At 72.0% G+C, this 103195-nt stretch carries 74 protein-coding genes and 1 pseudogene; 43 read left to right on the forward strand and 32 right to left on the reverse strand.

Annotated features, from left to right (window positions below; translation table 11 throughout):
- Positions 1–56 precede the first annotated feature (56 nt).
- Entirely contained in the window at positions 57–287 is a 231-nt protein-coding gene (locus tag ACT2CW_RS32670; RefSeq protein WP_445516656.1) for an e9imm peptide, read from the forward strand.
- Between the two features lie 9 nt (positions 288–296).
- On the opposite strand, the gene ACT2CW_RS32675 is transcribed toward ACT2CW_RS32670, so the two are convergent.
- Positions 297–1228, reverse strand: a protein-coding gene (locus ACT2CW_RS32675; protein ID WP_445516655.1) for an IS5 family transposase whose coding sequence is annotated in 2 segments (ribosomal slippage) — positions 297–848 and positions 851–1228 — 930 coding nt in all. Because the reading frame shifts where the segments join, the coding sequence is not laid out codon by codon here.
- Between the two features lie 379 nt (positions 1229–1607).
- Here ACT2CW_RS32675 and ACT2CW_RS32680 point away from each other — a divergent pair.
- Together ACT2CW_RS32680 and ACT2CW_RS32685 are read left to right on the forward strand one after the other, a co-directional pair.
- Positions 1608–2309, forward strand: a complete 702-nt coding sequence (locus ACT2CW_RS32680) for a hypothetical protein (RefSeq protein ID WP_164427813.1) — start codon at positions 1608–1610, stop codon at positions 2307–2309.
- Positions 2310–2426: 117 nt separating this feature from the next.
- Positions 2427–3173, forward strand: coding sequence for a neutral zinc metallopeptidase (locus ACT2CW_RS32685; protein WP_445519217.1), 747 nt, complete (start codon positions 2427–2429; stop codon positions 3171–3173).
- A 72-nt stretch (positions 3174–3245) separates the two neighbouring features.
- Here the strand turns inward: ACT2CW_RS32685 and ACT2CW_RS32690 are convergent, their stop codons facing one another.
- Both ACT2CW_RS32690 and ACT2CW_RS32695 read right to left on the reverse strand, forming a co-directional pair.
- The gene (locus tag ACT2CW_RS32690) at positions 3246–4973 is read right to left on the reverse strand and encodes an AMP-binding protein (RefSeq protein ID WP_445519218.1); all 1728 of its coding nucleotides are present in this window, start codon (positions 4971–4973) and stop codon (positions 3246–3248) included.
- Positions 4974–5046: 73 nt separating this feature from the next.
- Positions 5047–6744, reverse strand: coding sequence for an AMP-binding protein (locus ACT2CW_RS32695; protein ID WP_445519377.1), 1698 nt, complete (start codon positions 6742–6744; stop codon positions 5047–5049).
- 94 nt (positions 6745–6838) lie between these two features.
- Between ACT2CW_RS32695 and ACT2CW_RS32700 the strand changes: the two genes are divergently transcribed.
- The 3 genes from ACT2CW_RS32700 to ACT2CW_RS32710 all read left to right on the forward strand — a co-directional run bounded on the left by ACT2CW_RS32700 (position 6839) and on the right by ACT2CW_RS32710 (position 10357).
- Positions 6839–7771: a helix-turn-helix transcriptional regulator gene (locus ACT2CW_RS32700; protein WP_182471547.1), complete on the forward strand. Its 933-nt coding sequence runs from the start codon at positions 6839–6841 to the stop codon at positions 7769–7771.
- Positions 7772–8138: 367 nt separating this feature from the next.
- Complete coding sequence (locus tag ACT2CW_RS32705) at positions 8139–9320, forward strand: magnesium and cobalt transport protein CorA (RefSeq protein ID WP_445519219.1); 1182 nt, start codon at positions 8139–8141, stop codon at positions 9318–9320.
- Between the two features lie 146 nt (positions 9321–9466).
- Complete coding sequence (locus ACT2CW_RS32710; RefSeq protein WP_445519220.1) at positions 9467–10357, forward strand: phosphatidylinositol-specific phospholipase C; 891 nt, start codon at positions 9467–9469, stop codon at positions 10355–10357.
- A 10-nt stretch (positions 10358–10367) separates the two neighbouring features.
- Here the strand turns inward: ACT2CW_RS32710 and ACT2CW_RS32715 are convergent, their stop codons facing one another.
- From ACT2CW_RS32715 to ACT2CW_RS32735, 5 genes are all read right to left on the reverse strand, one after another.
- Positions 10368–12071, reverse strand: coding sequence for a glycoside hydrolase family 6 protein (locus tag ACT2CW_RS32715; protein WP_445519221.1), 1704 nt, complete (start codon positions 12069–12071; stop codon positions 10368–10370).
- A gap of 227 nt (positions 12072–12298) precedes the next feature.
- Positions 12299–13453, reverse strand: a complete 1155-nt coding sequence (locus ACT2CW_RS32720) for an XdhC family protein (RefSeq protein ID WP_445519378.1) — start codon at positions 13451–13453, stop codon at positions 12299–12301.
- Positions 13454–13529: 76 nt separating this feature from the next.
- Positions 13530–15926, reverse strand: coding sequence for a xanthine dehydrogenase subunit D (gene pucD, locus ACT2CW_RS32725; protein ID WP_445519222.1), 2397 nt, complete (start codon positions 15924–15926; stop codon positions 13530–13532).
- A gap of 2 nt (positions 15927–15928) precedes the next feature.
- Positions 15929–16504, reverse strand: coding sequence for a (2Fe-2S)-binding protein (locus ACT2CW_RS32730; protein ID WP_445519223.1), 576 nt, complete (start codon positions 16502–16504; stop codon positions 15929–15931).
- Positions 16495–17385 carry an FAD binding domain-containing protein gene (locus tag ACT2CW_RS32735; RefSeq protein WP_445519224.1) on the reverse strand — a complete coding sequence of 297 codons (891 nt, stop codon included), beginning with the start codon at positions 17383–17385 and terminating at the stop codon, positions 16495–16497. Before ACT2CW_RS32735 ends, ACT2CW_RS32730 begins: the two co-directional genes overlap by 10 nt.
- 252 nt (positions 17386–17637) lie before the next feature.
- Between ACT2CW_RS32735 and ACT2CW_RS32740 the strand changes: the two genes are divergently transcribed.
- Both ACT2CW_RS32740 and ACT2CW_RS32745 read left to right on the forward strand, forming a co-directional pair.
- Complete coding sequence (locus tag ACT2CW_RS32740; protein ID WP_445519225.1) at positions 17638–19551, forward strand: PucR family transcriptional regulator; 1914 nt, start codon at positions 17638–17640, stop codon at positions 19549–19551.
- 261 nt (positions 19552–19812) lie between these two features.
- Complete coding sequence (locus tag ACT2CW_RS32745) at positions 19813–20625, forward strand: hypothetical protein (RefSeq protein WP_445519379.1); 813 nt, start codon at positions 19813–19815, stop codon at positions 20623–20625.
- Positions 20626–20955: 330 nt separating this feature from the next.
- On the opposite strand, the gene ACT2CW_RS32750 is transcribed toward ACT2CW_RS32745, so the two are convergent.
- Positions 20956–21645 (reverse strand): GntR family transcriptional regulator, encoded by a 690-nt coding sequence (locus tag ACT2CW_RS32750; protein WP_138917005.1) that lies wholly within the window; start codon positions 21643–21645, stop codon positions 20956–20958.
- Positions 21646–21991: 346 nt separating this feature from the next.
- Between ACT2CW_RS32750 and ACT2CW_RS32755 the strand changes: the two genes are divergently transcribed.
- A complete protein-coding gene (locus ACT2CW_RS32755) occupies positions 21992–23152 on the forward strand; it encodes a DUF2637 domain-containing protein (RefSeq protein WP_164427791.1) in 1161 nt (386 codons plus the stop codon).
- Positions 23153–23296: 144 nt separating this feature from the next.
- Here ACT2CW_RS32755 and ACT2CW_RS32760 read toward each other — a convergent pair whose 3' ends face one another.
- Entirely contained in the window at positions 23297–23713 is a 417-nt protein-coding gene (locus ACT2CW_RS32760) for an ATP-binding protein (RefSeq protein WP_445519226.1), read from the reverse strand.
- 265 nt (positions 23714–23978) lie between these two features.
- On the opposite strand from ACT2CW_RS32760, the gene ACT2CW_RS32765 reads away from it, so the two are divergent.
- Positions 23979–27176 (forward strand): alpha-mannosidase, encoded by a 3198-nt coding sequence (locus ACT2CW_RS32765; protein WP_445519227.1) that lies wholly within the window; start codon positions 23979–23981, stop codon positions 27174–27176.
- A gap of 61 nt (positions 27177–27237) precedes the next feature.
- Here the strand turns inward: ACT2CW_RS32765 and ACT2CW_RS32770 are convergent, their stop codons facing one another.
- The 3 genes from ACT2CW_RS32770 to ACT2CW_RS32780 form a co-directional block, all read right to left on the reverse strand.
- The gene (locus ACT2CW_RS32770; RefSeq protein WP_414085200.1) at positions 27238–28980 is read right to left on the reverse strand and encodes a pyruvate dehydrogenase; all 1743 of its coding nucleotides are present in this window, start codon (positions 28978–28980) and stop codon (positions 27238–27240) included.
- 108 nt (positions 28981–29088) lie between these two features.
- Positions 29089–30150: a protein phosphatase 2C domain-containing protein gene (locus tag ACT2CW_RS32775; RefSeq protein WP_445519228.1), complete on the reverse strand. Its 1062-nt coding sequence runs from the start codon at positions 30148–30150 to the stop codon at positions 29089–29091.
- A gap of 1137 nt (positions 30151–31287) precedes the next feature.
- Entirely contained in the window at positions 31288–32739 is a 1452-nt protein-coding gene (locus tag ACT2CW_RS32780; protein ID WP_445519229.1) for a dihydrolipoyl dehydrogenase family protein, read from the reverse strand.
- Positions 32740–32943: 204 nt separating this feature from the next.
- Between ACT2CW_RS32780 and ACT2CW_RS32785 the strand changes: the two genes are divergently transcribed.
- Positions 32944–33342, forward strand: coding sequence for a PPOX class F420-dependent oxidoreductase (locus ACT2CW_RS32785; RefSeq protein WP_182471533.1), 399 nt, complete (start codon positions 32944–32946; stop codon positions 33340–33342).
- Positions 33343–33474: 132 nt separating this feature from the next.
- Here ACT2CW_RS32785 and rsgA read toward each other — a convergent pair whose 3' ends face one another.
- Positions 33475–34584, reverse strand: coding sequence for a ribosome small subunit-dependent GTPase A (gene rsgA, locus ACT2CW_RS32790; RefSeq protein WP_138917015.1), 1110 nt, complete (start codon positions 34582–34584; stop codon positions 33475–33477).
- 410 nt (positions 34585–34994) lie between these two features.
- Here rsgA and ACT2CW_RS32795 point away from each other — a divergent pair, with 410 nt between their 5' ends.
- The 3 genes and pseudogenes from ACT2CW_RS32795 (at position 34995) to ACT2CW_RS32805 (ending at position 59055) form a co-directional block, all read left to right on the forward strand.
- On the forward strand, positions 34995–46046 hold the full coding sequence (locus ACT2CW_RS32795; protein ID WP_445519230.1) for a type I polyketide synthase: 11052 nt from the start codon (positions 34995–34997) through the stop codon (positions 46044–46046).
- A gap of 128 nt (positions 46047–46174) precedes the next feature.
- Positions 46175–57454 (forward strand): annotated as a pseudogene (locus ACT2CW_RS32800) (SDR family NAD(P)-dependent oxidoreductase); the annotation flags it as partial.
- A 404-nt stretch (positions 57455–57858) separates the two neighbouring features.
- Positions 57859–59055: a cytochrome P450 family protein gene (locus ACT2CW_RS32805; protein ID WP_445519231.1), complete on the forward strand. Its 1197-nt coding sequence runs from the start codon at positions 57859–57861 to the stop codon at positions 59053–59055.
- Between the two features lie 41 nt (positions 59056–59096).
- Here the strand turns inward: ACT2CW_RS32805 and ACT2CW_RS32810 are convergent, their stop codons facing one another.
- Together ACT2CW_RS32810 and ACT2CW_RS32815 are read right to left on the reverse strand one after the other, a co-directional pair.
- A complete protein-coding gene (locus tag ACT2CW_RS32810; protein WP_445519232.1) occupies positions 59097–60440 on the reverse strand; it encodes a YihY/virulence factor BrkB family protein in 1344 nt (447 codons plus the stop codon).
- A 220-nt stretch (positions 60441–60660) separates the two neighbouring features.
- On the reverse strand, positions 60661–61215 hold the full coding sequence (locus tag ACT2CW_RS32815; protein WP_138917019.1) for a hypothetical protein: 555 nt from the start codon (positions 61213–61215) through the stop codon (positions 60661–60663).
- A gap of 442 nt (positions 61216–61657) precedes the next feature.
- Between ACT2CW_RS32815 and ACT2CW_RS32820 the strand changes: the two genes are divergently transcribed.
- From ACT2CW_RS32820 to ACT2CW_RS32875, 12 genes are all read left to right on the forward strand, one after another.
- Positions 61658–62191, forward strand: coding sequence for a GNAT family N-acetyltransferase (locus ACT2CW_RS32820; protein ID WP_164427768.1), 534 nt, complete (start codon positions 61658–61660; stop codon positions 62189–62191).
- 92 nt (positions 62192–62283) lie between these two features.
- Positions 62284–62367, forward strand: coding sequence for a putative leader peptide (locus ACT2CW_RS32825; protein WP_309471194.1), 84 nt, complete (start codon positions 62284–62286; stop codon positions 62365–62367).
- A gap of 218 nt (positions 62368–62585) precedes the next feature.
- On the forward strand, positions 62586–64280 hold the full coding sequence (locus ACT2CW_RS32830; protein ID WP_445519233.1) for a nitrite/sulfite reductase: 1695 nt from the start codon (positions 62586–62588) through the stop codon (positions 64278–64280).
- 31 nt (positions 64281–64311) lie between these two features.
- Positions 64312–64497 (forward strand): hypothetical protein, encoded by a 186-nt coding sequence (locus ACT2CW_RS32835; RefSeq protein WP_164427764.1) that lies wholly within the window; start codon positions 64312–64314, stop codon positions 64495–64497.
- Positions 64494–65195 (forward strand): phosphoadenylyl-sulfate reductase, encoded by a 702-nt coding sequence (locus ACT2CW_RS32840; RefSeq protein WP_044569155.1) that lies wholly within the window; start codon positions 64494–64496, stop codon positions 65193–65195. Before ACT2CW_RS32835 ends, ACT2CW_RS32840 begins: the two co-directional genes overlap by 4 nt.
- Complete coding sequence (gene cysC, locus ACT2CW_RS32845) at positions 65177–65767, forward strand: adenylyl-sulfate kinase (protein WP_182471527.1); 591 nt, start codon at positions 65177–65179, stop codon at positions 65765–65767. Before ACT2CW_RS32840 ends, cysC begins: the two co-directional genes overlap by 19 nt.
- 127 nt (positions 65768–65894) lie before the next feature.
- A complete protein-coding gene (gene cysD / locus ACT2CW_RS32850; RefSeq protein WP_445519234.1) occupies positions 65895–66833 on the forward strand; it encodes a sulfate adenylyltransferase subunit CysD in 939 nt (312 codons plus the stop codon).
- 2 nt (positions 66834–66835) lie between these two features.
- A complete protein-coding gene (locus ACT2CW_RS32855; protein ID WP_445519235.1) occupies positions 66836–68203 on the forward strand; it encodes a sulfate adenylyltransferase subunit 1 in 1368 nt (455 codons plus the stop codon).
- A 204-nt stretch (positions 68204–68407) separates the two neighbouring features.
- The gene (locus ACT2CW_RS32860) at positions 68408–69565 is read left to right on the forward strand and encodes an ABC transporter substrate-binding protein (protein ID WP_445519236.1); all 1158 of its coding nucleotides are present in this window, start codon (positions 68408–68410) and stop codon (positions 69563–69565) included.
- Between the two features lie 68 nt (positions 69566–69633).
- A complete protein-coding gene (locus tag ACT2CW_RS32865) occupies positions 69634–70458 on the forward strand; it encodes an ABC transporter ATP-binding protein (RefSeq protein WP_164427758.1) in 825 nt (274 codons plus the stop codon).
- Positions 70445–71431, forward strand: coding sequence for an ABC transporter permease (locus ACT2CW_RS32870; protein ID WP_199335368.1), 987 nt, complete (start codon positions 70445–70447; stop codon positions 71429–71431). The genes ACT2CW_RS32865 and ACT2CW_RS32870 overlap by 14 nt, the downstream gene beginning before the upstream one ends.
- Before the next feature lie 43 nt (positions 71432–71474).
- On the forward strand, positions 71475–72227 hold the full coding sequence (locus tag ACT2CW_RS32875; RefSeq protein WP_445519237.1) for a sirohydrochlorin chelatase: 753 nt from the start codon (positions 71475–71477) through the stop codon (positions 72225–72227).
- 20 nt (positions 72228–72247) lie between these two features.
- Here the strand turns inward: ACT2CW_RS32875 and ACT2CW_RS32880 are convergent, their stop codons facing one another.
- Together ACT2CW_RS32880 and ACT2CW_RS32885 are read right to left on the reverse strand one after the other, a co-directional pair.
- Positions 72248–72787 (reverse strand): SDR family NAD(P)-dependent oxidoreductase, encoded by a 540-nt coding sequence (locus tag ACT2CW_RS32880; protein ID WP_445519238.1) that lies wholly within the window; start codon positions 72785–72787, stop codon positions 72248–72250.
- 57 nt (positions 72788–72844) lie between these two features.
- The gene (locus ACT2CW_RS32885; protein ID WP_445519239.1) at positions 72845–73801 is read right to left on the reverse strand and encodes a quinone oxidoreductase family protein; all 957 of its coding nucleotides are present in this window, start codon (positions 73799–73801) and stop codon (positions 72845–72847) included.
- 59 nt (positions 73802–73860) lie between these two features.
- Here ACT2CW_RS32885 and ACT2CW_RS32890 point away from each other — a divergent pair, with 59 nt between their 5' ends.
- Entirely contained in the window at positions 73861–74436 is a 576-nt protein-coding gene (locus ACT2CW_RS32890) for a TetR/AcrR family transcriptional regulator (protein WP_164427864.1), read from the forward strand.
- Between the two features lie 10 nt (positions 74437–74446).
- Here ACT2CW_RS32890 and ACT2CW_RS32895 read toward each other — a convergent pair whose 3' ends face one another.
- Positions 74447–74773 (reverse strand): hypothetical protein, encoded by a 327-nt coding sequence (locus ACT2CW_RS32895; RefSeq protein ID WP_445519240.1) that lies wholly within the window; start codon positions 74771–74773, stop codon positions 74447–74449.
- A gap of 175 nt (positions 74774–74948) precedes the next feature.
- Here ACT2CW_RS32895 and ACT2CW_RS32900 point away from each other — a divergent pair, with 175 nt between their 5' ends.
- The 3 genes from ACT2CW_RS32900 (at position 74949) to ACT2CW_RS32910 (ending at position 76931) form a co-directional block, all read left to right on the forward strand.
- Positions 74949–75800: a helix-turn-helix domain-containing protein gene (locus ACT2CW_RS32900; RefSeq protein ID WP_445519241.1), complete on the forward strand. Its 852-nt coding sequence runs from the start codon at positions 74949–74951 to the stop codon at positions 75798–75800.
- Positions 75801–75823: 23 nt separating this feature from the next.
- A complete protein-coding gene (locus ACT2CW_RS32905) occupies positions 75824–76015 on the forward strand; it encodes a DUF397 domain-containing protein (protein WP_020867791.1) in 192 nt (63 codons plus the stop codon).
- A 319-nt stretch (positions 76016–76334) separates the two neighbouring features.
- On the forward strand, positions 76335–76931 hold the full coding sequence (locus tag ACT2CW_RS32910; RefSeq protein WP_164427747.1) for a Uma2 family endonuclease: 597 nt from the start codon (positions 76335–76337) through the stop codon (positions 76929–76931).
- 87 nt (positions 76932–77018) lie between these two features.
- Here the strand turns inward: ACT2CW_RS32910 and ACT2CW_RS32915 are convergent, their stop codons facing one another.
- On the reverse strand, positions 77019–78239 hold the full coding sequence (locus ACT2CW_RS32915; RefSeq protein WP_164427745.1) for a S8 family peptidase: 1221 nt from the start codon (positions 78237–78239) through the stop codon (positions 77019–77021).
- Between the two features lie 383 nt (positions 78240–78622).
- Between ACT2CW_RS32915 and ACT2CW_RS32920 the strand changes: the two genes are divergently transcribed.
- Both ACT2CW_RS32920 and erm read left to right on the forward strand, forming a co-directional pair.
- A complete protein-coding gene (locus ACT2CW_RS32920) occupies positions 78623–80962 on the forward strand; it encodes an MMPL family transporter (RefSeq protein WP_445519242.1) in 2340 nt (779 codons plus the stop codon).
- A 552-nt stretch (positions 80963–81514) separates the two neighbouring features.
- On the forward strand, positions 81515–82489 hold the full coding sequence (erm, locus tag ACT2CW_RS32925) for an ErmE/ErmH/ErmO/ErmR family 23S rRNA (adenine(2058)-N(6))-methyltransferase (RefSeq protein ID WP_445519243.1): 975 nt from the start codon (positions 81515–81517) through the stop codon (positions 82487–82489).
- Here the strand turns inward: erm and ACT2CW_RS32930 are convergent.
- The 4 genes from ACT2CW_RS32930 to ACT2CW_RS32945 form a co-directional block, all read right to left on the reverse strand.
- On the reverse strand, positions 82390–83478 hold the full coding sequence (locus ACT2CW_RS32930; protein WP_445519244.1) for a CDP-alcohol phosphatidyltransferase family protein: 1089 nt from the start codon (positions 83476–83478) through the stop codon (positions 82390–82392). The two genes, erm and ACT2CW_RS32930, sit on opposite strands and share 100 nt — an antisense overlap.
- Positions 83479–83662: 184 nt before the next feature.
- Positions 83663–84949 carry an ABC transporter substrate-binding protein gene (locus ACT2CW_RS32935; RefSeq protein ID WP_445519245.1) on the reverse strand — a complete coding sequence of 429 codons (1287 nt, stop codon included), beginning with the start codon at positions 84947–84949 and terminating at the stop codon, positions 83663–83665.
- The gene (locus ACT2CW_RS32940; RefSeq protein ID WP_445519246.1) at positions 84949–85905 is read right to left on the reverse strand and encodes a carbohydrate ABC transporter permease; all 957 of its coding nucleotides are present in this window, start codon (positions 85903–85905) and stop codon (positions 84949–84951) included. The genes ACT2CW_RS32935 and ACT2CW_RS32940 overlap by 1 nt, the downstream gene beginning before the upstream one ends.
- Positions 85902–86771: a carbohydrate ABC transporter permease gene (locus tag ACT2CW_RS32945; protein ID WP_138917543.1), complete on the reverse strand. Its 870-nt coding sequence runs from the start codon at positions 86769–86771 to the stop codon at positions 85902–85904. Before ACT2CW_RS32945 ends, ACT2CW_RS32940 begins: the two co-directional genes overlap by 4 nt.
- A gap of 243 nt (positions 86772–87014) precedes the next feature.
- Here ACT2CW_RS32945 and ACT2CW_RS32950 point away from each other — a divergent pair, with 243 nt between their 5' ends.
- A complete protein-coding gene (locus tag ACT2CW_RS32950; RefSeq protein WP_445519247.1) occupies positions 87015–87929 on the forward strand; it encodes a phosphotransferase enzyme family protein in 915 nt (304 codons plus the stop codon).
- 243 nt (positions 87930–88172) lie between these two features.
- Here ACT2CW_RS32950 and ACT2CW_RS32955 read toward each other — a convergent pair whose 3' ends face one another.
- Complete coding sequence (locus ACT2CW_RS32955) at positions 88173–88766, reverse strand: TIGR03086 family metal-binding protein (RefSeq protein WP_445519248.1); 594 nt, start codon at positions 88764–88766, stop codon at positions 88173–88175.
- A 171-nt stretch (positions 88767–88937) separates the two neighbouring features.
- Positions 88938–89660 (reverse strand): 3'-5' exonuclease, encoded by a 723-nt coding sequence (locus ACT2CW_RS32960; protein ID WP_164427737.1) that lies wholly within the window; start codon positions 89658–89660, stop codon positions 88938–88940.
- Positions 89661–89839: 179 nt separating this feature from the next.
- Between ACT2CW_RS32960 and ACT2CW_RS32965 the strand changes: the two genes are divergently transcribed.
- On the forward strand, positions 89840–90556 hold the full coding sequence (locus ACT2CW_RS32965; protein WP_445519249.1) for a FadR/GntR family transcriptional regulator: 717 nt from the start codon (positions 89840–89842) through the stop codon (positions 90554–90556).
- Entirely contained in the window at positions 90553–91392 is an 840-nt protein-coding gene (locus ACT2CW_RS32970; protein ID WP_445519250.1) for an ABC transporter ATP-binding protein, read from the forward strand. The genes ACT2CW_RS32965 and ACT2CW_RS32970 overlap by 4 nt, the downstream gene beginning before the upstream one ends.
- A 232-nt stretch (positions 91393–91624) precedes the next feature.
- Here ACT2CW_RS32970 and ACT2CW_RS32975 read toward each other — a convergent pair whose 3' ends face one another.
- The 3 genes from ACT2CW_RS32975 to ACT2CW_RS32985 form a co-directional block, all read right to left on the reverse strand.
- On the reverse strand, positions 91625–92872 hold the full coding sequence (locus tag ACT2CW_RS32975; RefSeq protein WP_086882135.1) for an SAV2148 family HEPN domain-containing protein: 1248 nt from the start codon (positions 92870–92872) through the stop codon (positions 91625–91627).
- Positions 92873–92961: 89 nt separating this feature from the next.
- A complete protein-coding gene (locus tag ACT2CW_RS32980) occupies positions 92962–94287 on the reverse strand; it encodes a copper amine oxidase (protein WP_164427731.1) in 1326 nt (441 codons plus the stop codon).
- A gap of 182 nt (positions 94288–94469) precedes the next feature.
- Complete coding sequence (locus ACT2CW_RS32985; RefSeq protein WP_445519380.1) at positions 94470–95264, reverse strand: Tat pathway signal sequence domain protein; 795 nt, start codon at positions 95262–95264, stop codon at positions 94470–94472.
- 245 nt (positions 95265–95509) lie between these two features.
- On the opposite strand from ACT2CW_RS32985, the gene glgX reads away from it, so the two are divergent.
- The 5 genes from glgX to ACT2CW_RS33010 all read left to right on the forward strand — a co-directional run bounded on the left by glgX (position 95510) and on the right by ACT2CW_RS33010 (position 99893).
- The gene (gene glgX / locus ACT2CW_RS32990) at positions 95510–97654 is read left to right on the forward strand and encodes a glycogen debranching protein GlgX (protein ID WP_164427729.1); all 2145 of its coding nucleotides are present in this window, start codon (positions 95510–95512) and stop codon (positions 97652–97654) included.
- A gap of 12 nt (positions 97655–97666) precedes the next feature.
- Positions 97667–97804, forward strand: coding sequence for a hypothetical protein (locus ACT2CW_RS32995; RefSeq protein ID WP_445519251.1), 138 nt, complete (start codon positions 97667–97669; stop codon positions 97802–97804).
- 101 nt (positions 97805–97905) lie between these two features.
- Positions 97906–98850 carry a hypothetical protein gene (locus ACT2CW_RS33000; protein ID WP_445519252.1) on the forward strand — a complete coding sequence of 315 codons (945 nt, stop codon included), beginning with the start codon at positions 97906–97908 and terminating at the stop codon, positions 98848–98850.
- 316 nt (positions 98851–99166) lie between these two features.
- A complete protein-coding gene (locus tag ACT2CW_RS33005; RefSeq protein WP_445519253.1) occupies positions 99167–99328 on the forward strand; it encodes a hypothetical protein in 162 nt (53 codons plus the stop codon).
- A gap of 220 nt (positions 99329–99548) precedes the next feature.
- Positions 99549–99893, forward strand: coding sequence for a hypothetical protein (locus ACT2CW_RS33010; protein WP_445519254.1), 345 nt, complete (start codon positions 99549–99551; stop codon positions 99891–99893).
- Between the two features lie 82 nt (positions 99894–99975).
- On the opposite strand, the gene ACT2CW_RS33015 is transcribed toward ACT2CW_RS33010, so the two are convergent.
- From ACT2CW_RS33015 to ACT2CW_RS33025, 3 genes are read right to left on the reverse strand one after another with little or no spacing between them, the layout of a single operon-like run.
- The gene (locus ACT2CW_RS33015; RefSeq protein WP_445519255.1) at positions 99976–100827 is read right to left on the reverse strand and encodes a helix-turn-helix domain-containing protein; all 852 of its coding nucleotides are present in this window, start codon (positions 100825–100827) and stop codon (positions 99976–99978) included.
- 20 nt (positions 100828–100847) lie between these two features.
- Positions 100848–101369, reverse strand: a complete 522-nt coding sequence (locus ACT2CW_RS33020) for a DUF6879 family protein (RefSeq protein WP_445519256.1) — start codon at positions 101367–101369, stop codon at positions 100848–100850.
- Complete coding sequence (locus tag ACT2CW_RS33025; protein WP_445519257.1) at positions 101338–101817, reverse strand: hypothetical protein; 480 nt, start codon at positions 101815–101817, stop codon at positions 101338–101340. Before ACT2CW_RS33025 ends, ACT2CW_RS33020 begins: the two co-directional genes overlap by 32 nt.
- On the opposite strand from ACT2CW_RS33025, the gene ACT2CW_RS33030 reads away from it, so the two are divergent.
- The 3 genes from ACT2CW_RS33030 to ACT2CW_RS33040 all read left to right on the forward strand — a co-directional run bounded on the left by ACT2CW_RS33030 (position 101816) and on the right by ACT2CW_RS33040 (position 103097).
- On the forward strand, positions 101816–102427 hold the full coding sequence (locus ACT2CW_RS33030) for a hypothetical protein (protein WP_445519258.1): 612 nt from the start codon (positions 101816–101818) through the stop codon (positions 102425–102427). The two genes, ACT2CW_RS33025 and ACT2CW_RS33030, sit on opposite strands and share 2 nt — an antisense overlap.
- A complete protein-coding gene (locus ACT2CW_RS33035) occupies positions 102424–102615 on the forward strand; it encodes a hypothetical protein (RefSeq protein ID WP_445519259.1) in 192 nt (63 codons plus the stop codon). The genes ACT2CW_RS33030 and ACT2CW_RS33035 overlap by 4 nt, the downstream gene beginning before the upstream one ends.
- Positions 102616–102968: 353 nt before the next feature.
- Positions 102969–103097, forward strand: coding sequence for a hypothetical protein (locus ACT2CW_RS33040; RefSeq protein WP_262703216.1), 129 nt, complete (start codon positions 102969–102971; stop codon positions 103095–103097).
- The last annotated feature ends 98 nt before the right edge of the window (positions 103098–103195 follow it).

A 103195-nucleotide genomic window follows, 5' to 3' on the forward strand; every position in this document is an offset into this window, starting at 1 on the left:
TAGGAGCTGTCCGGGCGATCACGCGTCCCGCTAGGGTGACCCGGTGGAGGGACTTGATGAGTGCTGTGGAGATGAGTCGCGTGGAGGCGGTCGCGCTCGTGCAGCGGATCATGCAAGCGGACTACGCCTCGGACGACGAGGTGGACGGCTGGCTGGATCGGCTCGACAGAGCGCTGGCATGCCCGTCCGGTCATGTCAGCGGCTTGATCTTCTGGCCACGGGAGCCGGAGCTTTCTGCTGATGAAGTAGTCGATCAGGCCCTGGCGTATCGGCCGATCGCTTTGTGAGGTCGCTGGTCAACTCCGAAGCCAGATAAGCAGAGCCGCGCTGGTTGTAGTGCCGAGGAAGACGTAGCCGCGCTTGTCATAGCGGGTGGCCACGGCTCGGTACTGCTTCAGTCTGTTGATCGCTCGTTCGACGGTGTTGCGCTTCTTGTAGCGCTCTTCGTCGAAACCGGGTGGCCGTCCGCCATGTGAGCCTTTGCCCAGGCGGGCGGACCGGCTGTCGGTCTTCTCCGGGATCGTGTGCCGGATGCCTCGGCGCCGCAGGTATGCGCGGCACGGGCCGTTGCTGTATCCCTTGTCGGCCGCAATGCTGTCGGGCTTCGTGCGGGGCCGGCCCGGACCGACCCGCGGAACGCGGATCTTTGCCAGCACCGTCTGGAACTGGGTGCAGTCCGCCCGTTGCCCCGGCGTGATGAACAGGGACAATGGACGGCACCGGCCGTCGGCGCTCAGGTGGAGTTTGCTGGTGAACCCGCCCCGCGAGCGGCCCAGTCCCTCACCTCCTGCACCACCTCCGCCAGCCGGGCGAGCAGGCTCTGCCACGGCGTTTCGCCCTGGTGTTCTGCCGTCTCGGCCCCCTTTGATGCAAGTGTCGGCGGCGGTTCGGTCCGGGCACCGGCCGCGTGCTGGTGGGCCCGCACGATGGTGGAGTCCACCGAAATGTCCCAGTCGATCTCGCCCGCGGCATCGGCAGCGGCCTGGACCTGTTGCAGCAGGCGCTCCCACGTGCCGTCGGCCGACCACAGCCGGTGGCGTTCATAGACGGTCTTCCACGGCCCGAAACGCTCGGGAAGATCCCGCCAGTGCACCCCGGTCCGCACCCGGTGCAGAATCCCGTCGATCACCTGCCGGTGATCCCGCCACCGGCCACAACGCCTATTGCTCACCGGCAGGAACGGCCGCAACCGTTCCCACTCCGCATCCGTCAGATCACCCCGCCCCATGCACACAACAACGACTCAGGCACAGGGCAGTCACATGATCGCCCGGACAGCTCCTAAGCGCTCCGCGGGAAGTGCCGAGAAATGCCGTCGTGCGTCTGCGACCGCATCGTGGCTGGTCGCGCCCACGCGGCGGAGCCGCACATCGACACAGCCCCGCGCCCCTTCGGGGCGCTGCCCGAACCGTAGCGGACTTCCTCCGACCTGCTTAGGGTCTGTCGTCAAAGGGGGCGCCCGGCCGCGAGCAGGGGGCACCTCCCGACAGGCCCTAACACGGCGCCCCCGCTACGGGGGACAGAACGCCCAAGTCCCTCCCCGCGGCGGCCCGCTTCGGGGAGCATGGACCGATACCGCATCCGCCTTACGCCCACGGAGCGCCCCGATGACAGACAACGTGCCGGTGCGTTGTCCCGCGTGCCGTCGCGAGCAGTCGTTCACGCCGCCCGCCTTCCCCTGTGCGTGCGGCGCCCCGGTCACCCTCCCTGTCCTCCGCGACGGCAGCCCGGAGGAGCTCTCCCACCGCACCTGGGAGAACCTCTGGGTGGCGGTGAACTGCCCGTCCTGCGGCCGCCAGATCCACTGGCCGCGGCCGGAGCTCGGCTGCGACTGCGGCGCGGTGGTCCGCGTCCCCGTCGCCGCCGCGCCCCCGGCCGGACCGGGCGCCTCGGCCGGGCCCGGCGGCCCGGCGGTGCGGCGCCCGGCCTTCCGGCCGGTCACGATCCGTACCGCGCGGGACGCGGTCACCGCCGCCGCGCAGTACCTGAAGTGGCTCGGCTTCCACAGCCTGCGCCCCTCGGAGGACCGGGCCGTCTCCGGGGTGGACCTCTACGGGACGGGCGTGGTCGCCCAGGTCGATCCGACCACCCGCCCCACCGGGCTGCGGGACATCGAGTGCCTGTGGCTAAACGGGCTCCACAAGTCGGCGACGAGCGTCTTCTTCTCGCTCGCGGGCTATGCGCGGGAGGCGCGGGCGCGCGCCGACGCGCTGCATCTGCCGCTGTTCATCATGGACCTCACCGGCACCCCGCAGCCCGTCAACGACCCGGCGGACGTGCTGATCCGGATGGGCCCGCCGGACGGCTGACCCGGTCGGCCCTTGTGCTCATGACCGGGGAACGCTTCCTTTGAGGGGCCGCCCTCCACTGAGGGGCCACCCCACCGTTCATCCGTCCCATCCGCTCGACCGGCCGGAGGCCGAACGATGGCTGTTCCGTGGTACCCGAGGTCATGGGCCGCTCTCGCCGCCGCGCTGACCCTCCTCCTGGTGACCGGATGCGGGGGCGATGTGCCCCCGCCCGCGGCGGAGAGCTCCTCGCCCGCGCCCGGGCCGCTCTCCGGCACGCCGGCGCCGCCGACCGGCAGCGCGGGCCCCGACGGTGGAGGGAGCGTGGAGGAGGACATCCAGGCGGCGGTCTCCGTCACCAATGCCTACTGGCAGACCCACTGGTCCCAGCTGTTCACCGGCGGCTACGGCCCGCCCCGGGTCGCGGGGGCCTACGACGGCGACACCCCGGGCACTCCGGTGTGCGGCGGCGCGCCCCTCCCGGACGACAACGCCGTGTACTGCCCGGACGGCGACTACATAGCGTGGGACATGGATCTGATGCGCTGGGGCCATGCGCGGGGCGACGCCTGGGTCTATCTGGTGATCGCCCATGAGTGGGGCCACGCGGTCCAGAACCGGCTGGACGCGGGGCTGGTCGATCTGGCCCGTGAGCTCCAGGCCGACTGCCTGGCCGGGGCGGTCCTCTTCGGCGCCGCGCAGGACGGGACGCTCACCTTCGAGGACGGCGACACCGAGGAGCTGGCGGACGCCCTGACCGCGCTCGCCGACCGCACCCCGTGGACCGATGTCTCCGACCACGGCGACGCGTCCCAGCGGGTCTCCTACTTCAGCCGCGGCGCGCGATCCGGGGTGAAGTCCTGTCTGCCGAACGGCGTTCAGTGACGGGGACCGGCGAGAGGGCCGGGGGGCGCGGGGGTGTGGGCCCCTGCTGTGACTTCAGGGGCCCGCAGCTCATCAGCTGGGCGCGGCCTGGGGCTCGGCCCGCTCGGCAAGCGTGTCTTCCGATCTGGCCGGATCGGATTCGGTCCGGGTCTCGGGCAGCAGTTCCCGGGCGGCCGTCTCACGCAGCTCGACCTTGCGGACCTTGCCGCTGACCGTCATCGGGAAGGCGTCCATGAGCCGCAGATAGCGGGGGACCTTGTAGTGGGCGAGGCGGCCCCGGCAGAAGCGGGCGAGCTCGTCACGGGTGAGGGTCCTGGCGCCCTCGCGCAGGATGACGCAGGCCAGGATCTCCTCGCCGTACTTCTCGTCCGGTACGCCGACGACCTGCACATCCGCGATCTTGGGGTGGGTGTGCAGAAACTCCTCGATCTCCCGCGGATAGACGTTCTCGCCACCGCGGACGATCATGTCCTTGATCCGGCCCACGATCTGGACGTAGCCCTCGCCGTCCATCACCGCGAGGTCGCCGGTGTGCATCCAGCGGGCCGAGTCGATCGCCTCGGCGGTCCGCTCGGGCTCCTGCCAGTAGCCGAGCATCACCGAGTAGCCGCGGGTGCACAGCTCGCCGCGGGTGCCGTGGGGCACGGTCGCCCCGGTCGCCGGGTCGACGATCTTGACCTCGACATGCGGCAGCACCCGGCCGACCGTCGAGGTGCGGCGGATGAGGTCGTCATCGGGCCGGGTCTGGGTGGAGACCGGTGAGGTCTCGGTCATGCCGTAGCAGATGGAGACCTCCTGCATGTGCATCTCGTCGACCACCCGCCGCATCACCTCCACCGGGCAGGGCGATCCGGCCATGATCCCGGTGCGCAGCGAGCTGAGGTCGAAGGTGGCGAAGTCCGGCAGCGCCAGCTCGGCGATGAACATGGTGGGCACGCCGTACAGCGCGGTGCAGCGCTCCCGTTCGACGGCGGAGAGGGTGGCGACGGCGTCGAAGGTGGGGGCGGGGATGACCACGCAGGCGCCGTGGGTGGTGGCCGCGAGGTTGCCCATCACCATGCCGAAGCAGTGGTAGAAGGGCACCGGCACACAGATCCGGTCCTGGGCGGTGTAGCGGACCGTCTCCCCCACGAAGAAGCCGTTGTTGAGGATGCTGTGGTGGGAGAGGGTGGCGCCCTTGGGGAAGCCGGTGGTGCCGGAGGTGTACTGGATGTTGACCGCGTCGTCGCAGCCGATCCGGGCCTCGCGCTCGGCCAGCCGCCCGGGGGCGACATCGGCGCCCGCGCGCACCAGCATGTCCCAGGTCCGGTCGCCGATGTAGATGACATCGCGCAGCGCGGAGCAGGCCGAGCGCACCTGCTCGACCATCCGGCGGTAGTCGCTGGTCTTGTGCTCGGTGGAGGCGACCAGGACCGAGATGCCCGCCTGCTGGAGCACATACCGCAGCTCGTGTACGCGGTACGCGGGGTTGATATTGACCATGATGGCGCCGATGCGGGCGGTCGCGTACTGCATCAGCACCCATTCGGGGCAGTTGACGGCCCAGATGCCGACCCGGTCGCCCTTGGCGACCCCCTTGGCCATCAGCCCGAGCGCGACCTCCTCCACCGACCGGCCGAACTCGGCGTAGGTCCAGCGGCGGCCGGAGGGGATGTCGACGAGCGCGTCGCGCTCGCCGTACAGCTCGACGGCGCGGGCCAGATTGGCGCCGATGGTGTCGCCGAGCAGCGGGAGGTCACCCACTCCACTGGCGTAGGAGAGCCCGGCTGGGCTTGGTGGGTCGGACGTCAGGTCGGTCATGGCAGCTCCTTGGTGTCACGGTCACGGACGCCTTCACGTTCGTGAGGGTGGGTCATCATATGAGCGTCAGTCATCAGATCTCCTCATGAAACTCGATACCGCCCCCCTGTGCCGTGCGTTCACGCAGCTCGATCCGGCGAATCTTCCCGGAAACCGTCTTGGGGAGGTCGGCGAACTCCAGTCGGCGGATCCGCTTGTACGGCGCGAGCACCGCCCGCGAGTGCGCGAACAGCGCCTTTGCCGTGTCCGGGCCGGGCTCCCAGCCCTCCGCCAGGACGATGTACGCCTTCGGCACGGCGAGCCGCACCGGGTCGGGGGCCGGGACGACGGCGGCCTCGGCGACCGCCTCGTGCTCCAGCAGGGCACTCTCCAGCTCGAACGGGGAGATCTTGTAGTCGGAGGCCTTGAAGACGTCGTCGGCGCGGCCGATGTAGGTGATGTAGCCGTCGGCGTCGCGCGAACCGATGTCCCCGGTGCGGTAGTAGCCGCCCGCGGTGGCCTCGGCGGTGCGCTCCTCGTCGCCCTCGTAACCGGTCATCAGGCCGACCGGGCGGCCCTCCGGGCCGGTGAGGTCGAGGCAGATCTCGCCCTCCTCACCGGGCCGGCCGGTGACCGGATCGAGCAGGACGACCCGGAAGCCGGGGGTCGGCCGTCCCATCGAACCCGGCTTGAGCGGCTGCCCGGGGGTGTTGGCCACCTGGACGGCCGTCTCGGTCTGGCCGAAGCCGTCCCGGATGGTCACCCCCCAGGCGCGCCGCACATGCTCGATGACCTCGGGGTTCAGCGGCTCGCCCGCGGCGACGGCCTCCCGGGGCGGGGTGCGCAGCTGGGTGAGATCGGCCTGGATGAGCATCCGCCAGACGGTGGGCGGGGCGCAGAAGGTGGTGATCCCGCAGCGGTCCATCTCGGCCATCAGCCGGGTGGCGTCGAACCGGGTGTAGTTGTGGACGAAGACGGTGGCCTCGGCGTTCCAGGGGGCGAAGAGATTGGACCAGGCGTGCTTGGCCCATCCGGGGGAGGAGATGTTGAGGTGGACATCGCCCGGTTCGACCCCGATCCAGTACATCGTCGACAGATGTCCGATGGGGTACGAGATGTGAGTGTGCTCGACCAGCTTGGGGCGGGCGGTGGTGCCGGAGGTGAAGTACAGCATCAGGGGGTCGGTGGCGAGGGTCGGCCCGTCGGGGGTGAACGGCTCGTCACCCCCGGTGCCGTCGACCGTGATGGCGGCGGTCCCGGCGTCCTCGTAGGCGAGCCAGCCCTCGGCGGCGCCGCCGACCGCGATCCGGGTGTAGTCCCCGGCCACGTCCGCGAACTTGCCGGTGTCCCCGGCCCGCACGATCACATGCCGCGCCCGGCCGCGCTCGACGCGGTCGGCGAGGTCGAGCGGCCCGAGCAGCGGGGTGGCGGGGATGACCACGGCGCGCAGCTTCATCGCGGCCAGCGCGGTCTCCCACAGCTCGACCTGGTTGCCGAGCATGACCACGATGCGGTCACCGGCCCGCACGCCCCGCTCGCGCAGCCAGTTCGCGGCCCGGTCGGAGCGGCGGCGCAGCTCCTCGAAGGTCAGCCGGACCTCGCCGCCGTCCTCCTCGACGATGTGCAGGGCGGTACGGTCGCCGCTGCGCCCGGCGATCCCGTCGAACCAGTCCAGGGCCCAGTTGAACCGCTCCGGGCGGGGCCAGCGGAAACCCTCGTACGCCGCCGCGTAGTCCGCCCGGTGACCGAGCAGGAAGTCCCGTGCCGCGCGGAAGTCCTGGGCCGGATTCATTGCTGTCACTTGTCCTCCTGAAGGGCGTACCGCTCGCTAGCATCGTGCGACGGGTGATCTGAGTCTCACTACCCCCGGACGGGGGTGGCGCTGGATGCGGGAGGTGGCCGTGGCGGGTTCGGACGGGGCGGGATCGGGCGGGGCCGCCGACGTGCGGAGCGCGCTCCAGCGGATGCGCCGGCGCGGTGGACTGCCCGTCGCGTTCGGCGGGCTCTTCTCGGGCGCGCGGCAGTTCCGGATCTCGGAACTCACCGGCACCACGACCAACTCCCTGCGGGGACTGGCCATCACACCCGGCAACGGCCTGGGCGGCAAGGTCCTCACCATGTCCCGGCCGATCTCGGTGGCGGACTACCCCACTTCGCGGGCGATCAGCCATGAATACGACGCGGCGGTGGGCGCGGAGGGGCTGCGCTCGATGCTCGCGGTGCCGGTGGTGGTGCGCGGGCAGGTGCGCGGGGTGCTGTACGGCGCGCTGCGTCAGCCGCTGGTGCTCGGCGACCGCGCGCTGAGCTCGGCCGTGGAGGCGGCCCGCGAACTGGAACGGGCGCTGGAGCACGAACTGGCGCAGGAGCTGGCGGCGCGGGACGAGGCGCAGCGGCTGCTGGCCGAGGCGCGGAAGCGGCGGCTGCGGGGGCAGCCGCAGTGGGCGCCCCCGGCGGAGGAGACCGATCCGGCGGTGTGGGAGGAGGTGCGCGAGGCCCATGGCGATCTGCGGGCCCTGGCGTACCGGGTGCCCGACCCCCAGCTGCGGGCGGAGATACTCACCGCCTGCGGCCGGCTGGCCAGGGCCTCCTCGGGGCGCGGCCGGGAGCGGACCCACCCGAGCGGGGTGGAGCTGTCGCCGCGCGAGGTGGATGTGCTGGCGTGTGTGGCGTCGGGGGCGACGAATTCGGCGGCGGCGGAGCGGCTGGGGCTGCGGCCGGAGACGGTCAAGAGCTATCTGCGGTCCTCGATGCGGAAGTTGGGTGCCCATACCCGTCTCCACGCCGTGGTCGAGGCCCGCCGGGCGGGGCTGCTGCCGTAGGGAGTGTCCGGCGGTACGCGTACGCCTGCGGCGGGCTGCTCCCCTACCCGCCCCTTCCCGTAACCGGGGCTCCGCCCCGGACCCCGCTCCTCAAACGCCGGAGGGGCTGTTTTCAGCCCGTCCGGGGTCCAGGGGGCGGAGCCCCATGGTTCGGGAAGGGGCGGGTAGGGGAAGGCACCGCTATGCGGCTCCGCCGCGTCGTGGTCCGCTGGACAGGGCCGGGCGCCGAGCGGGCAGTCCGCCGCTCCCCCAGGGCGCACGCCGGTCATATGGGGCGATATCCTGCACTGAGGTCAGTGCTCGCGACCCGAGACGACAGGAGGGGCGCAGGTCCGAGCCCGAGCCCGCTATCCGTAAAGGACCGTCTATGCCCGAGCGCCGCCGCACCCCGCGTCCCACGAAGCGCCACCTCTGGCGGCGCCCCGCCGGGGCGGACCGGGCCGACGCCACACCCCGCCCCGCCCCTGGCCCGCCGCGCGGCGAGCCGTCGGCCGCGGCGGCCGACGGGACCCCGCCCGAGGTCGACGAGCGCAGTGTGGTGGACGCCGCCGTGTACCGGGACGGCCGCCGGGTCGGCACTCCCGGCTCCCTCGCCGCCACCTACCGGCGGCTGCGCGAGGAGACGGGCGCCATGGCGTGGATCGGGCTGTTCCGGCCGAGCGAGGGGGAGCTGCTCTCGCTCGCCGAGGAGTTCGATCTACACAAGCTGGCCATCGAGGACGCGATGGAGGCCCATCAGCGCCCCAAGCTGGAGCGCTACGGCGAGACGCTCTTCGTGGTGCTGCGCGCCGCCCGCTATCTCGACGCGCCCGAGGAGGTGGACTTCGGCGAGCTGCATGTCTTCGTGGGCCCCGACTTCGTCATCACCGTCCGGCACGGCGCGGCGCCGGACCTGTCGGCGGTGCGCGCCCGGATGGAGTCCACCCCCGAGCTGCTGGCGCTGGGCCCCGAGGCCGTGCTGTACGCGATCCTCGACGCGGTCGTGGACGGCTACGCACCCGTCGTGGCGGGGGTGCAGAACGACATCGACGAGATCGAGACCGAGGTCTTCCGCGGCGACCCCGAGGTCTCGCGGCGCATCTATGAGCTCTCCCGCGAAATGGTGGAGTTCCAGCGCGCCACCCGCCCCCTGGTCGGGATGTTGCACGGGCTGATGGCGGGCTTCGACAAGTACGGCACCGACGAGGAGCTCCAGCGCTATCTGCGGGACGTCGCCGACCACGTCACCCACACCAGCGAGCGCGTGGACGGCTTCCGCTCCGCCCTCACCGACATCCTCGCGGTCAACGCCACGCTGGTGTCCCAGCAGCAGAACGCCGAGATGCGGGCGCTGGCCGAGGCGGGCTTCGAGCAGAACGAGGAGGTCAAGAAGATCTCCGCCTGGGCGGCCATCCTGTTCGCCCCCACGCTGGTCGGCACCATCTACGGGATGAACTTCACCCACATGCCCGAGCTGCACTGGGTGCTGGGCTACCCCTTCGCGATCCTGCTGATGGCGGTGGTCTGCGTCAGCCTGTACCTCATCTTCAAGCGCCGCGACTGGCTCTGACGGCGCCACACCTCTCCGGCCCGCCCGGCGGTTCTAGGGAATCCCCCGATGAACCGCTGATTCAGCCGTTTCCGTAGCCCCTCCATGCCGTTTGTGCTTCGATGCCGTGCGACACGGCACGGCGGGCGAGCTACAGGGGTGGGCGTATGGACCGGCGAGGGTTCCTCAGGGGCGCGGCCGCACTGTCCACCGCGGGGCTGGTCACCGCCGTCGGCGGTACCGCGACGGCCACCGCCGCGCCGCCCCGGCCGGCCGCCGCCCAGGACTGGCTGTCGGCCATCGCCGACGCCACTCCGGTCCAGCGGCTGACCCTGCCCGGAACCCATGACTCCGGCGCCCGCTTCGGCGGTCCGTGGACGGAGTGTCAGAACACCGCCATCGCCGACCAGCTGGCCGGCGGCATCCGCTTCCTGGACATCCGCTGCCGCGCCTTCGACAACGCCTTCCCGATCCACCACGGCGCCTTCTACCAGCACCTCAACTTCGACGATGTGCTCGGCGCCTGCCGCTCCTTCCTCTCCGCGCATCCCTCGGAGACGGTGCTGATGCGGGTCAAGCAGGAGTACTCGGAGGAGAGCGCCGCGGAGTTCCGCCGGATCTTCGACAGCTACCTGGACGACAAGGGCTGGCGCCCGCTGTTCCGCCTGGACAGCACCCTCCCCACCCTGGGCCAGGCCCGGGGCAGGGTGGTGCTGCTCGCCGACTCGGACAACATGCCGGGGGTGCGGTACGGCGACGGTGCGCTCTTCGACATCCAGGACGACTACATGGCGGAGCCGATCGGCAAGTACCCGAAGATCGAGGCGCAGTTCCGCAAGGCGGCGGCCCAGCCCGGCAAGCTCTTCATGAACTACGTCTCCACCGCCGCCCTGCTGCCGCCCCGCTCCAACGCGGACCGGCTGAACCCGCGGGTGAAGTCGTTCCTGGAGGGCGCCGAGGCACAGAGCTGGACCGGGCTCGGGATCGTTCCGATGGACTTCCCGAACACCACGTCCGGCCTGGTCGACGCCCTGGTCCGGCACAATCCGGCGGGCTGACCGCGCGGCGTCAGCGGCCGCGGGGGCGGCGGAAGAGGTGGACCGCCGGGTCCGCGTAGCGCACCAGCTCCAGCGCCTGCTCCGGGAACCACTCCCCCGCCTCGGGGTTGATGGTCCCGCGCACCGGGTCCAGGGGCCCGTCGGTGCCGCGCAGACAGCGCCCGTCCGACTGGCCCGGCGTCTTCACCCACAGCGCGGCGTCCAGCAGCGCCTCGCCGGTACGGGTGGTGGGGCGCCGCCCCAGGCCCCGGCCCGGCGGGTTGCACCATGACTGGACGTCGTTGTGCTGGTGCGAGGCGGCCCTCGGGGTCCAGGGGCCCTGGCCGTTGCGGCTGGTGTCGGTGACGTAGTGCTTCATCCGGGCCGGGTCGTCCGGTACGTGGTGGCGCAGCCAGCGGCGGACATGCCGCCGTGACCAGCTCTGCTCGGCGCAGTCCTCGGGGTCCCCGCCCTCGTCGGCGTAGGCGAGGCAGGAGGAGACCAGCCGGCCGTACCAGGCGCTGTCCTGGTCGGTCTGGTAGTGGGAGACATTGAGGGCGAAGCCGGTGGCGCGGTCGATCCCGGCCTTGATCAGCCGGGGCACGATGGTGCTGACGGAGTGCCAGCCGGAGTGGCCCGCGTCCAGGTACACCGAGGTGTTGCCGAGCGCGCTGAGGACGTCGACCGCGTAGTTGATCTCGGAGTAGCGGGCGGCGGTCTCCGGGTCCTCGACCACCGGGGTGTCCGGGTCGCCCGCTTCGCTCGCCTCCTCGGAGTCGGGGGTCACGGGGTCGGGCGTGGGCAGCGGGGGCAGCTCGGGCAGGGTGCTGGGCTGCTCGGCGGAGGGCTCGGGGTCGGGGCTCCGGGACGCGGAGGGCTCGGGGTCGGCGGCCTCCTGGGCCCCCGGGAACATGGGCATCAGGAGCCCGGAGGCGTCGGGGCCCGAATCGGTGGACTGCGGGTCGGTGGACTGCGGTTCCGTGGACTGCGGGTCCGTGGACTGCGGGTCCGTGGACTGCGCGGCGCCCTGGCCGGTGCCGGAGGCGGTCGACGCGGCGGGCGGTGCCGTGGAGGCGTCGGGGTCGGGCAGCGGCGGCAGCTCGGTGGGCGATGCCTCGACGGCGGGCCGCTCCTCGACGGCGGTCTGGTCAGGCTGCTGCTCCTCGACGGCGGTCTGCTCGGGCTGCTGCGACTCGACGGCGGTCTCCTCGGCGTTCGAGGCGTCCGCGCAGTCGGAGGGCAGCAGCGCCAGCGAATCGGGTTCGAGGACGATCAGCACCTTGCGGTCGCCGATGGCCTCGGCGACGGCGTCGATCCACGCCTGGTACGCGGCGAGGCCGTCCGCTCCCCCGCTCGAGTAGCTGCCGCAGTCACGGCCCGGGATGTTGTACAGGGCGATGACCGGCAGCCTCCCCTGCCGGTCCGCGCTCCGCGTCGTCCGGCGGACCAGCCGCGTGACCTGCTCCGGGGTCTCGTCCCCGAACCAGACCGCGTGCGGCGTCCGCACCATGGCGAGGAGCCCGGCGGAGTCACGGAAGTCGCCCCGCCAGGCGAGCCGGGCCACCTGGCGGTAGGAGTCCCGGTCGGGGGGCGGGGCGTAGAGGCGGGTCACGCGCGAGGACTCGTCGTCGTCCTCCGGCACGGCCGCGCTCACCACGGGGCTGATCAACAGGGGCAGGGTGGCCGCGGCCACGACGGCCGTCGACACGGTGAGGATCTTGCGTCTCTTACGCACGTGCGCACTCCAGGGGGGCGGCAGGACCAAGGTCGGTTTCTGACTCTCACTCAGAAACCGGCGCCCGGCAAATGAATCCCCCGCCAGATGGCGGAGGATTTTTCCCGCTCAGGAGTGGCCTTATGTCAGACGATCCTTCTGTGAGCTGATCCGATTTCAGCTGCGCCGAGTATCGGGCGACGGCGTTCGACGGGTCTCGACGGAGTTCGACGGCGTTCGACGGAGTTTCAGGCGACCGAGCCGATCCGGTCTTCCGAGGGCGCCCGGGTGTCGTGGTGGATCGGGCTCCGGGCACCCGTCAGCGGCGTACCGCTGCCGCCCCGCCGGTTCGCGACGATCTCGCCCGCGATGGACAGCGCGGTCTCCTCGGGCGTACGGGCGCCGAGGTCCAGCCCGATCGGGGAGCGCAGCCGGGCCAGCTCCGGCTCGCCCACACCCGCCTCACGCAGCCGCCGCAGCCGGTCCCGGTGGGTGCGGGCGGAGCCCATCGCGCCGACGTACGCCACGGGCAGCAGCAGCGCCCGCTCCAGCAGCGGGACGTCGAACTTCGGGTCGTGGGTGAGCACGCACAGCACCGTGCGGCCGTCCACCTCGGTCCGGTCGAGATAGCGGTGGGGCCAGTCGACGACCACCTCGTCGGCGTCCGGGAAGCGGAGCTCGGTCGCGAAGACCGGACGGGCGTCGCAGACCGTGACGTGGTAGTTCAGGAACTTCCCGATCCGCACCAGCGCGCTCGCGAAGTCCACGGCGCCGAAGACGATCATGCGCGGCGGCGGCACGCTGGACTCCGCGAGCAGCGTGACGGGCCGCCCGCAGCGGCTCCCCTCGGCGCCGATCTCCACGGTCGCGGTGCGCCCGGCGTCCAGCAGGGCACGGGCCTCCGCGGCGGCCGTACGGTCCAGCTCGGGGTGGCCGCCCAGGGTGCCGTCCCAGCCGCCGTCCGGGCCGACGAGCAGGGCGCGGCCCAGCAGCTCGGGCGGGCCGTCCACGATCCGGGCCAGCGCGGTCGTCCGGCCCCCGGCGGCGGCGGACGCGGCGGCGGCGAACACCGGGCGCAGCTCACGGTCGGCCGCGCGCACCGGGCTGACCAGGACATCGATGACCCCGCCGCAGGTCAGACCGACCGCGAAGGCGTCCTCGTCGGAGTAGCCGAAGGTCTCCCGCACGCTCTCGCCGGTGCGCAGCGCCTCCTGACACAGCTCGTACACCGCGCCCTCGACACAGCCGCCGGACACGCTGCCGACCGCCGTGCCCTCCGCGTCCACGGCGAGCGCGGCGCCGGGCAGGCGGGGTGCGCTGCCGCCCACGGAGACCACGGTGGCGACGGCGAAATCCCGGCCCTCCGCGCACCATCGGTGCAGCTCGGCGGCGATGTCCAGCATGGTGATCAGCTCCTCGGACGGCCATGTGCGGGCCACTTATATTCGCCTCAACGCGCCGGGCCCGCGAAATCTGCCCTCAGGTGCCGGTCAGATGTTCCGGACGGACGGGCACCCGTCGCAGGGGGAGGCCGGTGGCGGCGCGGATGGCGGCGACGACGGCCGGGGTGGAGGAGAGCGTGGGCGCCTCGCCGACGCCGCGCAGCCCGTACGGGGCATGGTCGTCGGCCAGCTCCAGCACCTCCACCGGCATGGCCGGGGTGTCCAGGATGGTGGGGATCAGATAGTCCGTGAACGACGGGTTGCGCACCCGCGCCCCGTCCCGCGAGACGACGATCTCCTCCATCACGGCGAGCCCAAGACCCTGCGTCGAGCCGCCGTGGATCTGCCCGACCACCGACAGCGGATTGATCGCCTTGCCCACGTCCTGCGCGGCCGCCAGCTCGACCACCTTGACCAGGCCCAGTTCGGTGTCCACCTCGACGACCGCGCGGTGGGCGCAGAAGGAGTACTGCACATGGCCGAAGCCCTGTCCGGTGCGCAGATCGAACGGCTCGGTCGGCCGGTGCCGGAACTCCCGCTCCAGGTCGATCGCCTCGTCGCCGAGGACCCCGGCGAGGTCGCCGATCACCTCGCCGCCGTCGGTGACCACCTTGCCGTCCGCCAGCCGCAGTCGTTCGGGCTCCGCCCACGCCGGGTGGGCGGAGCCGAACCGCTCGCGGCCGCGCCGCAGCACCTCCGCCCGGACCGCCTCGCAGGCGTGCTTGACGGCACCGCCCGTCATATACGTCTGGCGGGACGCGGAGGTGGAGCCCGCCGAGCCGACCCGGGTGTCGGCCGGGTGGAGGGTGACCCGGTCGACGCCCAGCTCGGTGCGGGCGATCTGGGCGTGCACGGTGACCCCGCCCTGGCCGACCTCGGCCATCGCGGTGTGCACCAGGGCGACCGGCTCGCCGCCGATCACTTCCAGCCGGATCCGGGCCGTGGAGTAGTCGTCGAAGCCCTCGGAGAACCCGACGTTCTTGATGCCGACCGCATAGCCCACCCCGCGCACCACGGCCTCGCCATGGGTGGTGTTGGACAGCCCGCCGGGCAGGGCCCGTACGTCCACCGGGCCGCCCGCCGCCTCCCAGGCGCGCTCGGGCGGCATCGGCAGCGCCTTGACGCGGCGCAGCAGCTCGGCGACCGGGGCCGGGGAGTCGACCACCTGCCCGGTGGGCATGGTGGCACCCTGCGCCATGGCGTTGCGCTGCCGGAACTCCACCGGGTCCAGGCCGAGTTCGGCCGCCACCGCGTCCATCTGCGCCTCGTAGGCGAAGCACGCCTGGACGGCGCCGAAGCCGCGCATCGCACCGCAGGGCGGGTTGTTGGAGTAGAGGGCGATGGCCTCCACGTCCACGTTCTCGACGACGTAGGGGCCGATGGACAGGGAGGCGGCGTTGCCGACCACCGCCGGGGAGGAGGAGGCGTACGCGCCGCCGTCCAGGACGATCCGGCACTGGACGTAGAGCAGCGTGCCGTCGCGGGTCGCGCCGTGTTCGTAGCTGAGCTTGGCGGGGTGGCGGTGGACATGGCCGAAGAAGGACTCGTACCGGTTGTAGACGATCTTCACGGGCCGTCCGGTGCGCAGCGCCAGCAGACAGGCGTGGGCCTGCATGGACAGGTCCTCGCGCGCGCCGAACGCCCCGCCGACGCCGGACAGCGTCAGCCGCACCTTGTCGGCGGGCAGCCCGAGCACCGGGGCGAGCTGGTCCCGGTCGACATGCAGCCACTGGGTGGCGATGTAGAGGTCCACCCCGCCGTCCTCGGCGGGCACCGCGAGCCCCGACTCCGGGCCGAGGAAGGCCTGGTCCTGCATGCCCACTTCGTAAGTACGGCGCACCACCACATCGGCGCGGGCCCGGGCGGCGGCCACATCGCCGCGCCGGATGGGCTGGCGGTGCACGATGTTCGGATGCGGGACGTGGGAGGCGTGGTGGTCCCGGCGGCCGGGGTGGAGCAGCGGGGCGTCCGGCGCGGTCGCGGTGGCCTCGTCCACGACCAGCGGCAGCTCCTCGTACTCCACCGCGATCCGGGCGGCGGCGCGGCGCGCGGTCTCGGGGTGGTCGGCGGCGACGATCGCGACGGGCTCGCCGTGGAAGCGGACCCGGTCCTTGGCGAGCACGGGCTGGTCGTGGATCTCCAGGCCGTAGTGGGTCCCGGCGGGCAGGTCGTCATGTGTCATGACGGCGTACACCCCGGGCAGGGCGAGCGCCGCGGCGGTGTCGATGGACCGGATCGCGGCGTGGGCGTACGGGCTGCGGAGGGTGAAGCCCCACAGCATGTCCTCGTGCCACAGATCCGAGGAGTACGCGAACTCGCCGGTCACCTTGAGGGTGCCGTCCGGGCGCAGGGTGGACTCGCCGACGGTCCCCCGGGTGGCGCCGGTGGCCTGGGTGAGGGTGGTGGGGGCGCTGGCGGTGCGGTCGGCTGCCATGGTCACTCCGCCTCCCCGGTGCGGGCGGCCGCGAGCCGGACCGCGTCCAGGATCTTCTCGTAGCCGGTGCAGCGGCAGAGGTTGCCGGAGAGCGCCTCGCGGATGTCGGCGTCGGAGGGGTCGGGGTTGCGCTCGAGCAGCTCATCGGCGGCCACGAGCAGTCCGGGGGTGCAGAAGCCGCACTGGACGGCGCCCGCGTTGATGAACGCCTGCTGGACGGGGGCCAGCGGGGCGGCCTGCCCGGGGTGGGATGGCTCGGGCTTCCCCGGGCGGGCTGCCTCGGGCTCACCGGGGCGGGATGGCTCGGGGCGGGATGGCCCGGACCGCTGCCGGGCGTGGTCCGCGAGCCCCTCGACGGTGACCACCTCGCGCCCCTCGGCCTGCCCCGCCGCCACCAGGCAGGCGCATACCGGCAGCCCGTCGAGGCGGACCGTGCAGGAGCCGCATTCGCCCTGCTCACAGGCGTTCTTCGAACCGGGAAGCCCCAGCCGCTCGCGCAGCACGTACAGCAGGGACTCGCCCTCCCAGACGTCATCGGCCTCGTACGGCCGCCCGTTGACCCTCATGTTCACGCGCACGATGCGGTCCTCCCCTCTCCCTCGCGATACGCCTCCCAGGTCCAGCCGAGCGTGCGGCGCGCCATGACCCCCACCGCGCGGCGGCGGTAGGCGGCGGTGCCGCGTACGTCGTCGATCGGGCGGCAGGCCCCGGCGCACAGCTCGGCGAAGCGCCGGACGGCCGACGGGTCGAGGGGCGCGCCGCTGTCCCAGAAGCCGCCCTCCTCCAGCGCCGCACCCAGGAACTCCTCGGCCTCATGGGCCCGTACGGGCGTGGGCGCGGCCGATCCGATGCCGGTGCGCACGGTGCGGGTGCGCGGATGGAGCGCGACGGCGAAGGCGCAGACCGCGATCACCATGGCGTTCCGCGTGCCGACCTTGGAGAACTGCTGCGGACCGTCCGCTCGTCGGATGTGCACCGCCCGGATCAGCTCATCGGGCTCCAGGGCGTGGCGCTTGACCCCGGTGAAGAACTCCTCGACCGGGATCCGCCGGGTGCCGCGCACCGACGCCACCTCCACCTCGGCCCCGGCCGCCAGCAGCGCGGGATGGGCGTCCCCGGCGGGCGAGGCGGCGCCGAGGTTGCCGCCGACGGTGCCGCGGTTGCGGATCTGCGGTGAGCCGACGGTGTGCGCGGCGAGCGCGAGACCCGGCAGCTCGGTCCGGAGCTCCTCGATGATCCGGGTGTACGGGACGCCCGCGCCCAGCCGGACCGTACGGTCGGTGGTCTCCCATTCGGCCAGTTCGGCGACGCGGGTCAGATCGAGCAGATACTCGGGCCGCCGGTGATCGAAGTTGATCTCGACCATCACATCGGTGCCGCCCGCGATGGGCACGGCGGTGGGGTGCTCGGCCTTCGCGGCGAGCGCCTCCTCCCAGCCGGCGGGGCGCAGGAACTCCATGGGTCTCTCTTCTCGGATCGTCGGCGTCGTCGGCGTCGTGGGGAGGGGCGCGGGGGCGCGCGGGGGTCCTCCAAGAACTCTGCACACGGCTCCACGCCAGTAGACCGAGGTATGGGCCACATGGTGCAGTCACCAAAGACATGAAGCAATTGGCTGGCCAGGGGGCGGGTCTTGTAGATTCGAACGAACGGCGGGGACCGGAAACCTCGCGGTATTCGACCGGCAACACAGAACAAGATCGGCTGGCATCACATGCGGCTGCGCGCACTGCTGGAGAACGACACCCTGGGGCTGCGTCTGCTCGGCGGCGAGGACGAGCTGGACCGCACCGTGCGCGGCGTGATGACCACCGATCTGCGCGACCCCAGCCGCTATCTCTCCGGCGGCGAGCTGGTGCTGACCGGGCTCGCCTGGCGGCGTGAGCCGGAGGACTCCGAGCGGTTCGTCCGCATCCTCGCGGCGGCCGGGGTGGCGGGTCTCGCGGCGGGCGAGGCGGAGCTGGGCGCGGTGCCCGAGGATCTGGTGCTGGCCTGTGGCCGCCATCGGCTGCCGCTGTTCTCCGTGGTCGAGGACGTCGCGTTCGCCACGATCACCGAGCATGTGGTGCGCCAGGTCTCCGGGGAGCGGGCCGGGGACCTGGCGGCGGTCGTGGACCGGCACCGCAGGCTGATGACGTCCGGGCCCGCGGGGGGCGGCCCCGAGGTGGTCCTGGACCTGCTCCGCTCGGACCTGGACCTGACCGCGTGGGTGCTCTCCCCCACCGGCCGCCGGATCGCGGGCCCGACCGCCGCCGGGTCGGCCGCGGAGCCGTCCGCGGCGGTCCGCGCCCAGCTGGCGGGCGAGCAGCTGGCCGCCCGGCGCGACGGGCGGCGCGGCCCGCACCGGCTCACCGCCGCCGACGGCATGACGTACTCCCTCTTCCCCATCCGCAGCGGCGACCCCGGCGACGATGTGCGCGAGACCGTGCTGTCCGACTGGGTGCTTGCGGTCGGCGCCGACGCCGACGAATGGCCGGAGGAGCGGCTGGATCTGCTCTACGGGGTCACCCAGCTGATCGCGGTCGAGCGCGACCGGCGGAACGCCTCCCGCACGGTGCGGCGCAGGCTCGCCCAGGAGGTGCTGGAGCTGGTCCAGTCGGGCGCGCCGCCCGCCGAGATCGCGGCCCGGCTGCGGGTGGCCGCCCCGGTGCTGCTGCCGGGGCTCGGCACGGCGCCGCACTGGCAGGTGGTGGTGGCGCGGGTGGAGTGGGGCGTCACGGCGGAGCGGGAGCGCGGTGGGGACGGCGGGACGCGGGGCGGCGGGGACGGCGGAGCGCTGCCGGGCAGCGGGCGGAAGGGCGCGGACGGCGGGGCGCGGGAGGGCGCCGCGCGCGACGGCGCTACGGGCGCCACGGGCGCCACCCGGGACGGGAGCGCGCGGGACCGGGGCGCGCGGGAGGGCTCCTCGCCGGACGGCAGGGGCGTCCCCGGCGGCATCCCCGGCGGCATCCCCGGCGGCCCGGTCGCCCAGTCGCTGCTTGAGGAGATCCTGGTCGACCCGTACGCGACCGGTCCTGAGCCCTCGGACCGGATCGCCGTGGCGCACACCGGTGACGAGGCGGTGGCGCTCGTACCGCTCCCGGCGCTCGGCGACGGCCCGTCGGACGGCGCCACGGGCCACCCGGACGCGGAGGGGGTGCAGGCCGACGCGCTGCTCGCCGCCGTCCGCGAGCCGCTCGCCCGGGGCCTGGCCGGCGACGGCCGGCTGACCCTCGGCGTCAGCGCCGCCGTGCACTCCGCGGACGGGCTGCGCGGCGCCCTGGAGGAGGCCCGGCACGCCAGGCGCGTGGCCGCCGCGCGCCCCGGGCGGGTGTGCGCGGCCGGACATCAGGAGCTGGCCTCGCACGTATTGCTGCTCCCGTTCGTCCCGGACGATGTACGGCGCGCCTTCACCGCCCGACTGCTGGATCCGCTGCGCGAGTACGACCGGCGCCACCGGGCAGAGCTGATCCCGACGCTGGAGGCGTTCCTGGACTGCGACGGCTCCTGGACGCGCTGCGCCGCCCGGCTCCATCTGCACGTCAACACGTTGCGCTACCGGGTCGGCCGGATCGAGCAGCTGACCGGGCGCGAGCTGTCGCGCCTGGAGGACAAGCTGGACTTCTTCCTCGCGCTGCGCATGAGCTGACGCGCCGCGGAAGCGACGGCGGAAGCGCCCGCGGAAACGCACCGCAGGCGCCTGCGGAGGCACCTGCGAAGGCACCTGCGAAGGCACCTGCGGCAGCGCCCGGAGGGCGCCACCGCACCCCACCGCGACATCACCCTTGCCAGGGGTTTGTGAATTCATTCACACCAACCTCTTGGCCGGGCGCGCGCATTCATGCTGAGATTCGCCCACGGCTTCCGGCTCGATGGCGCGCTTGGGGAGGGCAATGTGGCGGACACCGCCATGTCACCACCTGGATCGTCAGGTTCCCATTCCGAGGTAAGAACGGGGCGCGGGCTCGACCCGCTTATGGACGACCCACTCGACACGGCGGTATGGCGGCTGCGCTCACGCGGCTGCTGGAAGGACGCCGCCGAGCTGCTCACCCCGCGAGCGGCGGACGACGCCTCGGCCGCGCTCAAGCGCAGCGTCGTCCTGACCGAACGGTGCATGTACACCTCCACCGGCTGGGACGCGGCCGAGGACGCCCTGCGGGCGGCCGAGGCGCTCGCGCTCACCGACACCGAGCGCGGCGCGACCGCGTGCGAGCGGGGCTATCTGGCGTACGCGTCGACGTTGCTCGGGGTGCGGGACCGGGCCGACGAGGCGCGGACCGCGCTGGGCCGCGCCGCCGCGCTGCTCTCGCCGGGCTCCCCGATCCGGCCGCTGCTGGACTTCCGGCGCGGGCTGATCTCCCAGCACCTGGCCCACAACTCGACCGGCGCCCTGGCCGCCTTCCAGCGCGCCCACGCGGGCGCGGCGGCGCACGGCGACACCCTGCTGCGCTCGTTCACCTGGCGCCACCTGGCCGCCATGGCGGAGGCGGACGGCGATCTGCCCGACGCACGGCACGGCTTCGCGGAGTCCCTGCGGATCCGTGAGGAACTGGGCTACCTGGTCGGCATCGCCCCGGCCCTGGCCGCCCTGGCCGACGTGGAACCCGACCCCGACGAGGCCACCCGCCTCCGCACCGAGGCCGCCCGCCTGGTCCGCCTCCTGGGCGGCGTCCCCGTCTGGCTCGCGGAACAACTGTCCCCCGAGAAGCCTGCCGACTGACCGGCCCCGGCCCGCCCCGGGAGCAGCACAACACGCCCCGGGGCGAACCCGGCCGAGAGCGTGGGACGTATCGATATACGGCTCCACCGCGCGGCAGGGACTCCGCCCCGGGGTCCGGGGCCTGGGGCGAAGCCCCGCCATCCAGCCCCTCCGGCGATCGATGAGCGGGGCCTTGGGGCAGAGCCCCGCTCTCCAGCCCCTCCGGCGATTGAGGAGCGGGGTCTGGGGCGGAGCCCCAGTTTCGGGAAGGGGCGGGTAGGGGAGCAGCCCGCCGCAGGCGCCAAGACCCGCCGGATGCCCCCTACCAGCCCCCAGCCCCAGCCCCCACCCTCAGACCGTAGGAGCGAAGTGGGCCCTGGTAAGGGATTCGACCGTGCCGAGGTCCCGAGCAGCCAAGGCATCGAGCAGCGCCATATGCTCCTCCGCATCGGCGACGAGGTCAGCAGTCCGAGTGACACGACCGCAGGCCATAGGCCACTGCGCACGCCGATGCAGATCGTCGGCCACGATCACAAGCTGCTGGTTTCCGGCCAAGCCGAGCACAGTCTGATGGAAGGTGCGGTCCGACTCCAGATACGCGGCCCGGTCCCCCCTCACGGCAGCCGCCGCCGTCGCCTCGGCGAAGGGCCGCAGCCCGGCCCAGCGCTCGGGCGCGATCGCCTCCGCCAGGCTGAGCATCACCGGAACCTCCAGCAGCGCCCGCACCTCCGCGAGCTCGGCCAGCTCGCGCTCACTGCGGCGGGCGACCCGAAAGCCCCGGTTGGGAACGACCTCGACGGCGCCCTCGCCCGCGAGCTGCTGCATGGCCTCCCGTACGGGAGTGGGAGAGACGCCGAAGCGCTCGGCGAGCACCGGCGCGGAGTACACCTCGCCCGGGGTCAGCTCACCGCCGGCCAGCGCGTCCCGCAGGGCGTCCAGGATCTGGCCGCGCACCGAGTGCCGGCGCGGGGACCTGCGTGGTGCGGGCGCGCCGCAGGAGGGCAGCGGCTCGATCGCCGCCTGTGCTTCGGACTGCTCCACTCCGGTCCTCCTGACATCCCATCGAAACGATATGCGGAGGCCGCCCCGGGGCAAAGCCCGTAAACATCATTTAAGGTCGCAGTAACGTTGCGCCACGTACACGGACCGTAGACGCACCGACAAGCCGGTCGGTCGGATTACCCGCGATCGGGTTCCGTGAATAGAATCAAGCCGCTTGCACAGCGCGAGTGTTCGGATCGCATCGCACCTATCCGCGTGTCCCCCCGCCTACTTGGCGGCCTCTTGTCCCAAAACCGCTCGAGGCCCGGCAGGATTCCGCCAGGATGTCGCGCGCGGTAGGCCGTTCTGCGGCCAGAACTTCATGAAGCCAATCAAGGGGCACCGGATGAGACTGACCGACATATCGCTGGTTCTGCCAGTCGTCGTGGCGCTCGCCGGCGTCGTGGGGGCGGCGGTTGTCCTCGCGCGCGGCCGACGGAAGAAGGACGAGAGCGTCATCACCGACTCCTGGGAGCGCAGCGAGGAGCGTCGGCGCCGTAAGGAGGCCATCTACGGGATGGCCGCCTACATTCTGCTGTTCTGCTGCGCCGGCGTGGCCGCCGCGCTCTCCTTCCAGGGCCTGGTGGGCTTCGGGCGGGAGAACCTGGCGCTGACCAACGGCTGGGAGTACCTGGTGCCGTTCGGGCTCGACGGCGCGGCGATGTTCTGCTCGGTGCTGGCGGTGCGGGAGGCCAGCCACGGTGACGCCGCGCTCGGCTCGCGCATGCTGGTGTGGCTGTTCGCGGGCGCCGCGGCCTGGTTCAACTGGGTGCACGCACCGCGCGGCATGGGCCACGCGGGCGCCCCGCAGTTCTTCGCGGGCATGTCGCTCTCGGCGGCGGTCCTGTTCGACCGGGCCCTGAAGCAGACCCGCCGGGCCGCGCTGCGCGAGCAGGGCCTGGTGCCCCGGCCGCTGCCGCAGATCCGCGTCGTGCGCTGGCTGCGCGCTCCGCGCGAGACCTTCGCCGCCTGGTCGCTGATGCTGCTCGAGGGCGTGCGGACGCTGGACGAGGCGGTCGAGGAGGTCCGTGAGGACCGGCGCGAGAAGGAGCAGAACCGCGCCCGCCGACGCGACCAGGAGAAGCTGGACCGGGCCCGGATCCGGGCGATCAACCGGCAGCACCGGATGTGGGGCCGCCGCGGCGGCCGTCAGGTGGAGGTCACCGCCGCCACCCCGCCGCCCGCGCAGCTCAGTTCGGAGCCTGCCATAGGCGAGAAGGCGCTGGAGACCGCCGGGGCCCCCGAGCAGGCTCAGCTGGCCGCCGCCTCCGCCCGGCCCGCCCTGCGCTCCGCGGGTGGCGCCGAGTCCGCGACCGGCGACCTGGGCCACGACCGGGACAAGGAGCGCGAGCGGGATTTCAGCTTCGGCTTCGGTGAGAAGGACAAGGACGCCGAGGCCGACCGTCCGCACACCATCGACCTCACGGCCGAGGACGACACCCTCACCATCCCGCGGCTGGACTCCCTCGAGGAGAAGCTGGCGCAGATCGAGCGCGCCTTCGGCTGAGCGGGGCTGAGGCGGTGGCCAGGGCGGGGGCACGGACCCCCGCCCGCCGCCCGGCGGATCCGTACCGCGCAAGGCGCCGACGCGCCACGACGTCAGGCGCCGACACGCGCCACAACGTCCGCGCCACGCGCCGATGGGACGCGGCTACGGAACGCCCTCGGCTTCGAGTTCGAACCACAGGACCTTGCCCACCCCGTGCGCCCGCACGCCCCAGGCGTCCGCGAGCGTATGCACCAGCAGCAGTCCGCGCCCGGATGTGCTGTCCTCGGCGGGCCGGTCGCGCAGCGTCGGGTGCCGGGACACGAAGTCCCGCACCTCCACCCGTAATCGCCCGGTGACGCGCGCGCCCGGCCCGTCCCCCAATGAGGCCGTGACCTGCGCACCGCGGTCGGTGTGCACCAGCGCGTTGGTCACCAGCTCGCTGGTGAGCAGCTCGGCGAGATCGGTCCGCCCTGGCCCTCCCCAGTGCCGCAGCATCTCCCGCAGCTCCGCGCGGACCCGCGCCACCGCCGCGAGATCGCCGTATGCCAATCGCTTGGTCAGGACCGGGCCACGCTCCACCGGCACACCCTCCGGAACGGCCTCCGCAGCCTTCGGCCGCGCATCCGGCCGCGCATCCGGCCGACCCTGCCCGTGCCCCCGGCCCGGCCGTACAGGCTGACGCTTCATCCTCCCCCGCCCCGGCCACCCCCTGACGGCGGCCAGCGTCGAATGTCGTCGAACACGCTCACGGAAATGCATGCCCGGGTGTTGCCTCCCACACACCGAGGGAAATGCTGGGAGTGATCCGCTGAGTGATCCCCCGAGCTCGAGCCGAGGAGCCGTGATGCACGACGACCGACCACTGGTGGAGGGGCGCCTGGACCGCGCGCTGCGCCAGTTCATCAGGCCCGCCCAGTACACGGCCCGGGTGCCGCTCACCCTCTCCGCGTGGCGCACCCCCGGTGAGCCGGTGCCGGTCGCGGAGGCGCTTGCCGGCACGTACGAGCCGTTCACCACCGGCACGGACTGGGGCAGTCCGTGGTCCACCTGGTGGTTCCGGCTGGAGGGCGCGGTGCCCGAGGGCTGGGCGGGGCGGCGGGTGGAGGCCGTGATCGACCCGGGCTTCACCGACGACGCCCCGGGGTTCCAGGCCGAGGGGCTGGTGTACGACGCGGAGGGGGTGCCGATCAAGGGCATCCACCCGCGCAACCGCCACATCCCGGTAGCCGCCCCCGCCGCCGGTGGCGAGCCCGTACGGCTGCTGCTGGAAGCCGCCGCCAACCCGTCCGTGCTGCGCGACGGCTTCATTCCGACCCGGCTCGGCGATGTGCTGACCGCCGGGGACGAGCCGCTGTACCGTTTCGCCTCGGCCGAGCTGGCCGTCCTCGACGAGACCGTCTGGCATCTGGTCCTGGACATCGAGGTGCTCTCGGAGCTGATGCACGAGCTGCCGGAGGACCGGCCGCGCCGCCATGAGATCCTGCGCGCCCTGGAGAACGCGCTGGACGCGCTCGACCTCCACGACGTCCCCGGCACCGCGGCCGCCGCCCGCGCCGAGCTCACCGACGCGCTCGGCCGTCCCGCGCACTCCAGCGCGCACCGGGTCTCGGCGGCCGGGCACGCCCATATCGACTCGGCGTGGCTGTGGCCGCTGCGCGAGACGGTGCGCAAGGCGTCCCGTACCTTCGCCAATGTCACCGCGCTCGCGGGCGAGTACCCGGAGCTGGTCTTCGCCTGCTCACAGGCGCAGCAGTACGCCTGGGTCAAGGAGCACCAGCCGCACATCTGGGAGCGGATCAAGAAGGCGGTGGCGGACGGCAACTGGGCGCCGGTGGGCTCGATGTGGGTCGAGTCGGACGCCAATATGCCCGGTGGTGAGGCGCTGGCCCGGCAGATCGTGCACGGCAAGCGGTTCTTCCTGGAGGAGCTGGGGGTGGACACCGAGGAGATCTGGCTGCCGGACTCCTTCGGCTACACCGCCGCCTTCCCGCAGCTCGCCAAGCTGGCGGGGGTGAGGTGGTTCCTCACCCAGAAGCTGTCGTGGAACCAGGCCAACAAGATGCCGCACCACACCTTCTGGTGGGAGGGCATCGACGGCACCCGGGTCTTCACCCACTTCCCGCCGGTGGACACCTACAACGCCCGGTTCAGCGCCGCCGAACTCGCCCACGCCGAGAAGAACTTCGCCGACAAGGGGCTGGCCACGCGCTCGCTGGTGCCCTTCGGCTACGGCGACGGCGGTGGCGGCCCCACCCGCGAGATGCTGGAGAAGGCGCGGCGGCTCGCCTCCCTGGAGGGCTCGCCGACCGTCGAGATCCAGCCACCTTCGGCGTTCTTCACCGAGGCCGAGCGGGAGTACGGGGCCAAGGCGCCGGTGTGGTCGGGCGAGCTCTATCTGGAGCTGCACCGGGCCACGTACACCACCCAGGCCAAGACCAAACAGGGCAACCGGCGCGGTGAGCATCTGCTGCGGGAGGCCGAGCTGTGGGCCACGGCCGCGGCGCTGCACGCGCCCGGCTACGCCTATCCGTACGACGAGCTGGACCGGATCTGGAAGACGGTGCTGCTGCACCAGTTCCACGACATCCTGCCCGGCTCGTCCATCGCCTGGGTGCACCGCGAGGCGCGGGACACCTACGAGATGGTGTTCGCCGAGCTGGAGGAGATCATCGCGAGGGCGGTGGCGGCGCTGGGCGGCGGCGCGCCCGCCGTGCTCAACGCCTCGCCGTACGAGCGCGAGGAGATCGTCGTCCTGGACGCGCGGACGGCGGCCGCCCTGCCGTCCGGCGCCCCGGTCCAGCCGCTGGACGAGGGCCGTACGGCGGTCGCGGTGCGGGTCGCCGGGCTGGGCGCGGCACCCCTGGGGGCCGCCCCGCAGGCGCCCGCGGCCGTCAGCGGCGCACCCCATGGGGCACCGCCGGTGACCGCCCTGAGCGACGGCCAGTCCATCGTTCTGGACAACGACCGGCTGCGGGTGACCATCGACGCCGAGGGGCTGCTCACCTCGGTGCTGGACCTGGACGCGAGCCGTGAGGTGCTGGCCCCCGGCGCCCGCGGCAACCTCCTCCAGCTCCACCCCGACCACCCCAACCACTGGGACGCCTGGGACATCGACCGGCACTACCTCCGCAGCCACACCGATCTGACCGACGCCGAGTCCGTGGAGCTGACCGAGTCCGGTCCGCTGCGCGCCACGGTCCGGGTCATACGGTCCTTCGGCGCCTCCCGCATCACCCAGGAGCTGACGCTGGCCGCGGGCAACCGCCGCCTCGACATCGCAACGGAGGTGGACTGGCAGGAGTCGGAGAAGGTCCTCAAGGCGGCGTTCCCGCTGGACATCCACGCCAAGGTGTCCACGGCGGAGATCCAGTTCGGCCATGTGGACCGCGCCACCCACACCAACACCAGCTGGGACGCGGCCCGGTTCGAGATCTGCGCCCACCGCTGGCTGCGGGTCGCCGAGCCCGGGTACGGGGCGGCGGTGCTCAACGACTCCACGTACGGCCACGATGTGACCCGTACGGCGCACAACGGGGGCGGGGGCACGGACGCGGGCGCGGACGGGGACCCGGGCGAGGGCGAGGTGCTGGGCACCACCGTGCGGCTCACCCTGCTGCGCGCCCCGCACAGCCCCGACCCCGAGACCGACCTGGGCGTCCACCGCTTCCGCTACGCCCTGCTGCCGGGCGCGGGCGTCGCCGAGGCGGTCGCCGAGGGGCTCGCCCTCAACCTGCCGCTGCGCACCCTCCCCGCCGGACCGGCCGAGCAGGCGCCGCTGGTGTCCGTGGACAACCCCGCGATCACGATCGAGTCGGTCAAGCTCGCGGAGGACCGCAGCGGCGATGTGGTGGTGCGGCTGTACGAGTCCCAGGGCGGCCGGGCGGCGGGCACGCTGGTCACCGGCTTCCCGGTGCTCGGCGCGGAGGTGACGGACCTGCTGGAGCGCCCACTGCACGAGGCGTCCACGGGCCCGGGCGGGCTGACCCTGGCACTGCGTCCGCACCAGATCCTGACGCTGCGGCTGCGGCCGGTGAGCGGCTGAGGCGGAGCGCGCGGCCGGGTGGCCGGGGGCAGCTGACCGCCCCCGGCCACCCGGGGCCCGATCAGGGACGCGGTACGTTTCGGAGGTTTGAGCGGGCCATCTGGACCATCTTGCCGACGCCCCCGTCCAGCACCATCTTGCTGGCCGAGAGCGCGAAGCCGGTCACCATCTCAGCCTTGATCTTGGGCGGGATGGACAGCGCGTTGGGGTCCGTGACGATGTCCAGGAGCGCGGGGCCCTTGTGGTGGAGTGCGGCGCGCAGCGCGGACCGCAACCGCTTGGGTTTCTCCACCCGCTCGCCGTACACCCCGGCGGCGCGGGCGATCTGCGCGAAGTCGGGGTTGTGGTAGCCCGTGCCGTGCGCTGGCAGGCCCGAGACCAGCATCTCCAGCTCGACCATGCCCAGCGCGGAGTTGTTGAAGAGGATCACCTTCACCGGCAGGTCGTACTGGACGAGGGTGAGGAAGTCGCCCATCAGCATGGTGAATCCGCCGTCGCCGGACATCGAGATCACCTGGCGGCGGCGGTCCATGAACTGGGCGCCGATCGCCTGCGGCAGCGCGTTGGCCATCGAGCCGTGGGTGAAGGAGCCGATCATCCGGCGGCGGCCGTTGGGGGAGAGATAGCGCGCGGCCCACACATTGCACATCCCGGTGTCCACGGTGAAGATCGCGTCGTCGGCGGCCTCCTCGTCCAGCACCGACGCCACGAACTCCGGGTGGATCGGGATGTGCTTGTCGACCCGGCGGGTGTACGCCTTGACCACGCCCTCCAGCGCGTCGGCGTGCTTCTTCAGCATGCGGTCGAGGAAGCGGCGGTCGGTCTTGGGACGCACCTTCGGCGTCAGACAGCTCAGCGTCTCCCGGACGTCGCCCCAGACGGCGAGGTCCAGCTTGGAGCGGCGGCCCAGGTGTTCGGCGCGCACGTCCACCTGCACGGTCCGCACATCGGCGGGCAGGAAGGCGCCGTACGGGAAGTCGGTGCCGAGCAGGATCAGCAGATCGCATTCGTGGGTGGCCTCGTACGCCGCGCCGTAGCCCAGCAGACCGCTCATGCCGACGTCGTACGGGTTGTCGTACTGGATCCACTCCTTGCCGCGCAAAGCGTGCCCCACCGGCGCCTTCAGCAGCTCGGCGAAGGCCATCACCTCCTCGTGCGCCCCGGCACAGCCCCGGCCGCAGAAGAGCGTCACCCGCTGCGCCTCGTTGACCATGCGGGCGAACCGGTCGATCTCCGCGTCGCCCGGGCGCACGGTGGGCCGGGACGTCACCAGGGCGTGCTCCTCGGCGCGCTCGGGCGCCGGGCGGGCGGCGATGTCGCCGGGGAGCGCCACCACGCTGACCCCACTGCGGCCGATCGCGTGCTGGACGGCGGTTTGCAGGACGCGGGGCATCTGCTGGGGGTGGGAGATCAGCTCGCAGTAGTGGCTGCACTCCTGGAACAGCCGCTCGGGGTGGGTCTCCTGGAAGTAGCTGGTGCCGATCTCGCTGCTGGGGATGTGCGAGGCGAGCGCGATGACCGGGGCCATGGAGCGGTGGGCGTCGTAGAGCCCGTTGACCAGATGGACGTGCCCGGGGCCGCAGGAGCCCGCGCAGGCGGCGAGGGACCCGGTGAGCTGCGCCTCGGCACCCGCGGCGAAGGCGGCGGTCTCCTCGTGCCGCACCTGGATCCAGTCGATCGCGGCATTGCGGCGGACCGCGTCCACCACCGGGTTGAGGCTGTCGCCGACCACGCCGTACAGCCGCCGCACACCGGCGCGCACCAGGATGTCCACGTATTGCTCAGCCACGGTCTGCTTGGCCATCGCGCGCCCTCATCCTTTCGTCCAGGGTCGATGGGGTGGGTGACGGTTATGCGCCACCTTGCACCTTTCGTCCATCGACTTTCGTCCATCAACCCATGGACGGCGCGCTTACGCCTCCCAGACGGCGGCCGCCGTACGGTCGTCGGCGTAGCCCTTCACCCCGGTCTGGGCGTCGGCGAGGAACGCGGCGAGACCCGGCGCCTCCGCGGTGTCCCAGCGTTCGGCCAGGCGATCGGCGAGGGCGGCCTCGCCGCGCAGGGGATCGGCGAGGCCCGCGCTGCACAGCAGAAGGGTGTCGCCCGGCCGGGCGACGGAGGCGCGGAACCGGAAGGGCCCGTGGACGGGCTCGGACTCGGGCCCGGGTCCTGGCTCGGGTCCTGGCTCGGGCTCGGGCCTGGGCTCTGGCTCGGGGGGCTGCTGAGGGTGCCGGGGCTCTTGTGCCGATTGCCGGACGGGCGGGCGGCCACTCCCATAGCCGAGGACGGGTCCGCCGACGGTGTCCCGCTCGCTCCCTTCGGGCTCCAGGTCCTGCCAGACGCCGTCCCGCAGCCGGAAGAGCCCGCCGTCGCCGACGCCGAAGAACACCCGGGTACGGCAAGCCGGATGCGCCGGGAGCAGCAGGCAGCGCACCGAGGCGGTGTGGTCGGCGGGGGCGAGGCCGCGTACGGTCGCGCCGGCGCGCAGCCGCCCGTAGGCACGGTCGGTGAGCCGGTGCAGCCCGGAGCTGAGGGCGCCGCGGTTGGCGGTGTGGATGTCCTCCGTCAGCCGGGCCTGATTGCTGCCGACCGCCCCGGCGATCCACTCGCACAGCTCACGCGCCACCCGATGCGCTCCCGGGGCCGCCCGCTGCCCGCTCGCCACGGCCACGAGGAGAAGGGCGCTGTCCCCGGTCCCGAACCGCACCGCGAGCAGCGCGTCGCGCCGCGGGTCGCCCCGGTAGCGGGCCGCGTCCCCGCGCAGGGAGGCGGCCCGCAGCGTCAGCGTGCCGTACCGGGCACCCTCCAGCACGGTGTCGGGCACCACGTCCCGGAGATCCTCCGGATCGGTGACGGGAAGCGTGGTCGGCTCGGCCTCGTAGGTGGGCGGCTCGCTCCCGACGTACGAGGCGGCCGCGGCCCGCCAGGGCCGCGCCGGATCGGCCCGCAACGCGGCCTCCGGCGGAGCCGGCACCCCGGCCCCCCGCGGCCCCGACGACGGCAAGGGCGGCCCGAACACGTTGGCCCGCCTGGGCGGACCGGGCGGGCTCCCCGGGCTCGTGGGCCCGGGCGCGCTCCCCCGGCTGGCGGGTCCGGGCGCGCTTCCCAAGTCCGTACGTCCGGGTGCGCTTCCCGAGTCGGTACGCCCGGGTGCGCCCGCCGGACCGGTGCGCCGGGGCTCGCTTCCGGGGCTAGTGGGGCTGGGCGGGCCCGACGGGCTCGTGGGGCCGGGTGAGCTCCCCCGGCTCGTGGGCCCAGGTGCGCTCCCCGAGTCGGTACGTCCGGGTGCGCTCGCCGGGCTGGTGGGTCCGGACCTGCTTCCCGGGTCGGTGCGGCCCGGGGCGGCGCTTGGGTCCGGGCGGTCGGGGGCGTCCCTGGGATCCGCGGCATCCGGCCCCGTGCGGCTCGGCTCGGTACCGGATCCCGCACTGCCCTGGGGAGGCTGGGTTGCGCCGGGCTCCGCGTTGTCGCCCTGCTCGGCGCCCGTTCCCGTGTTGCCGCCCGCCGAGGGCTCCGCGGCGCCGGGCCCCGCGCGGTGCTGAGTGGGCAGTGTGGCACCGGGCTCCTCGTCGGCGGGAGATCGCCACCCCTGCGGGCCACCTCCGGCGTCGGCGTCGGAGCCCGGGGCGGCACCGCCCGGCTCCCCCGTCCGCGGGCCCCAGGGGGCGCCCGCGGCCGGTCTCTGGTTACCGGCGTCCTCGTCGCCGGCAAGCGTGCGGGAGGCCGAATCAAACCGCTCGTCCACGGAGTCGGAGGCCGCCGCGGGCCCCGCGTCGGCACGACGCGGGTCGTACAACTCGCCCCACCAGTCGTCCTCATGACGGCATCGGTCGCCCTGCTGGCTCATCCCCACATTGTCCACAGGGACGCTCTACGGGAACACCACGCGATGACCGGCCCGAGGCCCGCCCAAGATCCGCTCAAGCTCCGCGCCTGAGCCCGAGGCGGAGCGCCGGGAACGAGCCACTGCTCGCCCCCGGCGTAAGCCGTGCACACGGCCGGACGGCAAACCCGAGCGGCTAGCAGGGAGTGGGACCCCGCCAGCCGAGGGCGGGGGCCGGGGCCCGGGCCCAGGGCGACCAGGCGGCCCGGGCCAATCAACCCCGCGCCCTCACCCCCTGTACGCCTCCAGCAGCCGCAGCCAGATCTCGCTGATCGTGGGGAACGACGGCACCGCGTGCCAGAGGCGGTCGATGGGGACCTCGCCCGCTACCGCCACCGTCGCCGAGTGGAGCAGTTCGCTGACCCCGGGGCCCACGAAGGTGACGCCGATCAGGTGGCCCCGGTCCAGGTCGACGACCATGCGGGCGCGGCCGCGGTAGCCGTCCGCGAAGAGGACCGCGCCCTCGACCTGACCCATGTCGTAGTCGACGACGCGGATGCTGCGGCCCTCGGACTCGGCCTGCGCCGCGGTCAGCCCGACCGCGGCGACCTCCGGGTCAGTGAAGACGACCTGCGGTACGGCCGCCTCGTCCGCGGTCGTCGCGTGCTCGCCCCAGCGGCCCGTGTCCAGCCGCTCGACGCCCCGCGCGCGTGCCCCGATCACCGCGCCCGCGATGCGCGCCTGGTATTTGCCCTGGTGGGTGAGGAGCGCTCGGTGGTTGACGTCGCCCGCCGCGTACAGCCAGCCGTCGGGGACGTCCGTCACGCGGCAGGTCTCGTCGACCGTCAGCCAGCCGCCCGGTTCCAGCCCGACCGTCTCCAGGCCCACGTCCGCGGTGTGCGGGGCGCGCCCGGTGGCGAAGAGCACCTCGTCCGCCTCGAGCTGTTCCCCGCTCTCCAGGGTCACCGTGACCGGTCCCTCCACCCCGCCCGGCCGGGCCAGCCCCTTCACCGACGTACCGGTGCGGATCTCGGCCCCGGCCTCCCGCAGCGTCTCGGCGACCAGCTCGCCCGCGAACGGCTCGATCCGGTTCAGCAGCCCGGAGCCGCGTACCAGCACGGTGACGCGCGAACCGAGGCCGCACCAGGCCGTGGCCATCTCGGCGGCCACCACCCCACCGCCCACGATGATCAGCCGGTCCGGCACCGTGCCGGCGCTGGTGGCCTCCCGGCTGGTCCAGGGCCGGGCCTCGGCGATCCCGGGCATGTCGGGCAGCGCGGCCCGGGTCCCGGTGCAGACGGCCACGGCGTGGCGGGCGGTGAGGGTCCGCTCCCCGCCGCCGGATCCGTCCGACGGCGTCACCGCGACCCGCCGTGGCCCGACCAGCCGCCCATGGCCGCGCACCAGGTCGATCCCGGCCGAGTCCAGCCAGGTGAGCGCGCCGTCGTCCGTCCAGTTGCCGACCTGCTTGTCGCGGTGGGCGAAGACATCGGCCGCCGCCAGCGACCCCCCGACCGCCTCCCGCAGCCCCGGCACCTGGCGTGCCTCGGCCCGCGCGAGCACCGGGCGCAGCAGCGACTTACTGGGGACGCAGGCCCAGTACGAACACTCACCACCGACCAGCTCACGCTCCACGATCACCGTGGAGAGCCCGGCGGCGCGGGTCCGGTCGGCCAGATTCTCACCGACCGGGCCCGCGCCCAGCACGATGACGTCGTACTCGTCCGTGGCCTGATTCATCGCAACCCGCTCTCTCGCTCGTATCACCGTCGCAGGGCCTCCGGGGGCCTCGCAGGGCCATCGTGGCGTCGAGTTACCGCGCACAGCCACCCCAATCGGCGTTTCGGCCGAGCACGACCGGCGGCGGGCGGCCATGGTCCGGCGTCGGGCGGCCCCGGTCCCGCGTCCGCTGCGTAAGGGCCGCGGCCGCGCGACAGTGATCGCATGACTGTTTTCACCGAACCCGAGGTCGGCTACCTCAGATCGCAGCGGCTCGGCCGGCTGGCCACCGTGGACGCGGAGGGCCAGCCGCAGGCGAACCCGGTGGCGTTCTTCCTCAACGAGGACGGCACGGTCGACATCGGCGGCTACGCCATGGGCAGGACGAGGAAGTGGCGCAACACCGGGACGAATCCGAAGGTGGCGCTGGTCGTCGACAGCCTGGTGAGCGAGCAGCCGTGGATGGTGTGCGGGGTGGAGATCCGCGGCGAGGCGGAGCGGCGCACGGGGCCGCATGACCTCGGCGCCCAGCTGAGCGACGAGGTCATCCGGATCCATCCGCGCTGGGTGTACAGCTGGGGCCTGGAGGACGTGCCCGGGGCCAAGACCCGGACCGTGGACTGACCTGGGCTGATTCCGGTCGGCACCGGGGCCGGGACCGGACAGGCCCGCCCCGGCCCGGCCCCGGACTGACCCGGTCCCGGACGGGCCCAGTCCCGGACGGGCCCAGTCCCCGGCGCACCGCTACCGCTACCGCTACCGCTGCCGCTTCGGCCCCCGCTTGCGCTCCATCATGTGACGGCCGAGCGCCTGCCGCTGCTTCCAGTCCCGCCGCAGCTCGGCACGTAGCCGCGCGTCCGTACGGGCGGCCAGCCGCTCGTTCTCGCGGAGCAGCTTGCGGTAGCTCTCCAGCCGTCGCTCCGGCAGCGAGCCGTCGTCGATCGCGGCGAGCACCGCGCACCCCGGCTCGACCTGGTGGGCGCAGTCGGGAAAGCGGCACCGCTCGGCGAGCTCCTCGATCTCGGCGAACGCCTGTGCGACACCGCCCTCGGCGTCCCACAGCCCCACCCCGCGCAGCCCCGGGGTGTCGATCAGCGCCCCACCCGAGGGCAGGGGCAGCAAATCGCGGGTGGTCGTGGTGTGCCGCCCCTTGCCGTCGCTGTCGCGGATCGCCCGTACGTCCTGGACGGCCTCGCCCACCAGTGCGTTCGCCAGCGTGGACTTGCCCGCGCCGGACTGGCCGAGCAGCACGGCGGTGCCGGGGGCGAGCAGGGCACCGAGCTCGGCCACCCCCTCCCCCGTCGCGGAGCTGACCGGCAGCACCCGCACGCCGGGCGCCGCCGTCTCGGTGTCGGACACCAGATGGGCGAGGGTGTCCGGGTCGGGCACCAGATCGGCCTTGGTGAGGACGAGCAGCGGCTGGGCGCCGCTCTCCCAGGCCAGTGCGGTGAACCGCTCCACCCGCCCGAGGTCCAGCTCGGCGGCGAGGGAGACGGCGATGACGGCGTGGTCGGCGTTGGCGGCCAGCACCTGGCCGTCCGAGCGCTTGGAGGAGGTGGACCGTACGAGGGCGGTACGGCGCGGCAGCAGCGTGCGGACGTAACGCGGATCGCCCTCGGCGTCCACGGCGGTCCAGTCGCCGGTGCACACGATCCGCATCGGATCACGCGGTGTCACCAGCTCGGTGTCGGCCCGCGCCAGGCCGTTCGGCGTGACCAGATCGCACTGGCCACGGTCCACCCGGATCACCCGGCCGGGCACCAGGCCCTGCGCGGCGTACGGGGCGAACGTCTCCGCCCAGCCGTCGTCCCAGCCATAGGCGGCGAGGGAGTACGGAGAGGTGGCGTCGGAAGAAGTGTTGAACACGGAGGAAACCCTTCGAGGGGCGGCCTCCGAAGAGGTGTCAGCCGGAGGCCGCGGGAGTGGAAATGAGGAACTCCTGAACGCGAGCGGCGCTCGCCACCGAGACCGTCATCAATGTCCTCACCTCCTGCTTTCCTCAACGCGCGGCAACGCGGACCAACACGGCCCGCACGGAACGGAGAAACCGTAGCCCATCCCCGCACGGGGCGCCATCCATTTTTCTCTCGTCGAAAACGAGAGGGCCGCCATCAACCGCCCTGTGACCAGGGGAGCATGACCCCGAGCAGCGGCTCCCGAACATGCTTGCGCACCCGCCGGACGCTGAGGTACCTTCGCGGCAGTTGATCTTTGTTTTCACGCGCGATAAATGGGTCAGATCACCAGGTCACCAGGTCACGGGGGAGTGTACCTAGTTGTCCACAGTCGCCGATTCGCCATGGCATCACGATGTCCATGATTCGGTAGCGGTCATCGGTTTCTCTTGTCGTTTACCGGGGGCCCGGACGCCCGAGGAATTCTGGCGTCTGCTCAGCGAGGGCGCGAACGCGGTCACTTCCGTACCGGAAGATCGATGGACTCCGCGTCAATCCGGCGGCGGGTCCGGGGCCCGAGCCGAAGTGGAAGCCGAAGCGGGAACTGAATTCGGCGCGTTCCTCGACGAGGTCGACCACTTCGACGCCGACTTCTTCGGCATATCGCCGCGCGAGGCCGCCGCCATGGACCCCCAGCAGCGGCTGATGCTCGAACTGGGCTGGGAAACCCTGGAGGACGCGGGCCTCACACCGGCCCGGCTCGCCCACGGGCGGACGGGGGTGTTCGTCGGCGCCATCAACGACGACTACGCCACGCTGCTGCGGCGGCACGGCGGCGACTCCGCGGTCACCCATCACACCCTGACCGGCCTCCAGCGCAGCATGATCGCCAACCGGCTCTCCTATCTGCTGGGCACCCGCGGCCCCAGCATGGTGGTGGACTCGGGGCAGTCGTCCTCGCTGGTCGCGGTGCACACGGCCTGCCAGAGCCTGCGCGCCGGCGAATGCGACACCGCGCTCGCGGGCGGGGTCCACCTCAATCTCGCGTACGACGGCGCGCTGAGCGCCGCACGCTTCGGCGGGCTCTCCCCCGACGGCACCTGCTACACCTTCGACGCCCGGGCCAACGGCTTCGTCCGCGGCGAGGGCGGCGGTCTGGTGCTGCTCAAACCCCTCGCCCGCGCGCTCGCCGACGGCGACCGGATCCATGGGGTGCTGCGCGGCGGCGCGGTCAACAACGACGGCGGCGGGGACAGCCTCACCACCCCCAGCCGGACCGCCCAGGCGGAGGTGGTGCGCCGGGCGTACGCAGCGGCCGGGGTCGGCCCCGACGAGGTGCAGTACGTCGAACTGCACGGCACCGGCACACCCGTCGGCGACCCCGTCGAGGCGGCGGCGCTGGCCGAGGCGATCGGCGCCGCGCGGACGAAGGACCGGCCGCTGCTGGTGGGGTCCGCCAAGACGAACGTGGGCCATCTGGAAGGGGCCGCGGGGATCACCGGCCTGATCAAGGTCCTGCTCTCCTTGAAGGCGGCACATCTCCCGCCCAGCCTCAACTTCCGCTCCCCCAACCTCGCGATTCCGCTGGAGGAGTGGAATCTGCGGGTGCAGACCGAGCTGTCGGCGTGGCCGCGACCGGATGCGCCGCTGATCGCGGGGGTGTCGTCCTTCGGCGTCGGCGGGACCAACGCCCATGTCGTCGTGGAGCAGGCCCCGGTGGTCTCATTCGCCGAGGGCGTGGACGCAAGCGTTGCGGGGGCGTGGGGCGGTGAGGCGTGGGGCGGTGAGGTGCTGCCATGGGTCATCTCGGGCCGGACTCCGGCCGGGTTGCGGGCGCAGGCGGCACGGTTGCGGTCGTTCGCGGCGGGCGGTGCGGCGGACGGTTCGACGGGCGGCTGGGCGAACGGTTCGGCGGGCGGTTCGGCGGGCGGCGATGTCTCCCCCGCCGACATCGGCTGGTCGCTCGCCGAGCACCGGACGGCCCTGGAGCACCGTGCCGTGGTGGTGGCCGGGGACCGCGATACGTTCCTGGCCGGGCTGGACGCGCTGGCCTCCGGTGAGCCATCCGCCCATGTGGTGGCTGGGGTGGCCGGCGAGTCGGCGGCCACCGGTCCGGTGTTCGTCTTCCCTGGGCAGGGCTCGCAGTGGGTGGGCATGGCCGCCGAACTACTCGACGGCTCGCCCGTGTTCGCCGAATCCATCGGCCGATGCGCCCAGGCCCTGGCCCCACATACCGACTGGGACCTCCTCGACGTACTGCGGGACACCGAGGACGGCACCGCGCTGGACCGCGCGGAGGTGCTGCAACCCGCGCTCTGGGCCGTGATGGTCTCGCTGGCGCGAGTGTGGCGTTCGCTCGGCGTCGTCCCGTCGGCCGTCGTGGGCCACTCACAAGGCGAGATCGCGGCCGCGTGCGTGGCCGGAGCGCTGTCGCTGGAGGACGGTGCCCGGCTGATCGCCGTACGCAGCCGGCTCGCGGCGGCGCTGATCGGCCGGGGCGGTCTCGCGTCCATCGGCGCGTCGGAGGAGCGGGCGGCCGAGCTGCTCACGGGCCGGGACGACGTATGGATCGCCGCGGTCAACGGCCCCGGTGCGACGGTGGTCGGGGGCAGCCCGGAGGGGCTGGCCGAGGTCACGGCCAGGGCGGAGGCCGCCGGGCTGCGTCATCGCCGGGTGGCCACGGCGTATGCCTCGCACACCCCGCATGTCGAGGCGATCCGCGAGGAGTTCCTGCGGCTCGCGGCGCCGGTCGCGCCGCGTGCCGGGGACATACCGATGTACTCGACCGTCACCACCGCCCCCATCGCGGGCGAGGCGCTGGACGCCGAGTACTGGTACCGCAACCTCCGCGAACAGGTCCGCTTCCACGACACCGTCCAGAACCTGATCGCCGACGGCAACTCCCTCTTCCTGGAGAGCAGTTCGCACCCCGTGCTCACCACCGCCGTCCAGGACACCGGCGGCCTGGCCGTCGGCACCCTGCGCCGGGGCGAGGGCGGCACGCGGCGGCTGCTGCTCTCGCTGGCCGAGCTGTGGGTGGGTGGAGCCGCCCCGGACTGGGCGCGGGTGTTCGCCGGGACCGGCGCCCGCCGGGCCGAGCTGCCCGGCCGCGCCTTCCAGCGGCGGCGCCACTGGTTCGGCGCCGTGGCGTCTCCGGCGGCCACCGCGGGTGCCGCGGGTGCCGCGGGTGCCGCGAGCCTTGATGTGGCTCATCAGGTGCGGGCCCAGGCCGCCGCCGTCCTCGGCCATACGACGGTGGCCGAACTCGACACCGGACGCACCTTCAAGGACCTCGGGTTCGACTCCATCTCGCTCAGCGATCTGTGCAACCGCATCAATGCCGCGCTGGGCACCCGCCTGTCCCCCGCCACGCTCTTCAGCCACCCGACCCCGGCCAGGCTCGCGGAACACCTCGCCGCCGCCCCCTCCTCGGCACCCACCCCGGAGGTCGCCACCGCCGCCGACGAGCCGATCGCCATCATCGCGATGAGCTGCCGCCTCCCCGGTGGGGTGCGCTCCCCGGAGGACCTGTGGCGGCTGGTGGCGGACGGACGGGACGCCACCTCGCCGTTCCCGGACGACCGCGACTGGGATCTGGAACGGCTGCACGGCACCGAGGGCGCCGGCAGCAGCTTCGCCCGGAGCGGTGGCTTCATCGACGGGGCCACGGACTTCGACGCCCGCTTCTTCGGCATCTCGCCGCGCGAGGCCCTGGCGATGGACCCCCAGCAGCGGCTGCTGCTGGAGACCTCCTGGGAGCTGCTGGAACGGGCGGGCATCGCGCCCGACGCGCTGCGCGCCACCCGTACCGGTGTGTTCGTCGGCACCATGGACCAGGAGTACGGGCCACGGCTGCACGAGGCGCCGGAGGCGGTGGACGGCTATCTCCTCACCGGCAAGACCGCCAGCGTCGCCTCCGGCCGTATCGCCTATCTGCTCGGGTTCACAGGGCCCGCCATCACCCTGGACACCGCCTGCTCGTCATCGCTGGTGGCCCTGCATCTGGCGGTGCAATCACTGCGCCGAGGGGAGTCCTCGCTGGCCCTGGCCGGTGGGGTGACCGTCCTCAACACCCCTGGAATCTTCACCGAGTTCAGCCGCCAGGGCGGGCTGGCCCGCGACGGCCGGTGCAAGGCGTTCGCGGCCGGGGCCGATGGCACCGGAATGGCGGAGGGCGTCGGCATGCTGCTGGTGGAGCGGCTGTCCGACGCCCGCCGCAACGGCCATCGGGTGCTCGGCGTGATCCGTGGCACGGCGGTCAACCAGGACGGCGCCTCCAACGGCCTCACCGCGCCCAACGGCCGCTCCCAGGAGCAGGTGGTCCGGCAGGCGCTGGCGGACGCGGGGCTGTCGGCGTCCGACGTGGATGTGATCGAGGCGCACGGCACGGGCACGGCGCTGGGCGACCCGATCGAGGCACAGGCGCTGCTCGCCACGTACGGCCGGGACCGGCCCGCCGGCCGGCCCGCGCTGCTGGGGTCGGTGAAGTCCAACATCGGCCACACCCAGGCGGCGGCCGGAGTCGCGGGCGTCATCAAGGCGATCATGGCGATGCGCCACGGTGTCGTCCCCGCCACGCTGCACGTGGACGAGCCGACTCCGCACGTGGACTGGGCGTCCGGTGGTGTGGAGTTGGTGACGGAGACTGTGGGCTGGCCCGAGGCCGGACGGGCGCGGCGGGCCGGAGTCTCGTCGTTCGGCATCAGCGGGACCAACGCCCATGTGGTCCTGGAGCAGGCCCCACCGGCCACCGTCCCCGCTCCCGTAGCTCATCCCGCCAACTCGCTCGTCGAGGCGGAGGGTGTGCTGCCGTGGGTGGTGTCGGGCCGTTCGCCCGCCGCGCTGCGGGCGCAGGCGGCCCGGCTGGGTGCGTTCGCCGCCGCCTCCGACGCCACGCCGACGTCGGACATCGGGTGGGCGCTGGCGACGCAGCGGGCCGCCATGGAACACCGTGCGGTGGTGGTGGCCGGGGACCGGGACGACTTCCTGGCCGGGCTGGACGCGATCGCCGCCGGGGAGCCCGCCGCCCATGTGGTGGCCGGGGTGTCCGCCGGGTCGACCGCCGGTCCGGTGTTCGTCTTTCCGGGACAGGGGTCGCAGTGGGTGGGCATGGCCGCCGAACTGCTCCCCACTTCCTCGGTGTTCGCCGAGTCCATCGACCAATGCGCCCAAGCCCTCGCTCCGCATATCGACTGGGATCTGCTCGATGTACTGCGGGCGACCGGTGATGACGCGGTGCTGGAACGGGTGGATGTGGTCCAGCCCGCCCTCTGGGCCGTGATGGTGTCCCTCGCCCAGGTGTGGCGTTCGCTCGGCATCGAGCCCTCCGCCGTCATCGGCCACTCACAAGGCGAGATCGCGGCTGCGTGTGTCGCCGGTGTGCTGACCCTGGAGGACGGCGCACGGCTCGTGGCGCTGCGCAGCCGCCTCATCGCGCGGGAACTGGCCGGACTCGGTGGCATGGTCTCGCTCGCCACCTCCGCCGAGCAGGCGCGCGAGCTGCTGACCGGCCGCGATGGCGTCTGGATCGCGGCCGTCAACGGGCCCACCTCCACGGTCATCGCCGGGAGCCCCGCCGGACTCGCCGAGGCTACGGCAAAGGCCGAGGCCAGCGGGATCCGGACCCGTGCGATCGCCGTCGACTACGCCTCCCACACCCCACACGTCGAACGCATCCGGGAACAGCTCCTCCAGCTCGCCGCCCCCATCACCCCCCACCCCGGCGACGTCCCGCTGTACTCCACCGTCACCGCCACCCCCATCGACGGCGACACCCTCGACGCCGAGTACTGGTACCGCAACCTCCGCGAACCCGTCCGCTTCCACGACACACTGCGGACTCTGCTGGCCGACGGCCACACCCTCTTCCTGGAGTCCAGCCCCCACCCCGTCCTCACCACCGCCGTCGAGGAGACCGGCCACGCCGCCGACCAGCACCTCCTCGCCACCGGCACCCTGCGCCGTGACCAGGGTGGCGTCCGGCAGCTCCTCAGCGCCCTCGCCACCCTGTGGGCCCATGGCGTGCCCCCCGACTGGGCGGCGGTGTTCGCACCCGGCGACGCCACCGCCGTCGATCTGCCCACCTACGCCTTCCAGCGCGAGCGCTACTGGCTCGCGCCCGTCGGCCCCGCCTCCGCCGTACGGGTCGATCTGCCGTCCACCACCGTGGCGGCCGAAGGGCCCGAGGCGCTCGACGGCTTCGCACGCCGGGTGGCCGACGCCGCCGAGGGCGCGCCACGGCTGCGGGTAGTGCTGAACGAGGTGTGCCGCCACGCGGCCGCCGTGCTGGGCCTGTCGTCGGTGGACGAGGTGGAGACGCGGAAGGTCTTCCGGGACCTCGGCTTCGACTCGCTGACCGCCGTGGAGTTGCGGAACCGGCTGGCCGTGGCCACGGGCGTGGCGCTCGCGCCGTCCGTCGTCTTCGACCATCCGACGCCCCTGACGCTGGCCCGGCATCTGCTGGACCGGATCACGGGCGGGGACGCCGCCGGAGCGGGCGCGTACGCGCCGGGCTCGTACGCGCCGGGCGCCGTCGTCCCAGGAGCGGCCGCCGCCATGGACGATCCCATCGCGATCGTGGCCACGAGCTGCCGTTTCCCCATGGGCGTACGGTCGCCCGAGGACCTGTGGCGGCTGCTGCTGTCCGACCAGGACACGCTGTCCGCGTTCCCGGCGGACCGTGGCTGGGATCTCGACACGCTGTGCCACCCCAACCCCGAGCGCCCCGGCAGCAGCTATGTCCACCAGGGCGGATTCCTCCCGGACGCAGCCGACTTCGATGCCGATTTCTTCGGCATCTCGCCGCGCGAGGCGATCGCGATGGACCCCCAGCAGCGGCTGCTGCTCGAGACCTCCTGGGAGGCCCTGGAACACGCGGGCATCGACCCGCTGTCGCTGCGCTCCAGCCGCACCGGGGTGTTCATCGGCCTCGTACCGCACGGCTACGGCGGTGAGGACGCCGACACCGAAGGGTCCGAGGGCTACCTCTTCACCGGAGCGGCGGGAAGCGTGGCATCCGGCCGGATCGCCTACAGCTTCGGGCTGACCGGACCGGCCGTCACGGTGGACACGGCGTGTTCGTCCTCGCTGGTGGCGCTGCATCTCGCCGTACAGGCACTGCGCAACGGCGACTGCGGGATGGCGCTCGTGGGCGGCGTCTCGGTGATCTCCACACCGGGAGTGTTCACCGAGTTCAGCCATCAGCGCGGGCTCGCCCCCGACGGCCGCTGCAAGCCCTTCGCGGCGGCGGCGGACGGCACCGCGTGGGCGGAGGGCGTGGGCGTGCTGCTGGTCGAACGGCTGTCGGAGGCGCGCCGCAACGGCCACCAGGTGATGGCCGTCATCCGTGGCTCGGCGATCAACCAGGACGGCGCCTCCAACGGCCTCACCGCGCCCAACGGCCCGTCCCAACAGTCGGTCATCCGGCAGGCGTTGGCGAACGCACGTCTCGCACCGTCCGATGTCGATGTGATCGAGGCACACGGGACGGGTACCGCGCTGGGCGACCCCATCGAGGCACAGGCGCTGCTCGCCACGTACGGCCAGGGCCGATCCGCCGAACTCCCGGCGCTGCTGGGTTCGATGAAGGCCCATGTCGGCCACACCGGGGCGGCGGCCGGGGTCGCGGGCATCATCAAGATGGTGCTGGCCATGCGCCACGGAGTCGTTCCCCGCACCCTGCATGTGGACGAGCCGACGCCGCATGTGGACTGGGGCTCCGGTGCGGTGCGGCTGGTGACGGAGACCACGAGCTGGCCCGAGGCCGAACGGGCGCGGCGCGCGGCGGTGTCGTCGTTCGGCGTCAGCGGCACCAACGCCCATGTGATCCTCGAAGCGGCCCCGACGGCGGACGCCACGTCCCCGTCCACGCCCACGGAGGGTGTGCTGCCGTGGGTGATCTCGGCACGCTCGGAGGCCGCGCTACGGGCACAGGCAGCGCAGTTGCGCGCGTTCGTGGCCACGAGCGATCGGCATCTCGCCGATATCGGCTGGACGCTGGCACGGCATCGGGCCGCGCTGGAGCACCGCGCGGTGGTCGTGGCCGCCGACCGGGACACCTTCCTGGCCGGGCTGGACGCCATCGCCACCGGCGAGCCCGCCGCCCACGTGGTCAGCGGCGTGGTTTCGGGCGAGCCACCGTCCGGTGCCGTCTTCGTCTTTCCGGGGCAGGGGTCGCAGTGGGTCGGTATGGCCGCCGAACTGCTCGCCGATTCCACGGTGTTCGCCGAGTCCATCGCCCGCTGCGCCCAAGCTCTCGCTCCGCATATCGACTGGGATCTGCTCGATGTCCTGCGGGCGACCGGGGAGGAGGCGGCGCTGGAGCGGGTGGATGTGGTCCAGCCCGCCCTCTGGGCCGTCATGGTGTCCCTGGCACAGGTGTGGCGTTCGCTCGGCATTGAGCCCTCCGCCGTCATCGGCCACTCCCAGGGCGAGATCGCCGCCGCGTGCGTAGCCGGTGTACTCACCCTCGAAGACGGCGCACGACTCGTGGCACTGCGCAGCCGCCTCATCGCCCAAGAACTCGCCGGACAGGGCGGCATGGTCTCCCTCGCCACCTCCGCCGACCAGGCGCGCGAGCTGCTGACCGGCCACGACGACGTCTGGATCGCCACCGTCAACGGTCCGGCCAGCACCGTCATCGCCGGGAGTCCCGCCGCGCTCACCGATGTCATGGCACAAGCGGAAGCCACCGGGACCCGGGCCCGTGCGATCGCCGTCGACTACGCCTCCCACACCCCACACGTCGAACGCATCCGGGAACAGCTCCTCCAACTCGCCGCACCCATCACCCCCCGCCCCGGCAACATCCCCCTCTACTCCACCGTCACCGCCACCCCCATCGACGGCGGCACCCTCGACGCCGAGTACTGGTACCGCAACCTCCGCGAACCCGTCCGCTTCCACGACACACTCCACACCCTCCACGCCGACGGCCACACCCTCTACCTCGAAACCAGCCCCCACCCCGTCCTCACCACCGCCATCCAAGAAACCCACCCCAACGCCCACGCCACCGGCACCCTCCGCCGCCACCACGGCACCACCCAACAACTCCTCACCACCCTCGCCACCCTCTGGACCCACGGCCTCACCCCCCACTGGCCCACCATCCTCACCCCCAACAACCCCACCCCCACCAACCTCCCCACCTACCCCTTCCAACGCCACCACTACTGGCTGGACACCGCCGCCCCGGCCCGGATCCGCGCCAGCGCGACGGCGGGCCCGGATCCGCACACCGGATTCTGGGAGGCCGTGGAGCGCGAGGACCTGGAAGGGCTGGCGCGGACTCTGCGACTGGGGGGATCGCGGGCGGAGTTGACGACCCTGCTGCCCGCCCTGTCGGCGTGGCATCGGCGGCAGAGCGCGGCGTCCACGATGGACGCGTGGCGGTATCGCGAGAGCTGGAAGCCGTTGCCCGACACCACCGCGCCCGCGCTCTCCGGCACCTGGCTCGTCGTTCTGGCACCCGATCAGAAGGGCGATGCGCTGTACGAGGCGATCGCCACAGCCCTCAGCCGACACGGGGCCACGGTGGAAACGGTGGTCGTGGCGCCCGACGATCCGCGCCGCTGGACCGACACCCTCGCCACCCTCACCACCCTCACCGCACACACCACCACGCCCGTGGTCGGCGTGCTGTCGCTGCTCGCCCGCGACGAGGCCGCCGGATTGCACCGCACCCTGCGGCTGATCCAGGGCCTGGAGGCGGCGGGGCTGTTCGCACCGCTGTGGTGTGTCACCCAGGGCGCGGTGTCCGTCGGCGACCACGATCCGTTGACCGGCCCGGCACAGGCGCTGGTGTGGGGTCTGGGCCGGGTGGCGGCGCAGGAACTCGCCACCCGCTGGGGCGGGTTGGTGGATCTGCCCCAGGAGCTGGACGAACGGACGACGGCCCGGCTGTGTGCCGTTCTGGCCGCCGGTGGCCACGAGGACCAGGTCGCGGTCCGCGCCACCGGGATCCTCGGGCGCCGTATCGTCAGGGCGCCACGCCTCGGCGCTGTGCTCGACGACGGCTGGTCCTCCGGCCCTGGCACGGTCCTGATCACCGGTGGCACCGGTGCCCTCGGCAGCCAGGTGGCCCGTCGACTCGCGGCCCGTGGCGCCGAACATCTGCTGCTCGTCAGCCGCCGTGGGGACACCGCGCCGGGCGCGGCCGAGCTGGTGGCCGAGCTGACCGCCTCGGGGGCCAAGGCGACCGTGGCGGCCTGCGATGTCGGGGACGCGGGCGCGCTCCGCGCGCTTCTGGCGTCGATTCCGGCCGCGTACCCGCTGACCTCGGTGTTCCACACGGCGGCCGTCCTGGACGACGCAGCCATCACCGCTCTCACCCCCGAGCAGGTGGACCGCGTGCTGCGCGTCAAGGCCGATGCGGCGTGGCGGCTGCACGAGCTGACCCGGGATCTGGAGCTCTCCGCGTTCGTGCTGTTCTCCTCCCTGGCGGGCACTGTGGGCATGGTGGGTCAGGGCAACTACGCGCCCGCCAACGCCTACATGGACGCCCTGGCTCGCCACCGCCGCGTACAGGGGCTGGTGGCCACCTCCGTGGCCTGGGGTTCCTGGGCACAAGGCGGTATGGCCGAACGGGACGCGGTGACCGAGCTGCGGCTGCGCCACGGCGTACCGCTGCTGCCGCCGGAGTCGGCGCTCCTCGCCCTGGATGCGGCACTGGCGGACGACGAAACGGCCCTGGTGATCGCCGATATCGACTGGGACCGCTTCGCCCACGCCTACACCGCCGCCCGCCCCAGCCACCTCCTCGATGAGATCCCCGAGGCGCGGCGGGCGCTCGGCGCGGTCGCGGTCGCGGGTGCGGAGGCCGGGGCACCGAGCGGCGGCGTCGGTACCGGCGGCACGGGCGGTACGGTGGCGGCTCTGCGCGACCGGCTCGCCGACGCCGAGCCCGAGGAGCGCGAACGGCGGCTCCTCGATGCCGTACGCGGCCAGGTGGCCGCCGTCCTCGGCCATGACTCGGCCGAGGCCGTGGCCACCAGGCGGCCGTTCCTGGAGCTCGGCCTGGACTCGGTGACGGCGGTGGAGCTGCGCAACCGGCTCGGGAGCGTCACGGGGCTCCGGCTGCCCGCCACCGTGATCTTCGACTTCCCGACCGTGACCGAGCTCGTCGACTATCTGTACGCACAGCTCTTCAGCGGCATCGACGACGCCCCGGACCCCGCCAGTCAAGCGGCCATGGGCGACGGCACCGCCGAACTCGACGGTCTGGAACGGCTGTTGGTGTCACTGCCGAGCGACGCCCCCGCCCGTTCCGAGATCGCCGACCGGCTGCGCCGGCTGCTCCGGTCCGCCGTGGACGCCATGGACTCCGTAGCCACCGTGGACACCGCCGAGGAGCCGGTGACGTCCGACGATCTCGAAGCCGCCACCAACGACGAGCTCTTCGACTACATCGAGAAGGAGTTCGGGATCTCCTGATCCCGTCCCCGCCCACCCCGCTGACCAGCCGACCCTTCCGCCACACCCACACCCACACCCGCACCCATCCCCATCCCATCCCCACCTCTCACCGCCGACTCTTCGCATGGAGCCTCGACATGGACGATGTGCACAAGCTCCGCCACTATCTGACCCGGGTCACCGCGGAGCTCAAGGAGACGCGGGCGCAACTGCGGGTGGCGGAGTCGGCGGCCGCCGAGCCGGTGGCAATCGTGGGGATGAGCTGCCGCTACCCCGGCGGAGTGGCCTCGCCCGAGGCGCTGTGGGAGCTCGTCGAAGGCGGCGGGGACGCCATTTCCGGGTTCCCGGTCGACCGGGGCTGGGATCTGGCGGAGCTGGTGGATCCGGACGGCGAACGGCCGGGGACCTCGTACACCGCCGAGGGTGGATTCCTGCACACCGCGGGCGAGTTCGACGCCTCCTTCTTCGGCATCTCACCGCGCGAGGCCCTGGCGATGGACCCCCAGCAGCGGCTGCTGCTGGAGACCTCCTGGGAGCTGTTCGAGCGGGCGGGCATCGATCCGGCGTCGCTGCGCTCCAGCCGGACGGGGGTGTTCATCGGTGCCAGCTTCCATGACTACGGCAGCAGGCTGCCCGCGATCCCGGAGGAGGTCGAGGGCCATGCCATGACCGGTGTCGCGGGCAGTGTCGTCTCCGGGCGCATCGCCTACACCTTCGGGCTGACCGGCCCGGCCCTCACCGTGGACACCGCGTGTTCGTCCTCGCTGGTGGCCATGCATCTGGGGGTGCGGGCGCTGCGCAACGGCGAGTGCGGGATGGCGGTCGTCGGCGGTGTCGCCGTGATGTCCACGCCGGATCTGTTCACCGAGTTCAGCAGGCAGCAGGGGCTGGCCCGGGACGGCCGGTGCAAGGCGTTCTCCGCCGCCGCGGACGGTATGGGCGCGGCGGAGGGCGTGGGGCTGCTGCTGGTGGAACGGCTGTCCGACGCCCGCCGCAACGGCCACCAGGTGCTCGGCGTGATCCGGGGCACCGCGGTCAACCAGGACGGTGCCTCCAACGGCCTCACCGCGCCCAACGGCCCCGCCCAGCGACGGGTGATCCAGGACGCGCTGGCCGACGCGGGCGTGGCCTCGTCCGAGGTGGATGTGATCGAGGCGCACGGGACCGGTACGGCACTGGGCGACCCGATCGAGGCACAGGCGCTGCTCGCCACGTACGGCCAGGACCGGCCCGCCGACCGCCCCGCGCTGCTGGGCTCGGTGAAATCCAACCTCGGCCACACCCAGGCCGCGGCGGGCGTGGCCGGTGTGATCAAGATGGTCATGTCGATGCGCCATGACGTGGTGCCGCGCACCCTGCATGTGGACGAGCCGACGCCGCATGTGGACTGGGGCTCCGGTGCGGTGGAGCTGGTCACGGAGAACGCGCCGTGGCCCGAGGCCGAACGGGCGCGGCGCGCGGCGGTGTCGTCGTTCGGCGTCAGCGGCACCAACGCCCATGTGATCCTCGAAGCGGCCCCTGCGGCCGATACCGCACCCGAATCCGGACCTACGGAGGGTCCGCTGCCGTGGGTGATCTCGGCACGCTCCGAGACTGCGCTACGGGCACAGGCAGCGCAATTGCTGACGTTCGCGGCCACGAGTGACCGGCACCTCGCCGACATCGGCTGGACGCTGGCACGGCACCGGGCCGCGCTGGAGCACCGCGCGGTGGTCGTCGCCGCCGACCGGGACACCTTCCTGGCCGGGCTGGACGCCATCGCCACCGGCGAACCCGCCGCCCACGTGGTCAGCGGCGTGGCCCCGGAAGAGCCGCCGTCCGGTGCGGTCTTCGTCTTTCCGGGGCAGGGGTCGCAGTGGGTCGGCATGGGCGCCGAACTGCTCTCCACTTCCTCGGCGTTCGCGGAGTCCATCGACCGGTGCGCCCAGGCCCTCGCCCCGCACATCGAGTGGAATCTCCTCGACGTTCTGCGTGAGACCTCGGACGAGAGCGTCCTGGAGCGGGTGGATGTCGTCCAGCCCGCCCTCTGGGCCGTGATGGTGTCCTTGGCGCAGGTGTGGCGTTCGCTCGGCATCGAGCCCTCCGCCGTCATCGGCCACTCACAAGGTGAGATCGCGGCAGCGTGTGTGGCCGGTGTACTCACCCTCGAAGACGGCGCGCGGCTCGTGGCACTGCGCAGCCGCCTCATCGCCCAAGAACTGGCCGGACACGGCGGCATGGTCTCCCTCGCCACCTCCGCCGAGCAGGCACGCGAGCTGCTGACCGGCCGCGATGACGTCTGGATCGCGGCCGTCAACGGGCCCACCTCCACCGTCATCGCCGGAACCCCGAGCGGGCTCGCCGAGGTAGCCGCCGCAGCCGAGAGCGCCGGGCTGCGCACACGCACCATCCCGGTCGACTACGCGTCCCACACGCCCCACGTCGAACGCATCCGGGAGCAACTCCTCCAACTCGCCGCGCCCATCACCCCCCACCCCGGCGACATCCCCCTCTACTCCACCGTCACCGCCACCCCCATCGACGGCGGCACCCTCGACGCCGAGTACTGGTACCGCAACCTCCGCGAGCCCGTCCGCTTCCACGACACACTGCGGACCCTCCAGACTGACGGCCACGCCCTCTTCCTGGAGTCCAGCCCCCACCCCGTCCTCACCACCGCCATCCAGGAAACCAACGCCCACGCCATCCCCACCCTTCGCCGCGACCACGGCGGCATCCAGCAACTCCTCACCACCCTCGCCACCCTCTGGACCCACGGTCTCACCCCCAACTGGCCCATCACTCCAACCAACCCCACCCCCACCAACCTCCCCACCTACCCCTTCCAACGCCACCACTACTGGCTTTCGGCGGCCGAGCGGGTCGGTGACCTCGCGGGCGCGGGGCTGTCCGTCGTGGGGCATCCGCTGGTGGCGGCCGGGGTGAGCATGGCCGAGGGCGGCGGGTTCGTGTTCACGGGCCGAATCTCCACCCGTACCCATCCATGGCTGGCCGATCACATGGTGCTGGACCGGGTCCTGGTGCCGGGCGCGGCCCTGCTGGAGCTCGTGCTGGGAGCCGGGCAGCACATGGGCGCCGAACGGCTGGACGAGCTGGTCCTGCACACCCCGCTGACCCTGCCGTCCGACGACGACACCGGCCTCGACATCCAGGTGGGCATCGACGCGGCGGACGAGCGGGGCGCGTACGCCGTACGGCTGCACTCCCGGCCGCACCGCCCGGAGCGGGACGACGATCCGGCGGACTGGGTGTGCCATGCCACGGGGACGCTGACGGCGTCCCCGTCGGCGCCCGGCGACGAGCACATGGACGCGGACGCGGAGCCGGAGGCCGACGCCCAGTGGCCGCCCACCGGCGCGGAGCCGGTGGACATCGACGCGTTCTACGAGCGGCTGGCGGACCATGGCTACGGCTACGGCCCGGTGTTCCAGGGCGTGCGTGCCGTATGGCGCCGGGGCGAGGAGCTGTTCGCCGAGGTGCGGCTGCCGGAGTCGGCCGCCGGCGACGCGGACCGGTTCGGTGTGCATCCGGCGCTGGTGGACGCGGCGTTGCAGACGCGGCTCGTGGGGCTCCTGGAGGGCGAGACGGAGCGGATGATGCCGCTGTCGTTCTCCGGGGCGCGGCTGCATGCCACGGGCGCGACCGTCGCCCGGGTGCGGACGGCGCCCACGGGGCCGGGCGGGATCTCGGTGCGGATGACGGACCTCGCCGGGCAGCCGATCCTCACCGTCGACGAGGTGGTCTCACGGCCACTGACGGCCGACGCGCTGACGATGGCCACCGGGACGGTTCCGGACGCGCTCTTCGAGGTCACGTGGACGCCGCTGCCCCTCCGGCCGTCCGAGGCCACGGAGCCCATGGCGGTGCTCGGCGCTGCCCTGCCCGACGCCCCCGACGCTCCCATCTACGCCGACATGGCCGCGCTCCTCGCCGCCGTACGCACCGGCGTACCCCTGCCCCCGCTGGTGCTGTTCCCCGCCCTCCCGGCGCAAGCTCCGGACGAGGTACCCGCCGCCGGCCGGGACCGGCTGACTGCCGTACTGGCGACGGTACGGGAGTGGCTGAGCCATCCCGAACTCGTCGGCACACGCCTCGCGTTGGTGACCCGGGAGGCGGTGGCCGCTTTTCCTGGTGAGCGGGCCGAGCTGGCGCTGGCCGGGGTGCGGGGGCTGTGGCGTTCGGTGTGCTCGGAGCACCCGGGCCGGTTCGCGCAGGTGGATCTGGACGATGCGCCCGAGTCCATGGCCGCGCTGACCGCCGCCCTCGCCACCGGTGAGCCCGAACTCGTGGTGCGCGCCGGAGCGGTGTCCGTGCCCCGGCTGGGCCGGGTCTCACCGGCGGACGCCGGACTGCTGACGGCCCCCGAAGGCGCCTGGAGCCTGGACCTGGACACCGGCGGCACCCTGGAGGGGCTGCGGCTCGTGCCCGCTCCAGGTGTCGAGGGACCCCTGGCCCCGGGCCAGGTGCGGATCGCGGTACGCGCCACGGGCGTCAACTTCCGTGACGTCCTGGCCTCGTTGGCCGTCGTCCCCAGCGGCGAGCTCGGCGTCGGGCCCGGCGCTGGGCCCAGCGGCGAGGCGCTCTTCGCGGCCGAAGGCGCCGGTGTGGTGCTCGAGGTCGGCCCCGGTGTCGACCGCCTCGCGGTGGGCGACCGGGTGATGGGGCTGGTGTCGGGCGCGTACGCGGGCCCCGTGGCGGTGGCCGACGCCCGCATGGTCGTGCGGATGCCCCACGGCTGGACGTTCCCGCAGGCGGCATCCGTGCCCGCCGTGTTCCTGACCGCGTACTACGCCCTGGTCGAACTGGCCCGGGTGCGCGCGGGCGAGTCGGTTCTGGTGCACGCCGCCGCGGGTGGCGTGGGGATGGCGGCGGTACGGCTGGCGCGCCACCTCGGGATCGAGGTGTACGCCACCGCGAGCGAGCCGAAGTGGCCCGTGGTGCACGGCATGGGCGTTCCGGCCGAGCGGGTGGCGTCCTCGCGCACCCTGGAGTTCGCCGAGCGCTTCCTGACCGCGACCGATGGCCGGGGCGTCGATGTCGTACTGAACTGTCTGGCCGGGGAGTTCATCGACGCCTCGCTGACGCTGCTGCCGCGCGGCGGCCGGTTCATCGAGATGGGCAAGACGGATGTCCGGGACGCCGATGAGGTGGCCGCGCGATGGCCGGGCGTCGGCTATCGGGCGTTCGACCTCGCCGAGGCCGGGGCGGAGCGGCTGGGCGCGATGCTGGCCCATCTCGCCGAGCTGTTCGAGGCGGGTGTGCTGGCACCGCTGCCGGTGACGGCGTGGGACACCCGCCGGGCGCGGGAGGCGTTCCGCCACGTCAGCCAGGCGCGCCACACCGGGAAGGTGGTGCTCACCCCGCCCCGGGACGCGATCGACGGCACCGTGCTGATCACCGGGGGCACGGGGGTCATCGGCTCGGCGGTGTCCCGGCATCTGGTCGCCCGCCATGGCGTCACCGACCTCGTCCTCGTCGGCCGCCGGGGCCCGGAGGCCCCCGGCGCCCGCGAACTCATCGCGGAGCTTGCAGAGTTGGGCGCCACGGCCCGGGTGGTGGCGTGTGATGTGTCCGACCGCGCCGCGCTGGGCGCGCTGCTGGACGGCCTGCCGAAGCTGCGCGGTGTGGTGCACGCGGCCGGGGTGCTGGACGACGGTGTGGTCTCCGCGCTGACCCCCGAGCGGCTGCACACCGTGCTGCGCCCCAAGGCGGACGCGGCCTGGTATCTGCACGAGCTGACCCGGGACCGGGACCTGGCGCTGTTCGCGCTCTTCTCCTCCGCCGCCGGGGTGCTCGGCTCGGCGGGCCAGGGCAACTACGCGGCCGCCAACGCGTTTCTGGACGCCCTCGCCAAGCACCGCCGTGACCAGGGCCTGCCCGCGCACTCCCTCGCCTGGGGCCTGTGGGGCGAACGCGGCGCGATGACCGGTGGTCTGGGCGCCACCGACCTGGACCGGATGCGCCGTCAGGGCGTACGGCCGCTCACCACCGACCAGGGGCTGGCGCTCTTCGACGCGGCCATACGGGTGCCCCGCGCGCTCAGCGTTCCGGTGCGGCTGGACATGGCCGCCCTGCGCCGCCACGGCGAGCCCGCGCCGCTGCTGCGCGGGCTGGTGCGTACGACGGCGGTCCGGCGCGGCGCCACCAACACGGCCACGGGTGGCGGCGGGCTGCGGGACCGCCTGGCCGCGCTGCCCCCGGCGGACCGCGCACGCACGCTGAGCGACCTCGTACGGGCCCAGGCCGCCGTGGTGCTCGGGCATACGGACGGTGACGCGCTGGCCGGGGACCGCTCCTTCAGGGACCTGGGCTTCGACTCGCTGACCGCCGTGGAGTTGCGCAACCGGCTCAGTACGGCCACCGGGCTGCGGCTTCCGGTGACCACCGTCTTCGACCATCCGACCCCGGCCGCGCTGGTGGCCGAGCTGCTGCGGCTGCTGGTGCCGGAGAGCGAGGCCACCGCCGTCCCCACCCGTGCGGCGGTGGCCGCCGATGACGACGACCCGATCGCGATCGTCGGGATGAGCTGTCGCTTCCCCGGCGGGGTGCGCTCGCCCGAGGAGCTGTGGCAGCTGCTCGCCGAAGGCCGGGACGCCATCGGCCCCTTCCCCGACGACCGCGGCTGGCACGCCGAGCTGGGCCGCCCCGGCGCGCCCGGGACCCATGCGCCGGCCGGTGGCTTCCTGTACGACGCGGCCGACTTCGACGCCGAGTTCTTCGGCATCTCGCCCCGTGAGGCGCTGGCCACGGACCCCCAGCAGCGGCTGCTGCTGGAGACCACATGGGAGGCGTTCGAACACGCGGGCATCGACCCCACCGCGCTGCGCGCCACCCCGACCGGGATCTTCGCGGGGCTGATCTACAACGACTACGCCACGCGCTTCCCCGAGCAGCTGGCCGACGGCTTCGAGGGCTATCTCGGCAACGGCAGCGCGGGCAGCGTGGCCACCGGCCGGGTGGCCTACACCCTCGGGCTCGAGGGCCCGGCCATCACCGTGGACACCGCGTGCTCCTCGTCCCTGGTGGCGCTGCACCTGGCCGCGCAGGCGGTACGGCGGGGCGAATGCGGCCTCGCGGTGGCCGGTGGGGTGACGGTCATGTCGACCCCGCGGCCGATCGTGGAGTTCAGCCGGGTCGGCGGGCTCGCCCCCGACGGGCGCTCCAAGGCGTTCGCCGCCGAGGCCGACGGGATGGGCTTCGCCGAGGGCGTCGGCATGCTGGTGGTCGAGCGGCTGTCCGACGCCCGCCGCCACGGCCACCGGGTGCTGGCGCTGCTCCGGGGCTCCGCGCTCAACCAGGACGGCGCGTCCAACGGCCTCACCGCGCCCAGCGGCCCGGCCCAACAGCGCGTCATCCGGCAGGCGTTGGCGAACGCGGGGCTCACGGCGGCCGATGTGGACGTGGTCGAGGCGCATGGCACGGGGACGCCGCTGGGCGACCCGATCGAGGCGCGGGCGCTGCTCGCCACGTACGGCCGGGACCGGCCCGCCGACCGGCCGGTGGTCCTGGGCTCGGTGAAGTCCAACCTCGGCCACACCCAGGCGGCGGCCGGGGTCGCGGGCGTCATCAAGATGGTGCTGGCCCTGCGCCACGGTGTCGTACCCCGCACCCTGCACGCCGAACGCCCCACCGAGCGGGTGGACTGGACGGCCGGTGCGCTGCGGCTGGCCGCCGAGAACGAGGAGTGGCCCTCGGCCGGTGCGCCGCGGCGCGGCGCGGTGTCGTCGTTCGGGATCAGCGGCACCAACGCCCATGTGATCCTGGAGGAGGCGCCGGAGGCCGCCATCGCCGCTGAGCCGACGCAGGTCGCGGTGCCGTGGGTGCTCTCGGCGAAGAGCGCCGACAGCCTGCGTGACCAGGCCCGCAGACTGCGGGAGCGGCTGGCCGCCGAACCGGAGCTGGTGCCCGTCGACGTGGCACGCTCGCTGCTGTCCCGGGCCGTCTTCGGCCGGCGCGCCGTGGTGATCGGCCGGACCCGGGAGGAGTTCCTGGACCGGCTGGCGGCGCTCGGCCGTGGCGAACCGGCCACCGGTGTGGTGCGGAGTGTGTCCATGGACCGGCCCGTGGACGCCGACCGGCCGGGGCCGGTGTTCGTCTTCCCCGGGCAGGGCTCGCAATGGGCCGGGATGGCGGCCGAACTTATCGACGCCTCAACGGAGTTCGCCGAGGCGTTCGACGAGTGCGCCCGGGCGCTGGCCCCGTATGTGGAGTGGTCGCCGCTCGATGTGGTGCGCGGACGCCCGGGCGCGCCGTCGCAGGACCGGGTCGATGTGGTGCAGCCGGTGCTGTGGGCGGTCATGGTGTCCCTGGCGCGGGTGTGGCGGTCCCATGGGGTCGAGCCCGCCGCGGTGGTGGGGCATTCGCAGGGCGAGCTGGCGGCGGCGTGTGTCGCGGGGGTGCTCTCCCTGGAGGACGCCGCCCGCGTCGTCGCGCTGCGCAGCCGGCTGATCGGGAGCGAACTGGCGGGCCGGGGCGGCATGGTCTCGCTGCCCGTGCCGGTGGACGAGGCCGGAAAGCTGGTGGCGCCCTGGGCCGAGCGGCTCTGCGTGGCCACCGTGAACGGGCCCGGTTCGACCGTGGTCGCCGGGGACGCGGCGGCGCTGGACGAGTTGATGGCGGCGTGTGAACGGGACGGGGTGCGGGCGCGCCGCGTCCCGGTGGACTACGCCTCGCACACCCCGCAGGTCGAACGGATCCGTGAGCGGCTGCTTGAGCTGGCCGCGCCCATCACGCCCCGCCCCGGCGAGGTGCCGATGTACTCGACGGTGACCGGCGCCCTCCTCGACGGCGCGCGTGCCGACGCGGCGTACTGGTACCGGAACCTCCGCGAGACCGTACGGTTCGAGCAGGCGACCCGCGCCCTGGCCGACGCCGGGCACACGGTGTTCATCGAGGTGAGCCCGCACCCGGTACTGATACCCGGGATCGAGCAGACGGTCGAACGGACACCGCCGGGCACCTCGACAGCCGTGGTGGTGGGCACGCTGCGGCGGGGCGAGGGCGGCCGGGAGCGGCTGCTCACGGCGCTCGCGGAGCTGTTCGTGGCCGGAGGCGAGGTGGCGTGGGCGACCGCGTTCGAAGGCGGGCGGCCCGTCGATCTGCCCACGTACGCGTTCCGCGCGCGGCGGTACTGGCTGGACGCGCCCGAGCGCACCGGGGACGTGGGTGGCGCCGGGCTCACGGGGGTGCGGCATCCGCTGCTGGCGGGGGCGGTGGCCCCGGCCGGGAGCGACACGGTGCTGTTCACACTGTCGCAGACCACTCACCGCTGGCTCGCCGACCACGCGGTGCTGGGCGGTGTGGTGCTGCCGGGCAGCGTGTTCCTCGACTGGGCGCTGTACGCGGGGCGTACGGTCGGCTGCCCGCACCTGCCCGAACTCACCCTCCAGGAACCGCTGTTCCTCCCCGCCACCGAGGCGGCACACCTCCAGATCCAGGTGGGCGAGCCCGATGCGGAGGGCCGGCGGGAGCTCACCGTGCACTCCCGCCGCGAGTCGGCGGGCGAGGACATGGCAGCGGGGTGGGCCTGCCATGTGCGGGCCGTCGTGGCACCGGATCCGGCGAGCCCGGGGCAGGGGCAGGAGGGCATGGGGCCGGGGCAGGAGGGCGGTGGCACGGCCGCGTTCGCCGAGATGGCCGCCGTCTGGCCGCCGCCCGGTGCCCGTGCCGTCGACCTGACGGGCTTCTACGACCGGCTCGCGTCCAACGGCTTCGACTACGGCCCGGCCTTCCGCGGTCTGCGGTCGGCCTGGCGGCGCGACGGGGAGGTCTTCGCCGAGGTGGCCCTGGGCGAGGGGGCCGGTGGTGGCCCGGTGGACGGCTTCGCGCTGCACCCCGCGCTGCTCGACACCGCTCTGCACGCGATCGGCCTCGGCGGGTTCTTCGACCGGGCGGAGTCGGCGGGCGCGCCGATCCGGATGCCGTTCTCCTGGACCGGTGTCCGGCTGTACGCCACCCCGGACACCGCCCCGCCCGCCACCGTACGGGTGCGGCTGTCCGCCGTCGGCCCGGATGCCGTCGGTGTCCATCTCACGGGCGACGACGGTCAACCCCTCGCGCATATCGGTGCGTTGACGCTGCGGCCGGTGTCCGCGGACCGGTTGCGGGCGGCCGCGGAGGAGCGTGCGGCCCGTCCCGTACGGCGCGAACGGCCGGGCCCCCGGCCGCGGGACACCGCCGCCGCCCAGCGCGTCCTGGACGCCGCGCCCGAGGACCGGGAGCGGCTGCTTGCGGGCCTCGTCCGGGAACAGCTGCGCGCGGTGCTCCACCACGAGGCGGACGCGGAGATCGGCCCGGACACCGAGTTCCTGGCGCTCGGCATGGACTCGGTGCGCGGGATCGATCTGCGCGACCGGCTCGCCACGCTGCTCGGGATCCGGCTGTCGGCCACGGCGACGTTCGAGCACTCGACCGTAGACCGGCTCGCCGGGCACCTGGCCACGCTGGTGGGCAGCCGGGCCGCCATCCGGCCGAGTGCGCCTGTGGCGGATGACACCAGGCCCCAGGAGCAGACCGCGCCGGACGGCTCCGCTCCGGATGGTTCCGCGCCGCCACCGTCCGCCATCGAGCGGGAGCTGGCGAAGGCCACCGCGGCCCCGGAGTCGGACCCCTACGACAGCCTCACCACCCTCTACCACCAGGCGTACGCCAGCGGCCGGGCCCAGTCGGTGGGCATGGCGCTCATCCAGGCCGCGGGCCGGCTCCGGCCCTCCTTCACCGCCGAGGGCGCCGCCGACCACATCCTCCCGCCGGTGAGGATGGCGAGTGGCGACGGCACGCGGGCCACGCTGGTGTGTCTGCCCGCCATCACCGCCACCGCCGGACCGATCCAGTACGGGATGATGGCGCAGATGTTCGAGGGCAGGCGGGATGTGCTCTCGCTGGTCAACCCCGGCTACCTCGAAGGCGAGTTGGTGGCCGACACCTTCGACGCCCTGATCGAACTGCACCTCCACCAGCTGCGCGCGGCCATCGGCGCCGAGGCTTACGTCCTGGTCGGTCACTCCATGGGCGGGCTGCTCGCCTACGCGCTGGCGGAGCGGGCCGAGCGGGCGGGGCTGCCGCCCGGCGCGGTCGTGCTGCTCGACACCTTTGAGGCCACCCATCAGTTCTCCGAGAAGACCCACATCGCGCTGAACGAGGGCCTGGACTCCCGGGAGCAGCTGCTCGGCGACTTCGCGCTGACCGGGGCGAAGCTCTCGGCGAGCGGGCGCTACAACGCGCTGCTGATGGAGGAGTGCGTGCTGCGGCCCGTCCAGAGCCCGACGTTCTTCCTGAGCGCGGCTGAGCCCATGCCCCATCAGGACGAGGGGTTCGAGGGCGATGCGTGGCGTGCGGTGTGGCCCTTCCCGCATACCGCCCGGGCCACGCCGGGGGACCACTTCACGATCATGGAGCACCATCTCCCCGAGACCACGGAGGCCATCGAGACCTGGCTCACCGAACGCGGCCTGTAACCGCGTAGCGGTGCTTTCCCCTCCCCGCCCCTTCCCGTTACCAGGGGCTCCGCCCCTGGACCCCGGAGTCTGGGACGGAGCCCCGCCTTCCAGCCCCTCCGGGGCAGCTCCCAGCGGAGCTGGGGGAGTTTGAGGAGCGGGGTCTGGGACGGAACCCCACCAACCAGCCACTCCAGCACTTGAGGAACGGGGTCTGGGACGGAACCCCACCATCCAGCCCCTCCGGCGCTTGAGGAGCGGGGTCTGGGGCGGAGCCCCAGTTGAGGGAAGGGGCGGGGAGGGGAAAGCACCGCTACGCGGAGCCCCCGCCTGGCCCGCCCGGCACCCCGTAGACCTGCCACCCAAACCCGCCGCCAGAAAGGACCTACGCCACCATGACCCTCCCCGCCTTCGAAAGACTCGTCCCGCCCGGTACGGACATCGTCTCCGACCCGTACCAGCTCTACGCCATGCTGCGCGAGCAAGGCCCCGTGCACCAGGTGCCCAGCCACGGCACGGACGACGTCTGGCTGATCGTGGGCCATGAGGAGGCCCGCGCCGCCCTCACCGACCCCCGGATGAGCAATGACGTCCGGCACTCCTCCTCATGGCAGGACGACGGGGGCAACGCCATCGGGCTGAACATGCTCCAGACCGACCCGCCGGACCACACCCGGCTACGGAAGCTGGTGGCGCGGGAGTTCACCGCCCGCCGGATCGAGGCGCTGCGGCCGCGCGTCCGGCAGATCGCCGATGAGCTGCTGGACACCATGCTGCCGCTGGGCCGGGCCGACCTCGTGGAGTCGTTCGCCATGCCGCTGCCGATGGCGGTGATCTGCGAACTGCTCGGCGTACCGGCGGCCGACCGGGCCGACTTCCGCGGCTGGTCCAGCGAGATCGTCTTCCCCAGCGGCCCGGAGGCCGCGGGGGCCGCCGTGGCCGCCATGACCGGCTATCTGGCCAAGCTCATCGAGGCCAAGCGGGAGGCGGAGAGCGACGATCTGCTGTCCGCCCTGGTGCGCACGATGGACGAGGACGGTGACCGGCTCTCGTCCGAGGAGATGCTGGGCATGGCCTTCCTGCTGCTGGTCGCCGGGCACGAGACGACCGTCAATCTGCTCTCCAACGGCACCTGCGCGCTGCTGCGCGCCCCCGAGCAGCTGGCCGCGCTGCGCGCCGACTACGGGCTGCTGGACGCCGCCGTCGAGGAGATGCTGCGCTACGACGGCCCGTCGCAGTCCACGGCGCACCGCTTCACCACCGAACCCGTGGAGATCGCGGGCACCAAGATCCCCGCGGGCGAGCCGGTCCTGGTGCTGCTCGGCTCGGCCAACCGCGACCCGCGGCGCTTCCCCGACCCCGACCGCTTCGACATCCACCGGGACGCCCGGGGCCACCTGGGCTTCAGCCACGGCGTCCACCACTGTCTGGGCGCGCCGCTGGCCCGGCTGGAGGCCACGATCGCACTGCGGGCGCTGCTGGAGCGGTGTCCCGACCTGGCCCTGGACACCGACCCGGACACCCTCGTCTGGCGCCCCAGCATGATGCGTGGCCTTCTGCGGCTGCCGGTGCGGTTCACCCCTGCGGGGTAAGGCGGGGCGGGGCGGTAGGGCGCGGCGCGGTCAGCGCGCGGTCAGCGCACCGGGTGGTCGTCGTCCGCCGCGGTGTCGTCCGCGCCGTCCGCCGCGGACCGTACCTCCGGACGCCTCGGCCCCTGCCGGGGCGTCCGGGGCTCCCCGGCCGCCTTCCCCGAGGGCTGAGCCGGACCCGAGGGCTGAACCGGACCCGAAGGCTGATCGGCGGGCCGACCGGCGGGTTCCCCGGCCGCCTTCCCGGCGTTCCCGGCCTTCCCCGCCCTCCCGGCGGCCTTCTCCCCCGCCTCTCGCTTCGTGTGCAGCCGGGAGCGTATGTCGCCGTGCGGCAGGAACTGGGCCCAGCGCTCGGGGAACTCCGACGGCGGGGTGATCTCCGCCGCGCCGTCGTCCGCCGTGCGCTGGTCCTTCGCCCGCAGCCGGGCCATCTCCTCCCGGGCCCGGGCGGCGCGCTCCGCGCGCCCGGCGGCCGTGGCCACCGAGGGCCAGACCCGGTCGATCGCGGCGTTGACCGCCGCTCCGACCAGCACCGCGAAGGCGGACACCCCGATCCACAGCAGCACCGCGACGGGTGCGGCCAGCGAGCCGTAGATCGTCGGGCCCTCGACCGTATGCACCAGGTAGATCCGCAGCAGGAAGCTGCCCAGCACCCATATCGCGAGGGCCACCAGCGCCCCCGGGATGTCCTCCGGCCACGGCGAGCGCACCGGTACGGACACGTGGTAGAGCGTGGTCAGGAAGGCGATGGAGAGGAGGATCACCACCGGCCAGTACAGGACCGGTACGAGATCCCCGCTGGACGGCAGCAGGTCCACCACCGCCTCCGGCCCGATCACCATCAGCGGCAGCGCCACCGCCCCGATCACGAGTGCCACCAGGTAGAGCAGGAAGGACAGCAGCCGGGTCCTGACGATCCCGCGCTTCCCCTCCAGCCCGTACATGATCGTGATGGTGTCCACGAACACGTTCACCGCGCGGGAGCCGGACCACAGGGCGATGGCGAAGCCCAGCGAGATCACATCGGGACGGCCGCCCTTGATCACATCGTCCAGCAGCGGCCGGGCGATCTCCTTGACGCCCCGGTCGGACAGTACGGTCGCCGAGGCGTCGAGGATGTTCTGCCGGATGGTGGCCACCGTGTCGGTACTGGTCCAGGCGTCGAAGTAGCCGAGCAGCCCGATCAGGGCGAGCAGCAGGGGCGGCAGCGACAGCAGGGTGAAGAAGGCCGCTTCGGCGGCGAGCCCGGTGACCCGGTACTCCATACAGGAATTGATGGTGTCCTTCAGCAGCAGCCAGGCCATCCTGCGCTTGGACACATTGCGGTACAGGGCGCGGGCCTTGCGGAGCCGGCCGGACGGCTTCGATGTTTCTTCTGCTGGCTGCACCTTCTCACCGTATCCGGCGCTTTCACCGCCGCTCATCCGGTGACCAGGCCGAATCGCCGCAAAAGGCCGCCGTACAGGCATTGGCGGAGGGGATGCCGCGCCGACTCGGCACCACCCTCCGCCCGCCGGGCCCACTGTCCGTGCCGACTACAGCCATGCGCAAAGGTTGCGCCGCGTTGCAGCCGGCCGGACGGTCGGTGGGAGCGCCGGCGGCCGCGGGTCAGCAGCCTCCGCAGTTGTAGTAGGTCACGTCCCAGTGGTTGCTCTCGCGGGCGTAGACGTTGCCCGAGCCGGACTTGTACTGCTGGGCGCCGTCACCGGGGCGCGGGCCGATGTTGGTGAAGGTGCCGGTGATGTAGTTGCTGAGGCAGCTGGTGGGGCTGAAGTCCAGCTTGTAGCCGTTCCAGTGGCTGTACGTGCCGGAGGCGTGCCCGGTCTCCGTACCGCCGGTGATGGTGAGCGCGCAGCCGGTGGCCCCCTTCAGGGTGATGGCACCCTGCACGGTGGTCAGGTTGATCTGCTCGAACGAGGTACAGGTGGGGTTGTTCCGGTCCGAGCAGCCCCCGCTGGAGGTCCAGGAGATCCCGGCGCCGCGCAGCCGGTTCGCCGCGTCGGAGTGGCTGAGCTTGGTCACCGCGGCGGCGGAGGGCGCGTCGGCGGCCACGGGGGCGCTGGGGGCGGCGGCCGCGCTCTGGGCGGTGGACACGCCGGTGGCGGCGAGGACCGCGCCGCCGAGCAGTGCGCCGAGTCTGATCCGAGTGCTGGTCACAGCCATGGTCGTCTTCGTCTCCTTCGTCTGCGGATCCGTGGACCGTCGAGGACGGCGGGATCGGAAACCGCCCGCGAGCTGCGGGGACGGCGGGGGCTGGGATGCCCGGCGGGATGCGGGGCGGGATGCTGGGCGGCGCGGCATGCGGCGATCAGCTCTTCGATCCGGCGCGGTAGGCGCGGTCACAGGCCCTCCAGGCGTCTCAGCCCGTGAGACACCCTCCGTGACGCCCCCGGCAGCCCCAGCCCGACCCACCGACACCGCGGCCGGCGCCCGCGGCCCGGCCCGCTTGCGCCCCGCATTCGTCCTCCCCTTGAGCTCGCGCAACAGCTCCGCGAACTCCTCCATATCCCCGTTGACCCCGTTCCCGGACACCCCGACCCCGCCCTCCCCGCTTGAGCGATACCCGTCAAGACGAGTCAACGGCGTCCATGGTTATCTGTCCACCATGACCACCACCGTGACCACCTGGTACCTGGAGCAGACCGCCCCCTCGGATCTCAGCCCGGCGCAGGAGCCGCCCGCCGCGGCCGGGGTGCGGATCGCCCGGGCCGAGGTGCCGAGCCCCGAGTTCAGCCACTTCCTCTACACGGCGGTGGGCTCGGATGTGGCGTGGACCGACCGGCTGGTGTGGTCGCGGGAGGCGTGGGAGGAGTATCTGCATCGGCCCGGCGTGGAGACCTGGGTGGCGTACGAGCGCGGGACCCCGGCCGGGTACATCGAGCTGGAGGGCCAGGACGAGGGCGTGGTGGAGATCGTGTACTTCGGTCTGCTGCCGGCCTTCCGGGGTCGCCGCATCGGCGGGCATCTGCTGACCTGGGGCACCTCTCGCGCCTGGGACATGGCCGACCGCCGGCCGGACCGGATGCCGACCAAGCGGGTGTGGGTGCACACCTGTAGCAAGGACGGGCCGTACGCGCTGGACAACTACCGCCGCCGGGGTTTCCGGGTGTTCGACGTCAAGACGTCGGACGAGGAGTGACCAACACCACAACGTCTTGCATTCCGAGACAGATTCGTCCGCATAGTGGATTAAGGTGGACTCGTCAGAGACCACCATGCGACGCTTCCATCATGTCTCGAGCTGGAATTGCCTTGGTGAGTCGACGCCACGTCGACCTCGGCCGCATGTCCAGCGCCATCTGTCCGGCGGGCTGACCCGCACCTCGACAGGGCCGTCACAAAGGCCCCGGGCAGCACCACCACATCTTCCGCACGCCCCCGACGACGTGGGCGAGCGCGCACGTCTCGAACTCCCCGCCGCATGTCGCACCGGTCACCGCCGTACACCCTGCCCGCCTGCGCATGCGCAGGTCAGACCGTGCGCGCACGTACTACCCGCCGCACCTGAGCCGCTCAGAAGGACATACACCGCCATGGCTGCCACCCCGGAACGCGCAAGCGCTACGCCCCGCCGCAAGGCCGGACGCCACCGCGGCGAAGGCCAGTGGGCCGCGGGGCACTTCACCCCCCTCAACGGCAACGAGCAGACCAAGAAGGACGATGACGGTCTCAATGTGCGGACACGCATTGAGACGATCTACGCCCACCGCGGCTTCGACTCCATCGACGGCGCCGATCTGCGCGGCCGGATGCGCTGGTGGGGTCTGTACACCCAGCGCAAGCCCGGGATCGACGGCGGCAAGACCGCGATCCTGGAGCCGGAGGAGCTGGACGACGAGTACTTCATGATGCGGGTCCGGGTGGACGGCGGCCGGCTGACCACCGAGCAGCTGCGGGTCATCGGCGAGATCTCGGAGGAGTTCGCGCGCGGCACCGCGGACATCACCGACCGGCAGAACATCCAGTACCACTGGATCCGGGTGGAGGACGTGCCCGAGATCTGGAAGCGGCTGGAGGCCGTCGGGCTGTCCACCACCGAGGCGTGCGGTGACACCCCGCGTGTGATCATCGGCTCGCCGGTGGCGGGGATCGCCGAGGACGAGATCATCGACGGCACCTCCGCCATCGAGGAGATCCACCGGCGCTACATCGGCAGCAAGGAGTTCTCCAACCTGCCGCGGAAATTCAAGACCGCGGTCTCCGGCTCGCCGGTGCTCGACGTGGTGCACGAGATCAACGACGTCGCGTTCGTCGGCGTCCGCCACCCCGAGCACGGCCCCGGCTTCGACCTGTGGGTCGGTGGCGGTCTCTCCACCAACCCCAAGATCGGCGTCCGGCTCGGCGCCTGGGTCCCGCTGGCGGAGGTCCCGGAGGTGTGGGCCGGGGTCGTCGGGATCTTCCGCGACTACGGCTACCGGCGGCTGCGCACCCGCGCCCGGCTGAAGTTCCTGGTCGCCGACTGGGGCCCGGAGAAGTTCCGCCAGGTGCTGGAGGACGAGTACCTCAAGCGCCCGCTGTCCGACGGCCCGGCGCCCGAGCAGCCCGTCCAGCAGTGGCGTGACCACATCGGCGTCCACCGCCAGCAGGACGGCCGCTACTACGTGGGCTTCGCCCCGCGCGTCGGCCGGGTGGACGGCGCCACCCTCACCAAGATCGCCGACCTGGCCGAGGCCCATGGCTCCGGGCGGCTGACCACCACCGTCGAGCAGAAGATGATCGTCCTCGATGTGACCGAGGACCAGGTGGAATCGCTGGTCACCGGGCTGGAGGCGCTGGACCTCCAGGTCAAGCCGTCGCCGTTCCGGCGCGGCACGATGGCCTGCACCGGTATCGAGTTCTGCAAGCTGGCGATCGTCGAGACCAAGGCGCGCGGCTCCTGGCTCATCGATGAGCTGGAGCGCCGGCTGCCCGAGTTCAACGAGCCGATCACCATCAACCTCAACGGCTGCCCGAACGCCTGCGCCCGTATCCAGGTGGCGGACATCGGTCTCAAGGGCCAGCTGGTCATGGACGACAACGGCCAGCAGGTCGAGGGCTACCAGGTGCACCTGGGCGGCGCCCTGGGCCTGGAGCCGGGCTTCGGCCGCAAGGTGCGCGGGCTGAAGGTCACCGCCGCCGAGCTCCCGGACTATGTGGAGCGGCTGCTGCGCCGCTTCCAGGAGGAGCGCGAGGACGGCGAGCGCTTCGCCACCTGGGCCGCGCGGGCCGAGGAGGAGGCCCTCACATGAGTGAGCGCTTCGGGATCGAGCGGAGGGCAAAGTGACTGAGCGTGCCGCGCCGTTCTACTGCCCTTACTGCGGGGACGAGGATCTGCGTCCCTCGGAGGAGGGCCATGGCGCGTGGGAATGCGCGTCCTGCAACCGCGCGTTCCGCCTGTCGTTCCTCGGGCTGCTGGCCAAGGGCCTGCGGCGCGACCCGGTCGATGAAGGGGGCACGGCGATATGACGACACGGCTTGAGGACACCGATCTCGAAGGGCTCGCCGAGAAGGCGGGCCACGAGCTCGAGGACGCCCCGGCGCTGGACATCCTGCGCTGGGCGGCGGACACCTTCGGCTCGCGTTTCTGCGTCACCTCCTCGATGGAGGACGCGGTGGTGGCGCACCTCGCCTCCCGCGCCTTCCCCGGTGTGGATGTGGTCTTCCTCGACACCGGCTACCACTTCCCCGAGACCATCGGCACCCGTGACGCGGTGGCGGCCGTGATGGACGTGAACGTCATCACCCTGACCCCGCGCCAGACGGTGGCCGAGCAGGACGCCGAGTACGGCCCCCGGCTGCACGACCGCAACCCCGATCTGTGCTGCGCCCTGCGGAAGGTCCAGCCGCTCGAGGAGGGGTTGCGGGAGTACGACGCCTGGGCCACGGGACTGCGTCGGGACGAGTCGCCAACGCGCGCCAATACCCCGGTCGTCGGCTGGGACGCCCGGCGCCGTAAGGTGAAGATCTCCCCGATCGCCCGCTGGACGCAAGCGGATGTCGAGGCCTATGTCGCCGAGCACGGTGTGCTGACCAACCCCCTGCTGATGGACGGCTATCCGTCGATAGGCTGCGCGCCCTGCACCCGTCGGGTTCTGGAGGGCGAGGACAACCGGTCCGGCCGCTGGGCGGGTAGCAACAAGACCGAATGCGGGCTGCACGGCTGATGGCTGTCGACCAGGAGAACGAGATGAGCGCCCCCACGACCACCGGTGCCACGGTGTGGCTGACCGGTCTGCCGAGTGCGGGAAAGACCACGATCGCCTATGCGCTGGCCGAGCGGCTGCGCGGCGAGGGCCGCCGGGTGGAGGTGCTCGACGGGGACGAGATCCGCGAGTTCCTCTCCTCGGGTCTTGGCTTCTCCCGCGAGGACCGGCACACCAACGTCCAGCGGATCGGCTTCGTGGCCGAACTGCTGGCCTCCCACGGGGTCACCGTGCTGGTGCCGGTCATCGCCCCGTACGAGGACAGCCGCGAGGCGGTGCGCAAGCGCCACCAGCGCGAGGGCACCCCGTATCTGGAGATCCACGTGGCCACGCCCGTCGAGGTGTGCTCCGAGCGGGACGTCAAGGGGCTGTACGCGAAGCAGGCGGCGGGCGAACTTTCGGGGCTGACCGGTGTGGACGACCCCTACGAGGCCCCTGCCGACCCGGATCTGCGCATCGAAACCCACAGGAACAGCGTGCAGGAGTCGGCGGCCGAGGTGCGGTTGCTGTTGAGTGAAAGGGGACTGCTGTGAGCCACCCACGCGCGGCCACCGCGTCACGGGCGATGGCGCTCCCCGCACCGGGGTGCCGTACCCACAGCGAATCGGCCGATATGACGGGAAGCTACTACCGCAGCCGAGCGAACGAAAGGGGCGCGGCATGACGACCGTGACGGCGATCAACGCGGACGAGGGCGCGGGCCTGTACGCGCTCGCGCACCTGGACGCGTTGGAGTCCGAGGCGGTGCACATCTTCCGCGAGGTGGCGGGCGAGTTCGAGCGGCCGGTGATCCTGTTCTCCGGCGGCAAGGACTCCATCGTCATGCTGCATCTCGCGCTCAAGGCCTTCGCCCCGGCGGCGGTTCCGTTCTCGCTGCTCCACGTGGACACCGGGCACAACTTCCCCGAGGTCATCGCCTATCGGGACGCCACCGTCGCCCGGTACGGGCTGCGGCTGCACGTGGCCTCGGTCCAGGAGTTCATCGACGACGGCCGGCTGCGCGAGCGCCCGGACGGCACCCGCAATCCGCTCCAGACCGTGCCGCTGCTGGACGCCATCGAGAAGAACCGCTTCGACGCGGTCTTCGGCGGTGGCCGCCGCGACGAGGAGAAGGCCCGCGCCAAGGAGCGGGTGTTCTCCCTCCGGGACGAGTTCGGCGGCTGGGACCCGCGGCGGCAGCGCCCCGAGCTGTGGCAGCTCTACAACGGCCGCCACTCCCCCGGTGAGCACGTCCGGGTCTTCCCGCTGTCCAACTGGACCGAGCTGGACGTGTGGCAGTACATCGCCCGGGAGAAGATCGACCTGCCGCAGATCTACTACGCGCATGAGCGCGAGGTCTTCCGGCGTAACGGCATGTGGCTGGCGCCCGGTGAGTGGGGCGGTCCGAAGGACGGCGAGACCGTGGAGCGGCGCATGGTGCGCTACCGCACCGTGGGCGACATGTCCTGCACCGGTGCCGTGGAGTCGGAGGCGGTGAGCATCGAGCAGGTCATCGATGAGATAGCCGCCTCCCGGCTGACCGAGCGGGGTGCGACTCGCGCCGACGACAAGCTGTCGGAGGCCGCGATGGAGGACCGCAAGCGCGAGGGGTACTTCTAACCATGACGAGCAATCTGACGTCCGAGGAGCAGGCCGCGGCGGCCGCCGTCGAGCGGTCTGCGGCCACCTCCCAGCTGCGCTTCGCCACCGCGGGTTCGGTGGATGACGGCAAGTCCACGCTGGTCGGACGGCTGCTGCACGACTCCAAGTCGGTGCTGGCCGATCAGCTGGAGGCCGTGGAGCACGCTTCGCGCAGCCGTGGCCAGGAGGCGCCGGACCTGGCGCTGCTGACGGACGGGCTGCGGGCGGAGCGGGAGCAGGGCATCACCATCGATGTCGCCTACCGCTACTTCGCCACGCCCAAGCGGCGGTTCATCCTCGCCGACACCCCCGGCCATGTGCAGTACACCCGCAACATGGTCACCGGCGCCTCCACCGCCGAGCTCGCGGTCGTCCTGGTGGACGCGCGCAACGGCGTGGTGGAGCAGACCCGGCGGCATGCCGCGGTCGCCGCCCTGCTGCGGGTTCCGCATGTGGTCCTCGCCGTCAACAAGATGGACCTGGTGGACTACGCGGAGCCGGTCTTCGCGGCCATCGCCGAGGAGTTCACCACCTACGCGGCCTCGCTGGGCGTCCCGGAGATCACGGCCATCCCGATCTCGGCGCTGGCCGGGGACAACGTGGTGACCGCGTCGGCGAACATGGACTGGTACGGCGGCCCGACCGTGCTGGAGCACCTGGAGACCGTGCCGGTGGGCACCGACCCGTCCCAGGACCCGGCGCGTTTCCCGGTGCAGTACGTGATCCGTCCGCAGACCGCCGAGCACCCCGACTACCGCGGCTACGCGGGCCAGATCGCCTCCGGTGTGCTGCGCGTCGGCGACGCCGTCACGGTGCTGCCGTCCGGCCGGACGTCCGCCATCACCGGGATCGACGCGCTGGGCACCATGGTGGACGTGGCGTGGGCCCCGCAGTCGGTGACCCTCACCCTCGCCGACGACCTGGACATCTCGCGCGGGGATCTGCTCGCGCCGAGCGACCACGCGCCCGAGACCACCAGGGATGTCGAGGCCACCGTCTGCCATCTGCACGACCGTCCGCTGCGCGTGGGCGACCGGGTGCTGCTCAAGCACACCACCCGCACGGTGAAGGCGATCATCAAGGACATCCCGTCCCGGCTGACGCTGGCCGATCTGTCGCACCACCCGGCGCCGGGTGAGCTGGCCGCCAATGAGATCGGCCGGGTCGTGCTGCGCACCTCCGAGCCGCTGGCGCTGGACGCGTACGACGCCTCGCGCCGCACCGGCTCCTTCCTGTTGATCGACCCGGCCGACGGCACCACGCTCACCGCCGGAATGGCGGGCGACTCCTTCGCGGCAGCGGCCAAGGGCGCCGAGGCCGCGCGGGACGACGAGGGATGGGACTTCTGACGATGGCCGGTGAGGTGTTCTCGACATTCGCCAAGGAGGGCGGCCGCGTGGGCAGCGGGGCGCTCGGCAGCGGGCAGGGCGGGGTCGGACGATGTGTGCGCTGACGCCGCAGTCCGCACCCGTCCACCAGCACCGCCGCCGAAAGCCTTCTGAACCGCCGGGCGTCCTCTGACGCCGCCCCGGCCCGTCGAGAGGAACACCCCCGTGTCGTCTGCCGTCCGCCTCATAGCTCCGCGACCAGCCGAGCACCCCCACCGCCGCACCCGGATCCTGGCGGCGGCGGCCGTCCTCCCCCTGCTGATGGGCGCGCTGGGCGCCTGCGGCTACGGCTCGCAGAAGAAGGACGACGACACCGGATCCTCAGCGGTCCCCGCGGCCGGCGGTGCGAAGGTCGACGGTCTGGACAAGGTGAAGGTCGGCTACTTCGCCAACCTCACCCACGCCACCGCGCTGGTGGGGCTGCGCAAGGGCGGCCCGATCCAGCAGGAGCTCAAGGGCACGAAGGTCGCGCCGTACGTCTTCAACGCCGGGCCGTCGGAGATCGAGGCGCTCAACGCGGGCTCCATCGACATGGGCTGGATCGGCCCGTCGCCGTCCATCAACGGCTATGTGAAGTCCCACGGCTCCAACCTCAAGATCATCTCCGGGTCGGTCTCCGGCGGCGTCAAGCTGGTGGTCAACCCCAAGAAGATCAAGACGCTGAACGACGTCAAGGGCAAGAAGATCGCCACCCCGCAGCTGGGCAACACCCAGGACGTGGCGTTCCTCAACTGGGTCAAGAGCAAGGGCTGGAAGGTCGACGCCCAGAGCGGCAAGGGCGATGTGTCCGTGGTCCGCAGCGACAACAAGGTGACGCCCGACGCGTACAAGTCCGGTGCCATCGATGGCGCGTGGGTGCCCGAGCCGACCGCGTCCAAGTTGGTCGCCGACGGCGGCAAGGTGCTGCTCGACGAGTCCTCGCTGTGGCCGGACAAGAAGTTCGTGATCACCAACCTGATCGTGAAGCAGTCGTTCCTCGAGGAGCACCCGAAGGTCGTCGAGGCCGTGCTGCGCGGCTCGGTGAAGACCAACGCCTTCATCAAGGCCAACCCCGAGCAGGCGAAGAACGCGGCCAACGCGGCGCTCAAGGAGGAGACCGGCAAGCCGCTGCCCGCCGAGGTGATCGACCCGGCGTGGAAGTCCATCCAGGTCACCGACGACCCCCTGGCCTCGACGCTGAACACCGAGGCCGACCACGCGGTCCAGGCGGGGCTTCTGGAGAAGCCCGATCTCAAGGGGATCTACGACCTGGGCCCGCTGAACAAGGTCCTGAAGGCCGAGGGCAAGCCGCCGGTCTCCGCCGCGGGCCTCGGCAGCCAGTAGCCGCCCGTCCGTCCCGTACGCACCGTACTCATGTACACGCATGTACGCATTCATCAGGAGGTGACCGGATGTCCCCGGCACTGACCACCGAGAAGGACGACCGGGCGAGCACCGCGACGGCGGGCTCCCCCGGCCCCGCCGACGCCACCGGATCCGTCTCGATCGCCCATGTCCACAAGGCCTTCGGCCGCCCGGGGGCGGCCCAGGCCGTGCTCGAGGACATCAACCTCCAGGTGCGGCCCGGGGAGTTCGTCTGCATCCTGGGGGCGTCCGGCTGCGGTAAGTCCACGCTGCTCAATCTGATCGCCGACCTGGACAAGCCGACCTCGGGGGCCATCGAGGTCCCCGGCGGCCGGCCGGCCCTGATGTTCCAGGAGCACGCCCTGTTCCCGTGGCTGACCGCGGGGAAGAACATCGAGCTGGCGCTGCGGCTGCGCGGGGTGCCGCGCGCCGACCGCAGGCCGCGGGCCGAGCGGCTGCTGGAGCTGGTGCGGCTCAGCGGCGCCCACGGCAAGCGGGTGCACGAGCTCTCCGGCGGGATGCGGCAGCGCGTGGCGCTGGCCCGCGCCCTGGCGCAGGACTCCAGCGTGCTGCTGATGGACGAGCCGTTCGCCGCGCTCGACGCCATCACCCGCGATGTGCTGCACGAGGAGCTGACCCGGATCTGGAGCGAGACCGGCGTCTCGGTGCTGTTCGTGACCCACAACGTCCGCGAGGCCGTCCGGCTGGCCGAGCGCGTGGTGCTGCTGTCCTCCCGGCCGGGCCGGATCGTCCGCGAGTGGTCGGTGGACATTCCGCAGCCGCGCCGCATCGAGGACGCGGCCGTCGCCGACCTGTCCGTTGAGATCACCGAAGAACTGCGTGGGGAGATCCGCCGCCATGGCCAGCAGTAAGACCACCCGCGGCACCGCGGTCGAGGAAGCCGACGGCGGGAACGGCGGGAAGCAGCCCATCGAGACGTCCATAGAGAAGTCGGTGGAGAAGTCCACGGGCAAGGCCGGTCCCGGGCAGGACCTGGCGGGCCTGGAGGCCGGTCTGGACGCCCTGGACGCGGTGCAGACCAAGCGCGTCTCACCGGCCGAGGTGCTGGTCCAGAAGGTGCTGCCGCCCATCGTGGCCGTCGCCTTCGTACTGGCCCTGTGGAAGGTGCTCGTCGTCGCGAAGGTCACCCCCGACTACAAGCTCCCCGACCCGGGGCTGGTCTGGGACTCGCTGCGCCAGTTGTGGCTCCAGGGCGAGCTGCTCGACATCATCTGGACCAGCGTCTCGCGCGGTCTGTTCGGCTTCCTCATCGCGCTGGCGATCGCGACCCCGCTGGGTCTGGTCGTCGCCCGGGTGAAGTTCATCCGTGCCGGGCTCGGCCCGATCCTGTCCGGGCTCCAGTCGCTGCCGTCGGTCGCCTGGGTGCCGCCCGCGGTGATCTGGCTGGGCCTGAACGACCAGATGATGTACACCGTCATCCTGCTGGGCGCGGTCCCCTCCATCGCCAACGGGCTGGTGGCCGGCATCGACCAGGTGCCCCCGCTGTTCCTCCGCGCCGGACGCACCCTCGGCGCCCGCGGCCTGGTCAGCGCCCGGCACATCCTGCTGCCCGCCGCGCTGCCGGGTTACGTCGCCGGGCTCAAGCAGGGCTGGGCCTTCTCCTGGCGCTCGCTGATGGCCGCGGAGATCATCGCCAAGTCCCCGGACCTGGGCCTGGGTCTCGGCCAGTACCTGGAGAACCAGCGCAACAACTCCGATATGGCGGGGGTGCTCCTCGGCATCCTCCTGATCCTCGTGGTCGGCATCGCCATCGAGCTGCTGATCTTCGCCCCGATCGAGCGCCGGGTGCTGCGCAGCCGCGGCCTGCTGGCGAGCGCGCGCTGACACGAAACACGGAATTCATCGAGAGCCACGGAAAGCCATCACCATGTCTGCCCCGACCCTGCTGATCATCGCCCACGGCAGCCGCGACCCCCGCCATGCGGCGACCGTCGACGCGCTGCGCGCGCGGGTGCGGTCGCTGCGGCCGGGGCTGCGGGTGGAGGCGGCGTTCCTGGAGTTCAACGCGCCGCGCGTACCGCAGGTGCTGGCCCGGCTCGCCGCGGCGGACGCCACCGAGGTGATCGCCCTCCCGCTGCTGCTGACCCGCGCCTTCCACGCGAAGACCGACATCCCGGCGGTGCTGCGCGAGGCCACGGCCCGCCACCCCCGCCTCTCCATCCGCCAGGCCGAGGTCCTGGGCCCGTCCCCACTGCTGGTGGACGCCCTGGAGCGCCGCCTGCACGAGGCGGGGCTGCGCCCCGCCGACCGCTCCTCGACCGGGGTCGTCCTGGCTTCGGCGGGGTCCACCGACCCGGAGGCGATCGCGGTGATCGCTGAAATCGCGCGGGAGTGGCGGCACACCGGATGGTGCGCCGTGCGACCCGCGTTCGCCTCCGCCTCTCTTCCCCGCACCGAGGACGCCGTCCGCGCCCTGCGCGCGGAGGGCGTCCCCCGGGTGGCCGTGGCCCCCTACGTCATCGCCCCCGGCCGTCTCCCCGACCGCATCGCGAGCGGCGCCGAGGCGGCGGGCGCCGACCTCCTGGCCCCCGTCCTGGGCCCCGCCCCGGAACTGGCCCGCCTGCTGCTGACCCGCTACGACGAGGCCCGCGCGGCGTCCCCGGCCCTGCTGACGGCCTGAGACCGATCGTTCCCAGACGCCTACCAGGGCACCTCTCCGTTTTCGTCCTGGAAGGTCCCCGTCGGGCCGTCCGCGTCGAGAGTCGCCAACCGCACGACGACCCTGGCGCTCTCCTCCGGCGCCCGTCCGATTCCGAACGCCGCGGTCAGGTCGGTCGCGGTGGTGCCGGGCTCGACCGCGTTGAACTTGATGCCCGGCTGGGACTTGGCGTACTGGACCGTCAGCATGGTGGCCGCGGCCTTGGAGGCGGAGTAGATCGCCAACGGCAGGTTGAACTCCGGCCGGTCCGGATTGGTGACCGCCCAGAACGACCCGGCGCTGCTCGAAACGGTGACCACGGTCGGGTTCGAGGATGTGCGCAGCAGCGGAAGCGCCGCCTCCGTGACGCGCACGATGCCCACCGCGTTGGTGTCGAAGGCCCGGAGAGCCGTGGGCCCATCGGTAGCTCCGTCCCCCAGGATGCCCGCGTTGTTCACCAGGACGTCGAGTCGGCCCTCGGCCGAGTCGATCGTCGCCAGCGCGTTGCTCACCGACGCGTCGTCGGTCACGTCGAGCCGCACGAATCCATGCGGCCCGAGTGGGCCGTTGGCGGTGTGCGGAGACCCTGCGGCCACCGGTCACGGGAGCAGCAGCAGTTTCCCGGTGGTCGTACGCGACTCGATGTCGGCGTGGGCCCTTGCCGCCTCCGCCAGCGGGTACCGACCGCCGATCCGGACGACCAGCTCGCCTCTCTCGACGAGCGCGAACAACTCGGCCGTGCGCGCCGCGAGTTCCTCGGGGGTGCGGACATGGTCCTCGGTCACGGCGTAGGTGAGGCGGGTGCTGCGGGGGATGTCGTTCATCGCGATGGTCGGCACGTCCCCGATCAGCGGCCCGTAGAACACCAGCGTGCCGTGCGTGCGCAGTACCTGTAGCGATGCGGCGAACGTGGTCGCGCCCGCACCGTCGAAGACCACATGCACACCCTCGCCGCCGGTCAGCTCGCGCACCGGCTCGACGAACGCGTCACCGGAGGAGACCAGGACGTGGTCGGCGCCCGCGTCGGCGGCGAACTTGACCTTCTCCGGTCGCGACACCAGGCCGATCACGGTGCCGCCGCGGGCCTTGATGATCTGGGTGAGCATCATCCCGACCCCGCCGGCGGCCGCGTGCACGAGCGCGATGTCCCCCGGTCGCACCGGGTGGGACACGGTGGCGAAGTGGTGCGCGGTCAGACCCTGCACGAGCAAGGCCGCAGCCGTCTCGTCGTCGACGGCGTCGGGTACCGGGACGACATTGCTCGCCGGGAGCACGATCCGCTCGGCGTAGCTGCCGAGGTTGTCGATCGTCAGCCACGCGACACGGTCCCCCGGGGCGAACCCGTGTACCCCCTCGCCCGTCTCCGCCACCACGCCGGCGCCTTCCGCGCCCGGCACCTCGGCCCTGGCCTGTCCGCGGATGGCGGTGTCGAAGAAGTTCACACCCGCCACGCGGACGTCCACCAGGACTTCTCCCGGGCCCGGGCGGGGTGCCGGCCGCTCCCGCAGCCGCAGCACCTCCGGTCCCCCTGCTTCGTCGATGACTATCGCTTTCATGCGGCCGAAGCTATGTGCCAAAAAATGTACCCACAAGTACACTTTGGCCGGTGACGGTCATGAGGAAAGGCGCCGCGACCCGCCTGCGCATCGTCGAAGCCGCCGCGGCCGAGATCCGGGAACGCGGCACGAACGCCACCACGCTCGACGACGTAGGCCGGCGCAGCGGCACCGGCAAAGGGCAGATGTTCTATTACTTCCCGGGAGGCCGGGAACAGCTTCTGCTCGCGGTCGCCGAACTCGAAGCCGAGCGAGTCTTCGAGGACCAGCAGCCGTACCTGAACGAACTCACCTCGCGCGCGGCCTGGGAGGCGTGGCGCGACCTCATCGTCACGCGCTACCGCGACCAGGGGCTGTACTGCCCGCTCGGGGTGCTGATCGCCGACGTGGGCCGGTACAGCCCGGCCGCGCAGGCCGTGTCGGCGCAACTGGTGCGGCGGTGGCAGGAGTGCGTCCGAGCCGGTATCGAGGCCACGCAGGCGGCCGGCGAGGCCAACCCGGCACTCGACCCCGACCGCACGGCCGCGGCGGTGATCGCCACCGTCCAAGGCGGCGTCACCGTCCTGCTCTCCACGGGCTCCGCGGAACACCTGGAGGCCGGGCTGAACCTCTGCCTCGACCACCTGCTGTCGTAGCCCAGGGCGCTCAAGCGGCCTCGGCGTGGTCGAAAGTGGCGTCGCCCGAGCGGCTGAGCCACACCAGCCTCGCCGTCACGCCGTCCTCGCCACCGCCGCGCGTGAACCATCGCAGCGCCCGCTCCGGCGAGTTGAGGACCATCTGGCCGGTTCCGTCGGCCGTGATCACGTGGACGGGACCCTCATGGAAGGCCACTCCCCACGCCGCGACACACCCGTCTTTCAGCCCGGGCCGCACCTCGCACTCCTCGACGACGGCGAAGATTCTGGGCGCGACGGCGAGGACGAGGTCGCGGAGTTCCTTGTCGAAGAGTTCTGGGGAGTCCGGTGTCTGCATGTGGGCCTCCACGGGCGCAGTAGGCTTCGGCTGCCACTCACCGCTGCGTGATGAGCGCATCACGTAAAGTACGCCACAAAGTTGTGGTCGCCACAACTTTGTGGCGGACATTGGGGGCCGACAGAGCTACAGAACGAACGCCTGTCGGATTGTCGAGAAGTCGGAGGCGACGGGCATGGCGGTGCGAAGTCAACCCACGGCACGCCAAGCGCGGTTGGGAATCGAACTGCGCAAGATGCGTGAGGCGGCGGGCTTGACCGCCCGAGAAGCAGCCGAGCGGGTCGGAACGACCTCGGCCCAGATGAGCCATGTGGAGTCGGGTCGGGCAGGCGTCAGCGAGGAACGGCTGCGCGGAATGGCGACGCATTACGCCTGCCTTGACGACGCACTGATCGACGAGTTGGTCACCATGGCCGCGGAACGCGACAAGGGGTGGTGGGAGGAGTACCGGGGAACCCTCGCGCACGCGGCCCTGGATCTCGCCGAACTGGAGCATCGATCTCGCCGTTTGCGCACCTTCCAGGGTGTCTACATCCCCGGGCTTCTCCAAGTGGAGAACTACACGCGCGCTCTCATGGCTTACGGAGTTCCCCAGCCGTCGCCACGCCAATTGGACGCGCTGGTCGCGTTCCGTATGCGACGGCGGGAGGTCCTCGACAGTGGCTCGCCTCCCGCGTATGAAGCGGTCGTTCATGAAGCCGCTCTGCGGACACTCGTCGCCGACCGGGCGGTCGCACGAGCACAACTTGCCTTCATGCTTGAACAAGGCGAGCGCCCCGGGGTCACCGTACGGGTTGTCCCGTTCGACGCGGAAGGATTCGGCGGCGCCGGGACGCCCGTGCTCTACGCATACGGCGCTGTACCGAGGCTGGACACCGTACACATCGATGTGCCGCACGGCCCTATCCTGCTGGACGCGGAGTCGCAGCTCGCGCGGTATCGCGTATTTCTCGACAAGGCCCTGGCGTTCTCCTTGTCGGCGGAAGAATCTCGGGACTTCATCCACACCATCATGCGGCAATTGTGAAGGGCAGGATCATGGAAAAGCCGATGACATGGCGGAAGTCGTCGTTCTCCGGGCCCGGGGAGACCAACGACTGCGTGGAACTCGCTGCGGCGGGCGGTGAGATACGGATTCGGGAAAGCGACATCCCCGCCGACATCCTCACCACCACACCGGGCCGACTCAGAACCTTCATACGCGCCGTCAAGGCGGGGGCGCTGGACCACCTCGGGCGGTAGCCACGAAGGGCGCCTGCCCCCGGCCGTTCACCGTACGTTCCGCGGACCGCCCTCCGTCGAAGCCCGGGTACCCGGATGGGGGCCGCGCTGGGGGCCGCCGTCGTCCTGGCGGCCATCCAGCCCCCCGCGGTGGGCGACACGGTCCAGGTACTGCCGTAGCGGACGCGTTCGTCATCGCTGAGTGTTCGTCTCACTCCTGTGGGTGATATTCACCCGTTCTGGCCGCCACCTCACGGCTCGGGCTGGAAGCGTCGGCAGTCGTCAGAGCTGCGTGCCATGCTGGAGCCAAGGAACACACGAGGAGGCGGTGGTGGCGATCATGAGCGTCGCTGAGACGCGAGTCGACGATCACGAAGGCCCCTGGACGGTCGAGGACGTCCTTGCACTCCCGGAGCATCCGGCACGCGCCCGCTTCGAAGTCGTGGACGGTGTCCTCATGATGTCCCCCGCCCCCAGCCTGGCCCACCAGACCGTGGCCTACGAGTTGCACAAACAGCTCGAGGACTCCTTGGACAGGTCTGGCGCGCCGTTCGTGGCAGCCGAGACGGTGAATGTGAGAACCGAATCCAGGTTGTTCATCCCGGATATCGCGGTCATGGACCACTCCGCCGTCGAGTGGGACACGCTGGTCGTGCCACTGGAGGCGATGCTACTGCTGGTGGAGATCGTGTCCCCGTACAACCAGGCCACCGACCGTATCCTCAAGCCCGCGCTCTACGCCCAGGCGAAGGTGCCCGCCTACTGGCGGGTAGAGTTGCAACCTGACCTGCATGTAGTGGCGCATGAGCTGGCGACGGACACCTACCGCGAGGTGGCCACGATCACGGGCAAGCAGTCCGTGGAGGTCGCCGGAGAGTTCACCGTCGACCTCGATGTTCCCGCGCTGCGCGGCAAGCTGGCCCGCGGCGGAGCGTGACCGCCCAGGGGCGCAGCCGGTTGGTCTCGCCACCCGGCTGCGCCCCTGGGACCGATCACTTCACTTGCCCATGAGCCTTACTTCGCCTTACTCGACGACCTTCAGCAGCTTGTTCGGCGTGCCTTCGCCCGGGTTGGAGATCTTGTCGGCGGTCGCGCCGTCCGTCAGACCCTTCGCCACGTCGGCCGGCTTGGCGTCCTGGTGGCCGCTGAGGTAGACGGCGGCGGCGCCCACCACGTGCGGGGTGGCCATCGAGGTGCCGGAGATGGTGTTGGTGGCGTCGTCGCCGGTGTTCCAGTCGGAGGTGATGTCCGAGCCGGGGGCGTAGATGTCCACCACGTCGCCGTAGTTGGAGAAGTCGGACTGCTCGTCCTTGTCGGTGCTGGAGGCGACCGTGATCGCGTCCTTCACCCGGGCGGGAGAGCTCTGGCCGGCGTCGGCCGACTCGTTGCCCGCCGCCACGCCGAAGGTGACACCGGAGTCGATGGCCTTCTGCACGGCCGCGTCGAGGGCCTCGTCGGGGGTGCCGCCCAGGCTCATGTTGGCGACGGACGGGCCCTCGTGGTTCTCGGTGACCCAGTCGATGCCCGCGACGACCTGCTCGGTGGTGCCGGAGCCCTGGTCGTCCAGCACGCGCACCGCGACGACCTTGGCCTTCTTGGCGACGCCGTGCTCGGCACCGGCGATGGTGCCGGCCACGTGGGTGCCGTGGCCGTTGCCGTCGTCGGCGCTGTCGTCGTTGTCGACCGCGTCGAAGCCGGAGGTGGCGCGGCCCTCGAAGTCCTTGTGGCTGGTGCGGACGCCAGTGTCGATGACGTACGCGGTGACACCCTCACCCGCGCTGTCGGGGTAGGCGTACTTCTTGTCGCCCTGGGTGTCTTCCTGGTCGATCCGGTCCAGGCCCCACGACGGCGGGTTCTCCTGGGTGCCCTTGATGGTGTAGCGGTGGTTCTGGACCACCTTGGCGACCGACGGGTCGGCGGCCAGCCGCTTGGCCTCGGTGTCGGAGAGCCCGTTGGCCGAGAAGCCGTTGATGGCGGAGTCGTAGCTGCGGCGCAGCTTGCCACCGTACTGCTCGGCGAGGTCCTTGCCCTCCGAGGCGGCCTTGATGCTCTTGCCGCCCTTGAGCATGACGATGTAACTGCCGTCCACGGCGTTCTTCGCCTGGGTGCCGTAGACGGTGCCCTCGGCGGGCTGGGCGGTGGTGGCGCCGGCCGGAACGGCCACGAAGACACCGGCGGTGACGGCGGTCGCGGCGGCTATGGCCAGACCGAGTCGACGCGCGTTGCGCTGCTTGTGAACTGCCATGACGAGGGTTCCTCCTCGTGCGGTTGTGGGGGGTAATCCGCACCCGGATCGCGTCCGATCCCTCAAGTGCGGCAGATCCGGAGTGTGTTGGGGCCACTCCGGTTCTGACAAAACCCTGACTGATGAGTACGGGTCAATTCAAGATCCCTACCTATGTGTGACATAGGCAACGTTCTGCGCATCGACCCCGCGCCGACCATGGCGTCAACGCCTTTTGTGTGTAAGGGGCTCGCATCAGGGTGGGTAGGGCTGTCCCCCCTTCTGCGGTTGGAGGGAACCACCGGAGGGTTCACCGGTCAGCAGGATGGGTCCGCCCGACGCCACGGCCTAGCGTCGTGGGTGAGTGGCGGGGACGGTCCGCCACCAGGGCATAAGGGGATGTCGTGGCGGACACAGGCCGCTTGGAGAGGCCGCGCGGGATAGCGGCGCGCGCGGGCAGTTGGAGCGCCCGTCACCGGTGGGCGGCGGTCGGGGGCTGGGTGCTGCTGGTCATCCTCGCCCTGGCCGTCGGCTCGATGACGGGCCGGGTCGATGTGACGGAGAGCGAGCAGGTTCCCGGCGAGTCCGGGCGCGTCTCGCAGATTCTCGACGAGGCGGGCATCGACGACGCGGCCGGGGAAACCGTACTCATCCAGGCGAAAGGCGGTCAGGGGAAGGGCGGCCACGGGAAGGACGGCCAGACGAAGGGCGGCCAGGCGCAGGGCGGCGGGCTCACCGCGGACGACCCCGCCTTCCGCAAGGCCGTCGACGCGGTGATGGCCGGCGTACGCGACACCGGCCAGGTGACCGCCCTCCGCTCCCCGTACGAGACGAAGACCATCTCCGCCGACCGGCGCTCCGCGCTCGTGCAGTTCGAGATGCGCGGCGACACGGAGAAGGCGGCCGACCACATCCAGCCGGTCCTGGACGCGGTGGACAAGGCTGGGGACGGCCACCAGGACCTGCGGATCGAGGAGTTCGGCGACGCCAGCGGCCAGAAGGCGTTCGACGACGCGTTCGGCGACGACTTCACCCAGGCCGAGTACTCCGCGCTGCCGGTGGCGCTCGGCATCCTGCTGATCGTCTTCGGCGCGCTGGTGGCCGCGCTGCTGCCGGTGCTGCTCGCGATGACCGCGTTCCTGGCCACCACCGGTCTGGTGGCGATGGTCAGCCACTGGGTGCACATGAGCGACACCGCCAACTCCGTGATGCTGCTGGTGGGCCTCGCCGTCGGCGTCGACTACTGCCTGTTCTACCTGCGCCGGGAGCGTGAGGAGCGCGCCGCGGGACGGGACGCGCAGACCGCGCTGCGGGTGGCGGCGGCCACCTCCGGGCGCGCCATCCTGGTCTCCGGCGTCACGGTGATCGTGGCGATGGCGGGCATGCTCTTCACCGGCATCGCGGAGTTCAAGGCGATGGGGCTCGCCACGCTGATGGTGGTGGCGGTGGCGATGGTCGGCTCGGTGACGGTGCTGCCCGCGCTGCTCTCGTTGCTCGGTGAGCGGGTGGAGAAGGGCCGGGTGCCGTTCCTGGGCCGCGCCAAGCGGCGCGGCGGCACCGAGAGCCGCGTCTGGCGCGCCGTCCTCCGCCCGGTGCTGCGCCGCCCCAAGCTGTCGCTGGCCCTGGCCGGTGGCGCGCTGATCGCGCTGGCCGTCCCCGCCGTGGGGATGAACACCGCGAACCTCACCATGGACCAGGAGTTCGGCAACCGGCTGCCGGTCGTGAACGCGTACAACCACATCGACGAGGCGTTCCCGGGCGGCTCCGACCCGGCCAGGGTCGTGGTGAAGGCGGACGACATCGACGCGGCGCCGGTGCGCGACGCCCTCGCCCGCTTCCGTACCGAGGCCGTGGCGAAGGGCGCATCCAAGGGCCCGGTCGAGGTGACCGTCCACCACAAGCAGAACCTGGCCGTGGTGGAGGTCCCGCTGATCGGCGGCTCGGACGAGGGCAAGGCCGAGAAGAGCCTGGACGTGCTGCGGAACGAGGTGCGTCCGGCGACCCTCGGCACGGTGGACGGCGTGGACGCCCCCATCGGCGGCTCGACCGCCTCCTCCAAGGATTTCAACGACAAGCTCGGCTCGGCCGTCGCCCCGGTCTTCGCCTTCGTGGTGGTCTTCGCCTTCCTGCTGATGCTGATGTCCTTCCGGTCGCTCACCATCGCCGTAACCTCCATCGTGCTCAACCTGCTGTCGGTGGGCGCCGCGTACGGCATCCTCACCGCGGTCTTCCAGCACGGCTGGGGCGCGGGGCTGGTCGGCGCGGAGGGCGTGGGCGCGATCGTGTCCTGGCTGCCGCTGTTCCTCTTCGTGATCCTGTTCGGGCTGAGCATGGACTACCACGTCTTCGTGGTCTCCCGGATCCGCGAGGCGCGCCTGGCGGGCCGCACCACCAAGGACGCGGTGGTGCACGGCGTGGTGACGACGGCGGGCGTGGTCACCAGCGCCGCCGTCATCATGGTCGCGGTCTTCTCCATCTTCGGAACGCTGTCGATGCAGTCCATGAAGCAGATGGGCGTGGGCCTCGCGGCCGCGGTCCTCATCGACGCCACCGTCATCCGCGGGGTTCTGCTCCCGGCCGTGATGTCGCTGCTGGGCGAGCGCAACTGGTACCTGCCGAAGTGGCTGGGGTGGCTCCCGGACCTCGCCCACGACGAGCCCGCCCCGGCCCCGCGGCCCAGCACCCTGGTGGGCGCTTCCCCGCGGCCGGAGGCGGACGAACGGCCCCGGCACGCGAGGGTCTGACGACCGCATCCTGACAACCCTCAACCGGTCACACGGCCTTCGGGCCGGGTGACCGGTTCGGTGTTTCGAGGTGGCGGTGTCGGGCGGAAAAGGCGTTGCGGGATGTCCCGGACGGTCCCTACGGTGCGGGGATACGGCGGAGATCCGCATACGCGTCCTTTCGCGTACGCGCGCACGGGAGGAGTACACCGATGGGCGGAAGTCCCGGCATCGGCGTGTTCACCCGCATCACTCGTGGCTGTGCCCGGGTGGCGTGTGCGCGTGCCCTTCCGATGCCTGCCCGCCGCCCGCGGCGCGGCCCCGGTGCCCTGGCCGGCCCGGACGCGCCCGGTGTCTCTCCGAGTCCGTGAACGGTTCGCCGTCGAGGTGGTTCCGCCACCTGAGCGGCTGACCCGCGGGACTTCCCCTCGCGCTCTCACCGCGAGCTGATCTCTCACCTCCACGCGCCCTCGGCCAGGGCCCCCGCCAGTCCAGGAATCACTCGTTCCGGGACGGGCGGCAGGGCCCGTTCCGCGCTGCTGCCGCCCGCCCGGCTCCGAAAGGACCGTGGCCGTGGCCCGCAATCGACACCATCCCCATGCCCGCCCCCATGCCCAGCGCGGCGGCGAACCGCGCCGCAACACCGAAGCGCCCCGCAACACCGAAGCGCCCCGCGCGGAGCCGCGCCGTACCGAACGCGACCGCGCGAGGCGTGCGTACGGGCAGAACTTCCTCATCGACCCGGGCGCCGTCGCCCGCGTCGTACGCGCCGCCCGCCCCGGGCCCGGCGATCTCCTGGTGGAGGTCGGCGCGGGCAAGGGGGTGCTCACCGAGGCGCTGGCCCCGCGCTGCCGTGAGCTGATCAGCTATGAGATCGACCGGCAGCTGATCCCGGGGCTGCGGAAGCGGCTCGCCCGCAGTCCGTGGGTCCGGGTCGTACACCAGGACTTCCTGAGCGCGGCGCCGCCACGCGAACCGTTCGCCCTCGTCGGCAACGTGCCCTACGCCCGTACCGCCGAGATCGTGGCCTGGGCGCTGCGGGCGGTGCCCAGGCTGACCTCCGCCACGCTGCTCACCCAGGCGGAGTACGCCCGTAAGCGCAGCGGGGACTACGGCCGCTGGTCCCTGCTGACCGTACGGTCCTGGCCGGAGGTCGAGTGGCGGCTGTGCGGGCGGGTGGCGCGGACCGCCTTCCGGCCGGTGCCCGCGGTGGACGGCGGGATCCTGCGGCTGACGCGGCGGCCCCGGCCGCTGCTCACCGACCCGGTGGCCCGGTCCGTGTACGCGGACCTGGTCGAGCTGGGCTTCACCGGGGTCGGCGGCTCGCTGCACGCGTCACTGCGCCGGGTCTGTCCCGCCCGCGCGCTCGATCGGGCGTTCCGGGCGGCCGGGCTGGGGCGGGACGTCGTGGTGGCGTATGTGACGCCGGAGCAGTGGCTGGTCCTCGCTCAGGAGTTGACCGAGGTGGTGGCCGGAACGCGTCCCTCGGCCGTCTCGAAGGAGTTGATCGTGCGGGTGAAGTCCCGGGTGGACAACAGCAACTTGTAGATGATGGCCAGCTCGAAGACGAGCAGCAGCACACCCGATACGACGGTCGTCGCCACCACCGCGTCGACGGCCGGGCCGATGATGAACACGCCCATCTGGAACTCGATACCGCTGATGAGATGAGCGCGGATGCGGTGGCGCTGGAGGAAGTTCCGGCACCGGACCCACCACGGGAAGCGGCGCCGGAACTCCTGGTGCAGATCGACGACGGCGGGGCGGCGCGGGGCCGGTACCGGGACGGAGACCGGGGCCGGGGCCGAGACCGGGGCGGCCGTGGTCTCCAAGGCCTCCAAGGCCGCCGTGGCTTCGAGGGCCGCCGTGGCCTCCAGGGCCGCCACCGGCTCCCGAGGAGCGACGGGCTCCAAGGGAGCCACCGTGTCGCGGTCCGTCTCCAGGTCGGCCTCGGGGTTCTCCCGCAGCAGGTCTTCCATGAAGGCCAGTTCGGCCTGGTTCTCGGCCTTGCGGGCCGCCCGCATCCGGGCCTTGATCTGCTTGCGCATCCCGTGCCGGATCTTGAAGATCTCCAGCGAGTCGATATAGCGCAGCGCGTCCAGGGAGGCGACGGCCAGCGCCAGCCACAGATACAGGTCGTCATCCGTACGCGCGTACTGGCCGCCCATCAGGGCGACCGAGCACACCAGCACCCGGATCCGGTCGAAGACGAAGTCCAGCCAGGCCCCGAAGACCGAGCCGGTACCGGTCAGCCGGGCCAGCTTGCCGTCCATGCAGTCGAAGATGAAGCTCACGTGGTAGAGCACGGCCCCGAGCAGCAGCCATCTCCAGTCGCCCTGAGCGAAGCACGCGGCGGAGCCGAGGCCCACCAGGAACGCACCCCAGGTGAGCTGGTTGGGGGTGGCCCGGGTGTACTTGGCGATCCAGCGGACCAGCGGTGTGGCCACCGGGTCCACGAGCATGACGGTCCACCACGCGTCTCGCTTCTTCTCGGTGATCCGGCGGACCTCGGCGAGCGGCGGTATGTCTCGGGGCATGGTCAATCTTTCTGGCGTTAGACATGAGTTCACCTGAAGGTAAGAAGCCGTTAAGGGGAGAGACAAGATCGGGCAAGGGCAACCTTTGTCAGGGGTCAATGGTCTGCTTGGAGGACCGGGTCCATGGCAGGACCAGGTGCGTCGGCGGCGTGGCGGGGCCTACCGCAGGGTCCTATGGCAGGTCCTACCGCTGGTAGCGGGCGAGCACCAGGTTCCCGTCGTCCACCAGCCGCTCCCGCAACTCGCCCATGCCGATCGCCCCGCTGTAGTACTCCTGCAACGCCGGAGTGGCCACCTTGTCCTTCCACTCCGGGTAGCCGCGCACCGTCTGCGCGGGCGCCGGGCGCAGCTGTCCGGCCAGGGCGGTGCCGGTGGCCCAGCCGTGGCGGCGGGTGCGCAGGGCGGGGTCCCGCAGCGCGGTCCGGCCCGTGGGGAGCATCCAGTCGCCCCGGGCGAGCCGCACCATATGCGGCGGGCGCAGGAAGAAGTCGATGAAGCGGGCGGCCTCCCGCTGATACGGGCTGTCGGCGGCGATGGACAGCGTCTGCGGGCTGACCCCCTGCCGCTGATCGCCGCCGGGCCCGGCCGGGGAGGGCAGTACGGTCCAGGCGAACCCCTTGGGCGCCTGCTGCACGACCTGCTGACGGTAGGAGAAGCCGAGCGGCACCATCGCGTACTTCCCGCCGAAGAAGCCGGGGAGGGTGTCGGAGCCGCCCATGCCGAGGGTGGTCCGCGCGGCGGTGCGGTCGCCGCCCAGCTGGTCGTGGATGACGCGGGGCACCCGCTGGTCGGCGGCGTCGAACCGGACGGTGACCTTGCCGTCCGCGCCCCGGTGGAAGACCTTGCCGCCGGTGGAGAGCGAGAGGTTGAGGGTCGCGGAGACGGGCTCCTTGAGCGGCCAGGCCACGCCGTACGTCCCGTCCCGGGTCAGCTCCTCAGCCGCGTCCTCGAACTCGGCCCAGCTCCAGGGCCGTTCGGCGGTGGGGATCCGCACCCGGGCCCGCTCCAGCAGCGTGCGGTTGGCGATGAGCACGCGCGGCTCCTGGAGGAACGGCACACCGTGGACGCCGCCGTCGAAGGTGGCGGTCTGCCAGGTCCGCGTCGGGATTTCGTCCTTGAGCCGCCGGGGCAGCAGCTCGGTGAGATCGGCGAGATAGCCGCCGTAGGCGAAGTCGGCGAGGTCGTCGGTGGCGTCATGGATGATGTCGGGCGCCTCACCGCCCTCGAAGGAGGTGAGCAGCTGGTCGTGGACGCCGTCCCAGCTGCCTTGGACATATTCGACCCGGATGTCGGGATGGGCCGCGTTCCACTCCCCCACCAGCTGCTTGTTGGCCGCCACCGATTCCTGCTGCCAGGCCAGGGACTGGAAGCGCAGGGTGATCCGGCCGCCGGTGGCCCGCCGCCGCTCGGGCGCGCAGCCGGACAGCAGCGCCCCGGTGGCGGACGCGGCCAGCAGCGTCCGGCGGCGCATCAGTGCTTCACCGCCCCGGCCAGGGTGCCGCTGGTGATCCGGCGCTGGATGAGCGCGAACAGCACGAGGGAGGGCAGGGTCGCCAGCAGTGAGGCGGCGGCGAGCGGGCCGAGATCGGCGACGCCCTCGGTTCCGATGAAGTGGGTGAGGATGATCGGCATCGTCTGTTTCCGCGGCGACTTGAGCAGGACGAGCGCGAAGAAGAACTCGTTCCAGGCGGTGATGAACGCGAAGAGCGCGGTGGCCACGATGCCGGGGGTCAGCAGCGGCATGGTGACGGAGACCAGCACCCGCAGTCTGCCCGCGCCGTCCACGGCCGCGGCCTCCTCCAGCTCGCGCGGTACGGCCCTGGCGTACCCGGCCAGCATCCACAGGGCGAACGGCAGGGACCACACCACGTACACCATGATCAACCCGGAGAGGGAGTCGATCAGCCGGACCTCCTTGAGCACCAGGAACAACGGGATGATCACCAGGACGAAGGGGAACGCCTGGCTGACCACGATCCAGCCGGTGGCCGCCCGGGACAGCGCGGAGCGGTGGTGGCGGGCCATCACATACGCCATCGGGGTGGCGATGACGACGGTGATGGCAGCGGCGGCGAGGGAGGCGATCAGGCTGTTGCCCGCGGACCGCAGCAGCGGCTGCTCATCGAAGGCCTGGCGGAAGTTGTCGAGGGTGGGATGGTCGGGGATCCAGCCCGGGTGGAGGCTCGCCAGCTCGCGCGGCGGCTTGAACGCGGTGGAGACCAGCCACAGCAGGGGGAAGGCGAGGAAGACCAGATAGCCGAGGAGGGCGAGGTACTGGCCGGTGCGCGCCGCGCGGCGCGTGGCGGTGGGGCCGCGACGCACGGCGGTGCGATGGTGGCGCACCGCGCTGGGGCGGGGGCTGGGGCTGGGGCTGGGGCCGCGATGCCCGGGGGCGGGGCCGGGCATGTCGCTGGGGCGGGGGCTCATGCCTCGTCGTCTCCCTTCAGCCGGGCCACGAGATGGACGGCCAGCAGGATGGAGACCACCGCCACCAGCACACAGCCCATCGCCGCCGCGTAACCGAACTGGCCGTAGCGGAACGCCTCTTCATAGGCGAAGAGCATCGGCAGCCGGGTGCGGCCGCCGGGCCCGCCGCCCGTCAGGACGTAGACCAGCGCGAAGGAGTTGACGTTCCAGATGAAGCTGAGCGCGCTGATGGCGAGGGCGATGGGCCGGATGGCGGGCCAGGTGACGGCGCGGAAGCGGCGCCAGGCACCGGCGCCGTCCATGGCCGCGGCCTCGTGCAGTTCGCGCGGCACGTTCGAGAGCCCGGCCAGCAGGGTGACCGTGACCTGCGGAAGCCGTGCCCAGATGCCGACCACGACGACGGCGGGCAGGGCGGTGGACAGACTGCCGAGCCAGTCGCGGTGGGTGCCCAGCGTCTCGTTGAGCACTCCCGCGTCGGGGTGGTAGACCAGCCGCCACATGATGCCGACCACGACCTCCGGCATGGCCCAGGGCACGATCGCGAGCGCCCTCGACAGCCAGCGGAACCGCAGGTCCTGGTGGAGCAGCAGGGCGAGGCCGAGCGCGAGCAGGAACTGCGGTACGGAGACGGCCACCGCCCACACCAGGCCGATCCGGAAGGACTCCCAGAAGAGGGTGTCGCGCAGCAGGTCCTGGAAGTTGAGCAGCCCGATCCACTGGGTGGGGTCGGTGCGGCCCGCCTGGGAGTCGGTGAAGGCGAGCGCGATGCCGTAGAGGAGCGGGCCGACGCTGAGGAGGAGGATCGGGATCAGCGCGGGCAGGACCAGGAACCACGCCCCGTGGGCGCCGCCCTGATGCCGCGTCACGCGACCGCCCCGATTCTTGCCGGAGCCCCGGCTCTTGGTGGAGCCCGGGTCCGAGCGCGCCGGGTCGGCGGTCGCGGGTATCACGGCAGGGCCCCCTTCGGACGCGGTGGGAGGGCGGTCCGGGTGGGAGAGCCCACGTCATCGTGCGGAGGGCGGGCGGTGCAGTCAAGCGGTTCCACCTGCGACAGTCGACGCAGCGGTCGGTACGGTGCTACGGACATCGGCGAGGAGAAGGGACATTCGGTGGCGGAGGTCGCGTTCACGGAGGAGCGGGCGCGGGCGGTGCTCTCGGCCGCGCTGCCGCCCTACCGGGCCGGTACGGCGGAGGCCCGGCTGCTGGCCCTCGGTGAGAACGCCGTCTTCGCCGTCGACAGCCTCGACCTGGTGGTCCGGATCAGCCGCGACCTCGAGGTGTGGGACCGGGCCGCCCGGGAGCTGAGGATCGCTGACTGGCTCGCCCGGGAGGGGCTGCCCGCGGTCCGCCCCGACCGGCGCTTCGGCCCCGAGCAGCCGCTTCCGTTCGCCAACCATCTCGTCACGTACTGGCAGCGGCTTCCCGACCCGGTACGCCCCGCCGGGGCGCGCGATCTCGCGGAGCTGCTGCGGATGGTGCACGCCCTGCCCGACCCACCCGGCGACCCGGCGCCGCTTCCGCTGCCGCGCCGCGATCTGCTGGGCGGGGTCGAGCGCTGGCTGCGGCTGGCCGGGGACGCGATCGACCCGGCGGACGCGGCGTATCTGCGCGCCCGCCGGGACGACTTCGCGGCCGCGGCCGAGGAGCTGACCCCGCGCCTCACCCCCGGCCCGATCCACGGCGACGCGCTGCCGCGCAATGTGCACATCGGCCCGGACGGCCCGGTGCTGGTGGACCTGGAGACCTTCTCGCACGATCTGCGCGAGCACGATCTGGTGGTGATGGCCCTGTCCCGGGACCGCTATGGGCTCGGCGCGGCGGAGTACGACGCGTTCGTGGCGGAGTACGGCTGGGACGTCCGCGAGTGGCCGGGCTGCGGGGTGCTGCGGGGCGCGCGCGAGACCGCCAGCTGTGCCTGGGTCTCCCAGCACACCCCGGGCAACCCGGCGGCCCGCGCCGAGTTCGCCCGCCGCATCGCCTCCCTGCGGGAGGGCGACACGGCGGTGCGCTGGCACACGTTCTGAACAAACGGCTCCCCCCGGTCCAGGGGCGGGCCCTGGACCCCGAGGCCTGGGGCGGAGCCCCGCCTTCCAGCCCCTCCAGGGGGCACCTCCCAGCGGTAGCTGGGGGAGTTTGAGGAGCGGGGTCTGGGGCGGAGCCCCACCACGCGGCGGAGCCGCATATCGATGCTTCGGGAAGGGGCGGGGAGGGGAGCAGCCCGCCGCAGGCGTACGGGCGGACCGGCCAACGCGCCGTGGGGCATTCGCTCAGGCGCGCCATCCCGGGTCGCGGCCGCTCAAGGCGATCGCGCGGTCCAGCGGAGCCGCATCGGCCGGGACGGGCACCATGGGGCCGAACAGCTCCTTGGGCCGCTCCTCGTCCGGGACCGCCGACAACCATCCGATGATGGTCTCGACGCTGCCGGGATCGCAGTCGTAGGGCTGGCCGGTGGCGCGGGCGAGATCCCAGCCGTGGATCACCAGCTCGTCCAGCGCCACGATGCCCATCATCTGGGCGGGCATGGTGACGCCCCCGGCCTCCGCGGTGCCCAGCCAGGCGGACGGCTCGCGCCAGGCCACGGCCAGCGCGTCCAGACGGCGCGGCAGCTCCTGCCGCCAGTCGGGGTCCAGCCGGTCGGCCGACCCCTGCCCCGGGGCGGGGCCCGCCGCGGCCGTGGTCTTCTCGGCGGCGTGGCGCATGGCGAGGGCGAGCCCCATGAAGTGGTCGAGCAGATCGGCCACGGAGTAGGCGCCACATGGGGTGGGCGCGCTGAGCTGCTCGTCCGTAATGCCGCTGAGCAGCGCCGTCACCCGCTGCGCTGTGGGTCCGAAATCGATCACGGTGGTCTGTTCATCGGTCACGGTCGTCTTCTCCTCGCTCGAGTCCGTGGTCCGTCCCCCTTACCCGTACGGACCGGCTTACCCGTACGGACCGGCCCGCCGCCGGAAACTCATCGGTGCGGCGCGCTCCGATATCCGCCCGGTCGGCCGCCGCCCCAACCCGGCGGGCCGCTCACCCAGCCCAGTGGGCCGCTACCCCACCACCGCCCCCGCCTCCCGCAGCGGCCAGCCGCCGTCCACCACCGCGTCCGGAGTGCCCTTGCGGCGCAGCCAGGACTGGAAGTCGGCCGCCCAGTGCGCGTACCACCCCACCTGCTTGCGGTGGAGGTCCCACAGCTCGAGCCCGGCGACCTCGCCGTACCGCTCGGCGAGCGCGCAGGCGACCCGCACCGCCGCCAGCGCGTCCGCGCCGGCGTCATGGGCGCGGTCGTGCACCACCCCGTACTCCCCGCAGACGGCCTCCAGCGTGCGCTTTCCCTTGCGATAGCGGTCGACGGCGCGATCTATCGTGTACGGATCCACGACGGGGCCGGTAGCCGCGCCCTCCAGCCGCTCGCTCAGCGGGCGCAGCCCGTGCCGCCCCAACTCGGCGGCGAGCAGGCTGAGATCGAACGCCGCGTTGTACGCCACCACTGGCGCGCCGGCGCGCCAGTGGGCCACCAGCACCTCGGCGACCTCCTCGACCACCTCGCGCGCCGGCCTTCCCTCCGCCGCCGCCCGCTCACCGGTGATCCCATGCACCGCCACGGCGTCCTCGGGGATGGGCACTTGAGGGTCGGCCAGCCACTCGCGCCGCCCGACCGGCTCCCCGCCCCTCACCTCGACCACGGCCGCCGTCACGATCCGTGCCGTGCGCGGATCGGTGCCCGTCGTCTCCAGGTCGAATCCGATCAGCAGCCCCCGGTGCCAGCCCATGGCCGCCCCTCCCTTTGTCGTACTTCCCCCATGTGTGCACCACCTTCCCATGCACCACTGACAACGGCCGGTGCGCCGGACCGAGTCCTCAGACGTCTGAGGACTCTGTGTTAGAGTCCCCGCCGTCCTCGGATGATCGTTCAGGGAGAGGCGGCGCGGTGGCGGCGGAGACGGCACGCTTGCGGCACGGACCCGTGGTGCCACGGGTCGAGAGCGCACTGCGCGCGATGCTCACCGAGGGCCGCTGGCGGCCCGGCGAGCGGCTGCCCAACGAGGTGGCGCTCGCCGCCGAACTGGGCGTCGGCCGCTCCTCGGTACGGGAGGCCGTACGGCTGCTGGCCCATGACGGGCTGGTCGAGGTGCGGCACGGCTCGGGCACCTACGCCGCGCAGCCCCCGGCCCCCGCCGGGGAGGGCGATATGCGGCGGCTGCTGCGTCGGGCCCGGCTGCGCGAGGTGTACGAGGTGCGCCGCGCCCTGGAGGTCGAGGCCGCCCGGCTGGCGGCCGGGCGCATCCGCCCCGAGGACATCGGGCGGCTACGGGACCATCTCGCGCTGCGCGAGGAGCGGACCGGAGGCGATCCGGCCGCCTTCGTGGACGCCGATCTGGCCTTCCACCGAACCGTGGTGGAACTGTCCGGGAACGCCGTGCTGCTGGCCCTGTTCACCTCCGTCCTCCCGGTGCTGCGCGAGGCGCTGGTGGAGATGGTCAGCCACGAACCGGCCCTGCCCGATGTGTCGTGCGCCCACGCCGAGCTGCTGGACGGGCTGGCACGCGGCGACGCCGACGCCGCGATCGCGGCCACGGTGTCCCATCTCGAGGCCGTCATGGAACTCTTCGCAAGCGATGAAAGCGACAACAGCGACACCAGCGAAAAGGAGGTGGCGGCCCCGTGACCGCCCCGGCCGTCCCCGTACTCAGGCTGCGCGAGGTGGATGTGGTGCGCGACGGCACCCCGCTGCTGCGCTCGATCTCGCTCACCGTCCACCAGGGCGAGCACTGGGCGCTGCTCGGCTCCAACGGCGCGGGCAAGTCAACCCTGCTCAGCCTGGCGGGCGCGCTGGTGCACCCCACGCGCGGCACGGTGGAGGTCCTCGGCCGCACACTGGGGCGGGTGGATCTGCGGGAGCTGCGGTCGTTCGTGGGGCATGTGGATCCCCGGCATCCGCTGCGTTCCCCGCTGCGGGTGCGGGACGTGGTGCTCACCGGGCTGACCAACACCGTGGAGCCGGTCCCCCGCCACCGCCCCACCCCCGACCAGCGCGACCGGGCCGACCGGCTGCTGACCACCCTCGGCATGGGCGGGAAGCTGGATGCGCGCTGGCCGACGGTGTCGCAGGGGCAGCGCGGCCGGGTGCTGATCGCCCGGGCGCTGATGCCCCTCCCCCGGCTGCTGCTGCTCGACGAACCGGCCACCGGTCTGGATCTGGCCGCCCGTGAGCAGCTGCTGGATAGCCTGGACACTTTGCGCCGGGACCACCCCGAACTGGCCACGGTCCTGGTCACCCACCACCTGGAGGAGCTGCCCGCCAGCACGACTCACGCCATGCTGCTGCGGGCCGGGGAGTGCCTGGCGTCGGGTGTGGTGGAGGGGGTGGTGACCACGGACCACATCACCAAGTGCTTCGACCATCCGGTGCGCATCAGCCGCACCGAGGGCCGGTGGGCCGCCCGTGCCCTGCGGCCGCCGTACCAGGGCACGGGCTCCGCAGGGGTGTCCGACGCATCGTGACGGCTGCGGCGGGCCACGCGGCGGAGCCGCATATCGGTGCTTCCCCCTCCCCGCCCCTTCCCGAAACTGGGGCTCCGCCCCAGACCCCGCTCCTCAAACGCCGGAGGGGCTGGAAGGCGGGGCTCCGCCCCGAGGCCCCGCTGGGGCTCCAGCCCCCGACCCCGGGGTCAGCCCCGGCCCCGGGGTCCAGGGGCGAAGTCCCTGCCACGTGGCGGAGCCGCATATTGTCCGTTCAGGACACCGGCCGGGAGTCCGCCCAGACGCTCTCGAACTCCTCGCGGTAGGTGCCGAAGAGCCCGCCCTCGCCCTCCTCGGCCGCGCCCTCGCGGACGACGTCGCGGCCCCGTCCGCCGCCGCGCAGCACCAGGACCGGGGCCTCCATGCCCCGGGCCTTGCGCAGATACGACTGGACGACCGCGAGGCCGTCCGCGCCGTCGCCGTTGACCAGGTAGGCGGTGAAGCGGGGCGTCTCGTCGAAGACATGGATCTCGAACGCGCCCGGGTCGCGCAGCCGGGCGCGCACCCGCCGCATATGGAGGATGTTCATCTCCACCGAGCGGCTCATTTCGCCCTTCTTCAGACCGAGCTCGCGCTCCCGCCGCCGCACCGCGCTGCTCGCCGGGTTGAGGAAGAGCAGCCGGGCCCGGCAGCCGGATTCGGCCAGCCGGACCAGCCGGCGGCCCGAGTAGTTCTGGACCAGGAGGTTGAGCCCGATGCCGACGGCGTCGAGGCGGCGGGCGTTGCCGAAGAGGTCCTCGGCGGGCAGCTGGCGCTGGAGCCGCACCCGGTCGGAATGGACGCCCACCACATCGGCGTAGCGGTCGCCGACGAGGTCCTCGACGGCGTCGATGGGCAGCCGTTCGGCGGAGGGGGAGCCGGTGCCGCTGCCGAGGATCTCCAGCAGCCGGGCGGAGGCCCGCTCGGCCTGGGCGAGTACCGTCTCGGACAGGGCGCGGTTGCGGGAGACCACGTTGCGGGAGACCTCCAGCTCGTCCAGGACCAGCTCCACCTCGCGGCGGTCGTCGAGGTAGGGCTCGAAGCACGGCCAGTGCTGGACGAGGAGCTCCCGCAGCTGCGGCAGGGTCAGGAAGCTGACCACATTGTCGTCGGCCGGGTCGAGCAGATAGCCCTTGCGCCGGCTGACCTCGCGTACGGCGACCGCCCGCTGCACCCACTCCTGCCCGGCGGGGCCGGCCGCGGCGATGACCCAGTCCTCGCCGTGGACCGGTTCGTAGATGGGCCGCAGCACGGCGCTGACGACGGCGCGCAGCCGCTGTTCCACGAGGTTGAGCCAGATATAGGCCCGCCCGGCCCGGCGTGCGCGTGTGCGCACCTCGCTCCAGGCTTCGGCGCCCCAGTCCAGTTCCGCTCCGATCTCCATCGGCCGCACCAGGGACACCGCGCCGGGAGGTGCGTCGGTGGAGCCATCACCCCCGGGACCTCCGTCACCGGGGGGCAGCTCCAGCCCGCCCGAGCTCACCTGTGCACCGCCTTCCACCCCCGTCCAACGATCACCGCAGACTACTGCGCGGGCGGGGGCGGTGCGACACTCAGGTCCTGCCTATCAGGTCAACGTGCCTCTTCTGTATGGCCGTTGTGTCCGGACAGTGCAGGCGGCGTGAGGGGATTCATAGCGGTGACGTCGCGGGGGGAGAGCTGGAAGCCCTGCCAGTGCACCGGCATCGGCTCCTGGTCCTCATCCCGGGCGATGTGGTGGAACCCGATGTTGACCCACACGATGGGGTGCTTGAGGGTCTGCCCGTTGACCCACTTGTCGACGCTCTTACCGGCAGCGCAGCTGCGCAGATTGTTGCTGGCGAACTGCTCACACTTGTTGTACTCGGTGAAGTAGACGTCGTGTTTGGTGAAACTACGTCCCTGGTACTTGGTGGTGTGGCCGGGAACGATCTCGTAGCTGCGCGGATGGCCGTCCTTGTTCTTGCCCGCCGCGCTGACCACGCGCCACCACCGCGCCGCCGCCGCGTCACCGGCCAGCTCCTTGGTGACCTTGGTGCGGGTGGTCTTGGTCTTCGGGATCCGCCCGGAGACCGCGGTGGTCTTGGAGTCGTACTGCTCGACCTTGCTCTTGGGCGAGCCGTCCAGCCCGAAGTTCAGCCGCCAGAAGACGTTGTGGGCATGGCTGGTGGCGTAGTCCTTGGCGCCCTTGCCGATGGGCCAGCCGCGGCCGTCGCCCGCGTCGTAGTCCATCGGGGAGAGCGTGCCGGTGGCGCCGACCTGCATGGTCATGGTGCCGTCACCGGCGAACCGCCACTCGGTGATGTACTCGTACCAGCCGACCTGGTTGACGGTGTAGACCAGCAGGTCCTTGCCCTGGAGCTGGTAGACCTTGTTCTCGCTGCCGGCCCCGAAGCCGCCCTCGCCCATGCGGTAGGCGTGGCCGCGGGCCCGGGTGGTGGCGCACAGGCCCTTTACATTCGGGTGGTCGGGGTCCCAGGCGTCGGGCACCCGCACGGTCTTGATCGTGCCGCCCGGGCACTCGGCCGGATCCAGCTGCTGGAGCCCCTGGGCGAAGTTCTGCCCGGTGAGGTCGTCGTACTCATTGCTGCCGTCGTCGTACGGCACATGGATCTGGCCCAGCTTCGCCGAGGTCAGCACCTTGATCGGGGCGCTTTCGCCCTTGGGCTGGTACGAGACGTCGTCGAGCACCAGCCCGGCCTTGCTCTCGTAGTGCCAGCACATCCGCCAGGTGGTGCCGCCGTCGAGCTTCTGCTCGATTCTGTACGGGGCGCTACAGTCCGCCGCGGCAGCGGTCCGCGGGGCCGCCTGGGCGCTGCCGACCGGCCCGGCGGCGATCGCCACGGTGCCGAGCAGCGCCGAGGCGCCGATGGCCGCCGCGACCCGGGCACGGGCGCGGCGGAGCCTGCTGTCAGGCATGGGGAGACTCCTGTAATGAAGCGAGTAGGGGTGCTTGGTTCTTCCGGCGAGTGAGCCGAAGGGGCGCGTCGCTGTCGAAAGGGAGTCGCGCGCAGGGAGCGAGGAACGAGCGACCGAGCACGTCGACCGTCGACAGCGGCATAAGCGCCCCGGAGGCGAACCGAGCCACGAAAAGAGGGGCCCTAGCCGAGCTTCGTGACCTTGTGGGCGCTCAGGTCGACCACCATCTGCCGGGTGTCGATCCAGGGGCCGTTCACCACCCGGGTGAACAGCCGTACGCAGCGGTGCTTGCCGCAGTCCTGGACCGAGGCCGGACCGGGGTTGCTGCCCTCGCCGGCGCGGTAGACGAAGCCGGTGACGGTCAGCTGGTCCGGGCGGGTCAGCGCCTTGCCGGTGGCGTCCTTGAAGTCCTTCTTCAGCCCCTCGCCCAGCTTGTCGGCCATCAGCAGCCGCGCGGCCTCCATCACCTCGCCGCGGTTGGGCGGCGGCTGCACCCCGTGCTGGGTGTCGGTGCCGGTGACCTTGCCGCTGCCGAGGTCGACCGTCTTGGTGACGTAGGCGTCGTCCTTGTAGTCGTAGTACGTCACCTCGGCGCGGCGCGGCGGGTCGGCGGCCCCCACCTCGTCGGGGCTCAGCTCCGCGAGGTCGGTGGAGAGCCGCTCGGGGCCCTTGGCGCCCTTGACGTCCTCGCCGCTCATGCGGAAATCGCGCCCGGCCGCGAGGCTCTGGGCGCGCTTCATCTCGTCGTCGGTCAGCGGATCGCGGCCGCTGCCCGTCTTGCCCTGCTCGGGCGCCTCCTCCACCACTCCGGGCTGCTGCCGGGCCGCCTGGCCCTGCTCCGCCGAGGAGCTCTGGGGTCCCCCACCCGAGCCTTCCTCACCGGACGCGCTCTCCGGAAGCGTCACGCCGACCAGGACCGCCGTGGCGGTGATCGCCACGGCCGCGCCGGCCACCACCTTGCCCAGGTGGCGGTGCATCACCTTGCGCACATCCTCCCCCAATCCCCCCTGTCGTCATATCAGACCGCATAGCGGGATACGCGTATGCGTCAGGTCACCCGGTAGGACGAACCGAAATGGCCGTAGGTTGCCTCACTTTTGAGGAAGTTCCGTCGAAAGAGCGGATGGCTCCGGCCAGTTGGGAAAGGATGCAGGGTCGGTCATGTTCCGTCCGGTGCCCGGGGTGCTCGCGGCCCCCGGAGAAGAAGTGGAAGAGTCGACGTATGCAGGTCTGGCCGGGACAGGCTTATCCCCTTGGCGCCACCTACGACGGCGCCGGAACCAACTTCGCGGTGTTCTCCGAGGCCGCCGTCCGCATCGAGCTGTGCCTCCTGCACGACGACGGCTCGGAGACGGCGGTCGAGCTGCGGGAGTCCGACGCGTTCGTGCGCCACGCCTATCTGCCGGGGATCATGCCGGGGCAGCGCTACGGCTTCCGGGCCCATGGCCCGTACGAACCGGAGCTCGGCCACCGCTGCAATTCCGCCAAGCTGTTGCTGGATCCGTACGCCAAGGCGGTCAGCGGGCGGATCGAGTGGGGCGAGGAGGTCTACGGCTACCACTTCGGCCAGCCCGACAAGCGCAATGACCTCGACTCCGCCCCGCACACCATGGCGTCGGTGGTGGTCAATCCGTACTTCGACTGGGGCGACGACCGCCCGCCGCGCACCGACTACCACCGCATGGTCATCTACGAGGCGCATGTCAAGGGGCTGACCATGCGCCACCCCCGGCTGCCGGAGGAGCTGCGCGGGACCTACGCGGCGCTCGCCCATCCGGCGATCATCGAACATCTGACCGAGTTGGGCGTCACCACGCTGGAACTGATGCCCGTGCACCAGTTCGTCCACGACCACCGGCTGGTCGACGCGGGGCTGGCCAACTACTGGGGCTACAACACCATCGGCTTCTTCGCCCCGCACAACGCCTACGCCTCCTGGGGCGACCGGGGCCAGCAGGTGCTGGAGTTCAAATCGGCGGTACGGGCGCTGCACCAGGCGGGCATCGAGGTCATCCTGGACGTGGTCTACAACCACACGGCCGAGGGCAACCACCTGGGCCCCACGCTCTCCTTCCGGGGCCTGGACAACGCCTCGTACTACCGGCTGACCGACGACCGCCGGTACTACATGGACACCACCGGCACCGGGAACTCCCTGCTGATGCGGTCCCCGCACGTGCTCCAGCTGATCATGGACTCGCTGCGCTACTGGGTGACCGAGATGCATGTGGACGGCTTCCGCTTCGATCTGGCGGCGACGCTGGCCCGGCAGTTCCACGAGGTGGACCGGCTGTCGTCATTCTTCGACCTGGTCCAGCAGGATCCGGTGGTGAGCCAGGTGAAACTGATCGCCGAGCCCTGGGACGTCGGCGAGGGCGGCTATCAGGTCGGCAACTTCCCACCCCTGTGGACCGAGTGGAACGGCAAGTTCCGGGACACCGTGCGGGATCTGTGGCGCGGTGAGCCGAGGACGCTGGCCGAGTTCGCCTCCCGGCTCACCGGCTCCTCCGACCTCTACCAGGGCGACGGGCGGCGCCCGCTGGCCTCGGTCAACTTCGTCACCTGCCATGACGGCTTCACCCTGCGCGACCTGGTGAGCTACGACGAGAAGCACAACGAGGCCAACGGCGAGTCCAACCAGGACGGCGAGAGCTACAACCGGTCCTGGAACTGCGGCGTCGAGGGCGAGACCGACGATCCGGCGGTGCGGACGCTGCGCGAGCGCCAGATGCGCAACTTCATCGCCACCCTGATGCTCTCCCAGGGCGTGCCGATGCTCAGCCACGGCGATGAGTTCGGGCGCACCCAGGGCGGCAACAACAACGCGTACTGCCAGGACAACGAGGTCTCCTGGGTGCGCTGGCCGGATCACGCCAAGGGGCAGGACGGCGAATGGGAGGACCGCTCGGCGCTGGAGCTGCTGCGCTTCACCCGCTCGCTGGTGTGGCTGCGCCGCGACCACCCCGTCTTCCGGCGCCGCCGCTTCTTCCACGGGCGGCCCGTGGAGGGCACCCATGACGAGCTGTCGGACATCGCCTGGTTCACCCATGAGGGAGAGGAGATGACCCCGCGCGACTGGCAGGCGGCACACGCCAAGTCCCTCGCGGTCTTCCTCAACGGCAGCGCGATCTCCGAACCGGGCGCGCGCGGCGAGCGGATCACCGACGACTCGTTCCTGCTGCTCTTCAACGCCCACCACGAGCCGCTGGACTTCGTCGTACCCATCGACCACGGCAAGCAGTGGCAGCTCATCGTGGACACGGCGGCGCCGGAGGGCGTGGAGCCGGGCAGCGGCCCAAAGGTCGCCGCGGGCGACCGGCTGACCCTGGTGGACCGCAGCCTGATGGTGCTACAGCGGCCTGCTTAGGGCGGGGGCCGGATGCCGGCCAGAGTCCCGGTGGCGCGCATCCTCCGCAAAGTCCAGGAGCTGGTTGAGGCGCTGGACCCCGAGAACGCCTCCCTGCGTACCCAGCTCGCCTCGGAGCCCACCGAACCGGCTGGCCCCTCCGAGGGCTGACCGCATATCCCGGCCCCGGGCACTCCTGGGTGTGGTTCGCCCCGGGTCGGGTCTTCAAAAATCGCATCACTCTGTACTACAGGGGCGGTTATCGTCCGCGCATGGACGATTCGCTCTCGTTCGAGAGCTTCTTCGAAGGCGCGAGCCGGGCCGCCCAGAAGGCCATGGAGGACCATGGGCGCGGCGAGTACGACGAGTTCGCCCTGCACGCTGGTGTCGCCGTCGAGCGGCTCGCCAAGGCCGTTCTGGTCATGAGGAACCCGCTCTACCTGGTCGAGATGCGTAACGGCAATGCGGACCTGCTGCTGTACTTCGGGGGCGACCTGGCGCTGGACACGGCAAAGGTCCGCACCGTCGGCGCAAAGGAAGCCATCCAACGCCTTCGGCGTATGGGCATCCTCCCTTCCGGCTCGAAGCTCGACCTGTTGATCGAGCTGCGTAATGGCACTGCCCACACGACCGTCGGCGATGAGGCCAAGACGCTCCTCCCTACGCTCGCCGAGACTGTCGCGGTCCTGCTGACGGCCATCGGCACGAGCTTCCGTGCGTTCTGGGGCCGGTGGTCGAGAGCAGTGATCGTGGCCGTCGACAAGCAGCTCGACGAGATGCGCCGGGATGTCGAGATCCGGATCGACCAGGCCAGGCACCTCTTCGAGGACAAGTTCAGGGGGTTGTCCAAGGACGTGAAGGCGCAAGTGCTGGCAGCATCTGAGCCACACGTTCCAAGGTTCGATCCAGGTCTCGACGCAAGGTGGCTGGACGAGCTGCCCGGAGGTGGTCACTACTTCCATCTGGCCACAGTCGACTGCCCTGCATGCGAGGGTCCCGCCACGGTCAGACTCCTGCCGTCCGGGAAGGACACCATCTCCAGCAGCATGGACATCCTGTATTGCGATCTGTGCAACCTGTACCTGACAGGACAGGACGAAGTGACGGCGTCCGGCACGAGGAGCCCATTTCAGAGCAGCAGACCTCCTCGACTGATAACGATCACCGGCGTTGGGCCCATGCCTGTCCGGGATCCCGAGCCCGCGACCGAGAGCTGATCCAGACCCCCGCAGCCGAGGAGGGCGGAGGTCCCGATATCGCCAAGATGCCGGGCCGGCTCGCTCAGTACGCCGTCGTCGGTCTGATCGTGGTCCCGCTGATCATCGGCGTGCTCGTGCCGAAGTATGTGATGCACAACCTGATCACCGACAAGGACGACTGGCGCGCCGCGTACGAGACCGAATGCGACACCCACCAGGCAACTCGCCGCGGCCCAGGCCAGTGGCGAGGTCGCCAACGAGCAGGGTCAGGCCACGATCCGGCTGCTTCGAAGAGTTCGGGCACCGACCCAGACGAGCAACCGGAGAGCCTGATGTGGCCCTTCACCGACGTAGCCACGTCTCCCCCGAGTCGGAGACCGCGAAGAGGGCCGCCGAGAAGTCCCCTCTGGGCGTGGGCCTGGCGGCCTCGGTCGGCTTCCTCATCCTGCACCGCCCCGGGCGCTTCTCCCAGGCCGTGGAGATCAACGCCTCCTGATGGGTCATCATCGTAGTTCTCTGGTACGCGCGTTCCCTGACCTTGTTGGGGATCCGCAGTGCCCGTCCGGTCGATGCGTGGTGGGACGCCGCCCTCTCGATTGCTGTGGCCCTGCTGCATGAGCTGGAGATATACCTCCCGCTCACGCAGCAGACGGCCAACCGCCCCCTGGTCCCCGGTTCTGCCGAATCTTGAAGTCCATCGCACCCCTTGAGCTGGGGTGTTGCGACCCGGCGGCCCGCTCTACACCTGGGTGAAGAAGGGCACTCCCCGCCCTAAGGGCACTGAGCCGACCGGCCCCTCTCCGGCGAAGCAGTACCAGCCCTTCCCCGGGGCCACCTGGTTCTCCATGGACCGTAAGAGCCCGATCGGGGCCCGGATGCACGACTGCCTGGTGGCCGTCGGTTGCAGCCGGTACCAGTCCTCCCAGGACAAGGACGTCATCGGCTCCGGGGGATGTCGCCTCGTACGAGGCGTGGCAGCGGCGATACGGCTTCACCGCAAGGCGGCCACCTGGCCGCCCGGGTCGACCACCTGGGACCTGCTTCGCGTTCCGAAGGACTGACCTCCACAACGTGTCTCTGGAGAGGCGCTCTGCCCCCGTCTGGCCTCCGGACCGGGGGCGGGGCCTGTTGTCGTGCCCGGAGTCAGGGCAGGGCCTCGATGGCCTTCAGGATCAACGCCCGCGCCTCGGCCCCGTACACGGCATGTCGATGCAACTCTCCGAACGCCTTGAGGTACTGCACCACCTCGTCAGGCGATGTGATCTTCACGGAAGCCGACAGCGGCTCGTGGTTCACGCGTTCGTCGTCAAAGGCTGTGAACGACTCGATGGGCCACATGGTCCGCTCCGCAGAGGCCGGGATGATCCCCAGCGACACCGAGGGCAGGTCCATCGCTGAGAGCAACGAACCCAGTTGCCCGGCCATCACACCCGCGTCTCCGAGCCGGTATCGGAGAACCGCCTCTTCCAGGAGTATGGCGAAGGTGCGCCCGGACTCCCGGATGATGGCGGAACGGTCCATGCGGGCAGTGACAGCGTCGGCCACATCATCGGGTAGGCCACGGAACGTGGCGATGGCGCGGAGGAGCGCGGTGGCGTAGCCGGGGGTCTGCAAGAAGCCCGGAACCACGTTGGAGCAGTACACCTTGAAGTGCCGGGTGCGCTCGAACAGCGGGAGGTTCGCCTTCTGGAGCTGCTTGAGCCCTGTGCGCTGGAGCCGCCTCCACTGGACATACATGGAATCGGCCTGACGATTGGCCGCGACCAGGGCGGGCGCCTGCTCCTCGGCCCCACAGGCACGGCACCAGGCCCGGAGATCGTCGTCGGAGGGCGCGGTGCGGGCGTTCTCGATTCGCGAGGATTTCGCCTCGCTCCACCCGCACCGGACTGCCAGCTCTCGTTTGGTGATCCCCGCGTCCAATCGGATCTCGCTGAGCCGCGCAGCGAGCGCTTCACGCGCGGCCTGCACTCTGGATGATGGGGAACTGGGCGGCATGCTGTTCTGTCGTACTCGTACTAGCGGATCTCGTACTGGTCGTGCGGCACGGCCCGCTCCCAGATGTCCTCAAAGGCAGATGCGTTGAGCTCGACCAGTGCCCGGTCGTCGGAGAACTCCTCACCGAGCCAGCCGCCGGTCCCTGAGAAGTCGTGGACTCGGATCACCTGGTTGTCGAAGATCCAGAAGTCGCAGCCGGGCATCAGGAGGTCGGCGGTCCGGCGGCGGGGCAACCACCGCACCTGTTCGCCCGCTTCCACGTTGGCGCGAGTCTGGTAGTGCTCCCAGCGGATGTAGTCGCTGACCGGCTCCGAGACGACCCGGGCACGGCGTACCACCACGCCGCGGGCTACGGCGTCCGCGATGTCCTGGTGGAACGGACGCCACCAAGAGGCACGGTCGTCCCAATTGACGCGTTCACCTTTCTGCCATGCTTCGAAGCGCGGATTGCTGTAGTACGTGTCCCGCATCTCCAGGTGGACGGCAGACCGCTTGGCGTTGGCCAACTGCTCATCGAACGACGTCGGGATGCTCGATGGCATCACATGCCTCCCTCAGAATGTGCACCATGCGCGCGGGGATCCGCACGACCGCCTCGTAGTCGGGCAACGGCCCGGTGGACCGCACCTCGTCCTCCAGTTCCTCGCCTGCCCTCCAGCCCTGAAAGACGAGCTCCTTCTTCTCGTCGTCCACCCACACGCGGGGACAGTTCTGCTCGTCGGTGTCCGGATCAATGCCGATGAACCGTAGCGCCACGATGCCCTCCAACGCTCTGCTACTTACACGGACTTGCACCACCGTGGGCTCTTCGAGTGAGGCCGTCAAGGGCGCGAAGAGGCATCGGACCTCATGAGAAAACTCAGGTGCAAGCTGCTGCAAGTTTGTGGCGCGCGCAAGGGCGAGGCTCCTAGCGTCGGCGGGCACGACGAAAGCCCGGCGAGGCGGCGGAGCCTCCCGGGGCGCGGCCAACGCCACAAGGAGCGCCAGCATGGCCACTTCTCCCACCCAAGCCCTCCCGTGGACACCGCCGAACACCGAGGACGTCGAGGTGTTACCGGTGGGCAAATGGTGGGACGCCATCTCCGCACCCACACCGGTCGCAGACCGCACCCTGGAGTTGCTCGGCAACCGATCCGGCGCCGTCATCCAGGACGACATCTACGGCAAGACGTACTGGCTCATCGGGATCGACACGAACACCCCCCGCACCTGGCGCATGCGCCAGGTCCGTGTCCTCACCGAACTCGCCGACGAGGGCACCCTCCTCGGCGTACCGCCCACCGCCTGGGGGCCCGAGCACCAGACGTACTGGCGGATCCCGCTCGGCCCGGACCGGTACCTGACCGACACCCATCACCTGGTCCTCGCCCTGCGCCAGGCCCTCGACGACGTCCTCGGCCCGGAACCGGACGGCCGCCAGCTCTGCCACCGCTGCGAGCTGCCGACCGACGAACCGGTCATCGTGGACGTCCAGCACGGCGCCAGTGGAGCCGGACGCACCGTCTATGCCTGCCCGCCGCACGCCCGCGCCTACGAGCGTGACGCGGTCACCGAGGCCGCCGCCAGGCGCCGCGCCCTCGAACGGGGCAGGGCCCGATGACGGCCGCCGAGCGAACCGCCGAGGACATCAAGGACCCGTTCGCCGACGAGGCGTGGCGTGCGGCCATCGAGCACGCCGCGGGCTGCCTCGCCTGCCGGACACCCGGCGGGAGCTGTGAGACCGGCGAGCAACTGCTGCGCGCCTACGAGGAGGCCACACGGAAGGCCCACTCAGCGGGGGCCACATGAGGCACCGCCGACACTCCACCACCGTGCGGACCGGGCTGCTCGCCTTCCGCGCCGCCCGCGGAAGCGTCTTCGTGAGCACCCCGCCCCATAAGCCGGGTGGGTCGCTGGTGTTCCGGGCCCCCGTACCGGACGACGGCGTCAGCGGCCCACCCTCCAAGCCCCTGCCGGTCGAAACAGCCGGACACGGCCACCGACAAGACAGGGGATGAGGGGACTCCGGTCCCGGCTGCACCGCCGGGCCGGAGTCCCGTCCAACCAAGCTCGCCCCGCCTCCCGCTTGCAGGCCAGTTGCGGGACGAGCACCGCGCCGTCGCGCGGGGCACCCCTGCGCGTGTGAACCCACAGGAGACCCAATGCGATTACAGCACGCCGTTGTCCGCCAGGACCCGGAAGACGGCGACACCATGCCGGACACGGACGCCCCGTCACCGAGCGGTGGAACGCCCGGGGACTCGGACGACGGCCGCCAGTACGCCAGGTAGCCGACGTCAGACGCCATAGCGGCCCGCCCCCTGGCCTCCGCCCGGCCAGGGGGCGGGCCTCTCCCCCCCCCCAAAGGTGACTCTTGTTACCTCTCCCC

The organism is Streptomyces sp. NEAU-174 (assembly GCF_052665095.1).

What these genes read in the sequence shown, in the direction of transcription:
- ACT2CW_RS32670 (WP_445516656.1), top strand. Translation starts at nt 57, where the DNA reads ATGAGTGCTGTGGAGATGAGTCGCGTGGAGGCGGTCGCGCTCGTGCAG.
- ACT2CW_RS32680 (WP_164427813.1), top strand. Translation starts at nt 1,608, where the DNA reads ATGACAGACAACGTGCCGGTGCGTTGTCCCGCGTGCCGTCGCGAGCAG.
- ACT2CW_RS32685 (WP_445519217.1), top strand. Translation starts at nt 2,427, where the DNA reads ATGGCTGTTCCGTGGTACCCGAGGTCATGGGCCGCTCTCGCCGCCGCG.
- ACT2CW_RS32690 (WP_445519218.1), bottom strand. Translation starts at nt 4,973, where the DNA reads ATGACCGACCTGACGTCCGACCCACCAAGCCCAGCCGGGCTCTCCTAC.
- ACT2CW_RS32695 (WP_445519377.1), bottom strand. Translation starts at nt 6,744, where the DNA reads ATGAATCCGGCCCAGGACTTCCGCGCGGCACGGGACTTCCTGCTCGGT.
- ACT2CW_RS32700 (WP_182471547.1), top strand. Translation starts at nt 6,839, where the DNA reads ATGCGGGAGGTGGCCGTGGCGGGTTCGGACGGGGCGGGATCGGGCGGG.
- ACT2CW_RS32705 (WP_445519219.1), top strand. Translation starts at nt 8,139, where the DNA reads ATGCCCGAGCGCCGCCGCACCCCGCGTCCCACGAAGCGCCACCTCTGG.
- ACT2CW_RS32710 (WP_445519220.1), top strand. Translation starts at nt 9,467, where the DNA reads ATGGACCGGCGAGGGTTCCTCAGGGGCGCGGCCGCACTGTCCACCGCG.
- ACT2CW_RS32720 (WP_445519378.1), bottom strand. Translation starts at nt 13,453, where the DNA reads ATGCTGGACATCGCCGCCGAGCTGCACCGATGGTGCGCGGAGGGCCGG.
- pucD (WP_445519222.1), bottom strand. Translation starts at nt 15,926, where the DNA reads ATGGCAGCCGACCGCACCGCCAGCGCCCCCACCACCCTCACCCAGGCC.
- ACT2CW_RS32735 (WP_445519224.1), bottom strand. Translation starts at nt 17,385, where the DNA reads ATGGAGTTCCTGCGCCCCGCCGGCTGGGAGGAGGCGCTCGCCGCGAAG.
- ACT2CW_RS32740 (WP_445519225.1), top strand. Translation starts at nt 17,638, where the DNA reads ATGCGGCTGCGCGCACTGCTGGAGAACGACACCCTGGGGCTGCGTCTG.
- ACT2CW_RS32745 (WP_445519379.1), top strand. Translation starts at nt 19,813, where the DNA reads ATGTCACCACCTGGATCGTCAGGTTCCCATTCCGAGGTAAGAACGGGG.
- ACT2CW_RS32755 (WP_164427791.1), top strand. Translation starts at nt 21,992, where the DNA reads ATGAGACTGACCGACATATCGCTGGTTCTGCCAGTCGTCGTGGCGCTC.
- ACT2CW_RS32765 (WP_445519227.1), top strand. Translation starts at nt 23,979, where the DNA reads ATGCACGACGACCGACCACTGGTGGAGGGGCGCCTGGACCGCGCGCTG.
- ACT2CW_RS32770 (WP_414085200.1), bottom strand. Translation starts at nt 28,980, where the DNA reads ATGGCCAAGCAGACCGTGGCTGAGCAATACGTGGACATCCTGGTGCGC.
- ACT2CW_RS32780 (WP_445519229.1), bottom strand. Translation starts at nt 32,739, where the DNA reads ATGAATCAGGCCACGGACGAGTACGACGTCATCGTGCTGGGCGCGGGC.
- ACT2CW_RS32785 (WP_182471533.1), top strand. Translation starts at nt 32,944, where the DNA reads ATGACTGTTTTCACCGAACCCGAGGTCGGCTACCTCAGATCGCAGCGG.
- ACT2CW_RS32805 (WP_445519231.1), top strand. Translation starts at nt 57,859, where the DNA reads ATGACCCTCCCCGCCTTCGAAAGACTCGTCCCGCCCGGTACGGACATC.
- ACT2CW_RS32815 (WP_138917019.1), bottom strand. Translation starts at nt 61,215, where the DNA reads ATGGCTGTGACCAGCACTCGGATCAGACTCGGCGCACTGCTCGGCGGC.
- ACT2CW_RS32820 (WP_164427768.1), top strand. Translation starts at nt 61,658, where the DNA reads ATGACCACCACCGTGACCACCTGGTACCTGGAGCAGACCGCCCCCTCG.
- ACT2CW_RS32825 (WP_309471194.1), top strand. Translation starts at nt 62,284, where the DNA reads ATGTCTCGAGCTGGAATTGCCTTGGTGAGTCGACGCCACGTCGACCTC.
- ACT2CW_RS32830 (WP_445519233.1), top strand. Translation starts at nt 62,586, where the DNA reads ATGGCTGCCACCCCGGAACGCGCAAGCGCTACGCCCCGCCGCAAGGCC.
- ACT2CW_RS32840 (WP_044569155.1), top strand. Translation starts at nt 64,494, where the DNA reads ATGACGACACGGCTTGAGGACACCGATCTCGAAGGGCTCGCCGAGAAG.
- cysC (WP_182471527.1), top strand. Translation starts at nt 65,177, where the DNA reads ATGCGGGCTGCACGGCTGATGGCTGTCGACCAGGAGAACGAGATGAGC.
- cysD (WP_445519234.1), top strand. Translation starts at nt 65,895, where the DNA reads ATGACGACCGTGACGGCGATCAACGCGGACGAGGGCGCGGGCCTGTAC.
- ACT2CW_RS32855 (WP_445519235.1), top strand. Translation starts at nt 66,836, where the DNA reads ATGACGAGCAATCTGACGTCCGAGGAGCAGGCCGCGGCGGCCGCCGTC.
- ACT2CW_RS32865 (WP_164427758.1), top strand. Translation starts at nt 69,634, where the DNA reads ATGTCCCCGGCACTGACCACCGAGAAGGACGACCGGGCGAGCACCGCG.
- ACT2CW_RS32870 (WP_199335368.1), top strand. Translation starts at nt 70,445, where the DNA reads ATGGCCAGCAGTAAGACCACCCGCGGCACCGCGGTCGAGGAAGCCGAC.
- ACT2CW_RS32875 (WP_445519237.1), top strand. Translation starts at nt 71,475, where the DNA reads ATGTCTGCCCCGACCCTGCTGATCATCGCCCACGGCAGCCGCGACCCC.
- ACT2CW_RS32885 (WP_445519239.1), bottom strand. Translation starts at nt 73,801, where the DNA reads ATGAAAGCGATAGTCATCGACGAAGCAGGGGGACCGGAGGTGCTGCGG.
- ACT2CW_RS32890 (WP_164427864.1), top strand. Translation starts at nt 73,861, where the DNA reads ATGAGGAAAGGCGCCGCGACCCGCCTGCGCATCGTCGAAGCCGCCGCG.
- ACT2CW_RS32895 (WP_445519240.1), bottom strand. Translation starts at nt 74,773, where the DNA reads ATGCAGACACCGGACTCCCCAGAACTCTTCGACAAGGAACTCCGCGAC.
- ACT2CW_RS32900 (WP_445519241.1), top strand. Translation starts at nt 74,949, where the DNA reads ATGGCGGTGCGAAGTCAACCCACGGCACGCCAAGCGCGGTTGGGAATC.
- ACT2CW_RS32905 (WP_020867791.1), top strand. Translation starts at nt 75,824, where the DNA reads ATGACATGGCGGAAGTCGTCGTTCTCCGGGCCCGGGGAGACCAACGAC.
- ACT2CW_RS32910 (WP_164427747.1), top strand. Translation starts at nt 76,335, where the DNA reads ATGAGCGTCGCTGAGACGCGAGTCGACGATCACGAAGGCCCCTGGACG.
- ACT2CW_RS32915 (WP_164427745.1), bottom strand. Translation starts at nt 78,239, where the DNA reads ATGGCAGTTCACAAGCAGCGCAACGCGCGTCGACTCGGTCTGGCCATA.
- ACT2CW_RS32930 (WP_445519244.1), bottom strand. Translation starts at nt 83,478, where the DNA reads ATGCCCCGAGACATACCGCCGCTCGCCGAGGTCCGCCGGATCACCGAG.
- ACT2CW_RS32935 (WP_445519245.1), bottom strand. Translation starts at nt 84,949, where the DNA reads ATGCGCCGCCGGACGCTGCTGGCCGCGTCCGCCACCGGGGCGCTGCTG.
- ACT2CW_RS32940 (WP_445519246.1), bottom strand. Translation starts at nt 85,905, where the DNA reads ATGAGCCCCCGCCCCAGCGACATGCCCGGCCCCGCCCCCGGGCATCGC.
- ACT2CW_RS32960 (WP_164427737.1), bottom strand. Translation starts at nt 89,660, where the DNA reads ATGGGCTGGCACCGGGGGCTGCTGATCGGATTCGACCTGGAGACGACG.
- ACT2CW_RS32980 (WP_164427731.1), bottom strand. Translation starts at nt 94,287, where the DNA reads ATGCCTGACAGCAGGCTCCGCCGCGCCCGTGCCCGGGTCGCGGCGGCC.
- ACT2CW_RS32985 (WP_445519380.1), bottom strand. Translation starts at nt 95,264, where the DNA reads ATGCACCGCCACCTGGGCAAGGTGGTGGCCGGCGCGGCCGTGGCGATC.
- glgX (WP_164427729.1), top strand. Translation starts at nt 95,510, where the DNA reads ATGCAGGTCTGGCCGGGACAGGCTTATCCCCTTGGCGCCACCTACGAC.
- ACT2CW_RS32995 (WP_445519251.1), top strand. Translation starts at nt 97,667, where the DNA reads ATGCCGGCCAGAGTCCCGGTGGCGCGCATCCTCCGCAAAGTCCAGGAG.
- ACT2CW_RS33000 (WP_445519252.1), top strand. Translation starts at nt 97,906, where the DNA reads ATGGACGATTCGCTCTCGTTCGAGAGCTTCTTCGAAGGCGCGAGCCGG.
- ACT2CW_RS33015 (WP_445519255.1), bottom strand. Translation starts at nt 100,827, where the DNA reads ATGCCGCCCAGTTCCCCATCATCCAGAGTGCAGGCCGCGCGTGAAGCG.
- ACT2CW_RS33020 (WP_445519256.1), bottom strand. Translation starts at nt 101,369, where the DNA reads ATGCCATCGAGCATCCCGACGTCGTTCGATGAGCAGTTGGCCAACGCC.
- ACT2CW_RS33030 (WP_445519258.1), top strand. Translation starts at nt 101,816, where the DNA reads ATGGCCACTTCTCCCACCCAAGCCCTCCCGTGGACACCGCCGAACACC.
- ACT2CW_RS33025 (WP_445519257.1), bottom strand. Translation starts at nt 101,817, where the DNA reads ATGCTGGCGCTCCTTGTGGCGTTGGCCGCGCCCCGGGAGGCTCCGCCG.
- ACT2CW_RS33035 (WP_445519259.1), top strand. Translation starts at nt 102,424, where the DNA reads ATGACGGCCGCCGAGCGAACCGCCGAGGACATCAAGGACCCGTTCGCC.
- ACT2CW_RS33040 (WP_262703216.1), top strand. Translation starts at nt 102,969, where the DNA reads ATGCGATTACAGCACGCCGTTGTCCGCCAGGACCCGGAAGACGGCGAC.